The organism is Marinobacter sp. ST-43 (assembly GCF_030541085.1).
Taxonomy (GTDB): Bacteria; Pseudomonadota; Gammaproteobacteria; order Pseudomonadales; family Oleiphilaceae; genus Marinobacter; species Marinobacter nauticus.
Window position 1 is genome coordinate 1 of the sequence record NZ_JASSVO010000010.1, and the last position, 113,415, is coordinate 113,415.

97 protein-coding genes and 1 tRNA gene are annotated in these 113,415 nt (G+C 57.9%); 66 read left to right on the forward strand and 32 right to left on the reverse strand.

Annotated elements, in window-relative coordinates; all coding sequences use genetic code 11:
• Window positions 1–108 precede the first annotated feature (108 nt).
• The 11 genes from QPL98_RS12795 (at window position 109) to QPL98_RS12840 (ending at window position 6,355) form a co-directional block, all read left to right on the forward strand.
• Window positions 109–480, forward strand: coding sequence for a VOC family protein (locus tag QPL98_RS12795; protein WP_303293374.1), 372 nt, complete (start codon window positions 109–111; stop codon window positions 478–480).
• Window positions 481–938: 458 nt separating this feature from the next.
• Window positions 939–1,262: a hypothetical protein gene (locus QPL98_RS12800; RefSeq protein ID WP_206851226.1), complete on the forward strand. Its 324-nt coding sequence runs from the start codon at window positions 939–941 to the stop codon at window positions 1,260–1,262.
• A gap of 231 nt (window positions 1,263–1,493) precedes the next feature.
• Window positions 1,494–1,916, forward strand: a complete 423-nt coding sequence (locus QPL98_RS12805; RefSeq protein WP_278350159.1) for a hypothetical protein — start codon at window positions 1,494–1,496, stop codon at window positions 1,914–1,916.
• A 36-nt stretch (window positions 1,917–1,952) separates the two neighbouring features.
• The gene (locus QPL98_RS12810; protein ID WP_278350158.1) at window positions 1,953–2,303 is read left to right on the forward strand and encodes an ankyrin repeat domain-containing protein; all 351 of its coding nucleotides are present in this window, start codon (window positions 1,953–1,955) and stop codon (window positions 2,301–2,303) included.
• A gap of 71 nt (window positions 2,304–2,374) precedes the next feature.
• Window positions 2,375–2,971: a glutathione S-transferase family protein gene (locus QPL98_RS12815; protein WP_303293375.1), complete on the forward strand. Its 597-nt coding sequence runs from the start codon at window positions 2,375–2,377 to the stop codon at window positions 2,969–2,971.
• Window positions 2,972–3,040: 69 nt separating this feature from the next.
• A complete protein-coding gene (locus QPL98_RS12820) occupies window positions 3,041–3,949 on the forward strand; it encodes an alpha/beta fold hydrolase (RefSeq protein WP_303293376.1) in 909 nt (302 codons plus the stop codon).
• A 41-nt stretch (window positions 3,950–3,990) separates the two neighbouring features.
• Window positions 3,991–4,473 (forward strand): bifunctional 2-polyprenyl-6-hydroxyphenol methylase/3-demethylubiquinol 3-O-methyltransferase UbiG, encoded by a 483-nt coding sequence (locus QPL98_RS12825; RefSeq protein ID WP_303293377.1) that lies wholly within the window; start codon window positions 3,991–3,993, stop codon window positions 4,471–4,473.
• Window positions 4,474–4,492: 19 nt separating this feature from the next.
• On the forward strand, window positions 4,493–4,840 hold the full coding sequence (locus tag QPL98_RS12830; RefSeq protein WP_303293378.1) for a hypothetical protein: 348 nt from the start codon (window positions 4,493–4,495) through the stop codon (window positions 4,838–4,840).
• Window positions 4,841–4,843: 3 nt separating this feature from the next.
• Window positions 4,844–5,263, forward strand: a complete 420-nt coding sequence (locus QPL98_RS19460) for a GFA family protein (RefSeq protein WP_222447693.1) — start codon at window positions 4,844–4,846, stop codon at window positions 5,261–5,263.
• Window positions 5,264–5,457: 194 nt separating this feature from the next.
• Window positions 5,458–5,955: a PH domain-containing protein gene (locus QPL98_RS12835; protein WP_023010739.1), complete on the forward strand. Its 498-nt coding sequence runs from the start codon at window positions 5,458–5,460 to the stop codon at window positions 5,953–5,955.
• Between the two features lie 103 nt (window positions 5,956–6,058).
• Complete coding sequence (locus QPL98_RS12840; protein ID WP_113878842.1) at window positions 6,059–6,355, forward strand: antibiotic biosynthesis monooxygenase; 297 nt, start codon at window positions 6,059–6,061, stop codon at window positions 6,353–6,355.
• A 72-nt stretch (window positions 6,356–6,427) separates the two neighbouring features.
• On the opposite strand, the gene QPL98_RS12845 is transcribed toward QPL98_RS12840, so the two are convergent.
• Together QPL98_RS12845 and QPL98_RS12850 are read right to left on the reverse strand one after the other, a co-directional pair.
• Complete coding sequence (locus tag QPL98_RS12845) at window positions 6,428–6,910, reverse strand: VOC family protein (RefSeq protein WP_303293379.1); 483 nt, start codon at window positions 6,908–6,910, stop codon at window positions 6,428–6,430.
• Window positions 6,911–6,984: 74 nt separating this feature from the next.
• The gene (locus tag QPL98_RS12850) at window positions 6,985–7,941 is read right to left on the reverse strand and encodes a YafY family protein (RefSeq protein WP_303293380.1); all 957 of its coding nucleotides are present in this window, start codon (window positions 7,939–7,941) and stop codon (window positions 6,985–6,987) included.
• 146 nt (window positions 7,942–8,087) lie between these two features.
• On the opposite strand from QPL98_RS12850, the gene QPL98_RS12855 reads away from it, so the two are divergent.
• Window positions 8,088–8,723, forward strand: a complete 636-nt coding sequence (locus QPL98_RS12855) for a glutathione S-transferase family protein (protein WP_303293381.1) — start codon at window positions 8,088–8,090, stop codon at window positions 8,721–8,723.
• 64 nt (window positions 8,724–8,787) lie between these two features.
• Window positions 8,788–9,615 carry a hypothetical protein gene (locus QPL98_RS12860; RefSeq protein ID WP_303293382.1) on the forward strand — a complete coding sequence of 276 codons (828 nt, stop codon included), beginning with the start codon at window positions 8,788–8,790 and terminating at the stop codon, window positions 9,613–9,615.
• A 60-nt stretch (window positions 9,616–9,675) separates the two neighbouring features.
• Here the strand turns inward: QPL98_RS12860 and QPL98_RS12865 are convergent, their stop codons facing one another.
• The 7 genes from QPL98_RS12865 to QPL98_RS12895 all read right to left on the reverse strand — a co-directional run bounded on the left by QPL98_RS12865 (window position 9,676) and on the right by QPL98_RS12895 (window position 18,559).
• Window positions 9,676–11,364: an AMP-binding protein gene (locus QPL98_RS12865; RefSeq protein ID WP_222562629.1), complete on the reverse strand. Its 1,689-nt coding sequence runs from the start codon at window positions 11,362–11,364 to the stop codon at window positions 9,676–9,678.
• 40 nt (window positions 11,365–11,404) lie between these two features.
• Window positions 11,405–12,313 carry a hydroxymethylglutaryl-CoA lyase gene (locus tag QPL98_RS12870; RefSeq protein ID WP_199453403.1) on the reverse strand — a complete coding sequence of 303 codons (909 nt, stop codon included), beginning with the start codon at window positions 12,311–12,313 and terminating at the stop codon, window positions 11,405–11,407.
• Window positions 12,313–14,301, reverse strand: a complete 1,989-nt coding sequence (locus tag QPL98_RS12875) for an acetyl/propionyl/methylcrotonyl-CoA carboxylase subunit alpha (protein ID WP_303293383.1) — start codon at window positions 14,299–14,301, stop codon at window positions 12,313–12,315. The genes QPL98_RS12870 and QPL98_RS12875 overlap by 1 nt, the downstream gene beginning before the upstream one ends.
• Entirely contained in the window at window positions 14,301–15,107 is an 807-nt protein-coding gene (locus tag QPL98_RS12880; RefSeq protein ID WP_303293384.1) for an enoyl-CoA hydratase-related protein, read from the reverse strand. The genes QPL98_RS12875 and QPL98_RS12880 overlap by 1 nt, the downstream gene beginning before the upstream one ends.
• Before the next feature lie 12 nt (window positions 15,108–15,119).
• A complete protein-coding gene (locus QPL98_RS12885; RefSeq protein WP_303293385.1) occupies window positions 15,120–16,727 on the reverse strand; it encodes a carboxyl transferase domain-containing protein in 1,608 nt (535 codons plus the stop codon).
• 170 nt (window positions 16,728–16,897) lie between these two features.
• On the reverse strand, window positions 16,898–18,064 hold the full coding sequence (locus QPL98_RS12890) for an isovaleryl-CoA dehydrogenase (protein WP_014420930.1): 1,167 nt from the start codon (window positions 18,062–18,064) through the stop codon (window positions 16,898–16,900).
• Window positions 18,065–18,115: 51 nt separating this feature from the next.
• Window positions 18,116–18,559, reverse strand: coding sequence for a MerR family DNA-binding transcriptional regulator (locus tag QPL98_RS12895; protein WP_011785591.1), 444 nt, complete (start codon window positions 18,557–18,559; stop codon window positions 18,116–18,118).
• A 117-nt stretch (window positions 18,560–18,676) separates the two neighbouring features.
• Between QPL98_RS12895 and QPL98_RS12900 the strand changes: the two genes are divergently transcribed.
• The 3 genes from QPL98_RS12900 (at window position 18,677) to QPL98_RS12910 (ending at window position 22,023) form a co-directional block, all read left to right on the forward strand.
• Window positions 18,677–19,438, forward strand: coding sequence for a 3-hydroxyacyl-CoA dehydrogenase (locus tag QPL98_RS12900; protein WP_121206981.1), 762 nt, complete (start codon window positions 18,677–18,679; stop codon window positions 19,436–19,438).
• A gap of 77 nt (window positions 19,439–19,515) precedes the next feature.
• A complete protein-coding gene (locus QPL98_RS12905; RefSeq protein WP_199453401.1) occupies window positions 19,516–20,664 on the forward strand; it encodes an acyl-CoA dehydrogenase family protein in 1,149 nt (382 codons plus the stop codon).
• A gap of 177 nt (window positions 20,665–20,841) precedes the next feature.
• Window positions 20,842–22,023: an acetyl-CoA C-acyltransferase gene (locus QPL98_RS12910; RefSeq protein ID WP_199453399.1), complete on the forward strand. Its 1,182-nt coding sequence runs from the start codon at window positions 20,842–20,844 to the stop codon at window positions 22,021–22,023.
• 299 nt (window positions 22,024–22,322) lie between these two features.
• On the opposite strand, the gene ilvD is transcribed toward QPL98_RS12910, so the two are convergent.
• From ilvD to ilvG, 3 genes are read right to left on the reverse strand one after another with little or no spacing between them, the layout of a single operon-like run.
• Window positions 22,323–23,999, reverse strand: coding sequence for a dihydroxy-acid dehydratase (gene ilvD, locus QPL98_RS12915; protein WP_199453397.1), 1,677 nt, complete (start codon window positions 23,997–23,999; stop codon window positions 22,323–22,325).
• 21 nt (window positions 24,000–24,020) lie between these two features.
• On the reverse strand, window positions 24,021–24,299 hold the full coding sequence (locus tag QPL98_RS12920; RefSeq protein ID WP_011785586.1) for an ACT domain-containing protein: 279 nt from the start codon (window positions 24,297–24,299) through the stop codon (window positions 24,021–24,023).
• The gene (ilvG, locus tag QPL98_RS12925; RefSeq protein ID WP_222562625.1) at window positions 24,296–25,993 is read right to left on the reverse strand and encodes an acetolactate synthase 2 catalytic subunit; all 1,698 of its coding nucleotides are present in this window, start codon (window positions 25,991–25,993) and stop codon (window positions 24,296–24,298) included. The genes QPL98_RS12920 and ilvG overlap by 4 nt, the downstream gene beginning before the upstream one ends.
• A gap of 332 nt (window positions 25,994–26,325) precedes the next feature.
• On the opposite strand from ilvG, the gene QPL98_RS12930 reads away from it, so the two are divergent.
• Both QPL98_RS12930 and QPL98_RS12935 read left to right on the forward strand, forming a co-directional pair.
• Window positions 26,326–27,408: an efflux RND transporter periplasmic adaptor subunit gene (locus QPL98_RS12930; RefSeq protein ID WP_222562624.1), complete on the forward strand. Its 1,083-nt coding sequence runs from the start codon at window positions 26,326–26,328 to the stop codon at window positions 27,406–27,408.
• 5 nt (window positions 27,409–27,413) lie between these two features.
• Complete coding sequence (locus tag QPL98_RS12935; RefSeq protein WP_222562623.1) at window positions 27,414–30,503, forward strand: efflux RND transporter permease subunit; 3,090 nt, start codon at window positions 27,414–27,416, stop codon at window positions 30,501–30,503.
• Here QPL98_RS12935 and QPL98_RS12940 read toward each other — a convergent pair.
• Window positions 30,497–32,122, reverse strand: a complete 1,626-nt coding sequence (locus QPL98_RS12940) for a methyl-accepting chemotaxis protein (RefSeq protein WP_222562622.1) — start codon at window positions 32,120–32,122, stop codon at window positions 30,497–30,499. The two genes, QPL98_RS12935 and QPL98_RS12940, sit on opposite strands and share 7 nt — an antisense overlap.
• 98 nt (window positions 32,123–32,220) lie before the next feature.
• Here QPL98_RS12940 and QPL98_RS12945 point away from each other — a divergent pair, with 98 nt between their 5' ends.
• Window positions 32,221–32,958: a pseudouridine synthase gene (locus QPL98_RS12945; RefSeq protein WP_153741355.1), complete on the forward strand. Its 738-nt coding sequence runs from the start codon at window positions 32,221–32,223 to the stop codon at window positions 32,956–32,958.
• Between the two features lie 190 nt (window positions 32,959–33,148).
• A complete protein-coding gene (locus QPL98_RS12950) occupies window positions 33,149–34,981 on the forward strand; it encodes a diguanylate cyclase (RefSeq protein WP_303293386.1) in 1,833 nt (610 codons plus the stop codon).
• Here the strand turns inward: QPL98_RS12950 and QPL98_RS12955 are convergent.
• Window positions 34,972–36,417: an amidase gene (locus tag QPL98_RS12955; RefSeq protein WP_303293387.1), complete on the reverse strand. Its 1,446-nt coding sequence runs from the start codon at window positions 36,415–36,417 to the stop codon at window positions 34,972–34,974. The genes QPL98_RS12950 and QPL98_RS12955 overlap by 10 nt on opposite strands.
• A 189-nt stretch (window positions 36,418–36,606) precedes the next feature.
• On the opposite strand from QPL98_RS12955, the gene QPL98_RS12960 reads away from it, so the two are divergent.
• Window positions 36,607–37,215, forward strand: coding sequence for an isoprenylcysteine carboxylmethyltransferase family protein (locus tag QPL98_RS12960; protein WP_303293388.1), 609 nt, complete (start codon window positions 36,607–36,609; stop codon window positions 37,213–37,215).
• A gap of 9 nt (window positions 37,216–37,224) precedes the next feature.
• Here the strand turns inward: QPL98_RS12960 and djlA are convergent, their stop codons facing one another.
• On the reverse strand, window positions 37,225–38,007 hold the full coding sequence (djlA, locus tag QPL98_RS12965) for a co-chaperone DjlA (protein WP_014420949.1): 783 nt from the start codon (window positions 38,005–38,007) through the stop codon (window positions 37,225–37,227).
• 49 nt (window positions 38,008–38,056) lie between these two features.
• On the reverse strand, window positions 38,057–40,873 hold the full coding sequence (locus QPL98_RS12970) for an HD domain-containing phosphohydrolase (RefSeq protein ID WP_303293389.1): 2,817 nt from the start codon (window positions 40,871–40,873) through the stop codon (window positions 38,057–38,059).
• Between the two features lie 90 nt (window positions 40,874–40,963).
• Here QPL98_RS12970 and alkB point away from each other — a divergent pair, with 90 nt between their 5' ends.
• On the forward strand, window positions 40,964–41,614 hold the full coding sequence (alkB, locus tag QPL98_RS12975; RefSeq protein WP_153741361.1) for a DNA oxidative demethylase AlkB: 651 nt from the start codon (window positions 40,964–40,966) through the stop codon (window positions 41,612–41,614).
• A gap of 4 nt (window positions 41,615–41,618) precedes the next feature.
• On the opposite strand, the gene QPL98_RS12980 is transcribed toward alkB, so the two are convergent.
• Entirely contained in the window at window positions 41,619–42,899 is a 1,281-nt protein-coding gene (locus QPL98_RS12980; RefSeq protein ID WP_022990968.1) for an MgtC/SapB family protein, read from the reverse strand.
• Window positions 42,900–43,068: 169 nt separating this feature from the next.
• Between QPL98_RS12980 and QPL98_RS12985 the strand changes: the two genes are divergently transcribed.
• The 3 genes from QPL98_RS12985 (at window position 43,069) to QPL98_RS12995 (ending at window position 47,057) form a co-directional block, all read left to right on the forward strand.
• Complete coding sequence (locus tag QPL98_RS12985) at window positions 43,069–44,556, forward strand: SulP family inorganic anion transporter (RefSeq protein WP_011785574.1); 1,488 nt, start codon at window positions 43,069–43,071, stop codon at window positions 44,554–44,556.
• Window position 44,557: 1 nt separating this feature from the next.
• The gene (locus tag QPL98_RS12990) at window positions 44,558–45,496 is read left to right on the forward strand and encodes a universal stress protein (RefSeq protein WP_226611022.1); all 939 of its coding nucleotides are present in this window, start codon (window positions 44,558–44,560) and stop codon (window positions 45,494–45,496) included.
• A gap of 109 nt (window positions 45,497–45,605) precedes the next feature.
• Window positions 45,606–47,057 (forward strand): phospholipase D family protein, encoded by a 1,452-nt coding sequence (locus QPL98_RS12995; protein ID WP_303293390.1) that lies wholly within the window; start codon window positions 45,606–45,608, stop codon window positions 47,055–47,057.
• 6 nt (window positions 47,058–47,063) lie between these two features.
• Here the strand turns inward: QPL98_RS12995 and QPL98_RS13000 are convergent, their stop codons facing one another.
• Genes QPL98_RS13000 through QPL98_RS13010 form a run of 3 tightly spaced genes read right to left on the reverse strand, consistent with a single transcriptional unit; the run spans window position 47,064 to window position 49,411 of the window.
• A complete protein-coding gene (locus QPL98_RS13000) occupies window positions 47,064–48,254 on the reverse strand; it encodes an NAD(P)/FAD-dependent oxidoreductase (protein WP_303293391.1) in 1,191 nt (396 codons plus the stop codon).
• Window positions 48,255–48,299: 45 nt separating this feature from the next.
• Window positions 48,300–49,109: a PhzF family phenazine biosynthesis protein gene (locus QPL98_RS13005; protein WP_303293392.1), complete on the reverse strand. Its 810-nt coding sequence runs from the start codon at window positions 49,107–49,109 to the stop codon at window positions 48,300–48,302.
• On the reverse strand, window positions 49,106–49,411 hold the full coding sequence (locus QPL98_RS13010) for a hypothetical protein (protein WP_303293393.1): 306 nt from the start codon (window positions 49,409–49,411) through the stop codon (window positions 49,106–49,108). The genes QPL98_RS13005 and QPL98_RS13010 overlap by 4 nt, the downstream gene beginning before the upstream one ends.
• A 205-nt stretch (window positions 49,412–49,616) precedes the next feature.
• Between QPL98_RS13010 and QPL98_RS13015 the strand changes: the two genes are divergently transcribed.
• Entirely contained in the window at window positions 49,617–51,032 is a 1,416-nt protein-coding gene (locus QPL98_RS13015; RefSeq protein WP_183579274.1) for a PLP-dependent aminotransferase family protein, read from the forward strand.
• Here QPL98_RS13015 and QPL98_RS13020 read toward each other — a convergent pair.
• Entirely contained in the window at window positions 51,020–51,670 is a 651-nt protein-coding gene (locus tag QPL98_RS13020; protein ID WP_014420959.1) for a response regulator transcription factor, read from the reverse strand. The genes QPL98_RS13015 and QPL98_RS13020 overlap by 13 nt on opposite strands.
• Window positions 51,670–53,181, reverse strand: a complete 1,512-nt coding sequence (locus QPL98_RS13025; protein WP_286892929.1) for a PAS domain S-box protein — start codon at window positions 53,179–53,181, stop codon at window positions 51,670–51,672. The genes QPL98_RS13020 and QPL98_RS13025 overlap by 1 nt, the downstream gene beginning before the upstream one ends.
• A gap of 148 nt (window positions 53,182–53,329) precedes the next feature.
• On the opposite strand from QPL98_RS13025, the gene QPL98_RS13030 reads away from it, so the two are divergent.
• From QPL98_RS13030 to QPL98_RS13050, 5 genes are all read left to right on the forward strand, one after another.
• Window positions 53,330–54,958, forward strand: a complete 1,629-nt coding sequence (locus QPL98_RS13030) for an acyl-CoA synthetase (protein ID WP_014420961.1) — start codon at window positions 53,330–53,332, stop codon at window positions 54,956–54,958.
• A 93-nt stretch (window positions 54,959–55,051) separates the two neighbouring features.
• Window positions 55,052–56,428 (forward strand): solute carrier family 23 protein, encoded by a 1,377-nt coding sequence (locus QPL98_RS13035; protein WP_303293394.1) that lies wholly within the window; start codon window positions 55,052–55,054, stop codon window positions 56,426–56,428.
• A gap of 241 nt (window positions 56,429–56,669) precedes the next feature.
• Window positions 56,670–57,488 (forward strand): metal-dependent hydrolase, encoded by an 819-nt coding sequence (locus tag QPL98_RS13040; RefSeq protein ID WP_011785563.1) that lies wholly within the window; start codon window positions 56,670–56,672, stop codon window positions 57,486–57,488.
• A gap of 117 nt (window positions 57,489–57,605) precedes the next feature.
• Window positions 57,606–58,556, forward strand: coding sequence for a DegV family protein (locus tag QPL98_RS13045; RefSeq protein WP_011785562.1), 951 nt, complete (start codon window positions 57,606–57,608; stop codon window positions 58,554–58,556).
• Window positions 58,557–58,685: 129 nt separating this feature from the next.
• Entirely contained in the window at window positions 58,686–59,720 is a 1,035-nt protein-coding gene (locus QPL98_RS13050; protein WP_011785561.1) for a hypothetical protein, read from the forward strand.
• Window positions 59,721–59,793: 73 nt separating this feature from the next.
• Here the strand turns inward: QPL98_RS13050 and fdxA are convergent, their stop codons facing one another.
• The 4 genes from fdxA to QPL98_RS13070 form a co-directional block, all read right to left on the reverse strand.
• Window positions 59,794–60,117: a ferredoxin FdxA gene (gene fdxA / locus QPL98_RS13055; RefSeq protein WP_011785560.1), complete on the reverse strand. Its 324-nt coding sequence runs from the start codon at window positions 60,115–60,117 to the stop codon at window positions 59,794–59,796.
• A gap of 163 nt (window positions 60,118–60,280) precedes the next feature.
• Window positions 60,281–62,905 (reverse strand): DNA mismatch repair protein MutS, encoded by a 2,625-nt coding sequence (gene mutS / locus QPL98_RS13060; RefSeq protein ID WP_303293395.1) that lies wholly within the window; start codon window positions 62,903–62,905, stop codon window positions 60,281–60,283.
• A gap of 111 nt (window positions 62,906–63,016) precedes the next feature.
• Window positions 63,017–63,640 carry a TIGR04282 family arsenosugar biosynthesis glycosyltransferase gene (locus tag QPL98_RS13065; RefSeq protein ID WP_153741373.1) on the reverse strand — a complete coding sequence of 208 codons (624 nt, stop codon included), beginning with the start codon at window positions 63,638–63,640 and terminating at the stop codon, window positions 63,017–63,019.
• A complete protein-coding gene (locus QPL98_RS13070; protein ID WP_286715197.1) occupies window positions 63,637–64,341 on the reverse strand; it encodes a TIGR04283 family arsenosugar biosynthesis glycosyltransferase in 705 nt (234 codons plus the stop codon). The genes QPL98_RS13065 and QPL98_RS13070 overlap by 4 nt, the downstream gene beginning before the upstream one ends.
• A 73-nt stretch (window positions 64,342–64,414) precedes the next feature.
• Between QPL98_RS13070 and QPL98_RS13075 the strand changes: the two genes are divergently transcribed.
• The 4 genes from QPL98_RS13075 (at window position 64,415) to QPL98_RS13090 (ending at window position 67,748) form a co-directional block, all read left to right on the forward strand.
• Window positions 64,415–65,515 carry an FAD-dependent oxidoreductase gene (locus tag QPL98_RS13075; RefSeq protein ID WP_286715199.1) on the forward strand — a complete coding sequence of 367 codons (1,101 nt, stop codon included), beginning with the start codon at window positions 64,415–64,417 and terminating at the stop codon, window positions 65,513–65,515.
• Window positions 65,516–65,552: 37 nt separating this feature from the next.
• Window positions 65,553–66,053 carry a CinA family protein gene (locus QPL98_RS13080; RefSeq protein ID WP_286715201.1) on the forward strand — a complete coding sequence of 167 codons (501 nt, stop codon included), beginning with the start codon at window positions 65,553–65,555 and terminating at the stop codon, window positions 66,051–66,053.
• A 157-nt stretch (window positions 66,054–66,210) separates the two neighbouring features.
• Window positions 66,211–67,254, forward strand: a complete 1,044-nt coding sequence (gene recA, locus QPL98_RS13085) for a recombinase RecA (protein WP_011785554.1) — start codon at window positions 66,211–66,213, stop codon at window positions 67,252–67,254.
• 32 nt (window positions 67,255–67,286) lie between these two features.
• Window positions 67,287–67,748: a flavodoxin family protein gene (locus tag QPL98_RS13090; RefSeq protein WP_014420968.1), complete on the forward strand. Its 462-nt coding sequence runs from the start codon at window positions 67,287–67,289 to the stop codon at window positions 67,746–67,748.
• Here the strand turns inward: QPL98_RS13090 and QPL98_RS13095 are convergent, their stop codons facing one another.
• Window positions 67,749–68,126, reverse strand: a complete 378-nt coding sequence (locus QPL98_RS13095) for a PilZ domain-containing protein (RefSeq protein ID WP_031210250.1) — start codon at window positions 68,124–68,126, stop codon at window positions 67,749–67,751.
• Between the two features lie 238 nt (window positions 68,127–68,364).
• Here QPL98_RS13095 and QPL98_RS13100 point away from each other — a divergent pair, with 238 nt between their 5' ends.
• Genes QPL98_RS13100 through QPL98_RS13110 form a run of 3 tightly spaced genes read left to right on the forward strand, consistent with a single transcriptional unit; the run spans window position 68,365 to window position 73,052 of the window.
• On the forward strand, window positions 68,365–70,773 hold the full coding sequence (locus QPL98_RS13100; RefSeq protein WP_011785551.1) for a Lon protease family protein: 2,409 nt from the start codon (window positions 68,365–68,367) through the stop codon (window positions 70,771–70,773).
• A 38-nt stretch (window positions 70,774–70,811) separates the two neighbouring features.
• Window positions 70,812–71,432 carry a response regulator FixJ gene (gene fixJ, locus QPL98_RS13105; protein WP_014420970.1) on the forward strand — a complete coding sequence of 207 codons (621 nt, stop codon included), beginning with the start codon at window positions 70,812–70,814 and terminating at the stop codon, window positions 71,430–71,432.
• 51 nt (window positions 71,433–71,483) lie between these two features.
• A complete protein-coding gene (locus QPL98_RS13110; protein ID WP_113878883.1) occupies window positions 71,484–73,052 on the forward strand; it encodes a response regulator in 1,569 nt (522 codons plus the stop codon).
• Between the two features lie 3 nt (window positions 73,053–73,055).
• Here QPL98_RS13110 and QPL98_RS13115 read toward each other — a convergent pair whose 3' ends face one another.
• Window positions 73,056–73,931, reverse strand: a complete 876-nt coding sequence (locus QPL98_RS13115; RefSeq protein ID WP_303293396.1) for a MaoC family dehydratase — start codon at window positions 73,929–73,931, stop codon at window positions 73,056–73,058.
• A gap of 236 nt (window positions 73,932–74,167) precedes the next feature.
• Here QPL98_RS13115 and QPL98_RS13120 point away from each other — a divergent pair, with 236 nt between their 5' ends.
• Window positions 74,168–75,199, forward strand: a complete 1,032-nt coding sequence (locus QPL98_RS13120) for an AraC family transcriptional regulator (RefSeq protein WP_014420974.1) — start codon at window positions 74,168–74,170, stop codon at window positions 75,197–75,199.
• Between the two features lie 118 nt (window positions 75,200–75,317).
• A tRNA-Asp gene (locus QPL98_RS13125) sits at window positions 75,318–75,394 on the forward strand.
• Window positions 75,395–75,419: 25 nt separating this feature from the next.
• On the opposite strand, the gene QPL98_RS13130 is transcribed toward QPL98_RS13125, so the two are convergent.
• Entirely contained in the window at window positions 75,420–76,466 is a 1,047-nt protein-coding gene (locus QPL98_RS13130; RefSeq protein WP_303293397.1) for an AraC family transcriptional regulator, read from the reverse strand.
• Window positions 76,467–76,601: 135 nt separating this feature from the next.
• On the opposite strand from QPL98_RS13130, the gene QPL98_RS13135 reads away from it, so the two are divergent.
• The 21 genes from QPL98_RS13135 to QPL98_RS13235 all read left to right on the forward strand — a co-directional run bounded on the left by QPL98_RS13135 (window position 76,602) and on the right by QPL98_RS13235 (window position 103,388).
• Entirely contained in the window at window positions 76,602–78,665 is a 2,064-nt protein-coding gene (locus tag QPL98_RS13135) for an NADPH-dependent 2,4-dienoyl-CoA reductase (RefSeq protein ID WP_303293398.1), read from the forward strand.
• Window positions 78,666–78,798: 133 nt separating this feature from the next.
• Window positions 78,799–80,034, forward strand: coding sequence for a DNA repair protein (locus QPL98_RS13140; protein WP_303293399.1), 1,236 nt, complete (start codon window positions 78,799–78,801; stop codon window positions 80,032–80,034).
• A gap of 76 nt (window positions 80,035–80,110) precedes the next feature.
• Window positions 80,111–80,995 carry an NAD(+) kinase gene (locus QPL98_RS13145; RefSeq protein WP_011785545.1) on the forward strand — a complete coding sequence of 295 codons (885 nt, stop codon included), beginning with the start codon at window positions 80,111–80,113 and terminating at the stop codon, window positions 80,993–80,995.
• Between the two features lie 2 nt (window positions 80,996–80,997).
• On the forward strand, window positions 80,998–82,011 hold the full coding sequence (locus tag QPL98_RS13150; RefSeq protein ID WP_303293400.1) for a metallophosphoesterase: 1,014 nt from the start codon (window positions 80,998–81,000) through the stop codon (window positions 82,009–82,011).
• Window positions 81,998–82,702, forward strand: a complete 705-nt coding sequence (locus QPL98_RS13155; protein WP_303293401.1) for a rhomboid family intramembrane serine protease — start codon at window positions 81,998–82,000, stop codon at window positions 82,700–82,702. Before QPL98_RS13150 ends, QPL98_RS13155 begins: the two co-directional genes overlap by 14 nt.
• Before the next feature lie 175 nt (window positions 82,703–82,877).
• The gene (locus tag QPL98_RS13160; protein ID WP_011785542.1) at window positions 82,878–83,177 is read left to right on the forward strand and encodes a YeaC family protein; all 300 of its coding nucleotides are present in this window, start codon (window positions 82,878–82,880) and stop codon (window positions 83,175–83,177) included.
• Window positions 83,174–84,010, forward strand: coding sequence for a DUF2797 domain-containing protein (locus QPL98_RS13165; protein ID WP_206851308.1), 837 nt, complete (start codon window positions 83,174–83,176; stop codon window positions 84,008–84,010). Before QPL98_RS13160 ends, QPL98_RS13165 begins: the two co-directional genes overlap by 4 nt.
• Before the next feature lie 31 nt (window positions 84,011–84,041).
• Window positions 84,042–86,684, forward strand: a complete 2,643-nt coding sequence (gene pepN / locus QPL98_RS13170; RefSeq protein WP_303293402.1) for an aminopeptidase N — start codon at window positions 84,042–84,044, stop codon at window positions 86,682–86,684.
• Window positions 86,685–86,889: 205 nt separating this feature from the next.
• Window positions 86,890–88,278: a DUF1329 domain-containing protein gene (locus tag QPL98_RS13175; protein WP_011785539.1), complete on the forward strand. Its 1,389-nt coding sequence runs from the start codon at window positions 86,890–86,892 to the stop codon at window positions 88,276–88,278.
• A 145-nt stretch (window positions 88,279–88,423) separates the two neighbouring features.
• On the forward strand, window positions 88,424–89,572 hold the full coding sequence (locus QPL98_RS13180; protein WP_011785538.1) for a YCF48-related protein: 1,149 nt from the start codon (window positions 88,424–88,426) through the stop codon (window positions 89,570–89,572).
• Window positions 89,573–89,618: 46 nt separating this feature from the next.
• Entirely contained in the window at window positions 89,619–92,006 is a 2,388-nt protein-coding gene (locus QPL98_RS13185) for an RND family transporter (RefSeq protein ID WP_011785537.1), read from the forward strand.
• A 187-nt stretch (window positions 92,007–92,193) separates the two neighbouring features.
• Complete coding sequence (locus tag QPL98_RS13190) at window positions 92,194–93,177, forward strand: TAXI family TRAP transporter solute-binding subunit (RefSeq protein WP_011785536.1); 984 nt, start codon at window positions 92,194–92,196, stop codon at window positions 93,175–93,177.
• A gap of 80 nt (window positions 93,178–93,257) precedes the next feature.
• Window positions 93,258–95,858, forward strand: coding sequence for a TRAP transporter permease (locus tag QPL98_RS13195; RefSeq protein ID WP_303293403.1), 2,601 nt, complete (start codon window positions 93,258–93,260; stop codon window positions 95,856–95,858).
• 151 nt (window positions 95,859–96,009) lie between these two features.
• A complete protein-coding gene (gene thrS, locus QPL98_RS13200; protein WP_014420984.1) occupies window positions 96,010–97,935 on the forward strand; it encodes a threonine--tRNA ligase in 1,926 nt (641 codons plus the stop codon).
• Window positions 97,932–98,477 carry a translation initiation factor IF-3 gene (infC, locus tag QPL98_RS13205; protein WP_081432078.1) on the forward strand — a complete coding sequence of 182 codons (546 nt, stop codon included), beginning with the start codon at window positions 97,932–97,934 and terminating at the stop codon, window positions 98,475–98,477. The genes thrS and infC overlap by 4 nt, the downstream gene beginning before the upstream one ends.
• Window positions 98,478–98,569: 92 nt before the next feature.
• The gene (rpmI, locus tag QPL98_RS13210) at window positions 98,570–98,761 is read left to right on the forward strand and encodes a 50S ribosomal protein L35 (protein WP_007151842.1); all 192 of its coding nucleotides are present in this window, start codon (window positions 98,570–98,572) and stop codon (window positions 98,759–98,761) included.
• Between the two features lie 50 nt (window positions 98,762–98,811).
• Window positions 98,812–99,165: a 50S ribosomal protein L20 gene (rplT, locus tag QPL98_RS13215; RefSeq protein WP_011785532.1), complete on the forward strand. Its 354-nt coding sequence runs from the start codon at window positions 98,812–98,814 to the stop codon at window positions 99,163–99,165.
• Window positions 99,166–99,302: 137 nt separating this feature from the next.
• A complete protein-coding gene (pheS, locus tag QPL98_RS13220) occupies window positions 99,303–100,301 on the forward strand; it encodes a phenylalanine--tRNA ligase subunit alpha (protein WP_011785531.1) in 999 nt (332 codons plus the stop codon).
• Window positions 100,302–100,363: 62 nt separating this feature from the next.
• The gene (pheT, locus tag QPL98_RS13225; RefSeq protein ID WP_014420987.1) at window positions 100,364–102,736 is read left to right on the forward strand and encodes a phenylalanine--tRNA ligase subunit beta; all 2,373 of its coding nucleotides are present in this window, start codon (window positions 100,364–100,366) and stop codon (window positions 102,734–102,736) included.
• Window positions 102,737–102,739: 3 nt separating this feature from the next.
• Window positions 102,740–103,042, forward strand: coding sequence for an integration host factor subunit alpha (gene ihfA / locus QPL98_RS13230; RefSeq protein WP_011785529.1), 303 nt, complete (start codon window positions 102,740–102,742; stop codon window positions 103,040–103,042).
• Window positions 103,023–103,388 (forward strand): MerR family transcriptional regulator, encoded by a 366-nt coding sequence (locus QPL98_RS13235; protein WP_011785528.1) that lies wholly within the window; start codon window positions 103,023–103,025, stop codon window positions 103,386–103,388. The genes ihfA and QPL98_RS13235 overlap by 20 nt, the downstream gene beginning before the upstream one ends.
• An 89-nt stretch (window positions 103,389–103,477) precedes the next feature.
• Here the strand turns inward: QPL98_RS13235 and QPL98_RS13240 are convergent, their stop codons facing one another.
• Window positions 103,478–103,666: a DUF2892 domain-containing protein gene (locus QPL98_RS13240; protein WP_011785527.1), complete on the reverse strand. Its 189-nt coding sequence runs from the start codon at window positions 103,664–103,666 to the stop codon at window positions 103,478–103,480.
• A 112-nt stretch (window positions 103,667–103,778) separates the two neighbouring features.
• On the opposite strand from QPL98_RS13240, the gene QPL98_RS13245 reads away from it, so the two are divergent.
• Window positions 103,779–104,420: a Crp/Fnr family transcriptional regulator gene (locus QPL98_RS13245; RefSeq protein WP_153741387.1), complete on the forward strand. Its 642-nt coding sequence runs from the start codon at window positions 103,779–103,781 to the stop codon at window positions 104,418–104,420.
• On the opposite strand, the gene QPL98_RS13250 is transcribed toward QPL98_RS13245, so the two are convergent.
• Both QPL98_RS13250 and QPL98_RS13255 read right to left on the reverse strand, forming a co-directional pair.
• On the reverse strand, window positions 104,409–105,545 hold the full coding sequence (locus QPL98_RS13250) for a glycerate kinase (protein ID WP_303293405.1): 1,137 nt from the start codon (window positions 105,543–105,545) through the stop codon (window positions 104,409–104,411). The genes QPL98_RS13245 and QPL98_RS13250 overlap by 12 nt on opposite strands.
• Before the next feature lies 1 nt (window position 105,546).
• A complete protein-coding gene (locus tag QPL98_RS13255) occupies window positions 105,547–105,999 on the reverse strand; it encodes a winged helix-turn-helix transcriptional regulator (RefSeq protein WP_011785524.1) in 453 nt (150 codons plus the stop codon).
• Between the two features lie 199 nt (window positions 106,000–106,198).
• Between QPL98_RS13255 and putA the strand changes: the two genes are divergently transcribed.
• The 4 genes from putA to QPL98_RS13275 all read left to right on the forward strand — a co-directional run bounded on the left by putA (window position 106,199) and on the right by QPL98_RS13275 (window position 113,308).
• The gene (putA, locus tag QPL98_RS13260) at window positions 106,199–109,828 is read left to right on the forward strand and encodes a bifunctional proline dehydrogenase/L-glutamate gamma-semialdehyde dehydrogenase PutA (RefSeq protein WP_199453291.1); all 3,630 of its coding nucleotides are present in this window, start codon (window positions 106,199–106,201) and stop codon (window positions 109,826–109,828) included.
• 118 nt (window positions 109,829–109,946) lie between these two features.
• Window positions 109,947–111,158, forward strand: coding sequence for an MFS transporter (locus QPL98_RS13265; RefSeq protein WP_278349918.1), 1,212 nt, complete (start codon window positions 109,947–109,949; stop codon window positions 111,156–111,158).
• Between the two features lie 2 nt (window positions 111,159–111,160).
• Window positions 111,161–112,426, forward strand: coding sequence for an MFS transporter (locus QPL98_RS13270; RefSeq protein ID WP_278349919.1), 1,266 nt, complete (start codon window positions 111,161–111,163; stop codon window positions 112,424–112,426).
• 273 nt (window positions 112,427–112,699) lie between these two features.
• Entirely contained in the window at window positions 112,700–113,308 is a 609-nt protein-coding gene (locus tag QPL98_RS13275; RefSeq protein WP_227548960.1) for an integrase arm-type DNA-binding domain-containing protein, read from the forward strand.
• Window positions 113,309–113,415 lie beyond the last annotated feature (107 nt).

Consider the following 113,415-nt stretch of genomic DNA (forward strand, 5'->3'; position numbering starts at 1 on the left):
TCACACATCTTTATGTTGGGAGGAGAAAGCTATCGACTGAAGCAGAAAGTTACAAGCTAGACTATAAAGGGTGGGTCAATTTTATTGGCCAAAGGTGGGTCAAAATAAATGGCCATTGACAACACGGAAAACTTCGAGGAGTGCGTGGCGTTCTATCGAGACCTCTTTGGGTTGCGTCAGCTATTCGAGAAAAAGGAGGGTGACTTCAAGCTCGCGTGTCTCGAGTACGGGAATGGATATTTGATGGTCGAGCAAGGAGGCAAGGCGAAGAATGGCGTTAAGTCACCGAAAGAGGGTAGCTTCAAACTGCGCTTTAATGTTGAGGATTTGGAGGTGGCCCTTGCGGAAATAAGGGCATGGGGTATCCAAGCTGAAATCCAGGAAAGTTCGTGGGGTCGGACTATCAACATCAGCGACCCTGATGGCAACCGAGTAGGTGTCAGAGACGAAGCTGGCTTCGTCCACCAGATAAATGCTTAATAAGCTGTTACAGCCTGCAGGGAGGGGGTGGCATGGCAAAGCAGATAGGCGGATGCTTGTGTTTAGCGGTTGTCGTCGTCATGGCTTCTTTGCTTATACCGTCAAAGGTTAATGGTCGATCTGGCATGGGCGAAGTTCCTCATGGCTTCCCCTTTCCGTTTGTGTGGCAGAGCGTGGAGAAACTAGACCCACCCTCATTTCCTCGCTCCTTTGCTGTCATGCTTCCCCAGGAGTTTCCGACGTGGGTATCATTTGCCAAGCTATCTTTGAATGTGGCATTGGTTGGGGTCGTCGCATTTGCTGTGTTACAGGTATTCAGAAGATGGAGGCCGGGGCGCAGATTCGTATGACCTCGGCAGCTCTAACCAGTGCATTAACTTCGTTCCCGGCCCGACAGCCTTCCATCGGATGCTGTTTACGCAAGCGTTAACCTCATTGACAATCTGGAGAGCCGGACATTGTGGAAGTTTGATCCCGTCATCAGGGATGCTAGCTATTATCGTCGGCGCTGGTCATTCATTAATGGTTTGTTCAGTTTCGTGTTCCTGGTTGCCGGTACGGTGGCATTCTATTTCGACAATGTGACGCTACCTGGGCGCACGGGACTCGCTGAGTTTTCGGGTAAGTGGGCCCACGGGGTAGGGGTGGCTTCCTTTTTTGTTGCCGCCTATTGGATTTATATGTCGCTAAAGGAGTATCGAGTCTCTTTACTCATACTCATAGCGCCGTTTTTAGCTGCGGCGGCGGTGTCGGCAACTTTGCTCGCCATCAAGTATGGTTAACAAGTTGTTGTAGCCCATTCCCTCAGAGAGCGCCTCCGTTTCGGCCACTGATCTCGGGAGAGAGCCTTGGCGATTTTGCTCTGGTTGAGGTACACATTGAACTGTGCCCTCCCTTCAATACTTGATTTTTTGCGGATGCAAGCATTTAACCAATGGCGGTTGCCGGATGTGCCTGCGCTTGCGCTGCGGTGGGCCGCAACGCACCGGCATTAAACGTCATAAGGAGTGCTGGTGGAGTTTCTTTTAGTCTTGCTCATTCCCCTTGGATTTATTGGAGTTTTTCTTGCGGCTCCATTTTGGATATCACGTGCAACGAAAGCCGAGCATGAAGAGGTACTGACTGGAGCCCAGGACTATGAGGGACAACAAAGAGACGAGTTCATAGAAGCTCAGCGAACAGCGAAACGCCTTGGCGAATACGGCAAGAGCCTCTCTGGAGGAGTGGTCTTAATCTTGATAGCGGGATTTGCGCTGCTGACAGGAGAGTTGTCGTTCCGCGGAGGCGATCCAATAGTAAGTCAGGCTGATGGTGATGATCGATTCTTTGCTTTTGTGGGGATTATTCTTGTTTTGGGTGTTTGGCTTAGTGGATATGGATTGATAGGAAAGTGGAAAAATAGAACGTTTGACAAGTCACGGAAGAGAAACGTCTAGGACACGTTGCTTATCTCAATGCCCGCAGGCCCAATCATGGAACTGACACTGGACAAGCTTTTAATCTTTGCGGTTCGCAACGGTAATCTGGAGCTGGTCAAAGGGCGAATCGAAGCCGGTGCTGATGTTAATTATCAAGACCCACAAGCTGGGTCAGCTCTTGGCGCAGCAATACATAACGATGATGTGTCCCTGGCGCAATACCTGCTTGAGGCTGGTGCCGATGCAAATCTTCCGAATGAGCATGGCACAGTTCCTCTGGAGTTGGCCTTACATCATGCAGGCGACAATATGGTGCGCAAGCTTGCTTGGTTCGGCGGCAAAATTACCAGTCGCTGCAGGCCGCACTGGAGAGAGAGGCTGGAGGCCTGCCTCCGTGTCAATTAAAACGTTATTGTAGTTCGTTCCGGATTGGAGCTTACATCGGGTGCTCCGGTGGGGCCCGGTAGGGAGAGCAGATGAAAATTTACGGTGATGCCAAATCCGGCAACTGCTACAAAGTTCAGCTGGTGTGTAACCTCCTGAACATCGACCACGAGTGGATTGAGGTCGATATTCTGGCTGGCGACACCAGGTCCGACGAGTTCTTGCGAAAGAACTCGAATGGCAAAATACCTTTGCTTGAACTCGATGGGGGCGAGACGCTTTCCGAGTCCAACGCCATTATCAACTTCCTGGCAGGCGGATCGGCGTTATACCCCGAGGGTGGGCTGGCTCAAGCGCGTATCCTGCAGTGGCAGTTTTTCGAACAATATAGCCATGAGCCCTATATCGCGGTAGCCCGCTTCATCAATAAGTACCTTGGGCTGCCTGATGACAGAGCTGAGGAATATGCGTCGAAGCAAGCCGGCGGCCACAAAGCGTTGCGAGTGATGGAGCAGCAGCTTCAGAAAACGCCTTATCTCACAGGGGAGCATGCGACCACGGCAGACATCTCGCTTTATGCCTACACCCACGTAGCTCACGAGGGCGGCTTTGAACTGGCAGACTATCCGGCGATTCTGGCATGGCTGAAGCGTGTGGCTTCGTTGCCAGATTTCAAGCCGATGGCCTGAGGCCATTGGCTTTTCTGAGCTTTCCAATCCAGTGAACCGGATGCCCGCGTCGGGCGCTTAACAACAGCCTTGTATGAACTAAAGGGATTGTTTATGCATAAATCGATAGTGTTGGTTTTGTTGTCTTTCCTCCTGCTGACAGGCTGTGCCTCTCACCAGATACCTGGCAGGCACAAGGTCGCCTTGTCTTCTGACTCAGAACGAATCGCTTATGACGTGGTCGGGGGTGGAAAAACGGCTCTGGTTTTTATCCACGGCTGGAGTTGTGACGGACGTTACTGGCAGCAACAAATACCGGCGTTTGCCGGCGATTATCAGGTGATTACGGTTGATCTGGCGGGCCATGGGCACTCATCGGTTGGCCGCTCTGATTATTCGATGGTGGCTTTCGCTCACGATGTGAAGGCCATTGTTGATCAAGAGCGCATTGAACGTGCCATTCTTGTAGGGCATTCGATGGGCGGTGCGGTGATTGCCGAAGCAGCCAGATTGATGCCGGCCAGAGTTGTTGGTGTGATAGGGGTTGATACCTTACAGAACGTTGCGGAGCGGATTCCCCAAAGTGTCGTTGATGAAATGGCTCAGCCCTTTGAAGCTGACTTTACGACGGCGGTAAAGGATTTTGTCGCACCTATGTTTCCTGAAGGTGCCGATGAGCCCTTGGTTGCCTGGGTGAAAGAAGATATGTCTTCTGCGCCAAAGGCCATTGCCTTGAACACTTTCCGAAACTATCTGGAGCGATACGTCACTGGCGAAGCGGCCACTGCGTTTGATGAAGTCAGGGTGCCCGTCATCTCGATAAACGCCAGGTTGTGGCCGACAGCGGTGGAAGAGAATAGAAAACACATTGATGATTACCAGCTTATGTACATTGAGGACGCTGGCCATTTCCCGATGTTGGAAAGGCCTGAGGCGTTCAATGAGCTTTTGAAACAGGCCATTGACTCGATCGAGGAAAAGGGCCGTAAACCCATTTAACTGCCGGGCAGGGCATGCTTGGTGGCACGCGGGAATTCTGAATGAGCAGCAGCTCCAATAAACCATCCGAGTTGGCGCAGAGCTGGATAACGAACGCCGAACTCTGGACAGCGGCGGTACGCGACGGCGATATCGAGAGTCGCCGCCTGGTGACCGACCAGTCCATGGTCAACGCCGTGCTCGCCCAACAACCGAGGCGGGTGCTTGACTTGGGGTGCGGAGAAGGTTGGCTGGTACGGGCGCTCGCCAGGCATGGTGTTGACTGCGTCGGGGTGGATGGCTCACCCGGGTTGATTGAAGCGGCCCGGTCTCTTGGGGGAGGACGATTCCACGTCTGTACCTATTCTGAGCTTGTCGACGATGCCCGGAAGATAGGCCGCGACTTTGATGTGGTGTCTGTGAACTTCTCGATCCTGCATGAAGACGTGGCCGAGTTGCTGGAGGCCCTCAGGCCGTTGCTCGCCCCTCGGGGAAGAATGGTCATGCAGACGGTGCATCCCTGGTCGGTGAGCGGCCCCTCGTAATCAACGGGTTAAGCGGCATATGAAAAAGCTCATTGTCATCGCTTTTTTTTCGTTTTCTGCCTCGGCGGCGGAGCTGGCAACAGAGAGGTTCATCGTCAATATAGAATCTCGCTGCGCTGAAGGCGAGGTTTCGTGCGACCAAATGACCTATCACGGTACAAGCAAGGCAACAGGAAATAGCATCATGCTGGAAGGGAGTTCCTGGCACACACTCTGTGCCGACGGCGATACTCCCTGCCGTTTTCTTGGGTATAAGTTTGAGAATGGAAATACCACGTACTACGTGCATCAGGATGGATTGCTTGAAGTTATACGTAACCGAGATGAGGTATTAGTCCGGGAACGGGGCAGCTGGCGAAAGGAATGATCTATGAAGGGCGAATGTCTCTGTGGAAATGTAAAGTTTGAAATCACAGAGGAAATCCGAAACCTCTATCAGTGCCACTGTTCGCTCTGCCGAAAAGCCACTGGAGCGGCGGCGAATGCCGCAACTTTTGTAAATGAGCATGCCTTTCGGTGGGTTTCCGGTGAGAGTGGTATACGCAGTTACAAGAAGCCCAGTGGGTTCAGAAGCGATTTTTGCTCGGTCTGTGGCAGTCCGGTTCCTAATAGTCTGAGGGACAGCGGGATGGTCTGGATTCCTGCTGGTTTGTTGGAAGAGACTCTTACGTCGAAGATATCTGTTCATCTTCACACAGAGTCTGCTGCATCCTGGGAAGAAGAATCGGCTCGGTGTGTGCGATTGGCCGGCGGGCCTGAAAGCTTGGAAACGCTTGATAGTATGTTGTAGCCCGTTCTAGCCTCCACTGAACTTTTTGATAGCAGCAATATCGATTTTTCCAATGGTCATCATGGTGTCGAAGGCAGGCTTGGCAACAGCGGGGTAGGTAATTGGTAATTCCATCTCCAGGTTCGGGGGGCATTGAGCCGCTGAAGGTGATCTCTGGGTTCTCCCGCCTGTAACTATTTGGATTCAAAGCAAACATGGAAGTCTTGGCTAAGATTGTAATCAGCGTGGTGGGTAGTTTTCTGACCTACTATATCGTCAGCAATGCGGCAAAGAGATCATCAACTGCTGAGACCGGCGGTAAGCTTTTCTTCGGTTGGTTCCTTATATTGACCAGCTTGGCGTCTACGCTGATTGCGGCAGGAATGCTCTGGTTGTTGTTTTTTGTTGACCATGGCGGTCAGGATATCCCCATCATCCTGATGTTGGAGATGTTTGGCGCCTTCGCGATTTATGGATGGGCCGAGGTGATCTGGACCAGAGGTTGCTTTGATGATGAGTCCCTGACGTTTCAAAGCCTTTGGCAGGGTAAACGGCGGTTTACGTGGAGCGAGTTAAGAAGCATAAGCTTTAACAAGCATCTGCATTGGTACGTTCTTCGTTTTCGCCATGGGAGGACGATTAGAATCTCAATCTATCTAAACGGCCATGGATTGCTGCTCGATAAGATCGAGAGCATGGGATATGACGTCTAGTAAAATCCACGTGGACGGGTTTAAAAAGGTTGTGCAGTGGCCGCTCAGGACTCCTGAATGACCATAAGCTCCTCGGGATTTCCAGGGAACTGCAGGAGGCAGTATGATTCGGGTTGTTTATCGTTGGAAAGTTAAGGAAGAGAACTTCGCGGACTTCAAGAAGGTTTGGGTTCGCACCACCAACCATATCCATGAAACCGTGCCCGGAGCCCTGGGTAGCTTTATGCTCCGCAGTCCTGAGGACAAAACCGAGGTGCTCACCGTCGCGAAATGGGATTCCGTGGAAAGCTGGAAAGCATTCTGGAGCGGGGAAAACCCTGCGCAGATGGTCGGCATGCGGGCACTGGGGGAGCGCGTTTCAGTGATGCACTATGAGGAAGTCGAAGACTTTACCCGTTAGCTCTGGCTGCAAAGCGTCAATCGACCAGCCAGTGGCGTTTCTTGCTCCCATCACTTGATCCAGGTGTGGCTCTCAGGGGCCAACCGCTGCCTCGATTGCAGCAATATCGATTTTTCCCATGGTCATCATGGCGTCGAAGGCACGCTTGGCAACATTGGGGTCCGGGTTATTGATCGCCCCGGTAAGGGCCACAGGGGTTATCTGCCACGAAAGTCCCCACTTGTCTTTGCACCATCCGCACGCACTTTCCTCGCCCCCGTTATCGACTATGGCATGCCAATAGCGATCTGTTTCTTCCTGATCCCAAGTCGCAATCTGGAAAGAGAAGGCCTCGTTATGCTGGAAGGCGGGGCCGCCGTTGAGCCCAAGGCAGGGAACGCCAAGCACCGTAAATTCAACCGTTAAGATGTCGCCCCTGGATCCGGCGGGATAATCCCCGGGTGCGCGCAATATCCTGCCGACTGAGGAATCGGGGAAGATGCTGGTATAAAACTGAGCGGCCTCCTCAGCCTGGCCGTTGAACCAGAGGCAAATGGTATTTCTCGGATGTGTCATGGCAATAACCCTCCTGGACGTTTGGTTTGTGTCTATGAGTCTAGTCGGTTGGGAATGGTCGAAATCGACGACGGCTATCGGCAACTATCCAGAAGGCGAGTGGCGTGCGCCTTTACCGCGTGTTTGAGCTCAGCAGGGGAATGAATGGTGAAAGCAAAGGTCAGCTGGGCGAGCCAGCTGGCGAACCACTCGAAGCTGTCGACGTGGGTTTCCATCAAAAGCCCATCGGCAGTTTGCTGAATGCCATCACGGCAGTATTCGCCGGGATCAAATAATGAGGCTAGCGTTGCAGGATCGGTATGAAAGGTCAGGGATACCGCGTGGGTATTGTTCCAGGCCATGAAGCTCTGGTGCAGGAATTCCGCGGCATCAAAATCTGCAGGCCGTGTGAAGCGGTCTGCGAGCAGCTGAACCTCGCTGATTCGGTCCAGTCGGAATGAGCGCATGGCCGATCGGAGATGGCAAAACCCCGTGACATACCAGCGCCCCTGTCTGAAAACCAGGCCGTAGGGGTCGATTTTCCGCTCCATTTCCGGGTGTTGTGGAGCGTGGTATATGAAATGGACTGAACGAGCGGTTTCTGTGGCAGTGGCCAGTGTGTCCAGTGCATGTTCATCCAGATTGGGCTCTTTGCGCGGCAGGATTACTCTGGCTGTCTCGCTGATGGCCCGAGCCCGACTTTTCAGCTTGTCGGGCATTACCCGCTCCAGTTTGGCCTGAACACTCGCAATGGCGGGCGCTGCATCGGTCAATCCAAGTTGCTTCGCGGAAAGCAGGCCCAGCGAGATCGCCAGCGTTTCCTCGTTGGTGAACATCATCGGCGGTAGTTTGAAGCCCGCCACCAGTCTATACCCACCGTAGCGCCCCTGTTCTGTCATCACAGGGATACCCAGATCCTCCAGTATCCGGATGTAGCGCCGAACCGTGCGCCGGTTTACGCCCAGCCGTTGCGCTAACTCCCCTCCGCCCAACTGGCCATGAGCCTGAAGTAGTTCCAGAACAGTCAATACACGGGTGGTTGGGCCAGACATGGGCGCCTCCGGGGAGCTGAATCAGCCGTCAGATGATGGCACGAATTATTTCATTTATTTAGGACGGATTCTTGCCTAGTTGCCGCATAAGCTGGCGCTGCAGTACACACAATCATGAAAACAACTGGCAGGAAAAGGAGATCAATATGTCAGATCTGACGTTCTATACCCATCCCATGTCCCGTGGGCGCGTGGTTCGATGGATGCTGGAGGAAGTGGGTGCCGATTATACGGTGAAAACACTGGAGTTTGGCGGGGATATGAAAGGGCCGGAATACCTGGCCATTAACCCGATGGGCAAGGTGCCCGCTATCAAGCATGGCGACGTGGTGGTGACTGAAGTCGCCGCGATCTGTGCCTGGCTGGCCGATCGGTTCCCGGAAAAGAATCTGGCTCCCGGGCTCCACGCACCGGAGCGTGGCGGGTATTACCGCTGGCTGTTTTTTATGGCGGGGCCTTTTGAAATGGCGAGCAGCGCCATCGCTTATGATTGGCGGATAGATAGCAGCAACGAGCAGGCTGTAGGGTGTGGGCCAGTCAATGACAGTATTAAGGTACTGGAACAAGCGCTGGCAAAAACTCCCTATATCTGCGGTGATCAGTTCACGGCTGCAGATGTGCTGGTGAGTAGTTACCTTTGGTGGGAAATGATGCAGGAAAACATCCCCAGGCTCGATGTGTTCCGGGAGTACACCGACAGACTGGAAAGCCGGCCAGCGGCTAAACGTGCCAATGTGTTGGACGACGAACTGGCAGAGCAACTCAAAGTTGCCGCTGGCTGAGGTTGGCGACTACGCTGACATTTGAATACATGGTTCACCATGCTTTTCAGTCAGCGGAGGTGGCATGAGGTTTCCCTCAAGCACAGCATTCGCATTACTGGGCGCAGGGTTGATTGCGATCAGCTTCGGCCTTGCGCGCTTTGCATTCGGCCTGTTCGTTCCGCCCATTCGTGCGGATCTGTCTTTGTCGCCCCATGTGATCGGTATCATCGGTGCACTCCCTCTGATCAGTTTTGCCCTGGCTTCGTTGGTGGCGCCCTGGTGTGCCGACCGTCTCGGCGCCCGAAATACGGCGATGGCCTCCGGCGTTTTTGGGGTAGTCGGACTTGCTTTGATCAGTCAGTCGGCCGGAGCCCTGTCACTGGGGCTGGGCGTCGGGGTTGCTGGCCTGGGTGGTGCCGTGGTTGCCGATCTGGCAGACCGCAATAACCCGCCGATCACCCAGGCATTGATGTTGATGATGCTTGCGGCGAGCCTGGCTCTGTTGGCTGCCAGTCCAGACAACCTGCCGCTGGCAGCGTTTTCAGCCCTGGTGTTCGGCCTGGCCTATATGAGTCTGACCGGGCTGTACCTGATGACAGGGATTCGTTTGTTACCGGGGCGGCTGTCCATGGGGCCGGTGCTGCCATTCATGGCGGTGTCTCTGGGACAGGCAGCGGGCTCGCCTGTGGTCGGTATGCTGGTGGGGCAGGTGGGGTATGCCGATGCCTTTGGGTTCTTCTGCGCCATTGGCATTGTCGTGGCCATGTTTTCACCTCTATACCCGCGCTGTCTGGAGCAGGAACCGGAGGAGGAGACGGAAGACGAAACCGGGCTCCAGGCTGCCTACGATTATCAACTGCAGAATGAAGAGGGTGAGCCCTACCGGTACAAGCGTATGAGCAAGCATTAGGTTTCACTGATAGCAGAAACCCGGCCGTGGCCGGGTTTCCTGGGGTTGGGCGGTATTCGATTATTGCTTCAGTCCCATTTCCTCAATCGAGATTTCCCGCATCTTGAACTTCTGGATCTTCCCGGTCACGGTCATCGGGAATGCATCCACAAACTTGTAGTTTTTGGGAATCTTGAAGTGGGCGATCTTGCCCTTGCAGAAGGCCTGCAGGTCCTCTGCGGTTACCGGGTCTGCATCGGGCCGCAGTTTCACCCAGGCAATCAGCTCTTCACCGTACTTCTCGTCCGGAATACCGGTTACCTGCACCTCTTCAATGGCCGGGTGAGTGTAGAGGAACTCTTCGATCTCTTTCGGGTAGATGTTTTCACCACCGCGGATCACCATGTCCTTGATGCGGCCCACGATCTGGATGTAACCATCCTCGTCCATGGTCGCCAGGTCGCCGGTGTGCATCCAGCCGGCATCGTCGATGGCTTCGCGGGTCTTTTCCTCGTTGTTCCAGTACTTCAGCATTACGCTGTAGCCGCGGGTACACAGTTCGCCAATCTCACCGCGGGGCATGACGTTACCGGTGCCCGGGTCGACAATCTTGGTTTCCAGGTGCGGCTGGGTGCGGCCCACGGTGGTGACCTGCTTCTCGAACGGGTCGAGGGAACTGGTCTGGGTGGAAACCGGGCTGGTTTCCGTCATGCCGTAGGCAATCTGCACTTCCTTCATGTGCATTTTGCCGTTGACCTTCTTCATGACTTCGGCGGGGCAGATGGAACCTGCCATGATGCCGGTGCGCAGGGTGGAAAGGTCGTAGCTGTCGAACTCCGGGTCGGCCAGTTCGGCGATGAACATGGTGGGCACACCGTACAAGGCCGTGGCTTTTTCCTGGTGGACGGCCTGGAGTACGGTTTTCGGGTCAAAGCCTTCGCTCGGGTAGATCATGGCGGTGCCATGGGTGATGCAGCCCAGGTTGCCCATCACCATGCCGAAGCAATGGTAGAGCGGCACTGGAATCACCAGCCGGTCGTTCTCGGTCAGGCGCTGGCTTTCACCAACAAAATAGCCGTTGTTCAGAATGTTGTGGTGGGTGAGCGTGGCGCCTTTCGGGTTGCCGGTGGTGCCGGAGGTGAACTGGATATTGATGGGGTCGTCGAACTGAAGCTCATCCTGACGCTTGGCAAGGTCTGCCTCTGATACGTCGCCGGCAAAGCCGAGGAAATCCTGCCAGGTCCACATACCCTCGTGGTTATCCGGGTGTACGTTAATGACCGCCCGAAGATCGGGGACGTTGTCAGCTTTGAGTTTACCGGGAGCGCTGCGTTTCAGTTCCGGGGCCAGCTCGTAGATCATTTCCCGGTAGTTGGAGGTTTTGAAGCTGTCGGCGGTAACCAGCACACTGATGCCGGCCAGATTCGTGGCGTACTTCAGCTCGTGCACACCGTAGGCCGGGTTGATGTTTACCAGAATGGCGCCTACTTTCGCAGTCGCAAACTGGGTAACGGTCCATTCGTAACGGTTGGGTGACCAGATGCCCACGCGGTCGCCACGCTTGACGCCGATGGCTATGAACGCCCGGGCCGCCTCGTTCACCTTGTCGACGAACTCTTTGTAAGTCCAGCGAATGTCCTGGTGCAGGCACACCAGAGCCTCGTTGTCGGGAAACTGTTGGGCGGTGCGGTCCAGCATATCGCCGATGGTCATGCCCAGCAGTGGCTTTTCTGCGATACCGCTGGTGTAACTTGGGAGAGTCTTGCTCATGTCTCTGCCTCCATTGTTTTTGTAGTTGAGGGCTGGAAAGTTACTGGCACAGGCCCCCGAGTGCCTGGCCCACTTTAGAGCCGTTATGACGTTTCAGTTGCGCGCAGATCCAGTCGCCGGTTTTCACCAGCTTGTTCAGATCCACGCCGGTATCGATGCCCAGGCCGTTAAGCAGGTATAGCACGTCTTCGGTGGCTACGTTGCCAGATGCCCCTTTGGCATAAGGGCAGCCGCCCAGACCGGCCACAGAGGCGTCAATCACGCTTACGCCCTCTTCCAGTACTGCGTACAGGTTGGCCAGGGCCTGGCCATAGGTGTCGTGGAAATGTGCCGCCAGTTTGTCCATGGGCACATGGGCGGCCACAGCTTCGAGCATCCGCTTGGCTTTCAGGGGCGTACCCACGCCGATGGTGTCGCCCAGGGATATTTCGTGACAGCCCATGTCGTACAGGGCCTTGGCCACGGTGGCCACTTGTGCCGGTTGGATATCGCCCTCGTACGGGCAGCCCATCACGGTAGACACGTAACCGCGTACGGGAATGCCGTGTTTGCGGGCTTCTTCAACCACCGGTGCAAAGCGCTCCAGGCTTTCAGCAATCGTGCAGTTGATGTTCTTTTGGGTGAAGGACTCCGATGCCGCACCGAATACCGCTACTTCGTCGGCCCCGGCCGCCAGGGCGCCCTCGAATCCTTTCAGGTTCGGGGTGAGGGCCGAGTAGCGAACGCCGGGTTTACGGGTGATGCCGGCCATCACTGCGGCCGCGTCGCCCATTTGCGGCACCCATTTGGGTGATACGAAGCTGGCGGCCTCGATGTGACTGAGACCGCAATCGGCCAGCCGGTCGATCAGGCCGGTTTTGACCTCGGTGGCGATCACATCGCCGGGCTCATTCTGAAGCCCGTCCCTGGGGCTCATTTCCACCAACCGAGCCTGCTTCGGAAAGGCCATTATTCTGCCTCCCCGGTGTCGATGGCGATCAGTTCCGCACCCTCGGCCACCTGGTCACCCTCGGCGAAGAAAATCTCGGAAACCACACCATCGGCGGGTGCCTTGATGGCGTGTTCCATTTTCATGGCTTCCATGATCACCAGCGTCTGGCCGGCCGTTACCTTGTCGCCTACCTGGGCCTGAATCGCCACTACGGAGCCGTTCATGGGCGCCGCCAGGCTGCCTTCGCTGGCCATTTCCTCAAACCCGTAGGTTTCCCGGTATACGGTGCACTTGAAGGTATCGCCCTCGTAGAAGAGCACCAGTTCTTCGTTGTGCAGGTTGCCGTGCACGCTTAGCCGGTGGCCGTTGATCACCGCCTGCAGGTAATCGTCATTCAGTTTGGCGTTCAGGTGGTACACGCTGCCGCCCACAAACACCTGGTAGCGGTCATCCCGTTCCAGGATCTTGAGCTCGTGTTTATCGTCGGCCACCTGGAGGGTGAGAGGCTGGGCGTATTCGGAGTTCATGCGCCAGCTGTTCTTGCGGCCGAACGGCGACCAGGGGTCTGCGGTAACCGGTTCCGCTGATTTGCGTTGCTCCAGGATGAATCCAGCGGCAAGCACCAGTGCCTTGTCCAGATCCAGTCTGGATTTCGGGAACAGCAGGTCGTTGTGAGTGGCAATGAAGTTGGTGGTCAGCTCGGCTTCGCGGAATGGCTGCGCATCCACCGCCGCGTGCAGGAACCGGATATTGGTTTTCAGCCCGGCGATACGGTAGTGCTCCAGGGCCTGAACCATGCGGTTGACCGCCTGTTCGCGGGTCTCGTCCCACACGATGAGTTTGGCAATCATCGGGTCGTAGTGGATGCTGATTTCATCGCCTTCGGTCACGCCGGTATCTACCCGCACGTGGGCAGACTCATCCGGAGTGCTCAGATAACGCAGGGTTCCGGTGGCTGGCAGGAAGTCCTGATCCGGATCTTCGGCGTAGATACGCGCCTCGATGGCGTGGCCACGGGTCTTTACCTGGTCCTGGGTCAGCGGCAGGGGCTCACCCCAGGCCACTTTCAGTTGCCATTCCACCAGATCCTGGCCGGTGACCATTTCGGTGACCGGGTGTTCTACCTGCAGGCGGGTATTCATTTCCATGAAGAAGAAGGAACCGTCCACGTCGTACAGAAACTCGACGGTGCCGGCGCCCACGTAGTTGATGGCCTGGGCCGCCCGCACCGCGGCTTCGCCCATGGCTTTGCGGGTGTCTTCACTGAGGCCGGGGGCGGGCGCTTCTTCCAGCACTTTCTGGTGCCGGCGCTGCACGGAGCAGTCCCGCTCGGCCAGATAGATGCCGTTGCCGGACTGATCGCAGAACACCTGGATTTCAACATGGCGAGGCTGGGTCAGGTAGCGCTCGATCAGCATGTCCGGGTTGCCGAACGCATTTTTTGCCTCGCGCTGGGCCGCGGCCAGGGCATCGTCGAATTCGGCCATGTTCTCGACCACCCGCATGCCTTTGCCGCCGCCGCCGGCAACCGCTTTCAGCAGCAGTGGGAAACCGCATTTTTCGGCTTCAGCCCGCAGCAGGTCCGGCGACTGGTCCTTGCCGTGGTAGCCCGGCACCAGCGGTACACCGGCGTCTTCCATGATCGCTTTTGCCGCGGACTTGGAGCCCATGGCGGCGATGGCGGAAGAGGGCGGGCCGATGAAGACGATACCGTTGGCTTCGCAAGCTTCTGCGAAGTCGGTGTTTTCAGACAGGAAACCGTACCCCGGGTGGATGGCCTGGGCGCCACTTTCTTTGGCAATCTCGATAATCTTGTCGGCCCTCAGGTAGCTTTCGGAGCTGGGGGCAGGGCCGATGTAGAAGGCCTCGTCGGCCATGGCTACGTGCCGGGCGTTGGCGTCGGCTGCGGAATAGACTGCCACGCAGCGGATGCCCATTCGATGGGCCGTCTGGATGATCCGGCAGGCGATTTCGCCCCGGTTGGCTATCAGGATCTTGTTAAACATTATTTTGTCTCCGGAGTCCAACTGGCCTTTCGTTTGTTCAGGAAAGCGCTGAGCCCTTCCTGGCCTTCTTCGCCCACACGAATATCGGCGATGCGCTGCGCGGTGTCGTCAATCACTTCGGAGGTGATGGTCTTGTGGCTGACCGCAAAGACCAGTTCTTTGGCTGCTTTCATGGCTTCGGGACCGTTCAGCGCAAGTTGCAGTAGCAGCTCGTCGCAACGCTGGTGCATGGCCTGTTCGTCTTCGCACACCAGGTGAACCAGGCCGTAGTGCTGCGCCTCCTGAGCACTGAAGACTTCCGCCGACAGGAAGTAGCGCCGGGCCTGACGTTCGCCGATGGCTCGCACCACATAGGGGCTGATCACGGCCGGAATCAGGCCGAGTTTGACTTCGCTCAGGCAGAAGCTGGCTTTTTCAGTGGCCAGCACGATGTCGCAGCAGGCCGCTAGGCCGACCGCGCCGCCGAAGGCCGCGCCCTGCACCAGGCCGATCACGGGCTTGGACAGGTGGTTCAGGGTGTTCATCAGACGGGCCAGTTCCCGGGAGTCGTCCAGGTTTTCCTGGCGGGTGTTGTCCGCCATGCGGCGCATCCAGCCAAGGTCGGCACCGGCGGAAAAGTGTTTGCCCTCTGAGCGCAGGATAACAATCTGGGTTTGCTCATCCCGGTCCACGTGTTCCAGCGCCTGAATCAGCTGCTGGATGATCACGTCGTCGAAGGCATTGCGTTTGTCCGGGCGGTTCAACACCACTTCCGAGACGCCATCGCCCCGTTGGTGCAGCAGAACCGCTGTGTCTTGCTGTGACATGGCTGCGCTCCTTTACATGCGGAACACGCCGAAGCGCGTTGGCCTGGCGGGCCGGTTGAGGGTGGCAGACAGGCTCAGGGCAACCACTTCCCGGGTCTGGGCCGGGTCGATCACGCCGTCATCCCACAGGCGGGCGCTGGCGTAGTACGGGTGGCCCTGGTGTTCGTAGGTTTCGGTAATGGGCTTCTTGAACTCGGCTTCTTCCTCGGCGCTCCAGCTCTGGCCTTTACGCTCCAGGCCTTCCCGGCGTACCTGCGCCAGCACGCCGGCTGCCTGTTCGCCGCCCATGACGGAGATCCGGGCATTCGGCCACATCCACAGGAAGTCCGGGCTGTAGGCGCGGCCACACATGCCGTAGTTGCCGGCACCGTAGCTACCGCCAATCAGAACGGTAATCTTGGGCACGTTGGCACAGGCCACGGCCATCACCATCTTGGCGCCATGTTTGGCGATGCCCTCGGCTTCGTATTTCTGGCCGACCATGAAGCCGGTGATGTTCTGCAGGAACAGCAGGGGTATGTTGCGTTGGCAACACAGTTCAATAAAGTGCGCGCCTTTCTGAGCGGATTCGCTGAACAGGATGCCGTTGTTGGCGATGATGCCCACGGGGTAGCCGTGGATGTGGGCAAACCCGGTTACCAGGGTGGAGCCGTAATAGCGCTTGAATTCGTCGAATTCTGAGCCGTCGACGATGCGGGCGATGACGTCGCGCGCATCAAACTGCTTGCGCAGGTCGGTGCCGACGATGCCGTAGATTTCTTCCTGATCGTACAGCGGGGCGCGGGGCTTCTGGACCTCAACCGGTACTGGTTTGCGACGGTTCAGGTTGGCCACGCAGCGCCGGGCGATTTCCAGGCCGTGGGCATCATTCTCGGCGTAGTGGTCGGCGACACCGGAGATTTTACAATGCACGTCTGCGCCCCCCAGGTCTTCCGCGCTGACCACTTCACCTGTGGCGGCTTTTACCAGCGGTGGGCCGGCCAGGAAGATGGTGCCCTGGTTACGGACGATGATGGATTCGTCGGCCATGGCGGGCACGTAGGCGCCCCCGGCGGTACACAGGCCCATGACGACGGCAATCTGGGGAATGTCGTCTGCGCTCATCCGGGCCTGGTTGTAGAAAATGCGGCCGAAGTGGTCGCGGTCGGGGAAGACTTCATCCTGTTGGGGCAGGTTGGCGCCACCGGAATCCACCAGGTAGATGCAGGGCAGGCGGTTGGCCATGGCGATTTCCTGGGCCCGCAGGTGTTTTTTCACGGTTAGCGGGAAGTAGGTGCCGCCTTTGACGGTGGCGTCGTTGGCGATAATCATGCACTCGGTGCCGGAGACGCGGCCGATGCCGGCGATGACGCCAGCGGCGGGCACTTCTTCCTTATAGACGTTGTAGGCGGCGAACTGGCCGATTTCGAGGAAGGGGGAGCCTTCGTCGATGAGGGTGTTGATGCGCTCGCGGGGCAGGAGTTTGCCTCGGTCGGTGTGGCGCTTCTGGTAGTCGGGGCCGCCGCCCTGGTGGATTTTTTCGACTTTTTCCCGGAGGTCGGCGACGGCTTGTTGCATGGCCTGGTGGTTGGCCTGGAATTCGTCGGACCTTGGGTTGATTTTGCTTTGGAGTATCGTCATGTTCCGTGGTCCCTCGGGTTGGGGGCACGGGCCTGGAGGGGTGTCGTTCCGAAAACCGCTACGAGCACATCCATGTGCGCTTCTCTCCGGCCATCCATGGCCTCCGACATTTTCGGAACGACACCCCTCCAGTCCCTAGTCGTACAATTGGAGCTGGATTCTGTGCGTCGTTACTTGTTCAGGAACAGCTCACGACCGATCAGCATCCGTCGGATTTCAGACGTTCCAGCGCCGATTTCGTAGAGTTTCGCGTCCCGCAGCAGGCGGCCGGTCGGGTATTCGTTGATGTAGCCGTTGCCGCCCAGCAGCTGGATGGCGTCCAGGGCCAGTTTGGTGGCCATTTCGGCGGAGTAGAGGATGGCGCCGGCGGCGTCTTTGCGGGTGGTTTCGCCGCGGTCGGCGGACTGGGCCACCATGTAGACGTAGGATTTCGCGGTGTTCATCCAGGTGTACATGTCGGCGACTTTGCCCTGTACCAGCTCGAATTCACCGATGGCCTGGCCGAATTGTTTGCGCTCTCGGATGTAGGGGACGACCACGTCCATAGCAGCCTGCATGATGCCCAGCGGGCCGCCGGAGAGGACGAGGCGTTCGTAGTCGAGGCCGCTCATGAGGACTTTGGCACCGTTGCCCACGCCGCCCAGGACGTTTTCTTTGGGAACTTTGCAGTCCTGGAACACCAGTTCACAGGTGTTGGAGCCGCGCATGCCGAGTTTGTCGAGTTTCTGGTGACGGCTGAAGCCCGGGTAGTCGCGCTCTACGATAAAGGCGGTGACGCCTTTCGAACCGCCTTTCGGGTCGGTCTTGGCGTAGATAACGTAAGTGTGTGCGTCCGGACCGTTGGTGATCCACATCTTGTTGCCGTTGAGGACGTAGTGGTCGCCTTCGTCGCGGGCGTGGAGTTTCATGGAGATTACGTCGGAGCCGGCGTTGGGCTCGGACATGGCCAGGGCGCCGATGTGTTCACCGGTGACCAGCTTGGGCAGGTATTTCTGCTTTTGTTCTTCGGTGCCGTTGCGGTGAATCTGGTTCACGCACAGGTTGGAGTGGGCACCGTAAGAGAGGCCAACGGAGGCCGAGGCGCGGCTGATTTCTTCCATGGCGATGACGTGAGCCACATAGCCCATGTCGGAGCCGCCGTACTCTTCGCTGACGGTAATGCCCAGCAGGCCCATGTCGCCCAGTTTGCGCCATAGGTCCATGGGGAATTCGTTGTTTTTGTCGATTTCCTCGGCCCGCGGGGCGATTTCGGTGGCGGCGAAGTTGTTCACCTGTTCCCGGAGCATGTCCAGGGTCTCGCCGAGGCCGAAATTGAGCTCTGAGTACTGTGATTTCATCGATTGCTACCTTTTTGTTTTTAACGTCGGGTATCCGTTGGCTGCCAGGTGCTATTTGCTGACAGCGGTTTCTTTGGTGTTCGTCGTCAGGCCCTGCTCTTCCTTTTTCTTCTGCAGTTCGGTCAGGGCCTCGCGGCACCGCGCTTCGGCGGTATCCATTTCCATTTCTGCCATGGCGATGTCTTCTTTCTGCTGTTCCAGCTGTTCCCGTCTTGCGCTGAGGATTTCCAGCATCTTCAGCAACTGCTTTTCATTGCCGGTCAGCGTTTCGTCCCAGAGGTCGAACAGTTCTTTCGTTTCGGCCAGGGAAAAGCCCATGCGCTTGCCCCGGAGAATAAGCTTCAAGCGAACGCGGTCCTTGGTGCTGAAGATCCGGGTTTGCCCGCGCCGGGTGGGCTTGAGCAGCCCCTGGTCTTCATAGAACCGGATGCTCCGGGTGGTTACATCGAACTCCTGGGAAAGCTCGCTGATACTGAAAGTTCGTTTTTCGCTCATGACGGATTTCCTTTTTTCACCAAGGTTAGTTAAAGTTTACGTAAACGTAAAGTGTTTTTGTGGTCCGAATGGATACCCGCGGATCAGACTTCGATCATTGTTAATAAGGAGTACCCGATGGAATTCCAGAATGTGCCGGCAATTGTAACAGGCGGTGCCTCCGGTCTGGGTGAGGGCGCTGCCCGTGCTCTGGCGGCGGCTGGCTGCAAGGTTGCGATTCTTGATGTGAACAAGGAGCAGGGCGAAAAGGTTGCGGCTGAGCTCGGCGGTATCTTCCTGCATTGCGATGTGACCTCGGCCGACAGTGCTGAGGCTGCTGTTACTGCTGCGCGAGAGGCTCACGGCCCCTGCGGTGTCGCCGTGAACTGCGCGGGTATTGCGCCGGCGGCCAAGATTCTGGGCCGGGAAGGTGTGATGCCGCTGGAAAGCTTTAGCAAGGTGGTCCAGGTTAATCTGATCGGCACCTTCAATATCTTGCGGCTGGCGGCTGCCGATATGGCGCAACGGGAACCGAACGGTGACGGCGAGCGCGGTGTCATCATCAATACCGCTTCGGTTGCTGCCTACGAAGGCCAGATTGGCCAGGCGGCTTACAGCGCATCCAAAGGCGGTGTGGTGTCCCTGACCCTGCAGGCGGCCCGCGAGCTGGCCCGTGAAGGGATTCGGGTGAATACCATTGCTCCTGGCCTGTTTATGACACCAATGCTGGCGGGTATGCCCCAGGAAGTGCAGGACAGCCTTGCAGCCACGTTGCCGTTCCCGAAACGCCTCGGTAAGCCGGAAGAGTTCGGGATGATGGTGGACCAGATGGTGCGCAACCCGATTCTGAATGGCGAAGTCATCCGGCTTGATTGTGCCCTGCGGATGGCGCCAAAGTGACATTGGAATAACCTGCCAAAAGCAGGTTTCTGTAATGGTGTTCGCCAAAAGCGAACCGGTAACCACAGGTGAGTGATATGACTAACCCTGTCGATCAGGAAGAACTGGCTCTTTTCCGGGAGTCTGTGATCAAGGCTCTGGAAACCGAAGTGGCCCCGCATTACGAGGCCTGGGAGAAAAGCGGCATTGTGCCACGGGAGCTTTGGAACACTCTGGGCGATGCAGGCATGCTGTGTGTCGATGTGCCGGAAGACTGCGGCGGCTGCGGTGCACCCTTCCAGTACTCGGTCGTGGTGGGTGAGGAGCTTGCCCGGCTGGGATTCGGTGCGCTTTCCACCAACGTGATGGTGCATTCCGACATTGTCGCGCCCTACCTCAGCCATATCGGCAATGAAGAGCAGAAACAGCAGTGGCTGCCGAAGATGGTATCAGGTGAGGCGGTAGGCGCCATCGCCATGACCGAGCCGGGCGCCGGCAGCGACTTGCAGGCCATGCGCACCAGCGCTGTGAAAGACGGCGACGACTACATCCTCAATGGCTCCAAGACCTTCATCACCAACGGCCAACACGCCGATATGGTGATCGTCGCCGCCAAAACCGATCCCAAAGCCGGAGCCAAAGGGATCAGCCTGTTTCTGGTCGATACGTCGTTGCCAGGATTCAGCAAAGGCCGGAACCTGGACAAGATTGGCCAGCACTCTGGCGATACCTCCGAGCTGTTTTTCTCCGACATGCGCATACCTGCCTCGGCGTTGCTGGGCGAGGAAGGACAGGGTTTCGTTTACCTGATGCGCGAATTGCCCCGTGAGCGACTGGTGATCGGAGCGCTGGGTGTGGCAGCGGCCCGGGGCTCGCTGGACATGACCATCCAGTATGCCCAGGAGCGTGAGCTGTTTGGCCAAAAGCTCAGTCAGTTGCAGAACACACGCTTCGAAATTGCCCGCATGGAAACGGATTACCGCATCAACAAAGCGTTTGTGGATCAGTGCATTCGGGAATACGAACAGGGCAAATTGGATGCCCCCACGGCGTCCATGGCCAAGTACAGCGCTACCGAGATGCAGTGTCGTGTTGCTGATGGCTGTTTGCAGCTGTTTGGCGGCTATGGCTACACCACGGAGTACCCGATTTCCAGGAACTTTATTGATGCCCGGGTGCAGCGGATTTATGGCGGCACCTCGGAAGTAATGAAGGAAATCATTGCCCGGTCGGTTTTAGGTCGCTAATCCCCTATCACTTTTTCGGACAGATATAGACGTTGACCGGGCGGGTGCGGGGAGGCCTTTCAGGAACCGTCAAAAGCCATGGATGGCTTTTGTCGAGCGTACAGGGATGTATTTACAGCGTGTTTCTGAAAGGCCTCCCCGCACCCGACCGCTCACCAAAAAATGAGGACAGTCACCATGAGCTCAAACGATATAGTAATAGCAGGCTCCGCCCGAACCCCCATGGGCGGAATGATGGGCTCCCTGAGCTCGGTACGTTCACCGGACCTGGGCGCCGTCGCCATTAAGGCAGCCATTGAACGCTCCGGCCTTCAGCCGGCAGACATCCAGGAAGTGATCATGGGCTGCGTACTGCCCGGGGGGCTGGGCCAGGCACCAGCCCGCCAGGCCTCGAGGGCCTCTGGCATCCCGGACAGCTCAGGTTGTACCACCATCAACAAAATGTGCGGCTCCGGCATGCAGGCCGTCATCATGGCCCACGACCAGATCAAAGCTGGCACCAACAACATCATGATCGCCGGCGGCATGGAAAACATGAGCCAGGCACCGTATCTGTTGCCGAAAGCCCGCGCCGGCATGCGCATGGGCCATGGCCAGGTACTCGACAGCATGTTCCTGGACGGTCTGGAAGATGCCTACGAAGGTGGGCTGATGGGAGTATTCGCGCAGCGCACGGCTGACAAATTCGACATCACCCGCCAGGCCATGGATGAATTCGCCATCGGCTCCCTGCAGAAATCCCTGGCGGCCATCGAAAACGGCTGGTTCCGGGACGAAATCGTACCGGTAACCGTTCCGGGCCGCGGCGGCGACACCGAAGTGGATACCGATGAACAACCGGGCAACGCCAAACCGGAGAAAATTCCACACCTCAAACCCGCGTTCGCTAAGGACGGTTCTGTCACCGCCGCCAACTCCAGCTCCATCAGTGATGGTGCTTCCGCGCTGGTACTGGCCTCCGCCGCCGAAGCCGATGCCCGGGGCCTGACCCCGCAGGCCCGCATCGTGGCGCATGCGACTCACGCCCGCTTACCGGCTGAATTCACACTCGCGCCCATCGGCTCCATCGAAAAGGTGCTGAAGAAAGCAGGCTGGAGTATGGATGATGTGGATCTGTTCGAGATCAACGAAGCCTTTGCCGTGGTCACCCTCGCGGCGATCAATGAGCTGAAGCTTCCTGCGGAGAAGGTCAACGTGCACGGCGGTGCCTGCGCGCTGGGGCATCCGATCGGCTCCTCCGGCTCCCGGATCATCGTCACCCTGATCAATGCGCTGAAACAGCGTGGGCTTAAGCGTGGTGTAGCCTCGCTCTGCATCGGTGGTGGTGAAGCCACGGCTGTGGCTATTGAGTTGATCTGATCGGCTGATATTCCCTGTAGCCTGTCAGCTCTGGGGCGGGCTTGCGGGATGGCCGGTGGATTTTTCTTGTAAAAAGAACTCGCTTCGCTCAGACACCTTTTTCCGGCGAAAAATCCACCGACCACCCCGCGCCGACGGGCATTAGGGGTATACCAGTGATGCACGTCGGTAGGGGGTATGGGGTATTTTTTCTGACAGGAAAAAGGTGTCTGAGCGAAGCGAGTTCTTTTTCCCGAAGAAAAAATACCCCATACCCCCGTACCTGCCCCTAGACGAGAAGGCTGGGAACCCAAGCCCCACTAAGGCAGATCTGTTACGGCCCCAGTAGATGCAGAGCTCACCACACGGGCATACTTGGCCAGCACGCCCCGGGTAAATCTGGGTTCTGGCGGCGTCCAGGCTTTGCGCCGTTTTTCCATTTCCGCGTCAGAGATTTCCAGCACAATCGAGTTGCTCACGGCATCAATGGTGATGGTGTCGCCGTCTTCCACCAGCGCAATTGGCCCGCCCACGGCGGCCTCTGGTGTGATATGGCCAACCACAAAACCATGACTGCCACCGGAGAAGCGGCCGTCGGTAATCAAGGCTACATCGCTGCCAAGACCTTTGCCCATAATCGCCGAGGTGGGGCTGAGCATTTCCCGCATGCCGGGCCCGCCCTTGGGGCCTTCGTATCGGATCACCAGCACGTCGCCGGCCACCACGGTGCCGTCCAGGATGCGTGCCTGGGCCTCCTCTTCCGAGTGAAAGACACGGGCGCGGCCGGAGAAATGGGTGCCTTCCTTGCCAGTGATTTTCGCCACCGAGCCTTCCGGAGCCAGGTTGCCGTAGAGAATGCGCAAATGGCTGTCGGCTTTGATCGGGTTGTCGAAGGCGTGGATGATCTGCTGGTCTTCGGGGTAGGGCACCACGGTCTCGAGGTTTTCTGCCAGGGTCTTGCCGGTCACCGTGAGGCAGTCCCCGTGCAGCAGCCCCCGGTCGAGCAGCATCTTCATTAGCGGTTGAATGCCGCCAATGGCCACCAGCTCGGACATCATGTAGAGGCCGGAGGGGCGAAGGTCTGCCAGGACCGGTACCTGTTTGCCGATGCGTACGAAATCGTCCAGTGACAGCTCCACTCCCACGGTACTGGCCATACCCAGAAGGTGAAGCACGGCGTTGGTGGAACCGCCCAGCGCGATCACCACGGTGATGGCGTTCTCGAACGCTTCCCGGGTCATGATGTCGGAGGGCTTGATATCGGCTTCCAGCAGTTTCAGCACCGCGGCGCCTGCGGCTTCGCAATCCGCCAGTTTGCTGTCGGAAACGGCGTTCTGGGCCGAGCTGCCTGGCAGGCTCATGCCCATGGCCTCAATGGCAGAGGCCATGGTGTTGGCGGTGTACATCCCGCCACAGGAGCCTGGGCCGGGAATCGCGGTTTCCTCGATCTGTTTGACTTCGATCAGCTTCATGTTACCGCGGGCATGGGCGCCCACCGCCTCAAACACAGAGATGATGTCGGTATGGTTTTCGCCGGGCATGATGGTGCCGCCGTAAACGAAGACCGAGGGCCGGTTCAGCCGGGCCAGGCCCATCATGCAGCCGGGCATATTCTTGTCGCAGCCACCGATCGCGACCAGTCCGTCGAAGCCCTCACAACCGGCCACGGTCTCAATGGAATCGGCAATCACCTCGCGCGACACCAGAGAATATTTCATGCCCTCGGTGCCGTTGGCGATGCCATCAGAGATGGTGATGGTGTTGAATATCAGGCTCTTGCCCCCGGCTCCGTCGGCACCCTTGGCGGCCTCCCGGGCCAGGCCGTCAATGTGCATGTTGCAGGGCGTGAGGTTGCTCCAGGTGGAGGCAATGCCAATCTGAGGTTTGCGGAAATCCTCGTCGGTAAAACCAACCGCCCGGAGCATGGCCCGGCTGGCGGATTTATTGATTCCGTCTACCACCGGTGCCGAGTGTCGGCGTCGTTTATCGGTTGTCATGCGTTATCCCTCTCCGTCGTTTCAAGCCGATCGCGACCGTGCCATGGTATCGGAGACCAGTTCAACTCCGGCAACGGTATGCAGTTTCTCCAGCTGAGATTGAAGCATAGCAACTGGCCGGGAACCCTCCAGCGTGAGGGCAATGTCGAGGGTATCGCCAGTTGATTCCATGGCCATCCTGGAAATCCGGAAGCCGCGTACCCGCACCACCCGGCACAGCCGCTCCAGAGCTGCCGCTTCCTGGTTCATGCGGCAATTCAGGGTATATCGTTGACTGGCGCTTTCATGATTCGGCTTCATGCTACCTGCTCCTTGCGGCTGTTCGCTTTACGGGGTTCGTCAATCATTTCCTTGTTGCTGGCGCCGGCTTTGACGATGGGCCAGACGTTCTCTTCACGACTGATGGCAACGTGCAGCAGCATCGGGCCGTTGTAAGCCAGAATGGTTTCGATGCCGCGGCGGATCTGGTCGGTCCGCTCAATGTGCAGGGCCGGGATATCGAACGCCCGGGCCATGGCGACAAAGTCCGGATTGTCGTCCAGATCGATCTGGCTCTCGCGGTTGTTGTAGAACAGTTCCTGTTGCTGACGAACCATGCCCAGGCACTGGTTGTCCAGAATGATCAGCTTCAACGGCAGGTTGTAGCGCCGTATGGTGGCCAGTTCCTGTGCGTTCATCATGAACGAACCATCACCGGTCACGTTGATGACGGTGCGTGTTCGGTCCGAGAACTGGGCGCCGATGGCCGCCGGAAGCCCGAAGCCCATCGTGCCCAGGCCTCCGCTGGTCAGGTGGTGGCGTGGGTGGGCGAACTGGTAGTACTGGGCAACCCACATCTGATGCTGGCCAACATCGCAGGCGATGACGGTGTTGTCGCCGGTGATGCCGGAAAGCTGACGGATGAATGCGGGGCCGGTAATGGGGGCCAACGGTTCCTCGTTATCGGCGGCGCGAAAGCCTCCGGTGGTATGCCAGGTGCGGCATTGTTTCTGCCAGGCGTCGACAGCCAGTGGCTCAGCCGCAATGGCATGGGTTAATGCCGCCAGGATGGCGTTCAGGTCACCACGCAGAGACAGGTCTGCCGGCCGCAGTTTGTTGATTTCGGCGGCATCGGCATCAATGTGGATCATCCGGGCATTGGGCGCGAAACCGTCGAGCTTGCCGGTGGCACGGTCATCCAGCCGGGCGCCGATGACGACCAGGAGGTCGCACTCGTCAACCGCCTTGTTGGCCGCCCGGGAACCGTGCATGCCGAGCATGCCCAGATCATTCGGGTTGTTTCGGCCGGCGTTGCCTATGCCTTTGAGGGTAACCACGCCCGGCAGCCCCGAGACTTCGGCAAAGGTACGAAAACGGTCTTCGGCTCCGGCCAGAGACACACCGCCACCACTGTAGAGCAGGGGCCGCCTGGCTGATTTCAGCATGGCCAGGGCCGGGCCGATCTCCGGGCAATCCGCTGGCGGTGCCTCGTTGCAGGCCGGGGCTGGAGCCTTAATCTCGGACAACAGAATGTCTTTGGGAATATCAATCCATACCGGCCCGGGGCGGCCAGCCTGGGCCAGGTCGATGGCTTCCTCCAGAATGCCCGGCAGGTCTTCGGGGTCATCCACCAGGTAGCTGTGTTTGACGATGCCCAGGGTCATGCCAAGGATGTCGGTTTCCTGAAAGGCGTCGGTGCCAATCAATCCGGAGGGGACCTGCCCGGTGATCACCAGCAGGGGAATGGAATCCATGTAGGCGTTGGCAACGCCAGTGATCAGGTTGGTGGCGCCGGGGCCGGAGGTGGCAATACAAACCCCCAGTTGGCCACTGGCCCGGGCGTATCCGTCTGCCGCCAGGGCGCAGGCCTGCTCGTGGCGGCACAGCACATGCTCCATTCCCACGTCATCCACCAGCGCGTCATACAGGGGCATGATGCAGCCACCCGGATACCCGAAAACCGTGCTGATGTTATGGCGGTGGAACGCTGCAAGAATGTGCTGTGAGCCGTTCATGGTCGTTTTTCCCTTTCTCTTTGCCGCAAAAAAGAAACCCCCGGGACCTTGCGGTGCCGGGGGTTTCTGGTGTCGTTGTCAGGTTGTCGCTATCTCACCCGCTTGTCCACGCAAAAGCCCCCGGACGGTACCACGACCACCAGGACTAGCTTCACAAGGACCATAACTGCGTTGAGATTCATGAAATCGACAATCTGCTCTGAATTGAGTTGAACAATGTGTGTAGAATCTAACCTACGTTTTCAGGCGGATGCAAGGGCTTATTTCCGGAAATTCAACCGGTGCCGGTTTTTCCGCTTTCTCAAACCGAATCTGTTCACGGCGAGTGGTGCATGACAAGAGCAAAATGGAGCTCCTTGGGATTATCCCTTCTGGTCATCGTGTTATTGGTTATCTGGATGGCAACGGGTGAGGTAAAAGTTGCCAGTGATGAGGCGCCGGAGGAGCCGGCCTCCGAACAGGTAGCCATAACTCGGGTAGAGGTAACACCGGTCAGCGCCCGGACTTATCAGCCAGCCCTGAAACTTCAGGGCCAGCTGGAGCCCTGGCAGTCGGTTCAGGTCAGTGCCCGGGTGGCCGGCACCGTTGAGCAACTGAACGTTCAGCTGGGGCAACAGGTGAAAGCGGGTACGGTGTTGGCGACCTTGTCGACGGACGGTCGGGACACGGTGGTTCAGCGCTGGCAGGCCAGTATTCGCAAGTTGGAAGCGGATCTGGCCGCCGCCCGGAGGCTGCGTTCCAGCAATCTGGCCGCCGAAACTGAAATACTGCGTCTGCAGAGTGAACTCGCCGCGGCTCGAGCAGAACTCGCTGCGGCTGAACTGGCGCTGAATCACCTCAAGCCCATCGCGCCGTTTGATGCCACTGTGAATCGTCGCGAAGTGGACGAAGGCAGTCTGGTGCAGGTGGGAACGCCCCTGTTTGAGCTGGTACAGATAGACCGCCTGAAAGCCACCGGACAGATCCCTCAACAATCGGCGGCGCTGGTTCAACCGGGGCAGGCAGTCGATATACAACTGCTGGACGGCTCCCGGCTGGCCGGCGTTGTCAGTTTTGTGGCCAGCGCTGCCAATTCGGACACCCGAAGTTTTGCGGTGGAAGTGGTGGTGGAGAATCCTGAATTGAAGCGGGCTGCGGGCGGCTCTGCCAGCCTGAGTATTCAACTGCCGGAACAACAGGCCACCTTCATATCGCCGGCTTATCTGGGGCTGGATGACGATGGCCGGCCCGGCGTGAAGTATGTCGATGCCGATAATCGAGTGGTGTTTGAGACCGTGCGGATGCTAAGCGTCTCGACCGACGGTGCCTGGGTTGCCGGCTTGCCGCCTGAGATTCGCCTGATTACCCGAGGGGCCGGATTTGTCTCGCCGGGTGAACAGGTGCGCCCTGTTGATACCTCCGACCAGCGGGGCTGACCGTCATGCGAGCATTGATTGCCGCGGCCATGGACCGAAGCCGCACCACGCTGTTGTTGTTCCTGTTCCTGCTGTTGGGCGGTATGGCGGCCTACCAGGCGATTCCCAAGGAATCCAATCCGGACGTCACCATCCCGATGATCTATGTCTCGATGACGCTTGAAGGCATCAGCCCGGAAGACGCTGAGCGCCTGCTGGTCCGTCCCATGGAGCAGGAGCTGCGCTCGCTGGAAGGCATCAAGGAAATGCGGGGTACGGCCTCAGAAGGCCATGCCTCGGTGATGCTTGAATTCGACGCCGGTTTCGATCCGGACAAGGCCCTGCAGGATGTCCGGGAGAAGGTGGATACCGCTCGCAGCAAGCTACCCCAGGAAGCCGACGAACCCCGGGTCAATGAAATCAATGTGTCGCTGTTCCCGGTGTTGTCGGTAGGCCTTTCCGGTCCTCTGTCGGAACGCGAGCTGATTACCATTGCGCGCCGACTTCAGGATGCCATCGAAGCCATTCCCGAAGTGCTGGAGGTGGAAATTGGTGGCGACAGGGAGGATCTGCTGGAGATCGTGGTGGATCCCCAGGTGCTGGAAAGCTACGGCATCGATTTTGATCAGTTGGCCTCCCTGGTTACCCGGAACAACCAGTTGGTGGCTGCCGGCTCACTCGACACGGGTAATGGTCGGATGGCGCTGAAAGTGCCGGGAGTAATCGAAACCATCGAAGATGTGATGTCGATGCCCGTGAAGGTGGACGGCGACACTGTGGTTACCTTCGGTGATGTGGCCATGCTGCAGCGTACCTTCAAAGACCCCACCGGGTTCGCCCGCATCAACGGGGAGCCAGCCCTGGTACTGGAAGTTTCCAAGCGCTCGGGCGCCAACATTATTGAAACCATTGAGCAGATTCGCACCCTGATTGATGAGGCCCGGCCCCGGTTGCCGGAGACCCTAGATATCCGCTTCATCATGGACCAGTCCGAGGAAGTGCGCGATATCCTCTCGGATCTGCTCAACAACGTGCTGACTGCCATTGTGCTGGTAATCATCGTGGTGATCGCGGCCATGGGCCCACGCTCAGCTGTGCTGGTGGGGCTCACCATTCCCGGGGCGTTTCTGACCGGCATCCTGGTGATCTGGAGCATGGGCCTGACGCTCAATATCGTGGTGCTGTTCAGCCTGATCCTCGTGGCGGGCATGCTGGTGGATGGCGCCATTGTGGTTTCGGAGCTGGCAGACCGGAATCTGTCGGACGGGCAGCCGGTCAAAGCCGCCTGGGTGGAAGCAGCCTCGCGCATGGCCTGGCCGGTTATTGCCTCCACGGCGACGACGCTTGCGGTCTTCGTGCCGCTGCTGTTCTGGCCCGGAGTGGTGGGCGAATTCATGAAATACCTGCCGATGACCGTGTTGATCTGCCTGATTGCTTCGCTGGCCATGGCGCTGGTTTTTCTCCCGGTTTTGGGTGGCGTGAGCGGTGGTCGCCGGCACCACAAGGATGCCAGTGAAGGGCGTTTCATGCGGGGCTACCGACAGGTGCTGGCCGCTCTTCTGCAGCGCCCGGGCCTGACCTTGCTCGGCACCCTGATGGTGATTGTTGTGATCTACGCCGCCTATGGGCGCTTTAACCATGGTGTCGAGTTTTTCCCGAGTGTCGAGCCCGATTCGGCCCAGGTTCAGGTGCGGGCTCGTGGCGATCTTTCGGTGTGGGAACGGGATGCCATTGTGCGTGAAGTGGAGTCTCGGCTGCAGAATATGCCGGAGGTAAAGGCCCTGTATGCGCGCTCCATGGTGACCACCAGCTCCCAGATGGCTCCGGATGTGATCGGCGTTCTGCAGTTCCAGTTCACGGACTGGTACACCCGCCGCACTGCCACGGATATTCTGGAAGACTTTCGGGAACGTACGGCAGATATCGCCGGTATTGAACTGGAGTTCCGCAAGCAGGAGGGCGGCCCGGCTGAAGGCAAGCCCATCGAGCTGCAGGTCAGCAGTATGGACAGCACACAGCTGGATGGCTATGTCGACAGCATTGAGAACCGCATGCGCGAACTCGGTGGTTTTGTCGATATTGAAGACGACCGGAGCTTGCCCGGGATCGAGTGGCGCCTGAATGTGGATCGTGAGGCGGCCGCTCGATTCGGTACCGATGTGTTGAGCATCGGCAGTGCGGTTCGGCTGGTAACCAATGGCCTGGTGCTGGCCACCTACCGGCCGGAAGATGTTCGCGATGAGGTGGACATTGCGGTGCGGGTGCCCAACAACTGGCGGGAGCTGGATCACCTGGAGCGCCAGACACTGAACACCCCTCGCGGTCAGGTGCCGCTGTCGGAATTCGTGGACCTGGAGCCAGGCGACAAGACCGGCTCAATCGTGCGGGTTGATGGCCAGCGCACGATCACCATCAAATCGGATATTGCGCCGGGCAGGCGAATGGACGAGCTGCTGCGGACCCTGCAGGCTGAGATGCCTGAGCCACCGGAAGGGGTGAGCGTGCGCTTTGCCGGCGAAAACGAGGATCAGCAGCAGGCCGCCAACTTCCTGACCTCCGCTTTTCTGGTTGCGGTTGGCCTGATGTTGCTGATTCTGGTGACCCAGTTCAATTCTCTTTACCAGACCCTTCTGATCCTGTCGGCGATTGTATTGTCCACCGCCGGAGTGCTGCTGGGCTTGCTGTTTTCCGGTCAGTCTTTCGGCGTGGTGATGGTGGGCATGGGCATTATTGCGCTGGCGGGTATTGTGGTGAACAACAACATCATCCTGATCGATACCTTCAACCAGATGAAGCGGGAGGGCAAAGCCGCCTACGAGGCCGCCCTGGAGACCGGATGTCTGCGTTTCCGGCCGGTGTTGCTGACGGCCATCACCACGATTCTTGGTCTGATGCCCATGGTGTTGGGGGTGAATGTGAACCTGCTGGAGCCATCATTGGGCCTGGGGGCTCCATCCACTCAATGGTGGACCCAGCTGTCCAGTGCCATCGCCGGTGGCCTTGCCTTTGCGACTCTGCTGACACTGCTGCTGACGCCCGCACTGCTGGTTCTGGGAGAACGCACCGGCCAGCGGGTCAGGGCGCTGGCCGGGCGCATTGCGCGGCGCGATCAGTAGCGGATTCGTTGGGCCAGGTCTTTGGCTTTGCTGGCCATGGCTTCAAGTTCCGGAACCGTGCGCAGGTTATCCTCGGCAGCGCTGTGCATGGCTTCGGAAATTTCAGCGACTTCGGTAACGTTGCGATTGATGTCTTCGCTCACACTGGTCTGCTCCTCGGCGGCCGTGGCCACCTGGGTGGTGGCATCATTCACGCTGACCATCCGCCGGGTAATGTCCTCCAGGGTTTTGCGAACGGCATCCACCGATTCACTGCTTTCCCGGGCCACCACTTCTGACGCCTGCATATATTCTGTGGCATCCCGGGAGCCGCCCTGAATGCTGGCAATAATCTCATCAATCTCGACCGTGGCCTCCTGGGTTTTCGCAGCCAGGTTGCGCACTTCATCGGCCACCACCGCAAAGCCTCGGCCGGCTTCGCCGGCCCGCGCAGCTTCGATGGCTGCGTTCAGCGCCAGCAGGTTGGTCTGATCGGCAATCTCGCGAATGACTCGCATCACATCACCCACGCGCTGACCGCTCCTGGCCAGTTCCGCCACTGTGGTGGCCGAGCTCCGGATCTGATCTGTCAGGCGATTCATGCTGTTGACGGCATCGTTGATCTGTTCGTCGGCATGGCGGGTCTGGTTCGTGGTCTCATCGACCTGGCTGGCTACTGAGGCCGCGTGCTGAGCAACATCCTGAGCGGTGGCGGACATCTCGTTCATGGCGGTTGCGATCTGGTCGATACGCTGATGAGCCCGATCAGACTGGGACGACACGGCATCGGCGTTGGTCCGGATCATGGCGCCGGTGTCTGCCAGTTGTTCGGCGTTGTGTTTCATCATTTCGCCGGTTTCCTGCAGGAACCGGTGCAAGGCGCGGGCGGTGTCTGCCAGCTTGCCCAACTCATCCGGGCGCTTCAGAGTGACCGGACCGGTCAGATCGCCTTTGCCGATGCGATCCAGCTTGCCGATCAGTTCCTGGGTTGGTCGAACCACAGAGCGAACCAGCACGCTCAAGCACGCCAGTGTGCCGAGAATAATGGCTGCCAGTAGAAATCCTCCCATCAGCCAGGTGGTGCTGGTGGCTTCGTCACGAAGCTCGGCGGAATGAGCCACGGCGGTGTCCCGGATTCTGGCGGATGCCTCTTCAATCAGTTTGGATGGTTCCCGGTCTATGCCGGAAACGGCCTGATCGCCTGCGGTGTGGTCGTAACCCGAGGAGACAAAATCGCGGAACCCTCTGCGATAGGCTTCGCCCATACGCTGGTGAGCGGTTCGGAACTGCGTCATCAGGGATTGTGCCTGGTTGTCATTCAGTTCAGGAATCAATGCGCCCAGTTGTTGCTGGATATCCGCTTCCACCGCCTGGAAACGCTGCCAGTATTTTTCACGCTGGCCGGTATCGGCGCCCCGGATCAGCACGTTTTTCCATTCCTGAACCTGGGTTTTGAAGTCGCTGAGAATGTCCTGGGCCTGAAGTGCCTGGACCATTTCCTCGCTCACCAGATGATCATACTCATTCTGGGTGGCCAGAGAACGGTTAAAGTAGATGCCTGCAACAACGGCAATCACGAGGTTGGACACCACAATAATGGTAAGGATCCGGTTAAGGATACTTTTGAAGTACCAGTTCATGGGTGGGGTTCCTGTTTTAATCCGGAGGGTGAGAGTAGAATAACGAACCGCAGGAGGCCGCTGAGCGCTCCTGGTTTGTTTATCGGCCGCTATCTTACATGCTGAACCCGCTTACTGAAATTTATCGGGACGACTGGCTGCTGGCCGTGCACAAGCCAGCCGGATTGCTGGTGCACCGCAGTCCTATCGACAAGCACGAAACCGAATTTGCCCTGCAGTATGCCCGGGCTATGAACGGCGGTGAGCATGTCTACCCCGTGCACCGGCTGGATCGTCCCACCTCGGGTGTCTTGTTGTTTGCCCGGGATCCGGAGACGGCGCGTACGCTTGGTCTGGCGATGATGGCCGGGGGGGTGAGCAAAACCTATCTGGCGATGGTCAGGGGCTGGGCACCGGAGCAGGGGGTGGTCGACCACCCGCTCCGGGATGAGCCGGAAGACCGACGTCTCAAAGGTCAGGAGCAGCCGGTTCGTGAGGCGCTCACCCGGTATCGCCGGCTGGCGACGACCGAATTGCCGGTGGCGATTGAGCGTTACCCCACGAGTCGATACAGTCTGGTGGAGCTGAAGCCGGAAACCGGCCGGAAACATCAGCTGCGCCGACATATGAAACACATCAATCACCCGATCATTGGTGATGCCAACCATGGTCGGGGCAGGCACAACCGGTATTTCGCCGAGCGCTTCGGTCAGGGGCGCCTGATGCTGGCGGCGACGGAGTTGCGGCTGAAACATCCGGTAACCGATGAGCCTCTGTGTCTGAAGGCCCACCCTGAGCGCAGTTTCTTGCAGGTTTTGGCAATTTTTGACGGGGACGACCTTCCACTGCCGCAATAGCGGAGCGTTTCCGAACAGGCCAACTTGTGTAGCTTTTTATGTCAATTTGCGACAAATAGTACCCTCGGCAGACGCTTCGTTCACCTTGGTGCATACTCCTTTGTAGGCTTATAACCAATAACTAAGGCGCTTGACGCCAGAGACCCATATGCCAAGGCTCTTTGTCTTACTCAGTCTGCTGTGTTGCTTGTTGGCACCGTCTCTTTCGAGTGCCGAATCGGTGGAGTGGGGCCAGTTCTCCAAGCGACTGGAGCTCTCCCGTTTCGTCGACTACTGGAAGGAAGAGGGCGCCCGGTCGATCGAAGACGTTCGTGGTTTGCCGGCCCAGGCCTGGACCGGGAACGGGAGCGACAGCGTCAGTCTCGGCTATGGCGACGACATCTACTGGTTCCGCGTTGAGCTGACCAATACCCTGAAATCGGAAGCCAGTAATTTTCTGGAGATCGGTTATCCCGTCCTGGACCATATTGAGATCTACCGTGAGGTCAGGGGGAAGCTGCTCGAACCGCTGATCCTTGGGGATAAGCGTCCTTTTTACGACCGGCCGATCCACCACCGCAATTTCATAGTCCCGCTGGTGCTGCCCCCGGAATCGTCCACAACGATTTATCTTCGGGTGGACACCACCAGCTCTATGCAGGTGCCCATGACGCTCTGGGAGCAAGATGCCTTCTACGCGGCTGAACAGGCTCGTAGCCTGTTTGAGGGGATCTATTACGGCATCGTCCTGGTGATGATGCTTTACAACCTTTTCGTATTCATGGCTGTGGGAGAGCGCAGTTTTCTCTACTACGTGGGCTATATTGCGTCGATGCCGCTTTTCCTGGCGTCACTGCACGGTGTGGCGTTCCAGTACCTCTGGCCTGAAGCGACCTGGTGGAACGACCAATCCATTATTGTGTTCCTGAATCTGGTGGTGCTGTTTGGGGGAGCCTTCAGTATTCGCTTCATCAGTGTGACAAGAAAAAACCACCCGTGGCTGAACCGGTGGACGATGGCGATGATCATGACGGCCGGTCTGCTTGCCCTGGCGGGCCTTCTGATTCCCTACAGACTGATGATTCTTCCGACCATTCTGGTTGCCTTTGTAGGATGCTCCACCATGCTTATGCTGAGTGTGGTGCGTTGGCTGAAGCGTGACCCAGCTGCCCGGTATTACACGGTGGCCTGGGTTTTTATGCTGTTCGGGGGCATCGTATTGGCGCTGAGCAAATTTACCATGCTGCCCAGGAACCTGCTGACTGAGAATGCCACTCAGGTTGGCTCGGCCCTTGGCGTGATTCTGTTATCGCTTGCGCTGGCCGACAGGCTGAACCGGGAGAAGAAGAAGTCATTTGCGGCCCAGCAGAAGCTATTGCGTGAAGAACGCAAAGCTCGACTGGCCCAGGAAAAATCGTTGCGTGTTCAGCAAGAGGCTAATGCCCTGTTGGAAGAGAGGGTGCAGGAGCGGACCCGCGACCTGGAATCCCTGAACGAACAACTACTGGAACTGAGTGCGACGGATCCCCTTACCGGACTCAAAAACCGGGGGCACTTTGACAAAAAATTTCAGGCTGACGTGGTCCATGCCTATCGGTTTGAGGAGACGCTGTCGCTGCTGGTGGTAGATATTGATCACTTCAAGAGCTTTAACGATACCTACGGACATCTCGTTGGCGATGATTGTCTGAAAATGGTCGCCGACTGCATCAAACGTCACGTCACCCGGCCGCAGGATCTGGCCGCGCGATACGGCGGCGAGGAGTTTGTTGTCCTGTTGCCAGACACTCCGGAAGCGGGCGCCGTTCGGGTCGCCGAGAGAATCCGCGAGGAGATTCAGAAAACAGCTTTCCGGGTCTCCGATCAGGTACTTCATCTGACCGTCAGTATCGGTGTTTGCAGCTGCGCGCCCGCCCGGGCGGACGCTACCAAAGCGTTGTTTGCCTGCGCCGATGACGCGCTTTACCAGGCCAAGGCGGAGGGCCGCAACCGGGTAATTGCAAATACCCAGGCCGGGCAGGACCAGGCAGTCTGTCAGGCCTGATTTGACCGGGCTGCCTGGCTTAGAGTGGGCCAGGGGTGGTTGGCTTCCAGCGCGTAGGCAATTTCAAGTAGCGTTCGCTCATCGCCATGCCGACCCATAAACTGCACCGAAATGGGCAGGTGCTGGCTGCTTTCCCCCATAGGCAAGGCGATAGCCGGAGCACCTGTGGCGTTGGCCAGCGGCGTAAAACTCACATAGCGGGTCAGCCGTTCGAACAGGGTATCGAAAGGTACGCCGGGGTTCAGATGGCCCAGTGGCGGTGTGGTATGTCCCAGGACGGGGGTCAGCACCGCGTCATAATCATTCATGTGCCTCTGATAGTCGTGCCAGGAGCGTTTCAGCCGCCAGATGACAGCGGGCAGGCGCCAGAACTGGCGGCGGAACATTTTGTCGAGGCCATTGGTCAGGCCGTCCACTCGGGATTTGTCGAAATCCGGGTGATAGAGCTTCTTACCGCGGGCTTTTACACCGAACGCGAGCATCCCCCAGTAAAGCGCAAAGTCATCCGGAAATGAGCTGGCGACCGGCACATCCATGGGCTCGATAATGTGCCCCAGCTTTTCCAGGTAGCGGGCCGTCTGCTCCACGGTTAGCCGGGTTTCCGGGTCGGTGGGGTGGCCGTTGATGGAGTCCAGCACCAGGCCAATGCGCAATTGTCGGCCAGAGGGGCCCTGCACATGCCCGATGGCGGGTAGTTTCCGGTTCTTGAACCAGGACTCGGCGTACGCCAGGAAGCCGGCGGTATCGCGCACTGAACGCGTGACGACACCATCACTGATGATGTTGACGGGCAAATCCCGGGCGGCATCGTTATCCACCACTCGGCCTCGTGTAGGTTTCAGGCCTACCAACCCGCAACAGGCAGCCGGTATGCGGATAGAGCCGCCACCGTCATTGGCGTGGGCGATGGGCACCACGCCGGCTGCGACCAGGGCGGCAGCACCGCCGGATGAAGCGCCACAGGAATAGTCCAGGTTCCATGGGTTGCGTGTCGGGTCTCCCTGGGCGGGCTCAGTTGAGGCGTTAAAACCGAATTCCGGCAGTGTGGACTTGCCCAGGCAAATATAGCCCTGGGACAACATCTGTTCGGCAAAAGGGCTGGTTCTTTTCGCCACCCGGGGCGTGACCGCCTGTGACCCGTGCCCGGTGGGCAAACCCTCAACGTCTGTGTTGTCCTTGATATAAGTAGGTACACCGGCAAAGGGGCCAGTCTGGGCGCCCGGTCGCTGGCTCTGTGTCAGCGCTGGCTGATAACGTTCAGCTACCACACCATTGATCACCGGCGCCGCCAGCTGTGCCCGCTCTATCGCCGCCGCCGTCACTTCCTGCGCCGAAACCTCGCCTGAACGAATCCGTTCAGCAAGTGCAGTAGCGTCGTTGTCGGCCATCGCGTCGTTGCGGAAACAATGGAAGCGGGTACTGGCTGGCTGATTCATGGCGGCTCCTGAATGCATAAACAGAGGCTTACTAACATAACCCAGGCTTAAACGTGACGATATGTCATTTCAGGTATGACGTCACAAAACAGGTGCAAAAGGTGGGTTTGTAAGGATTGCGTCCCGTCTCTTTCAATGCAGCGTCAAGCACAGTAAGCTGGCTGCCAACCTACTGAACCAGAATGAATAATGGATTTGATTGAGCCTGCTGTCCGGGTTTTCCTCGGCGTCTTTTTCCTGATGATTGGCCTGCAGTTTGCCGCCCGTACACTCGGCCTGTATTCGCGACTGGGCTTCTCACACATCAATTATGGCAAGACCGGGACGGCCACCTGGTGGCATCGTCATACCTTCAACCTGTTCCGGGCTGCGATCCTGCTGATTTGCCTGGCCAGGATCTGGGTTGATCTGGATGCCTGGCTGGGCGTTATCCCCATGCTGTACCACTGGCCGGTATTACTGACTGGCGCCGTTTTGCTTCTGGTTTCCTACACCTCGGTAAATTACCTGCAGGCCTACATGCATGAGGACTGGCGTTCCGGCATTGATGACCACCATGGCAGTGGCCATTTGCTGACCGAGGGGCCTTTTGGTCGTAGCCGAAACCCGCTGTTTCTGGCGGTGATGACGGGGCAGTTGGGGTTCTTTCTGGCGTTGCCCAGTGTGTTTTCGCTGGTGTGTCTGGTGACTGGCGTGCTGGTGATCATGCGCCAGGCCAGGGAGGAGGAGAAAGCCCTGGCCAGGCGTTTTGGTGAACAGTACGAGGCCTATTGCAAACGAGTGCCCCGCTGGTTCTGACCGCCCGGTTCAGGACGCTTTGTTCCGCGCTTCCTTGATCACGTCGTAAGCGTGGCTGATTTCACGGGTTCGTTCCTCCGCCATTTCCCGCATGCTTTCCGGCAAGCCGCGTCCGGCGAGTTTGTCCGGGTGGTTTTCACTCATCAGCTTGCGGTAAGCGCGCTTGATCTCGGCGTCTGAGGCCTCTGGCGAGACGCCAAGAACCTTGTAGGCATCATCGATCTGCTGGCTGCTGGAGTAATTGCGGGTACCGCCCGCCTGGCCGGCATGGGCGCCACGCAGCATGGCCTCAAGCTGGTCGACCTGACTTTCCGGCAGCCCCAGCCCACGGGCGATACGAACCAGCATTTCGTGCTCGGCCGGATGCACCTGCCCGTCTGCGGCAACCGCAGACACCTGTACCTGCAGAAACATTTGCAACAGGACCGGCTGGCGGCCGGAAGCCTGCATGAAGCGCTGGAGTTCGGCGTCCAGGTCGAAATCCGATGCTTTACCCCGGTTGAACGCTTCCTTGGCCATGGCTTTCTGGGATTCGTTCAGGCGAAAGCGAATGAACATGGCCTCTGCCATCTGGATTTCATCCCGTGAGACCACGCCATCGGCCTTGCACAGGGCGCCCATCACCGCGAACACGGATTCAATGAAACCGGCCTGCAGCCCCTGAAGCTTGCCCAGCAGTCGGCTTTTCATGCGCTGGAACAGGAACGCACCAATGGCTGCGCCAACCAGAAAGCCGGGGAATCGACCAAAGGCATAACCGATCAGACCGCCAAAAATGATTGCGAACAGCATTCTCTATCCTTCGTTGAGTAAACAGTCCTGAGAATATACGTGTTTTTGGTCAGGGCTTCATGAACAGGCTTTCATCCACGGTATCAATCTGCTCGGCCTTCAGGTGCTGGGCACCGTAGCGCCGATAGGTTCCGGAGCGCACGAAGAGCAGGAATACGTCCCGGTCTATATGGCCCTGTCTGGTCATGTTATCCATGATGTTCAGCGCTTCAGACAGTGTCTTGCCCTGCTTGTAAGGGCGATCCACGGCGGTCAGCGCCTCGAAGATGTCAGCTACGGCCATGATTTTCTCGGGAATGCTCATATCCTCACCGCTCAGGCCGAAGGGGTAGCCCTTGCCGTCCACACGCTCGTGGTGGGTGCCGGCCAGCCGGGGCACACGGGCCAGACGGTCTGGCAGGGGCAGGGCATCCAGCATGCAGATGGTCTGCACGATGTGTTCGTTGATACGGAAGCGCTCTTCTTCCGTCAGGGTGCCGTACTGGATGGTCAGATTGTGGAGTTCTCCCCGGTTATCGGCATACTCAGGCAGCTTCATGTCAAAGCCCCAGAGATTGCGCGGGTCGTCCCGCTGGACCGGAGGCACCCGGTCGCCCCAGGTGCGAATATGCCAGGGTTTGTCTGCCAGCAGTGGCTCGGTGGCGGGCAGTGCCGCTTCCGGAGAATCCGCCAGGGCTTGCTGCTCATCCCCGGAGAGGCCCAGCCGGTCACTGAAATGGCGTTGCCAGGTCTGGGCTCCGATCTGGCGAATGCGCGCTACATCCTCGTCCGACATGGACTCACTGCCCACATTGGCGTTTGCCAGGAAGCCAAAGTCAGCCTGCAGTTTTGCCTGGGCCTCATCTCTGTAACGGGCAGCCTGGGTCGGGTCTTCTCCATTCAGGCAGGCTTGAAGGTAACGGACCTCGGCATCCCGGTGCAGGATTTCAAAGCGGGCCCGGATTTCGTGGATGCGGTTGTAGATGGTTTCCAGCTTTACGGCTTTGTCGACCACATATTCCGGGCTGGTGATCTTGCCGCAGTCGTGCAACCAGGCCGCCAGGTGAAATTCGTAACGTTCGTCTTCGTTCATGCGGAAATGGGCAAAAGGCCCTTCCGATGCCTGCTCTGCCACCTCCGTGATCATCTGGGCGAGCTTGGGTACCCGCTCGCAATGACCGCCGGTGTAGGGCGACTTGGCATCAATGGCGCTGGCCACCAGGCGGATAAACCCATCGAGCAGGGCCTGCTGGCTTTCGATCAGTTCACGGGTTTCGATGGCAACTGCGGCGGAGCCGGCAATTTCATCCACGAAAACAATCAGGTCATCACTGAGATGGGTGTGGTCGCCCACTTCCATTTCGATGATCAATGCACCAATGAGTTTCTTGCGTCGATTACGCAGGATGGCAAACACCGGGTGGCCGGATATGTGGTTTCTGAGCTGGCGAATGATTTCGTTATCGTCTGCCCCCGGGTTGATGGCTGGCAGGCTGGCGGGCAGTTCCAGTCCGCGGTTAACCGCCAGATCGAGCTTTTGTTCATGGCTGCTGTACAGGTAGATAGCGCCCCGCTCCTGGCTGACGATGGCGATGATCTGGTCAAGAATGTCCCGTAACAGCTGGTTCAGGTCCTGGCCCCGGTTGAGCACCGTGGCGATGTTCTGGAAGCTTCGGATGGTGCGGGCCATGTCATCCAGGGCAATGCTGAGTTCCGAGGCTTCCCGGATATGGGACTCCGAGCGGATTGGCGTGTCAAAGCGGAAGCGGGAGAGGCTGCTGACCCTGTCGGTCAGGCGTTCAAGGGGTTTGCCCACCTGGCGCCCCATAAACCAGCCAAGTATCAACAGCAGAAGCGCTATGGCGCCGGCGATCGCGGTCTGGCGGGCAAGGGCGGCCCAGACATCGGCCAGCAGTTCATCCGAGGGAATGGCGACAACCACGGAGAGTGCTTCATCGGGCAGGGTTCCAAGTCGCTCGGCCATGCCATACCAGTCACGGCCCTGCTGCTGAAAGCGGCGGATTTCCCGGTTGGTGCCAGGCTCAAGCACCTGGCGGATCACGGCATCGGGCTCGGTGTTACCGTCGGCGTCTGCAAGCAGTTCCCCGGAGGCGCTGACAATGGCCAGCCGGCTGCCTGGGGTCTGTTTCAGCTCCGCCAGTTGCGAGCCCAGGTCGGTCACGGTGACATCAACACCCAGCACGGTACCCGGGATACTGGCGGCCCTCTGAGACAGGGTCAGCCCGGTTTCCTGGGTGGTGAAAAACACATAGGGCGCTGATAGCTGCAGTGAATCTCCGGCCCTGGCTGCCTGATACCAGGGGCGCTGGCGGGGATCATAGTCGTAATCCGGCAGCGAGCGGCGTTCGAGCAGTTCCAGGTCGCTGTTATAGAATTGCCAGATGCCCTTGCGCAGGTTGCCCTGGTATTCCAGGCTTTGCAGCAGATAGCGACTGGTTGCGGGGGCGTCCGGAAACTGGAGTGAGCCCGAACTGCGAATCTTACGGAACAGGAAAAAATCGCCATTGTCATAGCCTGCGTATACCGCACTGACAATATCGCTGCTGGTGAGCACATCGGCAATCACCGGCAGGCGTTGCCGTCGTTGCTCAAGGGTGGAACTCCGGGTGAGTGGGTCGTGCCGCAACAAGGCCAGCGCCGTAGCCGGCGGTTGGGTAATGGCATTGATACGATCGTCCACGCTGAGAGCCAGCTGTCGGGCAGTGGCGGCGGCAGCGGTGACCTTGGCCTGTTCCATGCCCCGATAACTCTGGGCCACCAGTGTTATGGCCAGTATCAGCATTCCCAGGGTGATGGCAGACGCAATCAGGAATGCCAGTGATACCCGGGCGGTCTGTTTGTTGTGTGGCAGTTTTGTCTGTCTCACAGCGTCGGGATCCAGCGACGGATGAAGGGTTCTCTAAGTGTAGACGCTCTGCGGGCGTTATTCTGATTTCAGAAGATAAACGGGTGGCTTATGACGCCAGATCTGTTTTCCGGGTTGAATGATCAACCGACAGTGGAAGCCTTTGACGAGGGCGTGGTTGTGCTACGGCGTCATGCCGTGAAGCACCAGCAGGCCTTGATGCGAGATATAGATCAGGTGACGCGACTCGCGCCGTTCCGCCATATGAAAACGCCGGGTGGCCATCAGATGTCGGCCGCCATGACCTGTTGCGGCCCCCTGGGGTGGGTGACTGACGAGACAGGGTATCGCTACCAGCCCCAGGATCCGTTATCCGGGCTTCGGTGGCCGGCCATGCCCGAAAGCTTTGTCTCATTGGCCCGCAAGTCGGCCCGGGAAGCGGGATTTCCCGGCTTTGACCCGGATGCCTGCCTGATTAATCGCTATCAGCCTGGGGCCAAAATGGGACTGCATCAGGATAAGGACGAAAAAGACTTTGCCTGGCCCATTGTGTCGGTGTCTCTGGGCCTGCCCATTGTGTTTCAGTTTGGTGGACTCAAGCGCAGCGACCGCCCCGCGCGTATTCTGCTGGAACATGGTGATGTGGTGGTCTGGGGCGGCCCGGCCCGTTTGCGTTACCACGGCGTCCTGACTCTGAAAGCCGGTGAACACCCGGTGACCGGCTCGGCCCGCTACAATCTGACCTTCCGTAAGGCTGGCTGATACCTTATTGCAGCCAGGCCACCAACAGGCCTGCGGCCAGAGATAACACCATCGGGCCAGCCACCAGCAGACCGGTTTGTCGGTTGCCGATACTCCAGGCGATGCCCGATTTCACCAGATTATTCACCGCTGCCGCGATGACAATCCCCAGCACGGCTGCATCCATGCCCAGGCCATCGTTGGACATCCGGGTAAGAGACAGGGTGATGGCATCGACATCCGCCACGCCAGAGGTGGCGGCCAGGGCGTAAATGCCGACATCGCCAAAGGCATTCTTGAGGAATTCCCCCAGTAACAGAATGGCGGTCAGCAAGAAACCGAACACCAGTGCGGAAGAGAGATCCAGCGGGTTCTGGTTCATGGTGGGCTGGCTCACCTGCAGTTGCCGGGCGTTGCGGCGCCAAATGATCAGCGCGGGCACGTAGAGGAGGGCGGTCATCATGGCGACCGGCCAGATCAGGCTGGGTAGCAGTGCCTTGTTGATGACCAGGCAATAAACCAGAATCCGAGGGAACATGGTGCCGCAGGCAATCAGGATGCCGGCAGCAAACTGCGGGCTGAAGTCGGGATTCTTCGCCGATTGCCGGGCGAAGTGCAGGCTCAGGGCGGTAGATGAACTCAATCCGGCAAACAGACTGGTGAACAGAATGCCTTTGCGGGCTCCGGCAACCCGGATGGCAAAGTAACCGACAAATGAGATGGAGGCGATCATCACCACCATCCACCAGATTTCCCGGGGGTTCAGCACGCCACCCGGGCCCATGGCCTCGTTTGGTAGCAGAGGCAGCATCACCACCGAGATCAAGAGCAGTTTGAGGGCCGCGTCCAGTTCGCTGGCCTGAAGCTTGTGTACCCAGCCGTGGATTTCTTCCTTGTTGTCCAGAATGATGGCGGTGACCACCGCAGCAGCGGTGGCGATCACCGGATCCACCGCCACGGCAACGGCGCCAAAACAGAAGGTCAACAACATGCCGACCATGCCGGTAATGCTGAAATTGCGGATGTGTTCCAGGCGCTCGCTGTAGGCCACCAGCCCCATGGCCACTACACTGAGTAGCAATACCGGAAAGGCCCAGGGGGTAATCTGCTCCGACAATACGGCGGCAATACCGCCCAACAGCCCGACCAGTGAGAAGGTGCGGATACCGGCAATGCGTTCCCCGGATTTCTGCTCCCGGGCATCCCAGCCCCGCTCCAGGCCAATGATGGCCCCGAGCAGCAAGGCCACGGCCAGATTGATGGTGGTCTGGTTGGCGTTTAGGAACTGGCTTGCTACATCGTCCATGTATTTGTCACCACAAAGATTATTTAAACGCATTCTAGGCAATTAGCGGCCCCGGCGGCACCCCCGGTCTGTCTGGATGGCCAGTCTGGCCATACTTTCAGGACGGTTTCTGGTACCCTTCGCGGCCCCGATCTGATATCCCCAAGAATTGAAAGCGACACCCCTGACCATGACAAACGCACTCAAGCAGAACTGGTTTTCGAACATCCGCGGCGACTTGCTCGCCGGAACCGTGGTTGCGCTGGCACTGATTCCGGAGGCGATTGCCTTCTCTATCATTGCCGGGGTTGACCCGAAAGTGGGCTTGTATGCCTCCTTCTGTATTGCCGTGATTATTGCCTTTGTCGGTGGCCGCCCGGGAATGATCTCGGCGGCCACCGGCGCCATGGCGCTGCTGATGGTGACGCTGGTCAAAGAGCATGGGCTGCAATACCTGCTGGCGGCAACCCTGCTGACCGGTGTGATCCAGATTGCCGCCGGCTACCTGAAACTGGGCGGCTTGATGCGGTTTGTATCCCGTTCAGTGGTGACCGGTTTCGTGAACGCTCTGGCCATCCTGATTTTTATGGCCCAGTTGCCGGAACTCACCAATGTGACCTGGCATGTCTACGCCATGACCGCCGCTGGTCTGGCTATTATCTATCTCTTCCCGCTGATACCCACTGTGGGCAAGTTGATTCCGTCTCCGCTGGTTTGCATCGTCGGTTTGACCATTGTCTCCATGGTTATGGGGCTGGATATTCGTACCGTAGGTGATATGGGTGAATTGCCGGATACCTTGCCGATTTTTCTGTGGCCAGACGTACCGCTCACGCTGGAAACCCTGATGATCATCCTGCCCTATTCACTCGGTCTTGCCGTGGTAGGGCTGCTGGAATCCTTGATGACGGCGACGATTGTCGATGATCTTACGGACACGACCAGCGACCGTAACCGCGAGTGCAAGGGCCAGGGCATTGCCAATATCGGTTCCGGCTTACTGGGCGGCATGGCCGGCTGCGCGATGATCGGTCAGTCCATCATCAACGTGAAATCCGGTGGTCGCACACGTTTATCCACGCTCACGGCCGGTGTCTTTCTGCTGATTCTGGTTCTGGTGCTCGACAAGTGGCTGGTGCAGATTCCGATGGCCGCCCTGGTGGCCGTGATGATTATGGTCTCCATCGGTACCTTTAGCTGGGATTCCATCCGTAATCTCAGGGAGCATCCATTGTCCACCAATATCGTGATGCTGGTTACGGTCATTGTGGTAGTCGCCACCCACAACCTGGCTTTCGGCGTGCTGGCCGGTGTCCTGCTGGCGGCCCTGTTCTTCGCCAACAAGGTTGGCCATTACATGCTGGTGACCTCCGAGCTGGACGAGGCAACAGACACCCGTCGCTATACCGTGGTGGGCCAGGTGTTTTTCAGTTCCTCGGAAAAATTCCTGGAATCCTTTGACTTCAAGGAAGCGGTGGACAATGTTGTGATAGACCTCAGCCGCGCGCACTTCTGGGACATTACCGCCGTTGGCGCGTTGGACAAGGCAGTGATCAAATTCCGCCGTGAGGGTGCGGATGTGGAAGTGATTGGCCTGAATGAGGCCAGTGCCACCATCGTTGACCGCTTCGGGGTGCACGACAAGCCCGACGCCGTTGACCAGCTGATGGGGCACTGATATGACTCAGACCAAAGAAAACTCTGACATTCGCAGCAATAATAACAGCCAGAATCAGGCGCAAGGCGAGGCAGCTATGACGGCAGACAAGTTGAGAATTGTAGCGTGTATTGACGGTTCCCGGGCCGCCCCTGCAGTGTGCGATTTTGCCGCCTGGGCCAGCCGCCACATGGACACACCGCTGATGCTGCTGCATGTTCTGGATGAAGAACGGTATCCGGCCGAGCCGGATCTGGCTGGCAGCATCGGCCTTGGCAGCCGCGAGCATTTGCTGGATGAGCTGGCGGAGCTGGACCGTAAGCGCTCCAAGCTTGCCCTGGAGCATGGCCACCACATGCTGGACGAAGCAGAGGCCAGGGTAAAAACTGCGGGTATTGGCGAGACGGTCAAGCGCCAGCGCCATGACAACCTGGCCGAGGCTCTGACCGCGCTGGAAAAAGAAACCCGGCTATTTGTGATGGGGTTGCACGGTGAAAGCAGTTCCGATCGCGATGTGCACATCGGTAGCCAGCTTGAGACCGTGATCCGTAGTGTGCATCGTCCGATTCTACTGGTGCCAGATGAATACCGCGAGCCGAAAAGTGCCATGGTGGCCTTTGATGGTTCCGCGACCGCCTTCAAGGGCATTGAGATGATTGCGGCCAGCCCGGTGTTACAGGGCATGCCTTTGCACCTGGTGATGGTTGGAGCCGACACGGCCGATCGTTGGGAGCAACTGAAAAAAGCGGAAAAAATGCTGGAAGGCCTCGGTGTTGAGATCACGCTGGCTATCCGCGCTGGCGATGTGGAGCCCACGCTGCACGCCTATCAGGAAGAGCACGGCATCGACATTCTGGTGATGGGCGCTTACGGCCACTCGCGAATCCGCCAGTTTCTGGTGGGCAGTACAACAACCACCATGCTGAAAACCGCGCACAAGCCGCTGGTTATTCTCAGATAAGGAGCAACCATTGCTCAAAGGCAGCCGAGAAGGGAACCCGATGATCAGAAGGTTATTGACCCTGATATCCCTGGTTGTCCTTGCTGGCTGTGCAGGAGGGATCAAGCCGATGGAACACGGGCTGGCAATACCGGTCGCCTCGGAGCCAGACGCTTTTCTGCAGGCACAGAGCGAAGAGCGGGTCGGCGCCGGGTTGCCGGCGGTAAAACTGCTGAACACAGGCCAGGATGCCTTTCTGGCCCGGGCCGCACTGATCGAGACTGCCAGCCAGCGCATCGACGCCCAGTATTACATCTGGAACGACGATGACAGCGGCCGCTACCTGGCCAGCCGCCTGGTTGCGGCCGCGGATCGCGGAGTGGTGATTCGCCTGCTGCTGGACGATATAAACGTCGCTGGCAAGGAATCCCTGTTCGCCCTCCTGGATGCCCATCCCAATATCCGCGTGCGTATTTTCAACCCATCCCGGTCCCGGGATGGCTTTGGCCGCTGGCTCTCGTTTATCACTGACTTTGATCGCATCAACCGGCGCATGCACAACAAAACCTTTGTGGTGGACGGGCTTGTGGGCATTGCCGGGGGCAGGAACATCGGGGATGAGTACTTCGATCAGCATCCGACACTGAACTTCCGGGATCGCGATGTTCTGGTGCTGGGGCCGTTGGCGGGGGACATGACCGCCAATTTCGAGGCCTACTGGGACAGTCCCTGGACCTTGCCACTGGTAGAGCTTTATCCCAAGCCTGAACAGGCACAACCGAAGCTCAACGTCCTGATTGAATCTGCCGCCTCGCGGCATTACCAGATCGCGCCACCAGGAAACCGGCAAACGGCAAGAACCTATCTGGAGACCTTGTTTGCCAACACCGTGTCCGCACCCGCCGAACTGGTGTTTGATCCGCCTCCCGAAGACCCGGATGCCCCCGCAGAGGCTCCCCAGCGAACCGCGCAAACCCTGTATGACCTGGTGGACGGTGCCCGGTCCGAGATTCTTATTGAATCGGCGTATCTGATCCTGACTGACCATCAGCTCAGTGCCATGAGCGACATTGGCAGAGGTCGTTTACAGGTTGCCGCCCTGACCAATTCGCTGGCCACCAATGATCTGGTTACCAACCACTCCGGATACGCACGGTGGCGCCGGGCGATGTTGGAGCAGGGTATTGAGCTACACGAATTACGACCGGATGCCCCTGCATGCCAACGTTGGGTGGCCGCCAGTGCAGCCTGTGAAGGCGGTGAGGTAAGCCTTCATTCCAAAGCGGTGGTGTTTGATCGGGAAACCCTGTTTGTCGGGTCCTTTAACGTGAATCTTCGTTCCATCTATCTCAATGGCGAGACGGTGCTGGTGATCAAAAGCCCAGAGCTCGCGGATGCCGTGGCGGACGATATCCGTTACGCCATGGAGCCCCGGAACAGCTGGCGGGTTGAGCTGAATGGCCAGGATGAGCTGGTCTGGCGGTCAGAAGGGCAGGAGGTGCAGCACGAGCCGGAGGTGGGTTTCTGGCGCCGGGCCATGTCGCGGATGCTGTCGTGGTTGCCTATCGAGAAATACCTGTAGCGGGGCTCAGGCCTCGTTGCCGGCAGCCACACCAGACGCCCAGGCCCACTGGAAATTGTGACCACCCAGGTGCCCGGTCACGTCCACCACTTCGCCAATAAAGAACAGGTTCGGCCGATCCAGAACCGCCATGGTTTTGGAGGAGAGTTGGCGTGTATCAACTCCGCCCAGGGTCACTTCTGCGGTTCGATAACCTTCGGTGCCGGCAGGTTTCACCGTCCAGTTGCCCAGAGTGTCGGCAATCTGCTCGATGTCCTGATTGCTGCAGCCTTGAAGTGGGCCATGCCAGCCCTGAAGTTCATTAAATGCCTGGGCAAAACGTTTGGGCAGATGCTGGTTGAGATACTGCGCCGGAGTGGATTGCGGCTTTTGCTTGCGAAGTGCCAGCAGGTCCTCCCGAATTGGCTGGCCCGGTAACAGGTTGATGTGCACCTCATCCCCCGGCCGCCAGTAGCTGGACACCTGCAACATGGCCGGGCCACTCAGCCCCCGGTGCGTCACCAGCATGGGCTCACGGAAGTGCTCGTTATGGCAGTGGGCATCGACCGGACAACTGACCCCCGAGAGTGGCGCCAGTTGCTGTTTCAGCTCCGGTTGCAGGGTAAAGGGCACAAGCCCGGCCCGGGTCGGCAGGACGTTCAACCCGAATGTTCTGGCGAGCTCATAACCGAATCCGGTCGCGCCCATGGTGGGAATGGACAGGCCGCCGCAGGCAACCACCAGAGATTCGCAGCTCAGCACGCCGCTGCCGGTCACAACCTGATAGCCACCGTTCACCTCCCGTACCTTCTGAATCTGGGTCTTCAGCCGGATCTCCGCGCCCGCCCATTCACATTCGGTCAGCAGAACATTGAGGACGTCTTTGGCGCTGTCCCGGCAGAACAACTGACCGGGCGCTTTCTCCTCGTACTCGACGCCGTGTCGATCCACCAGTTCGAGGAAATCCTGGGGCGTGTACCGCTTCAACGCCGAGATACAGTAATGGGGATTATCCGAGAGGAAGTTGGTGGGTGTGCTGTTCAGGTTGGTGAAATTGCAGCGCCCGCCGCCGGACATCAGGATCTTCTTGCCCGGTTTGTTGGCATGGTCCAGTACCAGCACACGCCGGCCCCGGTAGCCGGCGGTTGCCGCACACATCAGCCCTGCTGCGCCAGCGCCGATGATGATTACGTCATACGCTGAGGATGAACCTGCCATGATACTACCCGCCGTTGGTGAAGAACGCCGGGCAGTATACCAGCCTCACGGCAGGTGAACGGAGCCTTCCATGTAGAAGGCTGCCTGGCCAGAAATGGCCACCCGCTCGCCCCGGAGCTCGCAGCGCAGTTCGCCGCCGCGGGCAGAAACCTGGCGAGCCCTGAGTTCGGTTTTACCAAGCTTCTCAGCCCAGTAGGGCACCAACACACTGTGGATGGAGCCGGTCACGGGGTCCTCGTCGATACCGGCGCCGGGAGCGAAATAGCGGCTGACAAAATCGCAGTCCGTTCCCGGGGCGGTCACAATCAAGCCCTGGTTGCCCAGCTCGGCCAGCTTGCGGTTATCCGGGTTTGCGTTCCGTACCTCGTCTTCGGAACCCAGCACCACCATGTAATTGGTGTCGTTAGGCACGTAGAAAGACTCGGCCGGCGCCCCGGGCAAAGCCTCCAGAATCAGCGCCGGCGTTGGCCTGTGCTCGAAGGGCAGGTTCGGGAAATCCAGCTCCAGCCAGCCTTCTGCCCGGCGGGTAACGGCCAATGGGCCACTTTTGGAGTGAAAACGTACGGTGTCGGCCGGCCAGTTCAGGCGGTTGAACACCACCCATGCCGAAGCCAGTGTGGCATGGCCACACAGGGGGACTTCCACCGTGGGGGTGAACCAGCGGATATGAAAATCCGCCGGGTCGGACTCTGACAGCGGCACCAGAAACGCGGTCTCCGACAGGTTGTTCTCCAGCGCTATTGCCTGCATCCGGTCGTCTGGCAGCCATTGGTCGAGCGGCATAACGGCCGCCGGATTACCGCCGAACAGGGCGTTGGTAAAGGCATCAACCTGATAAATCGGTGTGGTGTTCATCGGCTCTCCCTGTTGGGGGTGGTCAGATAATGTCTGGCCCGCGAACGGGCAAAGCGCTGCAATTCCTGCTCACTGTAGCAGTGGACTTCCGGCAGCGGGCGGTTGCCGGTGAGAATCCAGTGGTTGTGGCCGGCCGGGACTACCTGGATGCCCTCCCGGGCCAGGCCTTGTATGGTTTTCAGGTGAAGGCCGTTGCCTGTGGTAGCGTCTGCTCCGACAAGGTTGAACAGGTCTTTCTGACTGGCTCTGGATCTGTCCGGTTGTTGATTAAAGCGCTCGTGGGTTTTCTGTACCTGTGCCATGGTGAAGCTCCTTCTTCAGTGGATGGCTCTATTGTTCGCCTATCCGTGTTGCCATAACAGATTCAGTTAACCAGGCATTGAATCGGTACAGATGATCTATAATCTGAACTGTGCTGGCCGAAAAGTAGCCAATCTGTACTGCCTGAATTGGCGCCGGATCTGCTGCAATAGACCTCGATTGGCCACTGCAAACAGGGAGAAGACCATGGGTGTGCTTTATAACCAGGTAGCAGATCAGCTGCAGGGGCTGATCCGTGATGGCGTTTACCGGGAGGGTGAGCGTTTGCCCGGGGTTCGGGTGCTCAGCCGTCAGTTTGGTGTCAGCATTTCCACAGTGCTTCAGGCCCACCAGACGCTGGAAGCCCGTGGCTATCTGCAGGCCAGGGAGCGTAGTGGCTATTTCGTAAGGTTGCCTGCCAGGGACGTGCCGGAACCCAGAATGTCGGAACAACGCAGCCAGCCGCTGCCGGTGTCTGCCCGGGAAATGACACTGGATCTGTGCGCGGACGAGCAGAAGCGCATGGTGCCGTTGGCAACCGCCATACCACACCCGGATTACCTGCCGCTGCGGCAGATCCAGCAGAGCACCCTGTGGGCTGCCCGGCGGGGCCTGGAAACCCTGGACTACGCCTTCCCCGGCAAGGAATCCTTTCGCCGGCAGATTGCCCAGCGCATGGCCAGCCTCGGCGTGCCGATCTCGCCAGACGATGTACTAGCCACCAACGGTGCCCAGGAGGCCATCATCCTGGCCCTGCGAGCGGTCACCCAACCCGGCGACATTGTGGCCGTGGAATCGCCTTCCTTTCCGGGAATCCTGCAGGCGCTGGAAGTGGTGGGGCTCCGGGTGATTGAGATTCCAACCCATCCCTCCGATGGTATCAGCCTGGAGGGACTTCAACTGGCCCTGGAGCAGTGGCCTCTGAAAGCCTGCGTGGTGGTGCCGAATCACAGTAATCCTATGGGTGCCAGGATGACGGACGAGCGCAAGCAACAACTGGTGGCCATGCTGGCGGCCGCCAATGTGCCGTTGATTGAAGACGATATCTATGGCGATCTGTACCACACGGGTGAGCGCCCGCGGCCGGCCAAGGCTTTTGATCGCGCCGATAACGTGATCTACTGCAGCTCCTTCTCCAAAACCATTTCACCGGGCCTGAGACTGGGCTGGATGATCCCCGGTCGACACATGGCCAGTGCTCGCCAGCACAAATATTTTGTGAACCTGGCAACCTCATCCATTCCACAGCTGGCGGTGGCGCATTTTCTGGAGCAGGGTGGTTACGATCGTTATTTGCGCGCTGCCCGCCAACACTACCGTGAGGCGACCGAACGGCTGCGTTCGTCCGTGGCCCGGTCGTTCCCGGAGGGCACGGCGGTCAGCCGGCCACAGGGTGGGTTTGTGCTCTGGGTGCAGCTGCCGGACGGTGTGTCCGGTACTGAATTGTATCGGCGCGCCCGGGCTGAAAACATCAACGTGGCACCGGGGCTGATGTTCTCAACCACCAACAAGTTCGAGAACTGCCTGCGACTGAACGGTGGCAATCCCTGGACAGACCGGCTGGAGACCGCGGTGATACGACTTGGCTCCCTGGCCCACGAAGTCCAGCGTCATTCTGGCTGAGCGGGCTGCCTGAGTTCGAGCGGGTTCAACAGACCCGCGGCAATGGCCAGGCCGGTCACGTCTGGCAGGCGCTCGGCACCAAGGCGCTTCATCACCCGGGCCCGGTACAGGTCGATGGTCTTGACGCTGACATCCAGCTGCTCGGCAATTTCCTTGCTGGTGTAACCCTGGGCCAGGGGCAGGAATACATCCTTTTCCCGGCGGGTCATGCTGGCAATCAATGCTTCGGTACTGGCAGCAGGCGTTGCGTTTGGTACAGGATCGTCGGCGTCCTGAAGGGCTTGTTGCACACTGTCCAGCAACAATTGTTCGTTGAATGGTTTTTCGATGAAGTCAAAAGCCCCGGACTTGAAGGCCCGTACCACAATGGGCACGTCGGCGTGGCCGGAAACAAAGATGATCGGCACGTCCAGGCCTCGTTTCTGCAACTCTTCCTGTACGTTCAATCCCCCCAGCCCCGGCATACGGATATCCAGAACCACGCAGCCAGGGCGCTGGTCTTCCACCGCATCCAGAAACTGGCGGCCATCGCTGTAGGCTTTCACCTTCAGCCCCACTGATTCCAGTAGCCACTGGGTGGATTCAAGCATGCCGGCGTCGTCGTCGACCACGTAGACCGTGTTGTGCGTGTCTGGCATCAGGGTTTTTCTCCTGGCGAATGTGCGAAATCTGCGGTGCGATTTGGGGCGAGCCGGTGCTGGTTGGGCGGAAACCGGCAGATCAATGACAGCCCGCCGGTTTCGGCGGGTATGGCGTCGAGAAAGCCGCCAAAACCTTCGATAATGGAGCGGCTCATGGACAGCCCGAGCCCCAGGCCTTTGGGTTTGCTGGTGAAAAACGGCTGAAACATCTGGCGTATGCCTTCGTCATCCAGGCCCGTGCCCTCGTCGGTGACCTGGATCAGGGTTTCGCGCTGATCGTTGATGCAGGTGGTCACCACGATATGGGACAGCCGGCCGGTTTCGCCACGGGCTTCGACATTGGCTTCTATGCCGTTACGGACCAGGTTGATCAACACCTGCTCCAGCAGAACCGGGTCTGCGGTAATCACGGGAGAATCGGCGGCCAGATACTCCTGTAACCGGACCCCGTTTTTTTCAGCTTCCCACTGGCACAGTTTCACTACGTCGCTGATAACGGCATTGAGCGAGACCGGTGCCATGCGCTTCTGGCCCTTGCGCAGGAAAGCTCGTAGCCGTTTGATGACTTCTGAGGCCCGGTTGGCATGATGTACGATCTTCTGCAGACCGTCGTCCACTTTCAGCAGACGGTCCGGATGTTTGTCCGCTTCCTTGAGAAAACGCTGGCTGGCGCTGGCGAAATTGACGATGGAGGCCAGCGGCTGGTTCATTTCATGAGCAATGCTCGAGGCGAGCTCGCCCAGGGTGGCCAGGCGGGCGGTATGGGCCAGCTCGTCTGCCAGTCGGCGGTTCTGCTCTTCCGATTCTACCCGGGCCGTAATATCACGGGAGACACTGATCACTTCGACTACGGCACCGGTGTATGTCTCGCGGATGGCCCGGCTGGCAATTTCGAACCAGCGGCGGCTGCCGTCCCGGTGATGGAGTTCCAGAGTGAGGGTGGCGTAGCCGTCTTCCCGCAGGCGGTGGCGGGTTTGTGCCAGCTCTTCGGCCAGATTCTCCCCCTGGAAAACGTCTTCCAGGGCTTTGCCGCGCAGCTCTTCGGGCCAGTATCCCAGCAGCCGCCAGGAGGCGGGCGTGGCGTCGATAAAACGGCCATCCGGGGCATGGCGGGAGATCAGGTCGGTGGTGTTCTCAGTGATCAGGCGGTAAAGCCGGTTGGAGCGGACCGCCTGCTCCTGATCCCGAATGTCGTTGGTGGCATCACGCCCGCGCACCAGAACCTGCGTGCCCTCTGGCAGGGGAATAAAGCTCCACAGAACGATTCGATCACTGAACCGTGACTCCACATCCTCAATGGCCCGGCCCTGGCCGATGGCCGCCTGCACCAGCGCCTGAGTGTTTACCGGTAACAAAGCATCTGGTGTAGGTGCTTTACTGATAGTGAGCAACTCACGGGTGGCACGGTTGTAGTCGGATACCGTGGCGTCGGCTGCCAGAATCAGCGTGGGTTGCGGATCGCTGTCCAGTAGGAGATTGATTTGTCGAGAATTGTTGGGATCTGTCATGTTTTATAGAAGTATTCCCATAATACCATGGTAGAGTTTCTAGTAATTTTGCTGTGGTCTACCATTTTCGGCAATGCTGATAATAGCTGCTTTAGCGATTCTTCTGAATACGCCATAAGAACAACATCCGAGTTAGAGGACCACGCCAATGACGTCGATCTTTGACCAGGGCCTAGAGCCCCGGGACGCGAACTACGCTGTTCAATCCCCCATAGATTTTATCGAGCGCACGGCCAGTGTGTATCCGGATTACCCGGCCATCATTCACGGTGCTATCCGCCGCACCTGGGCTGAAACCTACGACCGCTGTCTGCGCCTGGCATCTGCCCTGAAAGGCCGTGGAATCGGCCGGGGCGACACCGTTGCCGTGATGCTGCCGAACATTCCGGCCATGGTGGAGTGCCATTTCGGCATCCCTATGATCGGTGCCGTGCTCAATACCCTGAACGTTCGCCTGGATGCCGAAGCCATCGCCTTCATGCTGGAGCATGGCGAAGCCAAGGTGGTGATTGCTGACCGGGAGTTCGGTCAGGTGATCAAGGACGCGGTGCGCCATCTGGAGCACAAGCCGCTGGTGATTGACGTGGATGACCCGGAATATGGTGAGGGCGTTCAGGTCAGCGATCTGGATTACGAGGCCTTCCTGCAGGAAGGGGACCCGCAGTTTCAGTGGAGTTTCCCGGATAATGAGTGGGATGCCATTTCCCTGAACTACACCTCCGGCACCACCGGTAATCCCAAAGGCGTGGTGTACCATCACCGCGGTGCCTACATCAACGCGCTGGGCAACCAGACGGTGTGGTCCATGGACATGCACCCGGTGTACCTGTGGACGCTGCCGATGTTTCACTGCAATGGCTGGTGTTTCCCCTGGACCATTACCGCCATGGCCGGTACCCACGTGTGTCTGCGCCGGGTAGACCCGGAGAAGATTCTGCAGCTGATTCGTGACCATCAGGTTACCCACATGTGTGGTGCCCCGATCGTCCTCAATGCCTTGCTGAATGCCTCACCGGAAGCCAAGGCGGGCATCGACCACGAAGTGAAGTCCATGACTGCCGGCGCTGCGCCCCCTGCCCAGGTGATTGGCTCCATCGAAGAAATGGGCATCAAGGTTACTCACGTGTATGGCCTGACCGAAGTCTATGGACCGGTCACTGTGTGTGCCTGGAAATCCGAGTGGGACGAGCTGCCTCTGCATGATCGCGCCAAGATCAAAGCCCGCCAGGGTGTGCGTTACCACACGCTGGGCGGCACCATGGTGGCTGATCCCAACACCATGCAGCCAGTCCCCAAGGACGGCAAAACCATCGGTGAGATCTTCCTGCGTGGTAACACCGTGATGAAGGGTTACCTGAAAAACCCGACCGCCACGGAAGAGGCGTTCCGTGGTGGCTGGTTCCACACTGGCGACCTGGCGGTGTGGCACGAAGACGGCTACATGGAAATCAAGGATCGCCTGAAGGACATCATCATCTCCGGTGGCGAGAACATCTCAACCATCGAGGTGGAAGATACCCTCTATCGTCATCCGGCCGTACTGGAAGCGGCGGTGGTTGCCCGGCCTGATGAGAAGTGGGGCGAAACCCCCTGTGCCTTCATCACCCTGAAGCCGGAAGCCGGGGATGTGTCTGAAGACGACATCATCAACTTCTGCCGCGAGCACCTGGCCCGCTTCAAGGTGCCCAAGACCGTGGTCTTCACGGAGCTGCCGAAAACCTCAACCGGCAAGATCCAGAAGTTCGTACTGAGGGACCAGGCCAAAGACCTGAACTGAATCCTTTAACGGCTGCGCCTGCCGGCGCAGCCATACCTCTCCACAAAAACAACACTGGCTGGCGCCTGAAACACGGTGTCTGGAGGTTTCTTTATGCAAATGTTCCACAGAAAAAACGGTGAAGAGCAGCCGTACTGGCCTGCTGGTCCCTTCAAAGTTCGTCTTCCGTTTGTGCATTACCGCTGGGAATTTGCGGAGATGGTGCAGGCGTTGATCATGTTTGTGGTCAGCCTGGCCATGATCCCGCTGCTGGAAAAATATCTCGGTGTTCCCTACGACGTGGCCCTTGCTTACGTGGTGATCTGCGGTATCGGCTTTATGCTGCCAGCCTTGCTGGGTGTGCCTCTGGTGCCCGGCTGGATTACCCCGGGTATTCCGGTGGTGCTGCTGTTCCTTTCCGATTATGAACCCGGTCCTGAGGCCATCCAGGCGCTGTTTGCATTGCAGTTCCTGGTGTTCTTGATCTTCCTGATTCTGGGCGTGACCCGTCTGGGCAGCAAACTGGTTAACTGGATTCCGCGCTCGATGAAGGGCGGTATCATTATTGGTGCCGGTATTGCGGCATTGATGGGTGAAATCGAGGCCGGCGGCCGCCTGGCCAACACGCCGATCTCCCTGATCGTGGGTGGTCTGGTGTGTCTGTATCTGATGTTCTCGGTCTCGTTCAAAGGCTTTGTCGACAAGAACGTGCTGGCCCGCAAGATTGCCAACTACGGCATGGTGCCGGGCATGGTGGTGGCCATTCTGGTGGGCTTTGCCACCGGCGAATACGATGTGCCAAACGTGGAGTGGGGGATCACCAAGCCAGCGTTCGACCAGCTGTGGAATTACCTGCCGTTTAGCGTTGGTTTCCCGGATCTGAATGTATTCCTGTATGCGATTCCGACCGCAGTCATTGCCTACGTCATTGCCTTCGGTGACATCGTGGTGGGTCAGTCCCTGATGAACCGTGTCGACCACCTGCGCAAAGACGAAGACATCGACAACAGCGTGGACCGCGTGCACCTGGTGACCGCTATCCGTAATGGCGGCCACGCATTCTTCGCGCCTTACCCTGGCCTGGCTGGCCCGATCTGGACGGCGGTGACCGCCACCATGGCCGAGCGCTACAAGTATGGCCGTAATGCCATGGATTCCATCTACAGCGGTGGTGGCACCTTCTGGATTACAGGCTTCATCGCACTGTTTGTGCTGCCGCTCGTGAGCTTCTTCCAGCCGGTGCTGCCGATTGCGCTGTCGCTGACACTGCTGCTGACTGGCTACATCTGTCTGATGGTGGGCCTGGAGCAACTGGAAAACAACACTGAACGTGGTATTGCTGGCACGATGGGCGTAGTACTCGCGGTTTACGGCGCGGGCTGGGGCCTGGCCACTGGTGCGGTGTTGTACTTCCTGATCGAGCGCACTCATATTCTCGGCTTTACCCCCGACCCGGAAGCACCGGGCTCGGAGCCGGTCAACGAGCACTGAACCTGATGCCGCCGTGTTCGGCGGCGGCATCTACCCACTGTGTGTCCTTGGGAGGCCTGAGCGCCTCCCTTTTTTGTTTCTGTCAAGGTTTCTGACAAGTTGTCATATTGTGACAAAGCGTCTTTTTTTCTTGAGGTATGCCTTCCGGTTTGCAGTTACGTGGGGGTAAACTGAGGCCGTTGATTAAAAATTATCCGCAGTCAAACTCCCGATAACAACAAACAGACCACAGGAGGCTGCCATGACGATCAGCTCCACCCCCGATGGTGTCACGGTCAAACCCCGGCACCTGCGGTTCGATGTTCGTACCGAACTGAGAACGCTCTGGCATGGCAACGATGCCTTTCGAACGGCCTTTTTCAATGCCTTGTCCCTGCAGTTTCCGGATGGCGAGCAACAGTTTATCAACGCAGTCCGGCTCTACCGGGATCAGATTACCGATCCCAAGTTGAAGGAGGAGATCAAGGGCTTTATCGGCCAGGAGGCTCTGCATAGCCGCGAGCACAAGGAATACAACGAGGCTCTGAAAGCCCGGGGCTACGATATTGATGCCCTGGACGAACGGTTCCGCAAACATATGGAGTGGGTCGGGCGCCTGCCGCCGAGTCGGCAGCTGGCCGGGACTTGTGGTGCTGAGCACTACACGGCCGTTCTGGCCAACGCCATTCTCAGTCACCCGGAGTGGATGGAAGGGGCGACTCCAACCATGAAGAGGCTGTGGCGCTGGCATGCCATTGAGGAAACCGAACACAAGTCGGTGGCCTTCGACGTATACCGTGCCTGTATTGGCAACGACAAGCTTCGCCGGATCGTGTTCCTGTTCGTAACCTGGAATTTCTTCCGCTACACCTTCCTTAATACCTGCAGCCTCCTGAAAACCGACGGCAAGCTCTGGAGCCTGAGAACCTGGTTGGGCGGGCTGAATTTCCTGTGGGGCAAACCGGGGGTTCTGCGCAAGTGCCTGCCGGATTTTCTGGCCTATTTCCGGCGGGATTTCCACCCGTGGCAGCAGGACAATCGCGGTTTGCTGGAAGCCAATCTGAGGGAACTGGAAGCCTGATCCGGTTCCCGGTTTGCTGAAATTTTCATCAGCCTGTGTAACACTGGGGCGCTGCAAAATAATCATAAAAAAGGGCGCTCCCGCCAGAGGACGCGCCCGAATCCGGAGACATTCAGCATGCGAGTTGGTCTGATCGTTGATAGCGCCTGTGATCTACCCTATGAATTCGCCCGCAAACACGACCTGTTTGTGCTGCCCGTCACGGCCATAATTGATGGCCAGACCTACATCGATAACCACGATCCTGTCCGTACCCAGGAGTTCTATCAGAGCGGCCTGCTCGATAAGGGGCACCAGGCGGAAACGGAGGCGTTCAGCGCCGAGCAGATTCATGATCTTTTCATGGAAAAAATTGTCACCGAATTTGATGTCGCCATCTGCGAAACTGTTACCCGCAGCCGGAGCCTGATTTACCAGAACGCATCTGAAGCCATGAACTCTGTGATGGCGCATTATGAAGAGGCGCGCAAGGCTGCAGGCCGGGATGGCAAATTTTCCATGCGGGTGATCGACAGCAAACAGATATTTGCCGGCCAGGGGCTGCTGGCGGCTCACACGCTGAAGCTGATTGGCCAGAAAGTATCGAAGAATGCGCTTCGCCATGAAGTGGAAACCTTCACCGACAAAATCTACACCTGTGTCATTCCCCGGGATCTGCATTACATCCGTGAACGCGCCCGGCGCCGAGGGGACAAAAGCGTGTCTGCGGTGGCGGCTTTCCTGGGTAAGGCGCTGAACATCATCCCGGTGATTTTCGGGCAGGGTGTGGAAGGCAAACCGGTTGCCAAGACCCGTAACTTCGACATGGCTGTGGAGAAGGTGATGAATTACGCGGTCGCCCGGGTGGAAGCGGGTTTGCTGACGCCGTATGTCAGCCTTTCCTGTGGCCTGAGCTGGACCGAAATCGAGGATCTGCCGGGCCTGAATCGCCTTCGGGACGCCTGCGAGCAGAACGGCGTTGAGCTGTTGTTGTCCCAGATGGGCATTACCAGTGCCATTTATGTGGGGCCGGGCAGTATCTGCCTGGCGTTGGCAGCCGAGCCTCACGAGTTCAGTGATTTTCAGTAAATCGAACGGGCCGGTCGCCAGACTGGCCCTGTATCACGCCTGAAGGTGTAGTTCGGGCAAACCCGCCTTACCCCGGAACGTGTTAGCCTCTTTGCCAGACAAGAAAACCTGGCAAAGGAAAACAGGCTTATGACCGAGACCACCTCAACCCTGGCGGACCAATTACTTGAAGCCCACGTTCGGCACGAGCTGAATGCCCTGAAAGGCGCCAAACTGAAAAAGTTCCTGCATCAGGAAGTGGACGAACTGCTGGAGTATGCCAATAGCGTGACCCTGGAACGCGTGGTCAGTGCCGAGCAGATTATGGGCCTGATCCGGCGGGTGGTGGTGAGCATGGAGCTGGATGCCGGCATTCCGGAGCTGGCAGCGGACCTGGCAACCGAAGTGTTGAAGGCCCCGGTTCAGAGCCAGACCAGGCTGGGCGATATTCTGTCCCGGGAGCAGGCCAGTGCGTTTGTTGAGGAAGCCCTGGAGTTGCGCCACCAGCGGGAACGGGTGATCAGTGAGATTATGGCGCACCCGGTTTATCAGGAGCTGGTGTCGAATGTGGTCTATCACGGCCTGGTGAACTACCTCTACGAGGATAATCTGATTACCCGCTCAGTACCCGGGGTGGGCTCGATGATGAAATTCGGCAAGAAAATGGCTAACAAGGCCGTGCCGGGGCTGGATGAGACCTTTGAACGCCGCATCAAGGCCTGGCTTTCGGACAGCCTGCCGAGCCTGATTGCCCGAAGTGAGCAGTTCCTGCACAAGGCTTTGAGTGATGACGAACTGCGTGACACAGTCATGGCGGCCTGGGTGTCTCTCGAAGACCGAACCATCGAGGATCTGCAGGACGGACTGGGTGATGTTCAGCTGCAGGAATTTGTGGTGCTGGGCTATGACTTCTGGCTGCATTTCCGCCAGACCCCGTATTTTGAGGGCTGTGTTCAGGCAGTAGTGGAGGGATTGTATGCCCGCTATGGTAACCAACCGGTGATGAACCTGCTCGCGGATATCGGCGTCACGCGGGAAGTGATTGTCACAGAACTTGAAGCGGTGGGCTTGCCGCTGGTGGATCTGCTCCGGCAGGAGGGCTATCTGGAGGCGTTGTTGCGGCGCAGGCTGGAACCGTTCTATCGTTCGGCGGCGACGAAAAAGCTGCTGGCGGCCGCTGGCTGAAACGCATCAGGGCCAAACACAAAAAAGGCCGGAGGTGATGCCTCCGGCCTTTTTGTTTGCGCGCGGCCTGGTCTCAGCGCTCCAGGTACTTGAGTTTGTCGGGCTTACCGTCCCACTCTTCGGCATCTGGCAGCGGGTCTTTCTTTTCAGTGATGTTGGGCCACTTGCCGGCCAGCTCTGCGTTGATTTCAACAAAGGCTTCCTGGCCTGCCGGTAGCTCGTCTTCCGAGAAGATTGCCTCGGCCGGGCACTCTGGCTCGCACAGGGCGCAGTCAATGCACTCGTCCGGGTCGATCACCAGAAAGTTGGGGCCTTCGTAGAAGCAGTCCACGGGGCAGACTTCCACGCAGTCGGTGTATTTACACTTGATGCAGTTATCAGTAACGATAAACGCCATAGTCAGATCCCTGGTTCGTAGAAGATTCAGTCTCATCAGGAGCCTGTCAGTTACCCGGCCCCGTTTATAATTTGGAGCGATATTGTAGGGAGCCCCCCACACTGCCGCAAGCGTTGGCCTGCTATATCGTTATTACCCAGATCAAGTTTGGCGCAGAATGCTGTTATTTTGCCAGTAACCCCTTGAGTTCATAAAGTTGGTTCAGCGCGTCTCTTGGGGTAATGCCGTCCAGATCGAGCTTCTCCAGGGCCTGTTCCACCACGCTCGGCTCGGCCACGGCAAACATGTCGCCCTGGTACACTGCATCCACAGTGGCGGTCTTAGCCGCAGATGGCGTAGCCGGTTCCGGCTCATTAACGCTCACGGGCGCCGGCGACGGGTTGCTGCCTGCTCCCAGGCCTTCCAGATGGGCCAGCTGGGTTTTGGCGTTGCGGATCACATCCTGGGGTACACCGGCCAGTTTTGCCACCTGCAGCCCGTAACTCTGGCTTGCCGGGCCATCGTGCACATTGTGCAGAAACACGATGGAGTCGTCGTGCTCGGTGGCGGTCAGGTGCACGTTAACCGCATGTTCGAGGTCATCGGCCAACTGGGTCAGCTCGAAGTAGTGGGTGGCGAACAGGGTGTAACACCGGATGTTCTTTGCCAGGTGCTCAGCCGTGGCCCAGGCCAGCGACAGGCCGTCGAAGGTGCTGGTGCCGCGGCCCACTTCATCCATCAACACCAGGCTGTGTTCGGTGGCATTGTGCAGGATATTGGCGGTTTCGGTCATTTCCACCATGAAGGTGGAGCGGCCACCGGCTATGTCATCCGAGGAGCCCATGCGGGTGAAGATCCTGTCCACCGGGCCAAGCACGGCGCGGTTGGCGGGCACGAAACTGCCGGTGTAGGCCAGCAGGGCAATCAGGGCGGCCTGGCGCATGTAGGTGGACTTACCGCCCATGTTCGGGCCGGTGATCACCAGCATGCGGCGTTTGGTATCCATCAACAGGTTGTTGGGCACAAACGGCTCGTCGAGCAGCTGCTCCACCACCGGGTGCCGACCTTCCTCCACATCAAATCCTGGCTGGTCGGTAAATTCCGGCGCGGTGAAGCGCAGGGAAGTGGCTCGTTCGGCGAAGTTGCTCAGCACGTCAAGTTCGGCCAGGGCCTGGGCGGCGTCCTGTAGCGGGGCCAGCTGTTCGGCCACGGTTTCGAGGACATCGTCGTACAGGCCTTTTTCCCGGGCCAGGGCACGGCTTTTGGCGCTCAGTGCCTTGTCCTCAAACTCTTTCAGTTCCGGGGTGATGAAACGTTCGGCGTTTTTCAGGGTCTGGCGGCGGATATAGTCCACCGGCGCCTGGTCAGACTGCGCCCGGCTGATTTCGATGTAATAACCATGCACCCGGTTGTACCCCACTTTCAGGGTGGAAATGCCGGTGCGTTCACGCTCCCGGGTTTCCACATCCAGCAGGTACTGGCCGGCGTTTTCACTGATGTTGCGGAGTTCATCCAATTCTTCGTCGAAGCCTTCGGCAATCACACCGCCATCACGAATCACCACGGGCGGGTTGTCGATGATGGCGCGTTCCAGCAGGTCGGCCAGTTCCGGGTATTCACCGATGACGGTGGCCAGCTTCACGACATGGTGTGAGTTGACCGGTTTCAGTGCCTCCTGCAGTTCTGGCAGGGCATGAAAAGCGTCGCGCAGGCGCGCAAGGTCCCTGGGGCGGGCAGAACGCAGGGCAACCCGGGCCAGAATCCGTTCGATATCACCCACCCGTTTCAGCAGATCGTGCACCGGCTCATAGTGGAAACCGTCCAGCAGCGCAGATACTGCCTGCTGGCGCTGGCGCACGCGCTCAACATCCCGAAGTGGACGGTTCAGCCAGCGTCGGAGCTCCCGGGCTCCCATGGCGGTGGCGGTGCGGTCCATCACCCAGGCCAGGGTGTGTTGTTGGCCACCCATCAGGTTGGTGTCGATTTCCAGGTTCCGGCGGCTGGCGGCATCCAGTATCACGGCGTCTTCCCGGCGTTCGCGGGTCAGTTTTCGGATATGTGGCAGTGCTGTGCGCTGGGTCTCCTTGGCGTATTGCAGCAGGCAGCCGGCAGCGCAAACGGCCAGGGTCAGGTCTTCGCAGCCAAAGCCGGTGAGATCGCGTACCTGCAACTGCTGGGTGATCACCCGGAGGGCGGTGTCCGATTCAAACAGCCAGGGGCCCTGGCGGCGTACGCCGGTGAAACCCTCAAGGATGTCGGTATAGGGAAAATCCTCGCTGATCAGGATTTCAGCGGGTCGCAGGCGCTGAAGCTCACCCTGCAGGGCTTCAAGGCTCTCCAGTTCCGACACCGCGAACCGGCCGCTGGAAATATCCAGTGAGGCAAAACCGAACTGCTCTTTGTGATGGTAGATGGCTGCCAGCAGGTTATCGCGGCGGTCTTCCAGAAACGCCTCGTCACTCAGTGTGCCGGGAGTGACAATGCGCACGACCTTGCGTTCCACCGGGCCCTTGCTGGTGGCAGGATCTCCAATCTGCTCGCAGATAGCGATGGACTGGCCCGCGCGAACCATGCGGGCAATGTAGCCTTCGGCCGAATGGAAGGGTACCCCTGCCATGGGAATCGGATTACCTCCGGACTGGCCACGTGCGGTCAGGGTAATGTCCAGCAACTCTGCGGCTTTTTTAGCGTCGTCGTAAAACAGCTCGTAGAAGTCCCCCATGCGGTAGAACACCATCTCGTTCGGGTGTTCTCCCTTGATTTTCAGGTACTGCTGCATCATCGGGGTGTGCTTGGACAGGTCCGTCATAGTTCCTCAATTCTTCCGGGTAAACATCGGCAAGGGTGGTGGCACGCCGTTCGGGATACCAAAACCCGCGATGGTACCACGGTCCGGAGGTGTCGGCAGCCGGTCAGTCACTCAGGGCATCATCAGTCCGGGATAGTCTGTCGCCAGCCTTTGCAGGTCAGCCGGTTCGTCGACGTCGTTCAGGGTTTCGCTCTCCGCCAGCCGCCACCCCAGGGCCGCCAGACGCTGTCGGGTGATGGCGGCCACCTGTTCGGTACTCCAGGGTATATCCGTGAAGAGGGTCGGGCTGAAACGCCGGAGCCCCAGCAGGGCATAGCCGCCGTCGGCGACCGGACAAAGGCAGGCATCGTGGTTCAGGAGGTCGCCGGCCATTTGCCTGAGTCGGTTGGCGTCAAGATCCGGGCAGTCTGTTCCGATCAGGATCACCGGTAAGCCGGCTGTCAGGGCATGTCTGGCGGCTTCCGCCATGCGATGGCCCAGGTCACCTTCAGCCTGGGAAGACAGGATGGCTCGGTCCCCAAGGTCCAACTGTTGCCAGTATTCTGCCGCAGGATCCGGGCTGACACAGAGCTCCACCGGGCCGATATTGGCGTCGAGGGCCTGCGCTAGAGTGTGCCGCAGCATGCGGTCTGCCAGCCGGGCGGCACCGGCCTCGCCCAACGCCGGGATCAGGCGGGTTTTTGCCTTTCCAGGTCGGGGTTCTTTGGCGATAACAATAATACGTGTCTGGTTCATCGGTAACGGGCTGCCAGTTGGTCTGCGGGAACGCCGCGCCAATAGGCCCAGCGCAACTGCCACATTAAAAAGATCGTCCGCCAGCCGCCGCGCTGGTCCCAGCGCCGGCCGGAGGTGACCACTCTGTCCCTCAGACACACCGGGGGCGTGATGTGTTTCAGGCGTTTGCAGATTTCCACATCTTCCATCAGTGGTTGTTCCGGAAAGCCTCCGACCTGCTCGAACAGGGTTCGAGTCATAAACAGGGCCTGATCGCCGGTGGCGATGCCGGTCAGTCTCGAGCGCAGGTTCATCATGGCGCCAACGATCGGCAACAGGCCGGAGCGGCCGTCGATACAAACATCAAAACGGCCCCAGCTGGTTTCTGAGCGTGCCAGGTGAGTCATCACTTGCGTGTCCGCATGCTCCGGCAGCCGGGTGTCCGCGTGCAGGAACATCAGGAAAGGCGATTGGCTGGTGCGGGCTCCAGCATTCATCTGGGTTGCGCGTCCGCGGGCAGAGCGGATCAGGGGAACCCCCCTTGCTTCAATGAGACTGTCCGATTTGTCGTCGCTGCCGCCATCCACCACAATGATTTCGGCGCCCCGCTGACGCCAGGTTTCCAGGTGGCTCAGCAGCGGTTCGATACCCTCGATCTCGTTGAGAACGGGGACGATGATTGCGAGCCGGGGATCTTCTTCGCGTATTGGGTGTCGCAACATGGGTTTTGGTGGCCTCCTGAGAGGAGCATATCAGAGCTCGGGGTGGTGAGCATGGCAGGCGGGAGATGAGGTTATGAAACGACTGGTTTTGCTGGGTGCCGGCCACGCTCACATGGTGGCGTTGCGTCAGTTCGCGCGCGAGCCGTTGCCGGAAACGGAGCTGGTGGTGGTGTCACCGTCCCGGTGGCAGTACTACTCCGGGATGATCCCGGGCTGGCTGGCCGGGCACTATCGCCTCGATCAGTGTCGTGTCCTGGTCGAGCCCACGGTGATCGCCGCCGGTGGCAGGCTGGTGCTCGATCGGGCTGTTGAATTGCGGGCAGCCGAGCAGGAGGTCGTGTTGGCAAGTGGTGAACGGGTGCCCTACGATCTGCTCTCTGTCGATGTTGGATCGGCCAGTGACAGTGCCGTGCTGAACGAGCCGGACAGCATGATCCTCGGTGTTAAGCCCGTCGAACGATTTGCTGAAGACTGGCCGGCAACCGAAAGATCCCTGCGCGCCAGAGCGCGCCCGCGCATTGTTGTTCTTGGTGGAGGCGCTGGAGGTGCGGAGATCGCTATGGCCCTGGCCCGGCGATCAGCGGACTGCGACCAGGCGGGCGTTGTTCTGGTGGCCGGCAGCAATGGTGTAGTGCCGGGCTTTCGTCCCCGCTTTCGCCGCCTGGTGCGGCGGGCGCTGATGCGCTGCGGTGTCGAGATTGTTGAGGAGTATGGCGAACCGGTGGTTGATGGGGTCCGGTTGGCTGGTGGGCGACGAATGCGGGCCGATGCGGTTCTGGTATCTACCGGTGGCAGGGCTCTGCCCTTTCTGGAAGCCAGCGGCCTGGCCGTAGACGAAGCCGGTTTTGTCAGGGTAGACGCCAGCCATCGCAGCACGTCTCACCACAATGTGTTTGTGGCCGGAGATGCCTGTAGCCGGGTTGACCAACGGCTGGACCGTTCCGGGGTACACGCGGTTCGTGCCGGGCCGATACTGGCCCGCAATCTTGCGGCTGCGATATCGGGTAAACCGTTGGTGCGTTTCTATCCGCGCAGGTTTTCGTTGTACCTGTTGGCGGCGGGAGACTGCACGGCGATTGGTAGTTATGGCCCCTTGACGTTTTCGGGCGCCTGGGTCTGGAAGTGGAAAGACCGCATTGATCGCGGATTTGTTGACAGTTTTCCCGGAGCCTGAGAATGGCGACGGGCATTACAGGAAACGGGAGAACCGTATGAATGTGACCGACGGACAATTGGCCAAGGCTGGTGACGCGCTGGCGGCGGCGCTTGAGCGCAGGCGGATGACCATCGCTACCGCTGAAAGCTGCACCGGTGGCTGGGTGGCCAAGGTGCTGACTGACCGGGCGGGTTCGTCCGCCTATGTTATGGCGGGTCTGGTGACCTACAGTAACGCCGCGAAGCAGGCCATCCTTGGCGTACAGGCTGATACTCTGGAGCAGTGCGGGGCGGTCAGTGAACCGGTGGTGCGACAGATGGTGACAGGTGCCATACGTGCCACAGGCGTGGATATTGCCGTCGCTATCAGCGGTGTTGCCGGGCCGGGTGGGGGTAGTGCAGACAAGCCGGTTGGTACGGTCTGGTTTGCCTGGGGCAGCCGGGCTGACAACACCGAAGCCCGGGTAGCGCATTTCGATGGCGATCGGGATCAGGTGCGCCGGCAGTCGGTTTTGTATGTATTAGAAGGAGTTACCGGATTTGTCGAAACCCTGTGAGGATTTTCACCTTTCCGGGGGTTGGTCTCCTTCTGGCCATATGTTTTAATACTGTTCAAATATACAGGAAAACACTGGATGGCTATTCAGGTTTTCTCCGGATTCTGCCGCTTTGGCCAACAAGGTTGAGCGGCCCTGGTAACGAGGGTTTGCAAGAATGGAAGATAACCGCAAGAAAGCACTCGGCGCAGCGTTGAGCCAGATCGAACGTCAGTTCGGTAAAGGTGCTGTAATGAAGATGGGCGACCAGCCCCGTGAGGCGATTCCTGCCGTATCCACCGGCTCCCTTGGGCTGGATGTTGCTCTGGGCATTGGTGGTCTTCCTTACGGCCGGATCGTTGAGATTTACGGCCCGGAGAGCTCCGGTAAAACCACGCTGACTCTGCAGGTTATCGCGGAAGCGCAAAAACAGGGTAAAACCTGTGCCTTTGTGGATGCCGAGCACGCACTGGACCCGGTTTATGCGGAAAAGCTGGGTGTTAACGTTGATGAGCTGCTGGTTTCCCAGCCGGATACCGGTGAGCAGGCGCTGGAAATTGCCGACATGCTCGTGCGCTCGAACGCGGTGGACGTGATCATAGTCGATTCGGTAGCGGCCCTGACCCCGAAAGCGGAAATCGAAGGCGAGATGGGCGACAGCCACGTGGGTCTTCAGGCTCGCCTGATGTCACAGGCACTGCGCAAGCTTACCGGTAATGTGAAGCACGCCAATTGCCTGATGGTGTTCATCAACCAGATCCGTATGAAGATTGGTGTTATGTTCGGTAGCCCCGAGACCACCACCGGTGGTAACGCCCTGAAATTCTATTCCTCTGTGCGTCTGGATATTCGCCGTATCGGTTCGGTGAAAGACGGCGACGAGGTGGTGGGCAACGAAACCCGCGTAAAAGTCGTCAAGAACAAGGTGTCGCCTCCGTTCCGGCAGGCGGAGTTCCAGATCATGTACGGCAAGGGCATCTACCACATGGCGGAAGTGCTCGACATGGGCGTGAAAGAAGGCTTTGTGGACAAATCCGGCGCCTGGTACGCCTATAACGGCGACAAGATCGGCCAGGGCAAAGCAAACGCTTGTAAGTTCCTGGAAGAGAACCTGGATATCGCCAATGAAATCGAGGCTAAAGTGCGTGACAAGCTGATGCCCAAGCCGGTCAAGAAAGAGACGGCGGAGGCTCCTGCTGAAGCCAATGGCGAACTGCTATAAATTCTAAAAAGAGAAAGATAGGGAGGCGTGACATGAAGCGACTGCTGATTGTGGCTCATGCCCCGTCTCCGAATACCCTGAGATTACGGAGCGCCATCGAAAATGGCGCTCGTAATCCGGACATCGAAGCGGTAGAGGTGGTGGTAAAGGCGCCTCTCGAAGCTGGCCCCGAAGACATCCTCGCATGCGACGCCATCATCCTGGGCACCACGGAAAACCTCGGCTACATGTCTGGCGCCCTGAAAGACTTTTTCGACCGCAGCTACTATCCCTGCCTGGAGAAAACCCAGGGCCTGCCTTTTGCCTTTTATATCCGTGCCGGCCATGATGGTACCGGGACCCGCCGAGCTATTGAGACCATAACCACAGGGCTGCGCTGGAAGCTGGTGCAGGATGCACTGGTATGCCGGGGTGAATTCCGGCCCGAGTTTGAAGAGCAGTGTTACGAGTTGGGTATGGCAGTGGCGGCCAGTCTTGACGCCGGCCTGATTTGATCAACTGGCGTAGCGGTTGTAGAAGCCTTCAATACGGGACAGTGCGTTGTCCATCGTTCGTGAGTAGGCATTTTTGTCCAGGCAATAGGCAAACTGCAGACTGACCCGATATCCCGCCTGGTAGGGCTGGCAGGCGATAACCCGGGCGCCGACCCGGGATTCACTGATGTACTTGCCCTCGATATCAAGAAACAGTCGCACACCTACATCCACCGGTCGTGGGCAGAGAACCGCCATACCATAGCGGTTCATGTCCAGGCAGGTAACTGCCACAGGCTGTTTGCCACGGCCGAAGAAACCGCGCTCACGCAGTTGAACCCTCAGGCAGGACGCCGGAAAACGATCCTTGATGCGGCGATCTGCGGAATTATTCGTCATGTTTTCAGTCATCACGTGTCTTGTACTTGTTGTGGCCGGATTCCGTCCGGGAGATGAAGTGTAGTAATCGACGGCTTGCATGAAAAATGACCACGGCCGGATTTGTGACCAAGTTGGCACTTGCGGTCGGCTCTGGCCCCTTTCGATAAAACCGGACGAGGTACGCGACAGACCCGGCCCCAGGCACTACAATGGCGGGCCTGAAATCCGACAAAACTGACCGTTACGGGAAGCCAATTTGAAGTCTCTGCCCCTGCATCAGCTGTATAAAGCCTGCGTCCTCAAAGACCTGCCATTCAAGACCACAAGGCAACTTGAGCCCCTGGCCGAAATCGTGGGCCAGAACCGTGCCCAGGAGGCCGTGCGCTTTGCCCTGGCCATGCCCCATGGCGGCTACAACGTCTATGCCGTGGGTCGGAATGGGCTGGGCAAGCGAACGATGATGCTGCGTTACCTTGAGCATCATGTGGACACGCTGCAGCAAAGCCATGACTGGTGTTATGTCGCCAACTTCGAGGAACCGCGTAATCCCAAGCTGTTGCAGCTGCCGGGAGGTATGGGGACCCAGCTGAAGCAGGACATGGAAAAGCTGATGACCCGGCTGGTGAAAACGATCCCCCAGACTTTTGACAGCGACAGCTTTCTGGAACGCTCGGAGCAGTTGAAGAATGATTACGGCAAGAGGCAGGAAGATGAGCTGGCCAAAGTGGCTGCCCAGGCCAAACGGAAAAAGGTAAGCCTGACGGTAACCACCCCCGGTGGCTATCGCCTGGTCGCCATGAACGGCGACGAGCCTCACACGGCGGAAAGTTTCCAGGCTCTGACCGAGGAGCAGCGGGACAAGTTTGAGGACTCGATCAACAAGCTTGAGAAGAAGTTGCGCCAGGCGTTGCGGAAAATGGCGGACTGGGAACAGGAATATGCCGACAAACAGCAGGCTCTGAACCAGGAGACCCTAGAGGGTATCTCCGGCCATCAGATTGACGAGCTGGTGGAGAAATACCGTGAACAGCCCGATGTGGTTACATACCTGGAGGCGGTTCGCAAAGACCTGGTGGATAACCTGGATATCTTCCTGGAAGACGACGAGGAGCAGGCTGCCATTGCCTGGGCCGCACTGGACAAGAGAATGCCCCGGCGCTACCTCATCAATGTGCTGGTGCATCAGAAAACCAATGAAGTACCGGTGGTGGTGGAAGATAATCCCACCTATCACAATCTGTTCGGCTATGTGGAAAACGTGACCTACAAGGGCACGGTCTTTACCGACTTCTCTCTGATTCGGGCCGGAAGCCTGCACCGGGCCAACGGTGGCTATCTGCTGATGGACGCCATCAAGGTGCTGGAGCAGCCGTTCGTATGGGATGGTCTGAAGCGCGCATTGCGATCAAAATCTATCCAGATCAACTCCCTGGAGCGGGAGCTGACCCTGTCCGGCACCATTTCCATCGAGCCGGAGGCGGTTCCTCTGAACGTCAAGATTGTGTTGTTCGGCGATCGGGAAACCTGGATGCTGCTGCAGGAATACGATTCCGAGTTTGCCGAGCTGTTCCGGGTAACGGCGGATTTCGAAAACGAGATGTACCGCACCGAAGAGAGCCAGTTGCTGTACGCCAAGTTCATCTCCAGCCTTGTGGTTGAGAAGAAGCTGTTGCATTGCACCAACAAGGCGGTGGCTCGCATTATCGAGCATAGTGCCCGCATGGCTGACCATCAGGACAGGCTGTCGTTGCATGCCGCCGACATCGCCAACCTGTTGCGAGAGTCGGATTTCTGGGCCCGCCAGGCTGGTGCCAAGCTGATTTCTGAGGTACATGTGGAACGTGCGCTGGAGAGCGCCCGTTACCGCAGCAGTCGCATCCGTGATCAGTTCTATGATTCCATCCGGGACGGTTCCACTCTGGTGACCACCACGGGCACCTGCGTAGGTCAGGTAAACGCGCTTTCGGTATTGTCCACCGGTGGCTTCGAGTTTGGTTTGTCCAATCGTGTGACCGCAAGCTGCTACTATGGAGATGGCGGAGTCATGGACATTGAGCGCGATGTGAAGCTGGGAGGCAATATCCACTCCAAGGGCGTGATGATTCTGAGTTCCTGGCTGGCCTCTCATTTTGCCGTGAACGATCCCATGCACCTGTCTGCCAGCCTGACCTTTGAGCAGAACTATGGCGAGGTGGATGGCGACAGTGCCTCGTTGGCGGAACTCTGTGCGCTGATTTCGGCCTTGTCCGGCATTCCGGTGCGGCAGGATCTGGCCATTACCGGCTCTGTTAATCAGTTTGGCGAGGTTCAGCCGATTGGTGGTGTGAACGAAAAGGTGGAAGGCTTCTATGCCACCTGTGAGCTTAAAGGTGGTCTGACCGGCAGCCAGGGTGTCATCATTCCAACCACCAATGTCCAGAACCTGATGTTGGACAGCGAAGTGGTGCAGGCGGCCCGGGCAGGGCGGTTTGCCGTGTACCCGGTTGCCCGGGTGGAAGAGGCGATTACACTGTTACTGGGCAAGCCGGCGGGCAAAGCCGATGAGAAAGGCAGGTACCCCAAGCAGAGTGTTTTTGGCATTATTCAGCAACGGCTCGAAAAAATGCGCGAGCATGAGCGGCAGGAGCACGCCCGGGACGATCATAAAGATCCGTCCATTCACTGACCGGCACCATAATAAAACGGACAGGAGAGTACAGATCCATGACTGAGATCCAGCAAACTGTGTACGTGGTAGAGGACGATGAAGCCGTTCGTGATTCACTGGAGTTGTTGTTGAAATCCGATAGCAAGCCGGTGAAAACCTACGAAAGCGCCAATGCCTTTCTGAAGGACTATTCCGACAAGATGGCCGGCTGCATCGTGCTGGATATCCGTATGCCCGGGATGGATGGCATGGAGCTTCAGAAGAAGCTTAACGACAAGCATTCGATCCTGCCCATTATCTTTGTGACCGGCCATGGCGATGTGCCGATGGCGGTGGACGCCATGAAAGAGGGCGCCGTGGATTTCATCCAGAAGCCCTACCGTGAAGAGGCTCTGCTGGAGAAGATCGAGGCGGCCCTGGAGCAGGATCAGGAACAGCGTAAATCCCTGGACGAAAAACAGGAAATCATCCGCCGGGTGAAGAGCCTGACGCCCCGCGAGCGGGAAATCATGGACCGCATGATTGCCGGCCAGGCCAACAAGGTCATCGCCATTGAGTTGGAAATCAGCCAGCGTACCGTGGAGATTCACCGTTCCCGCGTAATGCACAAAATGGGCACCCATTCCCTGGCCCATCTGGTACGTATGGTCCTGTCCGTAAAGGACCTTATCGACTAGGACGGCCGGCACCGTCATCATGTCCGAACGTTTTTAACCGGCCGTATTTCTATGACTGAAACTGTCAGTGAGAACTCCGAGGTGACGGTTCTGTTGGTGGACGACAACCCGCAGAACCTGAAGGTCCTCTACGAGACCCTGAAAGACAAAGGCTACCGTTTGCTGATCGCCAACGAAGGCGAGAAAGCACTGGACCTTGCCCACCGACACCACCCTGAAGTCATCCTTCTGGATATCATGATGCCGGAAATGGACGGCTATGAGGTCTGCGAGCGCCTGAAAGCCGACCCGCAAACGGCCGACTGCGCGGTGGTGTTTCTGTCGGCACTGGATGATCTGCAGGCCAAGGTAAAAGGTTTTTCTCTTGGCGGCGCGGATTACATTTCCAAGCCGTTTCAGTCCCAGGAAGTGATTGCGCGGGTGAAAACCCATGCCCAGGTGATTCGCCTTGAGCGTGAATTGCAGGCCCGGAACCGCGAACTCCAGGGTGATCAGGCCCGGATTCTCAATTCCATCAGCGAGGGCATCTACGGCCTCGACGAGAATGGCATCATTGAATTCGCCAATCCCGCTGCGGGCATGATCATGGGCTGCCCGGTTGAAGACCTGATCGGCAAGAGCTTTTTTGATCTGCATTTTTCCACCGCGTCAGATTCGGAAGACAACCTGCCGGTAATGGCTACCTGCCGGCAAGGCGTGGCCGAGAACCAGCGCGATATCCGTATGCTACGGGCCGACGGTTCCGGTTTCCCCGCGGAGTATCGCTCAACGCCAAAGCTGGATGACGAAGAACTCCACGGCGCGGTGGTGGTGTTCCGGGATATCACTACCGAGCTGGAAAACGAGCAGGCACTGGAGGATGCCCGGGCCATGGTTCAGGAGCAGCGGGATCAGCTGGCCCACACCTCCCGTTTGAGCACCATGGGCGAGATGGCGGCGGGATTTGCCCATGAAGTCAATCAGCCACTGACGGCAATCACCAATTACGCCCGAGTGGCCAAGCGTATGATGGGCAAGGAGCAACCCGACCTGGGTTTGCTGCAGGAAACCCTGGACAAGGTCGAGGCTCAGTCCCATCGCGCCAGCGAAATCATCCGCCGGATCCGGCGATTCATGAAAAAACCCGCCACCGGTAAGGAAATACTCTCGGTTCCCGGTTTGCTGGAGGATACCCGCCAGTTTGCCGAAGTCGACATGCGCAACAACGAAGGTGGCATCGAGGTACAGGTAGAGGATTCGCTGCCGGATGTGCTGGCCGACCCCATACAGGTGCAGCAGGTCGCCCTGAACCTGATACGCAATGCCCTGGAAGCCACCCGCAGTGCCGGCGCGGCAACGCCGGTTGAAGTGAGTGCCCGCCGTTGTGGCGACCACTGTGTCCGGGTTCAGGTGCGGGACCATGGCATCGGAGTCGCCGAAGAGGCCGAAGAGAAACTGTTTCATCCGTTTCATACCACCAAGGACGAGGGTATGGGTATCGGATTGGCCACCTGCCGCTCCCTGATTCAGGCCCAGGGCGGCGAAATCGGATACGAACGACCGGACGACGGCGGCGCTTGTTTCTGGTTCACCCTGCCTGTTTCCGGAGCCGAAGGAGGGCTCTGCGCTCCGGAGGAATAAGCGCTACAGCCAGTCGATGCGCCCGGTCAGATGCGGGGCATCGCCTTTCGCATTCAGTAACTGGAAATCCCAGCCATCCTCTCCTGTCTGCCAGTTCAGCATCGCGTTTCCCGGCAGCAGCAGGGGTTTCTTGAACTGGCAACTGGCCCGCACAGGGCCATCCTTCCAGCCCTTCTGATTCTCCAGCAGCGCCAATGCCCGTGCTTTGCTCCACATGCCATGGGCAATGGCCCGTGGAAAGCCGAAGGCTCTGGCGCTCAGGGCGTGCATGTGGATCGGGTTTCGATCCCCCGAGACTTTGGCGTATTGCCGGCCCAGGTTTTCCGGGGCCTTGATCGCTTCGGAGAATGGGTAGGTTTCCAGCTCCGGTTTCGGTTTGGTGCTGGTTTTACCGGGGCCGTTGGTTATCCGGAACAGGTTGGTACTGACTTCCTCCCAGATCAGGCGTCCTGAGGCTCTCGCTTCCGTCACCAGGTCAAATTCCAGCCCCCGGTCGGTGCGTTGCTGGTTGTCCAGGATAACCCTGAGGTTCAGGTTTTCGCCTGCGGCCAGAGGGCGATGCTGGGTGATGCTGTTTTTCAGATGCACCAATCCCAGCAACGGCAGCGGGAATGCGGGTTCGGTCAGCAGTTTCAGATGCAGGGGGAACGCCAGGATATGCGGCCAGGTCACTGGCAGTCGGGTTCCCGGGTGAAAACCGCAGACCTTCAGGTAATCACGGAGGGCGGGGGTGTCCGTTGTAACGCCCAGGAGGCTGGCCTCAAGTCTTGGAATCTGCACCGCTTGGGGGTGGTTCTTTCCGGATTTCGGCAGCAGTGCCTTACCGTACAGAGGCAAGAGGGCAGGGGGCGTGTGGTGATAAACCAGTGGCGCGGACATCGTAGCGTTCTCCTTGGTCGGCCCCGGGGCCGGCATCCATGTGCATGTCTTGATGGCAATGTGATTTTATATTGGGCGTTGCCAATTTCTGGTACAACTGTGCGTATGTGGCCTGATATGCTCTAATGTACGACGAAAGTCTGGCAAACCCGGCCAGATCTGGCATTGACCTGGCGTGCTCCGGGCCCTGTCCGGCGGGTCAAAGTAGTAACCAATAAATAAAAAAGCGGGATACTATGCAGGAACTACGTGATGCAGGCGTGATGCTGCGCCTGATATACGAGGCGATGAAGCGAAGAGGTATTGATACCGACGCCATCTTCAGCCGCCTTGGCGTTAACGAGCAGTACGTATACACGGATCAGCTAAGGACTCCCCACAGCGCCCAGCTCTATTTCTGGCAGGCGGTGGAGGATGTATCCGGTGACCCCGATGTTGGTTTGCACCTCGGGCCATTGCTCCCCGCCTACAAGGGGCAGGTACTGGAATACCTGTTCCTGAGCAGTCCGACTTTCGGCGAGGGCTTGCGCCGCGCCCAGAATTATCAGCGCTTGCTCAGCGATGCCGCCAACACGGATTTTTTCGTGGCTGGCGATGAAGCCTGCATGGTTCTGGATACCGCCTCAGACGATGTTCGCCGTCTGAAACACTTCAATGAGTGTTTTGTTCAAGGCCTGATTACCTTCTTCAAATCCATTACCGACGGCAATTTCTACCCATCCCGGATTGAGTTCGAGCATGATCGGGAGCAGGGTCAGGACCATGTTCGTGAGGTGTTGGGGTGTGAGGTGGTGTTCGGTGCCGAAGAGAACCGGCTTTATTTCCCCGCCGAATTGCTGTCCCATGCATCGCCTCATGCGGAACCCGAACTGTTGGCCCTGCATGAACGCTTCGCCAGTGAGCAGGTGGCCCGGCTCGAGAAGAAGGACATTGTTGGCCAGGTGGAGCGCATCATCGCGGAATTGCTCGATAGCGGCGAAGTCACGCTTGATGCCGTGGCTGAGCGTTTGGGGATCAAGCCCCGGACCCTGCGAACCCGGCTGACCGAGGCCGAGACCAGTTTTAATCAGGTATTGGCGGATTTCCGCTACCGTCTGGCACGGCAGCTACTGGCCACCACCGATGAATCCATTGATGAAATTGTCTACCTGACCGGCTTTTCAGAACCCAGTACGTTTTATCGGGCGTTCAAGCGCTGGTCCGGTATGACACCGATCGAATACCGCAAGACGGCCCAGGGCAAGGATGCGATGGTTGATGCCATGTAAGTGGCCTTTCAGAAAAGCCTGAAAAAAGTTTGGCAAAATCGTTGACATAAACGAGGGCCTCTTTATAATGCGCCCTCGTTGTCACAGAGCAGTCGCAAGACAGCTCAGGCAGCTACGCGGAGCGGTAGTTCAGTTGGTTAGAATACCGGCCTGTCACGCCGGGGGTCGCGGGTTCGAGTCCCGTCCGCTCCGCCATTTTTACCTCCCCCCTGAAGTATTGTCAGTTTTCCTTGTTCCTCAGAATCTTTCGATGCTCTCCCGGGCTGATGCCATGCCATCGCTGGTATGCCTTGTGGAATGCCGGTGGATTGGCAAAGCCAAGTAGCCAGGCAATTTCTGCCAGCGAGCTGTCTGTTTCCTTCAAGTAATCCCATGCCAGTTGTTGGCGGGTATCGTCCAGTAATTGCCGGAATCCACTGCCTTCTTCGGCCAGTTGTCGTTGCAGTGTCCAGGCTGTCAGGCCCATTTTGGCCGCCAGAGCTTCCAGTGACACCTTGCCTCCCACCAGCAGCGGCGCCATGTGATGACGGGCGCGATCGGCAATCCGCCAACCTCGCTGGATTCGCTGTAGTTCCTGTTCGCACAGGCTCACCAGTTTCTCGTTCATGCCTTTCTGCGCCTGTGCCGGTACCAGCTCCCAGACTGTGTCCTTGATCCGGATATCGTTTGCCGGAGCCCCGAATTCTACCGGGCATCGGAACCAGCTCTCGAACAGGTCGTCCTGGCCAATGGATGGGTACTCAATGCGGACACGCTCCAGTACATCGTAGCGGCCGGTCATGTGTCGAATCAGTTGGGTCCAGGCGGCCAGCACGGAATCCACCACAAAATAGTTGTAGTGGTTGTAGGGGCGAATGGAATAGAAGCTTACGGTTTTCAGTGTGCGCTGAAAGCTGGGGGCGCCACGGGAATTATGGCTGGTGAGGAGTGAATATCGCACCAGCAATTCAAGCGCCCCGGCGACCGTCCCGGCGGTTTCGGCGGCAAGCCCCGCCATGCCGGCGTCGACTGGGCGCGATAGTGCACCCATGCGCAGTCCCAGCGCCGGATTCCCCGTGGCTTTGATAGCGGCGTGCCCCAGTCGCATGAATCTGGGGATGCTGATGCGGGCATCAACGGCCGCCTGTTCCGGAGCGCTCAGGTGGAACCGTGCTTTCAGCTGTTCCGGATCTCCGCCTTCGGCAGCAACGGTCCTCAGCAGTACGGAGACATAGAGCAGGCTGATATCGCCCAGGGCATTCCGGGCCGGCGTTCGGGATTTGATCATAGGCTTATTATCGATGTTGTTCAGGGATAATCAAATGTTGTTTTTGGATATTGTTGGCAGTGGTCAGGCTCGGTAGTGTTATGCCCATAACAAATGGGCGTATGTCCCGATACCTGATCAGATGAGGAGAATTCCATGACCACAGCTTCCGGTGAGAGCAAATACCCGAATCTTCTGAAGTCTCTGGATCTGGGCTTTACCACGTTGCGCAACCGTACCCTGATGGGCTCCATGCACACCGGCCTTGAGGAAGTGAAAAACGGTTTTGAACGTCTGGCGGCTTTCTACGCGGAACGCGCCCGTGGCGGCGTTGGTCTTATCGTGACCGGGGGGATTGGCCCGAACACGGAAGGTGCGGTATTCCAGCACGCGGCCAAGATGAATACCGAGGAAGAGTCTGACAAGCACAAGGTCATCACCAAGGCGGTTCACGATGAAGGTGGCAAGATCTGTATGCAGATTTTGCATGCCGGCCGCTATGCCTACTCTCCGGAGCTGGTGGCGCCCTCTGCTATTCAGGCGCCCATCAACCCTTTCAAGCCCAAGGAGCTGGACGAAGCCGGTATCCAGAAGCAGATCGACGATTACGTGAATTGCGCTGCCCTGGCGCAACGCGCCGGCTATGACGGCGTCGAGATCATGGGTTCTGAAGGTTACTTCATCAACCAGTTTATCGTCGCTCACACCAACCACCGCACCGACCAGTGGGGCGGCAGCTACGAGAACCGTATCCGTCTGCCGCTGGAGATTGTGCGCCGGGTCCGTGAGCGGGTGGGTGAGAACTTTATTATCGTCTACCGGTTGTCCATGCTGGACCTGATTGAAGACGGCAGCACCTGGGAAGAAGTGGTTCACCTGGCCAAGGAAATCGAGAAAGCCGGAGCCACCATTATCAACACCGGTATCGGTTGGCACGAAGCCCGTGTTCCGACCATTGCCACCTCGGTGCCCCGGGCTGCATTTACCAAGGTAACAGCGCGCCTGAAGGGCGAGGTCAGCATTCCTCTGGTGACCACCAACCGGATTAACATGCCGGATGTCGCCGAAAAAGTCCTGGCGGACGGCGATGCCGACATGGTCTCCATGGCCCGGCCGTTCCTGGCCGATGCTGAGCTGGTGCTGAAGGCGGAGCAGGATCGTGCCGACGAGATCAACACCTGCATCGGCTGTAACCAGGCTTGTCTGGATCATACCTTCAGCGGCAAGCTGACCTCCTGCCTGGTTAACCCGCGGGCCTGCCATGAAACCGAGCTGGCTTACGTTAAAACGGCCCAGCCCAAGTCCATCGCGGTAGTCGGTGCCGGCCCTGCGGGCCTGGCGTTTTCCACCGTGGCCGCGGAGCGTGGTCACAAGGTGACCCTGTTTGATGCCGGCAGTGAAGTCGGTGGCCAGTTCAACGTGGCCAAGCGTATTCCGGGCAAGGAAGAATTCTACGAAACCCTGCGTTATTTCCGGAAAATGCTCGACAAGACCGGGGTCGATGTACGTCTGAATACCCGGGTTTCCGCCGAGGAACTCAAAGCGGGTGGTTTCGATGAAGTGGTTCTGGCTACTGGTGTGGAACCCCGCACTCCGGATATCGAGGGCATTGATCGCCCGAACGTTATCGGTTACCTCGACGCCCTGTTGGAGCGCAAGCCGGTGGGCCAGCGAGTGGCGGTGATCGGTGCCGGTGGTATCGGTTTTGATGTGTCCGAGTTTATTGTCCACAAGGGCGATTCTCCCTCGCTGAATACCGAACACTTCATGAAGGAGTGGGGCGTGGACCTGTCGGTAGAGCATCGCGGCGGTATCCAGGGCGTTACGGCGGAAGTGCCGGCACCGGCTCGCGAGGTCTATCTGCTGCAGCGTAAGGCCTCCAAAGTGGGCAAGAATCTGGGCAAGACCACAGGCTGGATTCACAGAACCTCGCTGAAGAATCGCCATGTTCAGATGGTGCCGGGGGTGACCTATCGCAAGATCGACGATGAAGGTCTGCACATCACGGTTACGCCGAAAGGCGCAGAGCAGGGTGAGGACAAGATCCTGCCGGTGGATACCATCATTATATGTGCTGGTCAGGAGCCGCTTCGCGAGCTGCAGGCCGGTGTTGAGGCAGCGGGCATTCCGGTACACCTGATTGGTGGCGCCGATGTGGCGGCAGAGCTGGATGCCAAGCGGGCCATTAACCAGGGTAGCCGGCTCGCTGCGGAGATTTGAACACAAATCGTTGCAGTTTTTCTCTGTGCTTCGGCACTTGTCTGGCTAGACTATGTCGGAAAGTGTTTGAATTGGAACCAAAGGGCGCTGGCGAGCGTCCGGAACTGAGATTCCCGGGGCACGGAGAAGGTTGATGGTAAATGCCAGCCAGGCCGCTGAAGGTTATTCGGCGGTATTTTTTATGGACGGTAGCCAGGTTGCCCGGCAGATGAGGCTGTCGGAATTTGGCGCTTTCCTGGATGGCTATGTCGGTCTGTCAGACCTGGCCGAGACCGATGTCCGGGCGGTTCTGGTTAATCTGAGCCCGGATCTGAATGTGCGCTCTCTGGTGTTTTTCCGCATCTGGTTTGATGAGGAAGGGCGCGCAGACAGCCATTGGAATGTCCCCATTGAATCCCTGGCTGAGCAGGGAGCCAAAGGCCCCAACATGGGTGCCGGGCCCATCCAGCTGGTGTGTCGCAGTCAGTGCCCGGATCCAGAGTTTGCCAATGAACTCTGGGATCCGGATATGACCCCCGGAAACAACCACTTTCAGACCATCCGAAAGGCGGTTGACGCCAATGCCCTTCGTTTCCAGAAAATTGAGCCCGAAGAAGAGAATATCCCGGTACTCACCGCCACGGCCGCGCAATCGGACAGTGACGACGGAAGCCGGGACCGTGCGCGCCTGGCCCAGGTGCTGCGTGAGCAACGGCTCAGAATCAAGACGCTCCAGAGCGTCCATCGGGATTCACTGGCTGAACTGCAACGGGAGCATCGTCTTGAGATGCAGGGACTGCGCAGTGAACTGGCGGATCTGGAGCAGCGGCACGAGCGCCTGAAGCTGACCAACGAGCAGCTGAAAAAACGACTGTCCCAGCGTAATGAGCAATACCTCACCATGCAGGAGAAAATGGCTGAGGGCAGTGCCGAACAGGGCAGGGAAGATGCCAACGCCAATGCCGAGACGGTGTTGCTGCGGGAACAGTTGGAGCGCAAACAGCGGGAGCTGGAATTGCGGGACGACAAGATTGTGGCGCTGGAGCAGGAAAACCATGAACTTCGCCATCGCCAGCCGCCGGAAGATTCCCTGCTGGAGCAGCTGCGCACCCAGGCGGTATTCCTGGTGGCCTACCACCCCGGTGTCGGCCACCTTACATTGCCCTACGAAGACATAGATACTTACTTCGGTAACCCACTGGCCTATGCCGCAGAGCGCTGTGGCATGAATGAGCCTGCCTATCGGGAATGGCTCGCCCACTACGAGCACCCCGTATGCAAACACGTGGATGACGATGGCAAAGCCTGTGGTGAGCCAATCATGCGCGTGACCCAGCCGGCCGAATTCGAGCCCGGACAGGATGATCGCTGCGAGCAGCACAAGGACTGACCGGTATCTTTTTTCAGAATCTGCCCGAGTTTCGTTAAACTGTTGCCTGTTTCATTCAGAGACCACGGGACACTTCATGGACCAGTTCAGGAATATCGGCATCGTCGGGCGCATGGGCAGCGTCAAGGTGGTGGAGTCTTTACGGCAGCTCAAACAGTACCTTACCGCCAACAATTATCATGTGATCATCGAGGAAGACACCTCCACCATGATTCCCGGCCATGGTCTGCAGGTGGCCAGCAAGAAGCTCTTGGGCGAGATCTGTGATCTGGTGATCGTGGTCGGCGGCGATGGCAGCCTGCTGGGCGCGGCGAGGGAGCTGGCCAAGTCCAAGATTCCAATTCTCGGTGTGAACCGCGGTCGACTGGGGTTCCTCACCGACATTTCGCCCTCGGATCTTGAAGAGCGCCTGGCCCGGGTTCTTGAGGGCGATTACATCGAAGAGTCCCGGTTTCTGCTGGATGGTCACGTTGAGCGCAATGGCCAGCCATTGGGTTATGGCTCGGCATTGAACGATGTGGTTCTGCACCCGGGCAAATCCACGCGAATGATTGGCTTTGACCTGTTTATCGACGGTCACTTCGTCTACAGCCAGCGTTCAGATGGTTTGATTGTCGCTACGCCCACCGGCTCCACGGCCTATTCGCTGTCGGCTGGTGGCCCGATCATGCACCCGAAGCTGGATGCGGTGGTGCTGGTGCCCATGTTCCCCCACACCTTGAGCAGTCGCCCGATCGTGGTCGATGGCAAGAGCGAGATCAAACTGGTGATCGGCGAAACCAATGAGACCTATCCGCAGGTCAGCTTCGATGGCCAGATGAACATCGCCTGTGCCCCGGGCGATATCATCCGAATCACCAAAAAACCGTTCAAGATCCGTCTGATCCATCCCACCGATCACAATTTCTACGCGACCTGCCGGGATAAGCTGGGCTGGGCAAGCGAAATAGCAGCGAGTTGATCATGGCGGCAATCAAGACAACCGCACATCGCGGCTACGACATTATTGGTGACATCCACGGCTGCGCCCATACGCTGGAACGATTGCTGGAACAGATGGGGTACCGGAAGCTGAACGGCATTTACCAGCACCCCAGCCGGCAGGCTATTTTTATCGGCGATATCATTGATCGCGGGCCGAGAATCCGGGAATCGTTGCACCTGGTGCGGGACATGGTGGAACACGGCTTTGCCCGAATTGTCATGGGCAACCACGAGTACAACGCACTGGGTTACTGCACCCGGGCACGGCCAGGCAGCGGCAAGAAATTTCTGAGGGAACACAATGCCCGCCACGATCGGCTGATCAAGGAAACTCTTGAGCAGTTTGATGCGTATCCACATGAATGGAACGAATTTCTGGAGTGGTTTTATAGCATTCCGCTGTTCATTGATGAGGATGGCTTCCGCGTGGTGCATGCCTGCTGGGATCAGACCCTGATTGATCAGTTCCGCCAGAGCCAGGGCGGTGCCTGTATCGACGAGGATTTCCTGCACGCCTCGGCGGCCATCGAATCCTTTGCCGGGCAGGTGATGGATACCCTGTTGCGCGGAACTGACCTGCGCCTGCCGGAAGGGATGTCCATTACGGGCCGGGATGGCTACGTCCGGCAGTTCTTCCGTACCAAGTTCTGGGCAGACGACCCGCAAACCTATGCAGATGTGGTGTTCCAGCCGGACCCGCTGCCGCCGGAGGTGGCCAGCAGGACTTTGCGCGAGGAGGAGCGCAAGCAGCTGATTACCTATCCACAGGACGCACCGCCGGTGTTTGTCGGGCATTACTGGATGGAGGGTGCCCCTGCTCCGCTCAAGCACAATGTGGCGTGTATTGATTTCAGCGCCGTGAAGTATGGCAAATTGGTGGCCTATCGGTTTGATGGGGAAAAAGTGCTCTCTTCGGACAAATTTGTCTGGGTTGATGTTGACCGGCCGGAGCAGCCCGATTACCCGACCAGCGAAGATAGTGTCGCCCGCTAACACCAGAGAGGTAGTTTTGGATAGTCCGTCGTCTTCCCCGATCACTCCTGGCGGCCGCTGGCAGCCGGCGCCCCGTCATGCCCCTTTTGTCATTGGCGTCATCGTGGTTGCCGTGGTGATGGTATGGCTGACCGGCATGGGGCAGAGCAATTTTGCCGCCGCTATGATGATTGTCGACCCCCGGCCGTTCAGCTGGGATACCTTCAGCACACTGGCAGGGCGCCTGGAAGCGCTCTCTATCACCCTTTCGGGAGGCCAGGTCTGGAGGCTGCTGACGCCGGATTTCCTGCATTTCAGCTGGACCCATATCATCTTCAACTCGGTGATGCTCTGGTTCCTGGGCAGTCAGATCGAATGGATGGACGGCCGGCCACGGCTGGTAGGACTGTTTCTGGTCACCAGTCTGGCGTCCAATCTTCTACAGTATCTGGTGTCCGGCCCGCTGTTCGGCGGGCTCTCGGGAGTGGTGTACGGTATTCTCGGTTATTGCTGGTTGAGCCAGCGAAGACTGCCGCGTTTTCAGTTTCCGCCGGCACTCGTGACCTTTGCTCTGGTGTGGATGATCATTGGCTTTACGCCAGTGCCGGAGATGATTGGCGTGGGTCGCATGGCCAATGAGGCACACCTGGGCGGTTTTCTGGCCGGGTTGGCGATGGCGGCGATCATGCCTCCTCGTCGATACCGACGCTGAAACAAAAAAAAGCCCCACCAAAAGGTGAGGCTGTTAAAAGAGCTTTTAGCTCCTGATGAGAGAGACCAAATGATACGACCGTTGTCATTTGGTGAATTAATGATAATCGTTATCATTTTTAATTGTCAAACGGTCTTGGCATTTTTTTATATGAAGAAACGTTCAGGAGGCGGGAATGACATACGAAGAACTGATTGAGCGGCTGGACCCGACGGTTTACCGCAACCTGAAACGGGCCATTGAGCTTGGCAAATGGCCAGATGGTCGCGCGCTGACCCGTGAGCAGCGCGCTATCAGCCTGGAAGCGGTGATTTATTACGAAGAGAAGCACAACGTGCCGGAAGAACAGCGAGTGGGATACCTGGACCGTGGCGAGAAAGCCGGTACCGCTTGCGATCCGTCTGTGCAGTTCCGCAAAGATCGCCAGGGCAACAACGATGTGGACCCCGATCAGTTTGTTGAGGTCAAGGTTTGAGCGAATCCATTGATGTAACCGGCCGGCTTCGTAAGATGCCGGCCGAGGCCGGCGACCCGGTGGCCTATAACCTGGCCATCGGCGACAACCGCATTACCCTGAATGACCTTATTGGTCATAAGGTCCGGCTGAATTTTGATGGCGTGATTCGCTGTATTCATTGCGATCGCACCACCAAAAAGAGTTTCAATCAGGGCTACTGCTATCCGTGTTTCCGAAAGCTGGCCGCCTGCGACAGCTGCATCATGAGCCCGGAAAAATGCCACTATCACCTGGGTACCTGCCGGGAGCCGGAGTGGGGCGAGGCCAACTGCATGGTTGAACATGTTGTGTATCTGGCCAATTCCAGCGGCTTGAAAGTGGGTATAACACGGGCCACCCAGGTACCGACCCGCTGGATTGATCAGGGGGCGGTAACGGCGATACCGATGCTGCGGGTCGCCAGCCGTTACCTGTCTGGTCTGGTGGAAGTGGCGTGCAAGAACCACGTGGCCGACCGCACCAACTGGCGAGCCATGCTAAAGGGTGATGTGCCGGAGCTGGATCTGGTGCAGGAGCGTGAGCGCCTGTTGGACTTGATCGCAGACGACCTGGCGCAATTGCGGGCGCAGCATGGTGAAGACAGCATACGAATTGTGGACGAAGCCACACTTGGGCTGGGTTATCCGGTTCAGGTATGGCCGGCCAAGGTGAAAACCCATAATCTGGACAAAACGCCGGAAGTGGAAGGCTTGCTGGAAGGTATCAAAGGCCAGTATCTGATGCTCGACACCGGTGTAATCAATATCCGCAAGTTTACCGGCTATGAAGTCCGGTTCCGGGTTCTTGACTGAATCCGCCACGTCTTTTCTCTGGAGAGTATGAATGCGAACCAACCAGCCACAAACCATTTACCTGAGTGAATACAAGGTTCCTGCGTATCTGGTTGATCAGGTGGATCTGCGTTTCGAATTATTTGAAGACGGCGCCCGTGTGCACAGTACCCTGACTGTGCGCCGCAACCCGGACTCCGGGGAGAGCGCTGCCCCTCTGTTTCTGCACGGTGATAGTCTGCAACTGGAATCGGTTGCCCTGAATGGCTCGCCTCTACGCACCGGTGAGTTCGAAGACCGTGGCGATGCGCTGGTCGTGCCCTCGGTACCGGAAAAATTCGAGCTGCAGGTAGTGACCTGGATCGAACCTCAGAACAACACCCGGCTGGAAGGTTTGTACAAGTCCTCCGGTATGTTCTGCACTCAGTGCGAGGCGGAAGGGTTTCGCTGCATTACCTTCTATCCGGACCGGCCGGATGTCATGGCACGCTTCCGTACCCGTATCGAGGCAGACAAAAGCGCCTATCCCGTGCTGCTTTCCAATGGTAACCCGGTGGATAACGGCGAGCTGGAAAACGGTCGCCATTTTGTCACCTGGGAAGACCCGTTCCCCAAGCCGGCTTACCTCTTTGCCCTGGTAGCCGGAGACCTGGTGGAGAAAAAAGATACCTTCACCACCTGTTCCGGCCGCAACATTGATCTGCGGATGTATGTCGAGCCCCGCAACGCGAAGAAGTGTGATTTCGCGATGGATGCCCTCAAGCGTTCCATGCGCTGGGACGAAGAGGTCTACGGGCGGGAGTACGACCTGGATATCTTCATGATCGTGGCGGTGGACGACTTCAACATGGGCGCCATGGAAAACAAAGGGCTGAATATTTTCAACTCTTCGTGTGTGCTGGCCAGTCAGGAGACTGCCACGGACGCCGCCTTCCAGCGTATCGAGGCCATCGTCGCCCACGAATACTTCCATAACTGGTCCGGCAACCGGGTAACCTGCCGCGACTGGTTTCAGCTGAGCCTGAAAGAGGGTTTTACGGTGTTCCGGGATTCCCAGTTCTCTGCCGATATGGGATCGCCGACGGTGAAACGAATAGAGGATGCCACCCTGTTGCGCACAGCACAGTTTGCCGAGGATGCCGGCCCCATGGCCCACCCGGTGCGCCCGGCGTCTTACATGGAAATCTCCAACTTCTATACCCTGACCATCTACGAAAAGGGTGCCGAAGTGGTTCGGATGATCCACAACCTCCTTGGTGACGAGATGTTCCGTAAGGGCAGCGATCTGTACTTCCAGCGCCATGACGGGCAGGCGGTCACCACCGATGATTTTGTTCGCGCTATGGAAGACGCGTCCGGGCGGGACCTGGGCCAGTTCCGGCTATGGTATGAGCAGGCCGGCACGCCGGTGGTTTCGGTGTCTGATGAGTACGACGAGTCGCGCGGTGTCTATCGGCTTACCGTGCGCCAGAGTATTCCTGACACGCCGGGCCAGACCGACAAGAAGCCGCAGCATATTCCGTTTGCGCTCGGGCTTCTGGGCGCCGACGGGCAGCCTCTGCCCCTGAAGCTGAGTGGTGAGAGTGGCGAAGCGCCTCTGGAGCGGGTGCTGGAGCTGAGCCAGGCGGAACACTGCTTTGAGTTTGAGGGCCTGTCGGAGCGCCCGGTACCTTCTCTGCTGAGAGATTTTTCTGCCCCCGTGCGGGTGCACTACCCCTGGACGCGGGAGCAACTACTGTTCCTGATGAGCCATGATCCGGACGGTTTTAACCGCTGGGACGCAGGTCAGCGCCTGGCCGTGGACGTTATTCAGTCTCTGGTGGGGGCTCCGGAGTCTGCCGGGGTGGAGCCGCGCCTGGTGGATGCCTATCGGTCGTTGCTGCAGGACAGCGAGCTGGATCAGGCTCTGATGGCAAAGATGCTGCAGTTGCCTTCAGAGGCCTATCTCATTGAGCTGGCGGAGCAGGCTGATGTTGCTGCCATTCACCAGGCCCGTGAAAAGGTGCTTGGTTATTTGGCTGAAGGCCTGCGGGATGAACTCATGGCCTGTTATCAGCGTAACGCCGGGCAGGGCGATTACCAGCTGACGCCCGAGGCCATTGCCCGCCGCAGTCTCCGTAACACCGCGCTGGGCTGGTTGCTACATATTGGTGATCAGGAAGCGCTGGCGCTGGCCAAAGAGCAGTTCCGGGGCGCTGATAACATGACTGACCGGCTCGGCGCACTGCGAGCGTTGGTGAATTCTGATTTCGCGGAAGATCGAACACAGGCCCTGGAAGCCTTTTACAAGCGATTCAGCGACGACCCGCAAGTGGTAGAGTTGTGGTTCTCGGTGCAGGCTTCCAGCGATCGTGCAGGTCAGCTGCCGCAGATCCGGCAGTTGCTCGACCACCCGGCGTTTGACTGGAAGAACCCGAACAAGGTGCGCTCTGTGGTGGGTGCCTTTGCGGCCCAGAACCTGGCGGCATTCCACAATCCTGACGGCAGCGGGTATGAATTCCTTGCCGAGCAGGTATGCCGACTGGATGACAGCAATCCTCAGATTGCGGCGCGACTGGTGGCACCGCTGACCCGTTGGCGGAAGTTCGCGCCCGGGTATAGCAAACAGATGAAATCGGCACTGGAGCGGATTCGCGATAAAGCCGAGTTGTCCCGAGACGTGTATGAAGTAGTACACAAGAGCCTGGCAGACTAACGCCGGAGCCTGGCCCCGTGACTGATGCCGTGGGGCCCTTTGTCTGGCTGTGATTGTAAAGCCGTCGTCACAGCCGGATACAAAATCGCACTTTCGGTCGATAGACAATGTTGCCGGATCGGCTAATCTGTCAGAAAGTCTGTGATTGCATCAGACGATAACAAAAAGGCCCACAGAGGCTTCCAGACGGATTTAAGGTTGCACAATGAGATACAACAAAAACGTTTTGTTTGGCGGGTTGCTGGCTCTGTCCTTTGCTGCTTCGCCACTTCAGGCGGCAGTGTCTTCATCCGAGGCAGCGCGCCTTGGCCAGGATCTCACCCCGTTCGGTTCACCCAAGGCCGGTAACGATGCCGGCACCATTCCGGCGTGGGATGGCGGCCTGACGGAGCCGCCGGCTGGCTACGAGGGCAGCGGGCAGCACCATATCAATCCATTCCCCGACGACGAAGTGCTGTTTACCATTACAGCCTCCAACATGGATCAGTACAGCGAGTATCTGACCGATGGCGTCCGGGCGATGCTGGAAACCTACCCGACTACCTTCCGCATACCCGTGTATCAGTCCCGGCGCACCCACGCGGTGCCCGAATGGGTGGCTGAAAACACCCGTAAGAACGCGGTGAATGCCGAGATTGTGGGTGAGGCAGAGGGTATTGAGGGTGCCTTTGGTGGCTATCCTTTCCCGATTCTTCACGGCAATAACGAAGAAAAGGCCTGGCAGGTAATCTGGAACCACCTGACCCGTTGGCGCGGTGTGTCTGTCACCCGGCGCTCCAGTGAGGTGGCGGTTCAGACCAACGGCGACTACAGCCTGGTGACCTCTCAGCAGGAAGCGTTCTTCAACTTCTACAACCCTGAGGGTGGTGAAGAAGATCTGGACAACGTGATCTTCTACTATCTCTCGTTCACTCAGTCGCCACCCCGTCTTGCCGGTGGCGCCATTCTGATTCACGAAACCCTGAACCAGATCATCAATCCGCGCAATGGCTGGGGCTATAACGCTGGTCAGCGTCGTGTCCGCCGTGCTCCGAACCTGGGCTACGACTCACCGATTGCGGCCTCTGATAACCTGCGTACCGCTGATGACACCGATATCTTCAACGGTGCCATGGATCGCTATAACTGGGATTACGAAGGTGTTCGGGAAATCTACATTCCCTACAACAATTACCGGATCGGTGAGAAGGGTACGCCTTACTCTGAAATTCTGGGTATGTCCCACCTCAATCCTGATCTGACCCGCTGGGAGCTGCACCGCGTGCACGTGGTCGAAGCGACCCTCAAGGAAGGTGAGCGTCACATCTATGGTAAGCGTCGCTTCTATGTGGATGAAGACAGCTGGAACACCGTATTGCTCGACCAGTATGACGGTCGCGGCAATCTCTGGCGTGTGACCATGGGTATTCCCAAGAACTACTACGAGTTGCCGGGAGTTTGGACGGTGCTTGATGTGTATCACGATCTCCAGGCCCGTCGATATCACGTGTTGGGTCTGGATACCGAAGAGCCGAATACCCGTGTATTTACCAATGATGTACCAAACACACGGTACTTCTCGCCAGCTTCTTTGCGCAGGCGAAGCGTACGCTGAGGCTTCGGCGCCGGTTTGATCCGGCGCCCGAGGCCACAAGCAGGATGTCGACCGGCGGCCCAGGGGGCTGCCGGTTTGTTTGCGAAGGCTGCTGCCAGTCGTGCAGCAGGCGCATCAGGATTTAACCAACGTAAAGGCAATCTGAATGGCTAAAAGGTTCATGTGCGAGACACTGGGAACTGCCTGCCTTGGCCTCTCTATGGCACTGGCAGCTCCAGCGGCATTTGCACTCGCGGATATTATCGAGACACCGGCGAGGCCAACAGAACTGGCTCCCCAGTCACTACTGACCGACGCAACCCGCGCAGGCGATCGAATCGTGTCAGTGGGTGAGCGTGGGCACGTAATCTATTCCGACGATCAGGGCCAGTCGTGGACGCAGGCCGAGGTGCCGGTGGCGGTCACGTTGACCGCCGTTGATTTTGGCACCGAGCAGCATGGCTGGGTGGTTGGCCACAGCGGTGTTGTGCTGCATTCCAGCGATTCCGGGGAGACCTGGGAGCTGCAGCTCGATGGTATTCAGGCCGCCGAGCTGGTGATTGCCAGCAAGGAAGACCAGATTGCTGAGCTGGAAGAGCGCATTGAACAGGCTCCGGAAGAAGAGAAGGCTGACCTGGAGTGGGCGCTTGACGATCTGTTCTTCGCCCTCGAAAACACCCAGGCAGATATGGAAATCGGGCCGGTTAACCCGTTCCTTGATGTCTGGTTCGAAGACGAGAACCACGGTTTTGTGGTGGGTGCCTATGGCATGATTCTGCGAACCCAGGATGGTGGGCAGACCTGGGAAGACTGGGCGCCGAAACTCGATAACCCAACCAACTTCCACTACAACAGCATCGCCGAGGTAGCGGGTGGTGCGCTGGTGGTGGTCGGTGAAGCTGGTCAGATTCACGTTTCTGTTGACGGCGGCGAATCCTGGGAGAAGCGGGAAAGCCCATACGATGGCTCCCTGTTTGGCGTCACCGGAACCGGACGGGTGAACGAGGTGCTGGCGTTCGGCTTGCGGGGCAACACTCTGCTGTCGACCGATCTTGGCCGTAGCTGGACCATGGTGCCCAATGAGGGCGGCGCCACCCTGAATAACGCGGCGGTGGCCGAGGATGGACGCATTACCCTGGTGGGAAATGGCGGCGCAGTGCTGATGAGCACCAACAATGGTGAAAGCTTCCGCCCCTACTTCCGCAATGACCGGGAAGGTGTCATGGGTGTGGTTCCATTGCCGGGAACCAATCTATTGCTGGTCGGCGAAGGCGGTGTTGAGATTACCGACGCTCGCGGCCGGAACCTGAATTAACGCCCTGGTGTGGCATCAACGGATTAATGGATAGAGGGGTTTTTTAATGTCTGACCCGATGCATGACAGGGGTGAACATTACCTGACAACGCCCAAGGCGGAACCGTTCCTTGAGCGTTTACTTTTCAACAACCGGGCGCTGATCCTGGTCGCCTTTTTTGTGCTGACGCTGTTTCTTGGCTACAACGCCATCAAAATTCAGCCGGATGCCAGTTTTGAGCGGATGATTCCGCTGGAACATCCGTACATCGTCAATATGCTGGATCACCGGGACGACCTGGACAACCTGGGTAACTTTGTCCGGATTGCGGTTGCCGTGGAAGAAGGCGACATCTTTACTGCCGAATACATGGAAACCCTCAAGCAGATCACCGATGAGGTGTTCTATCTGAATGGGGTGGACCGTTCCGGCCTGAAAACCTTGTGGACATCGAACGTTCGCTGGGTAGAGGTTACCGAGCAGGGCTTCCAGGGCGGTACGGTTATTCCGGATGGCTACGATGGCTCCCGGGAGAGCCTGGAGCAGTTGCGCCAGAACGTATTGCGTTCGAACGAAGTGGGCCGTCTGATATCAGACAACTTCAAGTCCACGATTGTGTATGCTCCCCTGTATGAGAAAAATCCGGAAACTGGTGAGGCTCTGGATTACGCAGCATTCTCCCGTGAGCTGGAAGAGAAGATCCGGGAGAAGTACGAAGCACAGAATCCGAACGTCAATATTCACATTGTTGGTTTCGCCAAGAAAGTCGGTGACCTGATTGAAGGTATCGGCTCCATTGCCTGGTTTGCCGGCATTACCATTCTGCTGACCACGCTGCTGCTGTTCTGGTATTCCCGCTGCATCGCCGGAACCCTGGTGCCGATCTTTACCTCAATCATTGCCGTGTTCTGGCAGTTGGGGGCCCTGCGGCTGCTGGGCTATGGCCTGGATCCATACTCGGTACTGGTGCCGTTTCTGGTGTTCGCGATCGGTATCAGTCATGGGGTTCAGATCGTTAATGCCATGGCGGTTGAGTCGGCCAAGGGTTTCGATGCCGTCACCTCAGCTCGTCTGGCGTTCCGGGCTCTTTATATTCCGGGCATGCTGGCGTTGATTTCTGACGCTGTCGGCTTCCTCACGCTGGTGTTTATCGAAATCGACGTTATTCGTGATCTGGCTGTGGCGGCCGGTCTGGGTGTGGCGTTCGTCATCATTACCAACCTGGTGCTGCACGTTCTGATCATGTCTTACATCGGCATCTCCAAAGGCGGTGTTCAGCATGTTCAGAATCATGGTGAAAAGCAGGACCGCAAGTGGCGGGTCATGTCCTACTTCTCCCATCCGGGGGTTGCGCCGATTTCCCTGCTGATCGCGGTGATCGGCCTGGGGCTGGGCATGTACTACAAGCAGGACCTGAAAGTGGGTGACCTGGACCAGGGTGCGCCCGAATTGCGCCCGGATTCCCGCTATAACAAGGATAACGCCTACATCATCAACAATTATTCCACCAGTGCAGACGTGCTTGTGGTGATGGTGAAGACCCCGGAAGAACAATGTACCCAGTACAACGTACTCCGGGCCATGGACAGTCTGCAGTGGGAGCTGCAGAACACTCCGGGTGTGCAGAGCTCCGCCTCCCTGGCTGATGTCTCCAAGCTGGTTACCAAGGCTCTGAACGAGGGTAACTGGAAGTGGTACGAGATTTCCCGCAACCAGACCATCATCAATGCCTCCATTCGTGACGCGCCGGCAGGTTTGATTAATACCAACTGCAGCCTCACGCCGGTTCTGGTGTTCCTGGAAGATCACAAGGCGGAAACTCTGGAAACGGTAGTCGAGCGGGTCGAACAGTTCGCCGATGCCAACAGCAACGAGGAGCATACCTTCCTGCTGGCAGCTGGTAACGCCGGTATCGAAGCGGCGACTAACGAGGTGATCTCGAACGCCAAGGACATGATGTTGCTGCTGGTGTATGGCGTAGTGAGTTTGCTCTGCTTCCTGACCTTCCGCTCCATCAGGGCTGTGGCCTGTATTGTGATTCCGCTGGGCCTGACCTCCATCCTGTGTGAGGCGATCATGGCGGTGTCCGGTATCGGCATCAAGGTGGCCACGCTGCCGGTGATTGCGTTGGGTGTGGGTATCGGTGTGGACTACGGTATCTATATCTACAGCAAACTTGAAAAGTTCCTGCTGGAGGGCAAGACGCTGCAGGAGGCGTACTATGAAACCCTGCGCTCCACCGGTAAGGCGGTTATCTTTACCGGTGTGACTCTGGGTCTTGGTGTTGTGACCTGGATATTCTCTCCGATAAAGTTCCAGGCGGACATGGGCTTCCTGCTGTTCTTCATGTTCCTGTGGAACATGGTAGGGGCAATCTGGCTGCTGCCGGCCCTGGCGAGATTCCTGCTTCGCCCGGACAAGATGCTGGCGAAAGCACGGGCTGCGAAGTCCTGAAAATCGCCCTGAACCAGCAAAAAAGCCCGCCTGTGCGGGCTTTTTTGTTGATAGGTCAGCTGGTTAGCGTGCTAATCCTTCCTTTATTTATGGCCAGAAGTGTTCTATGTTCTAGAACGAACCGGATGTTTGCCCGTATACCCGTGCGGGTAATCGACTATAACTATCAAGAAAAGGAAGAGCACACATGACACTGAAACTCAAAGCGTCCGCTTTTGCCGTTGCAGCCGCCGTGAGCCTGGGTGCCGCGTCCTCTGCGGTTTCCGCGCAGGAACAGCGCTTCGTGACCATCGGTACCGGTGGTGTTACCGGCGTTTATTATCCGGCGGGTGGCGCTATCTGTCGCCTGGTGAATATGGATCGCAAGGAGCATGGTATCCGTTGCTCGGTTGAGAGTACCGGTGGCTCCGTTTACAACCTGAACGCCATTCGCCAGGGCGAGCTGGATCTGGCTGTTGCCCAGTCCGACTGGCAATACCACGCCTACAATGGCACCAGCCAGTTTGAAGATGCGGGCAAAAACGAGAAGCTGCGTGCGGTCTTCTCGCTGCACCCTGAGCCGTTCACCGTGGTTGCCAGCAAAGGTTCCGGCATCAAGACCTTTGAAGACCTGGAAGGCAAGCGCGTGTCTGTGGGTAATCCGGGTTCTGGCCAACGCGCCACAGCAGAAGTGCTGATGGATGAAATGGGCTGGACCATGGATAAGTTCTCGCTGGCGGCTGAGATCAAGGCTGCCGAGCAGTCCCAGGCGCTGTGCGATGGCAACATTGACGCTTTCTTCTACACCGTTGGCCACCCCTCCGGTGCCATCAAGGAAGCCACCACGTCCTGTGACAGTGTAATTGTTGCCGTTGACAACAAGGCGACGGAAGCGTTGATCAAGGAAAACCCCTACTACCGTAAGGCAGTGATTCCGGGTGGTATGTACCGTGGTTCCGACGAAGATGTAACTACCTTCGGTGTGGCTGCTACGTTCGTTTCCTCAACTGACGTTCCGGAAGATGTCGTTTACGAAGTGGTCAAGGCCGTGTTCGAGAACTTCGACAGCTTCAAGCGTCTGCACCCTGCCTTCGGCAACCTGAAGAAAGAAGAAATGGTCTCTGATGCCCTGAGTGCGCCGCTGCACCCGGGCGCGGCCAAGTACTATCGCGAGGCTGGCCTGATCGACTGATCGGCCAGACATGTCAACAGAGCGGGCTGAGGCCCGCTCTGTTGATTCAGTAAGGTTATTTCCCATCACAGGAACATTCTATGGCAAAGAATGACCCCGGTACCGGGGCGGGAGTTGATGCCAGCAAGGTAGAACAGGTATTGCAGACCGAAACCGGAGGCCGGGCGCTGACCGGGCCTGCAGCGGTTATCCTGTTCATCGTTCCGGTGTGCTGGTCGTTGTTCCAGCTCTGGATTGCATCACCCCTGCCGTTCATTCTGAATTTCGGAATATTCAGTTCCACCGAAGCGCGCTCAATCCATCTGGCGTTTGCGGTGTTTCTTGCATTCTCGGCATTCCCGATGATCAAGGGGGTGCATGCCAACAAGGTGCCCATATATGACTGGGTGTTGGCTTTGGCTGCTGCATTTGCGGCTTCCTATCTTTATGTTTTTTATGATGCTCTTTCGCAGAGGCCGGGGGCGCCAACCACCATGGATCTCTGGGTGGCGTTGGGCGGCCTGGTATTGCTGCTGGAAGCTACCCGGAGGGCCCTTGGGCTCCCGCTGACTGTTGTTGCGGCGGTATTTATTGCCTACTCACTGGCCGGCCCTTACATGCCGGATGTGATTTCTCATAAAGGCGTGAGCCTGAACAAGCTGGCTTCCCACCAATGGCTCGGAACCGAGGGGGTATTCGGGGTTGCTCTTGGGGTGTCTACCAGCTTTGTTTTCCTGTTTGTGTTGTTCGGTGCCTTGCTTGAGCGGGCGGGAGCCGGTAACTACTTTATCAAGGTGGCTTACGCCATGCTGGGGCATATGCGCGGAGGCCCGGCCAAGGCGGCGGTGGTTTCCAGTGGCCTGAGTGGAGTGATTTCCGGATCCTCCATCGCCAATGTGGTGACCACCGGTACCTTCACGATCCCCCTGATGAAACGGGTCGGTTTCCCGGCAACCAAAGCCGGCGCGGTTGAAGTGGCTGCGTCCACCAACGGTCAGCTTACCCCGCCCATCATGGGTGCCGCGGCCTTCCTGATGGTCGAGTACGTGGGGATTTCCTATCTCGAGGTGATCAAGCACGCCATTCTGCCGGCACTGATTTCCTATGTTGCCCTGATTTACATCGTCCATCTGGAAGCCTGCAAGCTGAAGATGGAAGGGGTAGAGCGGCTGAATCGTCCAACCCTGGCCCAGCGCATGCTGAACTGGGTGGTCATTCTGATTGGCCTGATCGTACTGACCTTCGCGGTTTATTACGGGGTTGGCTGGACCAAAGGGGTGTTGGGTGAGGCCGCGCCCTGGGTGCTTGGGCCGATTCTGGTGATGATTTATGTCGGCCTGGTAGGTTATGCCACCCGCTTCCCGGAGCTGGAGGAAGACGATCCCAATAAAGAAATGAACGAGTTGCCAGAGGTAGGCCCCACCGTTAAAACCGGACTCTATTATCTGCTGCCGGTGGTGGTGCTGGTCTGGTGTCTGACGGTTGAACGCTTTTCGCCCCAGCTGTCTGCCTTCTGGGCGACCTTGTTCATGATCTTTATCGTTATTACCCAGCGGCCGCTGAAGGCCTTTTTCCGCAAGCATGGCGGATTGGTTTCTGAGTTCACCGGCGGCATCAGTGATTTGTTCCATTCGCTGGCGACCGGCGCCAGGAACATGGTGGGTATCGGCGTTGCGACAGCAACGGCCGGCATCGTAGTTGGTACGGTGACGCTGACCGGTATCGGCCTGGTGATGACTCAGTTCGTGGAATTCCTGTCTGGCGGAAATCTGCTGCTGATGCTCATCTTCACTGCTGTGATCAGTCTGATTCTGGGGATGGGATTGCCGACAACCGCCAACTACATTGTGGTTTCCACCTTGATGGCTCCGGTTATCGTAACCCTGGGGGCCCAGAATGGCCTGATTGTTCCGCTGATTGCGGTGCACCTGTTCGTGTTCTATTTCGGGATACTGGCGGATGATACGCCGCCCGTGGGGCTGGCCGCCTACGCGGCGGCCGCAATCTCAGGAGCAGACCCAATCCGAACGGGTGTCCAGGGTTTTACCTACGATATTCGAACCGCCATTCTGCCGTTCATGTTCATCTTCAACACGCAGCTGTTGTTGATTGGCCTGACTGGCTGGTTTGATCTGCTGGTTACGGTGTTCAGTGCCGTCACGGCCATGCTGGTGTTCTCGGCGGCAACTCAGGGCTTCTGGTTCACCCGGAGCCGGAAGTGGGAAACCCTGTTGTTGTTGCTGATTACCTTTACCATGTTCCGGCCCGGTTTCTGGTGGGACATGATCTATCCGCCGAACGAAGAACGGCCGGGGACAGCCGTTATGGAATACGTGGCGGATGTGCCTGCTGACGGTGAGGTGGTGCTGAAGGTGTCAGGCATGGCGCTGGATGGCAGTGATGTCACCACCTACGTCGAGCTTGAGATCCCTGAAGGTGAAACCGCGCAGGAGCGCCTGGCGGGTGCAGGACTGGAAGTGTCAGAGCAGGGCGGTGATCTGGTGGTGGATTTCGTCAACTTTGGCAGTGCCGCGGAAGATGCCGGTATCCAGTTTGGCTGGACCATTGATGCAGTCCAGATTGAGCTGGAGCGGCCACCAAAAGAGTTGATGTTTATCCCGGCACTGTTACTGTTGGGCCTGGTCGCTTTCGGACAGCTCAGGCGCAAGGCACGGGAGGATGCTCAACCCCAGCCGGCCTGATTGGCTTCGGCTCCGTAAAAACCCGGCGTTGCTGCCGGGTTTTTTTCTGTTAGACTCCCCCTCAAATCCGGCTCGCGGTTTGTGTCGCGCAGCCCGGCAACCAAGTGATCTTTGGTATAGATCACCGCTGAGAAACCACGAGGAGATCATCATGCCCGTCATTACCCTGCCAGATGGCAGTCATCGCAGTTTTGCTGAACCCGTAACCGTACACGACGTTGCCGCAGACATTGGCGCGGGCCTGGCCAAAGCGGCCCTGGCCGGAAAGGTTAACGGAAAGCTTGTGGATACCAGCCACCTGATTGAAAACGATACAGAGCTGGCGATTGTGACGGAGCGTGATGAAGACGGCGTGGATATTATTCGCCACTCCACTGCTCACCTGATGGCCATGGCGGTTCAGGAGCTGTTCCCTGGCGCCCAGGTCACCATCGGTCCGGTAATCGAGAACGGCTTCTACTACGACTTCAAATATGAGCGCCCGTTTACCAATGAAGACATGGCGCGCATTGAAAAGCGTATGGAAGAACTCGCGAAACAGGATCTGCCGGTTTCCCGCTCCATTATGTCCCGGGACGAAGCGATCAAGCTGTTTAACGAGATGGGCGAGGAGTACAAGGTTCGCATCATCGAAGACATTCCGGGAGAGGAAGACCTGTCATTCTATCGTCAGGGCGACTTCATCGATCTGTGTCGTGGTCCTCACGTGCCCAGCACCGGTAAGCTCAAGGCCTTCAAGCTGACCAAGGTGGCCGGTGCCTATTGGCGTGGCGATACCAGTAATGAGCAGCTGCAGCGTATCTACGGTACTGCCTGGGGTAACAAGAAAGACCTCAAGGCCTACCTGCACCGCCTGGAAGAAGCTGAAAAAAGGGATCATCGCAAGATTGGCAAGAAGCTGGGCCTGTTCCACATGCAGGAAGAAGCCCCGGGTATGGTGTTCTGGCATCCGGATGGCTGGTCCCTCTATCAGGAGGTGGAACAGTACATGCGTGCCCAGCAGCATAAGCATGGCTACAAGGAGATCAAGACACCTCAGGTGGTGTCGCGGACCCTGTGGGAAAAGTCCGGCCACTGGGACAAGTTCAAGGACGACATGTTTACCACTGAGTCCGAGAAGCACGATTACGCCATCAAGCCCATGAACTGTCCGTGTCACGTGCAGGTGTTTAATCAGGGCCTGAAGAGCTACAAGGATCTGCCGCTGCGCCTGGCCGAGTTTGGCTCCTGCCACCGGAATGAAGCTTCTGGCGCGTTGCATGGACTGATGCGGGTGCGTGGTTTTACCCAGGATGATGCCCATATCTTCTGTGAGGAAGATGCTATCCAGGAAGAAGTGTCTGCATTTATTGCCATGTTGCACGAGATATATGCAGACTTCGGCTTCAGTGAAATCCTTTACAAGCTGTCCACCCGCCCTGAAAAGCGGGTCGGGTCGGACGAAGTCTGGGACAAATCCGAGGCAGCGCTCGAGCAGGCGCTGAACCGTGAAGGGGTTGACTGGGAGCTGTTGCCGGGCGAAGGTGCCTTCTACGGCCCGAAGATCGAGTTTTCTCTGAAAGATTGCCTCGGTCGGGTGTGGCAGTGTGGTACCATCCAGGTCGACTTCTCGATGCCGGGTCGTCTGGGGGCGCAGTATGTGGCCGACAATTCCGAGCGCAAAACGCCGGTTATGCTGCATCGGGCTGTACTGGGTTCCTTTGAGCGCTTCATCGGTATCCTGATCGAGGAGTACGAGGGTGCTTTCCCAACCTGGCTGGCACCGACACAGGTTGCTGTCCTGAATATTACCGATAAACAGCGTGATTACTGTCAGAATCTGGCCAAAAAACTGGATTCTTTAGGCTATCGGGTTAATGCTGACTTGAGAAACGAGAAGATCGGCTTTAAAATCCGCGAGCATACTCTAAATAAGGTTCCCTATCTGGTTGTTGTTGGCGATAAAGAAATCGAGAACAACGCCGTTGCCGTCCGGACACGTAAGGGCGAAGACCTGGGAACCATGTCGGTCGACGATTTTGAAAAGCTGCTTGCAGCCGACGTCGAGCGCAAAGGTAGAACCAAAACGGAGATCTGATTATTAAACAGCGAGCGAATCGGGGTGGGCGCGCACCCAAGGCGCCTATCAATGAGAATATTGACGCAACTGAAGTCCGACTGATTGATGCCGAAGGCAATCAGGTCGGGATTGTTCCGATCGAAGACGCCCTGCGTATGGCGGAAGAGGCGACCCTGGATCTGGTACAGGTTACGGATTCCGATCCGATCGTCTGTAAGATAATGGACTACGGCAAGAAGATCTTTGAAGAGAAAAAGGCCAAGGCGGCTGCCAAGAAAAAGCAGAAGCAGACGCAGGTCAAAGAGCTGAAGTTCCGACCAGGAACGGAAGAAGGGGATTATCAGGTCAAACTACGCAACCTGGTACGTTTCCTTGAGAACGGGGACCGCGGCAAGATCACAATCCGGTTCCGTGGACGTGAGATGGCACACCAGGAAATTGGTATGAAGCTCATGCAGCGGATTGAGGAAGATGTGGCAGAAATAGCCCAGGTTGAGATGCGGCCGAAAATGGAAGGCCGGCAGATGACCATGGTTATCGCACCCCGCAAGAAGAAGTGAACCTGATCCCGTGACGGGTCCCCCGCATTAGCGGGGGATTTGTCGTTCAGGGGCACAATTGTTTATCCAAAATAGAATGCGGAGTTTTAAAAATGCCGAAGATGAAAACCAAGAGCGGAGCTACCAAGCGGTTCAAGAAGACCGCCACTGGCTTCAAGCACAAGCAGTCCTTCACCAGCCACATCCTGACCAAGAAGAGCCCGAAGCGTAAGCGTCAGCTGCGCGGTACCAAGCTCATCGCCAAGTCGGACGTAGCGTCTATCAAGCGCATGACCGCGTGCTGATTCAGCCGCGCGAATCATTCCTTAGAAAGTAAAGGTAGAAGGATTAAAGTATGGCTCGTGTAAAGCGTGGCGTGGTAGCACGTCGTCGTCACAAGAAGATTCTCAATCAGGCCAAAGGTTACTACGGTGCCCGTAGCCGTGTTTACCGCGTTGCCAAGCAAGCGGTTATCAAGGCCGGTCAGTATGCCTACCGTGACCGTCGCAACCGTAAGCGTGCATTCCGCGCTCTGTGGATTGCCCGTATCAACGCTGGCGCCCGTGCAAACGGTCTGTCTTACAGCCGTCTGATCGCTGGTCTGAAGAAGGCGAATGTTGAAATCGATCGTAAGGTTCTGGCCGATCTGGCCATGAACGAACAGCAGGCGTTTGCCGCTGTTGTTGAGAAGGCCAAAGCGTCCCTGTGATCGCTTAAGCTCTTTCATCGATTGCTGATCGATCCGGGCGCCCCATGTTTCATGACGGCGCCTTCTGATAGGGGAAGGGCACGCTCTTCCCCTATTTTTGTTTTAACCTACCCCATTTCTGGTTTGGAGCAGGGTCAATGGAAAACCTGGAGCAACTGGTTCAGGACGGGTTGAATGCCGTAGAAAAGGCCGACAACCTGCAGGCGCTTGATCAAATTCGTGTGGAATACCTCGGCAAAAAGGGTGTGATTACCCAGCAGGCAAAAACTCTGGGCAAGCTCTCTGCGGAGGAGCGCCCTGCGGCCGGCCAGAAGATCAATGAAGCCAAGGGGCAGGTGGAGCAAGCCATCAACGCACGGCGGGCAGATCTTGAGAAAGCGGCCATTGAAGCCAGGCTTGCGGCGGAATCCATTGACGTAACACTGCCGGGAAGGGGGCAGGACCTGGGTGGTTTGCATCCGGTAACCCGCACCCTGCAGCGCATTGAGGAAATCTTTGCCCGTGCCGGTTATAGCGTAGAGCAGGGGCCTGAAATCGAAGACGATTACCACAACTTCGAAGCTCTGAATATTCCCGGGCACCACCCGGCTCGTGCCATGCACGACACTTTCTATTTCAATCCGGGTACCTTGCTCCGTACCCACACCTCACCGGTACAGATCCGGACCATGGAAGCAGGCAAGCCGCCGTTCCGCATGATCTGCCCCGGACGGGTCTATCGTTGTGATTCCGATATGACTCACACCCCTATGTTCCACCAGGTAGAAGGTCTGCTGGTGGAGAAGAATGTCAGCTTCGCGGACCTGAAAAGCACCGTGGAGGAATTTCTCAGGGTGTTCTTCGAGCGGGATCTGAAAGTGCGCTTCCGTCCTTCCTACTTCCCGTTCACCGAACCATCGGCGGAAGTGGATATTGAATGGGGACGTGAGCCGGATGGCAGCATCAAGTGGCTGGAAGTGATGGGCTGCGGCATGGTGCATCCGAAAGTGTTCGAATATTGCGGTATTGATTCCGAGGAATATCGCGGGTTTGCTTTTGGTCTGGGTGTCGAGCGCCTGGCCATGCTTCGTTATGGAGTAAAAGACCTGCGTATGTTCTTCGAAAACGACCTGCGTTTCCTTCGTCAGTTCCGTTGATACGACACCAGGAATTGGCGTAACAGGCTCAGAATCAACCGAATCAGGACAGGACCAGGATAATGAAATTCAGTGAACAGTGGCTGCGCGAGTGGGTAAACCCGAACATTGGCTCTCAGGAGTTGATGGACCAGATCACCATGGCGGGGCTGGAAGTCGACGGCTTTGAGGCCGTGGCCGGCGAATTTTCCGGCGTGGTTGTGGGTGAGGTCGTTTCCGTTGCGCCCCATCCGGATGCCGACAAGCTGCGGGTGTGTCAGGTGAGCAATGGCGAGCAGACCGTGCAGGTGGTCTGTGGTGCCCCCAATGTTCGCGACGGGCTGAAGGTGCCTTTTGCCGAGGTGGGCGCTGTGCTGCCCGGCAATTTCAAGATCAAGAAAGCCAAGCTCCGGGGGCAGCCCTCCGAGGGTATGCTGTGTTCGGAATCCGAGCTGGGCTTGTCCGATAACCATGACGGCCTGATGGAGCTCCCGGAGGATGCCCCGGTTGGGCAGCCGGTGGTTGACTATCTGAAGCTGAATGACATCACCATTGATGTGGATCTAACCCCGAATCGCAGCGACTGTCTGTCCATCAAGGGCCTGGCCCGGGAAGTGGGCGTGTTGAACAGCCTGGTCACCAATGCGCCTTCCATTCCGCACGTGGAAGCGGTGCACTCGGAAGTGCCTGATATCCGGGTGGAAGCCCCTGAGGGTTGCCCCCGTTATCTGGGGCGTGTTCTGCGAAACGTCAATCTGCAGGCAGAAACGCCGCTCTGGATGCAGGAGAAGCTGCGTCGTTCCGGTATCCGTTCCATTGATGCGGCGGTGGATGTCACCAACTACGTCATGCTGGAACTGGGCCAGCCCATGCATGCCTTTGACCGGGATGAGATCAAGGGTGGGATTGTTGTGCGTATGGCTGGCTCGGGCGAAAAACTGGTATTGCTGGACGGTCAGGAGGTCGAGCTTACTCCGGAAACGCTGGTGATTGCCGACCACGAGAAGCCAGTGGCCATTGCCGGTGTGATGGGGGGCGAGCATTCCGGGGTGAGTGAGAAAACCCGGGATCTGGTGCTTGAATCCGCCTATTTTGACCCGATCACGCTGGCCGGCAAGGCTCGTCAATATGGCCTGCATACAGATGCCTCCCACCGTTTTGAGCGGGGCGTGGATTATGAGCTGGCACGGGATGCCATGGAGCGGGCAACCGGTCTGCTGATGGCTATTGTCGGGGGCGAGCCCGGCGAAATTGTCGAAGTGGCCAGCAAGGAACACCTGCCAAAGGCGCGGGTGATTGATCTGCGTGAGCAGCGCCTGGCGGATGTGTTGGGGCTTAGAATTGACCGCACTACCGTTGAAGAGATTCTCAGCCGGCTTGGCCTGCACATCGACAAGCTGTTGAAAGACGGCTGGCGTATCAGTGTGCCCAGCTTCCGGCCGGATATTTCCATCGAAGAAGACCTGATCGAAGAGGTCGGTCGCATTTTTGGTTATAACAATCTGCCGGTCACCGAGCCAACCGGCTCGCTTGGGCTGCGGGCCCGGGAAGAAGCGGTTCGGCCGCTGTCTGCTGTGCGTAACTTTTTCGTCGCCCAGGGCTACCAGGAAGCGGTGACCTACAGCTTTGTTGATCCCAAGGTTCAACAGCTGGTGGATCCGGAACGTGAGGGGATTGCGTTGGCCAATCCCATCTCGTCGGATCTTTCGGTGATGCGCACGACGCTTTGGAGCGGCCTGCTTAAAACCGTGGGCTACAACCAGAACCGGCAGCAGCCCCGTATTCGCTTGTTCGAGACCGGTTTGCGATTCGTTCAGGATGCCGATGGCATCAGTCAGCAGCCGATGTTGGCAGGGGTGGTGGTTGGTAACCAGAATCCCGAAAACTGGGTAAACGGTCGCAGAACCACGGATTTCTTTGATGTAAAAGGGGAATTGGAAAGCCTGTTCCGACTGCTTGGCATCGAGGTTGATTTTATTGCCAGCCAGCACCCTGCGCTGCATCCGGGCCAGACGGCGGAACTGTTGAGGGATGGCGAGCATGTGGGCTGGCTGGGTGCACTGCATCCACAAGTTCAGAAAAATCTTGAACTTAATGGCACGATCCTGATGTTTGAGCTATTCTTGAATTCGATCGTTGCCGGTTATGTGCCTAATTTCAAAGATATTTCAAAATTCCCGGAAGTTCGCCGGGATTTGGCTATCATTATCGGGAGCGATGTGGCGTTCGCCCAGGTAGAACATGTGGCCCGTAAACATGCTGGCGAGCACCTCACGGCGTTGCGTGTGTTTGATGTCTACGAAGGTGAAAGCCTGGGTGAGGGTAACCGAAGCCTGGCTCTGAGCCTGTTCTGGCAGCATCCTGAACGCACGCTTAACGAGGACGAAGTGCATTCGCTCTTCAATGGGGTTATCGATGCCCTGAAAGAAGAGTTGGGGGCAACACTGAGGAGTTGACAGATGGCGGCTTTGACGAAAGCGGACATGGCAGAGCGCTTGTACGAGGAGTTGGGGCTTAACAAGCGGGAAGCCAAGGAAATGGTGGAAGCTTTCTTCGACGAAATCAGAGGCGCACTCAGCCACAACGAGCAGGTGAAGTTGTCGGGTTTCGGCAACTTCGATCTCAGGGACAAGAAGCAGCGACCGGGACGGAACCCGAAAACGGGTGAGGAAATTCCCATCAGTGCACGGCGCGTAGTTACGTTTCGACCAGGTCAGAAACTGAAGCAGAAAGTAGAAGCGTATGCTGGAACCCAGTCATAACAATGAGCTCCCGGTTATTCCGGGCAAGCGTTATTTCACCATTGGTGAAGTAGCCGAGCTGTGTGCGGTCAAGGCGCATGTGTTGCGCTATTGGGAGCAGGAATTCCCGCAGCTGTCGCCGGTCAAGCGCCGGGGCAATCGCCGTTACTATCAACGCGCGGATGTGATCACCATCCGCCAGATCCGCAGCCTGCTGTACGATCAGGGCTACACCATTGGTGGTGCCAAGCAGAAGCTCAGCAGCAGCGAAGTGAAGGATGATACTTCACAGTACAAGCAGTTGATCCGTCAGATGATCACCGAGCTTGAGGAAGTGCTGGATGTGCTGAACACGCCGGTGCGCTGAAACAGCAGTAAGCCTGTCTGCATTGAAGAACGACAAAGGCCAGAGTGGCGAGAGCTGCTCTGGCCTTTGTGTTTCTGGTGCCTGGAGGCCTATTTTGTTTTGCAGGTTTTGATGCCGAGCAGGGAATAGGCAGGGCAGTTTCCCACCAGTGCTGTTGCCAGCGGTACAATGCCAATCCAGCCCCAGGGTGTCTGGGGGCCAACAAAGACCAGGGCCAGCAGGACAACACCCACGATGGCACGAATAATACGATCAGCGGAACCCATGTTTACCGTCATCTTGGTCTCTCCTGTGTGATGTCGGATGATGGTTTGACTATAGGCCTGTTATTGGCCGGGTTCAGTGATAAAGTCACACAGGCAGACGACTTTCGATACAAGGCAATGCGGAATGGCCAGGCACAGTATTCTCGACACACTACATGACTCCTTGCGCAAAGATGCCCTGGAGGGTCTCCAGGCCATGCGTTTCCCTCCCGGGCAGGTGCTGTTCAGTGCCGGAGAACATTGCCGGGGGCTTCCCCTGGTGCTGGATGGCAGTATCAAGGTGCAGATGACCGGAGCATCTGGCCACAGCATCGTGCTCTACCGTATGGGCGCTGACGATATCTGCACGTTGTCCATTGGCTGTCTGATGACGGGCCGTGGCTACCGGGCTGAAGCCATCGTTGAAGAGGAGGCAGAAGCCGCCATTATCCCGCGCGGATTATTCGATCGGCTGATGGATCAGTCGGCAGAGTTCCGGCTGGGGATTATGGAGTCCTATGGCCGTCGACTTGACGATCTGATGTTGTTGGTTGAAGAAGTAGCGTTTCACCGTATGGATGAGCGCCTGGCGGAGTGGCTTCAGGCCCGTGCGGCTGATGGTCAGAGTGTACTGAATATTACCCATCAGGAGCTGGCCGTGGAGCTGGGAACGGCCAGGGAAGTGGTCAGCCGACTGCTTAAAGAACTCGAACGCCGGGGCCAGGTTCGGTTAGCCCGCGGCCGGGTTGAGCTCACCGGATTACGGAAAACCGCTTCACCGGCGTGAGAAACTGTGCGTCAGGCGCGCCAGCTGCTCCGAAGACTTCTCGAGGTTAGCTTCTGCCAGACCATAGGCTTCCGTCAGGGTGATGGGAGCGGGGGTGATCGAGAAAGCCGCTGTTAACCCAACGCTATGGAGCGGAGCCAGTTCAGCCCCTAATTTTCCACACAGGCCAATCACTGGTACACCGCAGGCATGCGCCAGTCTGGACACGCCGGCCGGCGTTTTTCCAAAGGCGCTTTGAGCATCGATGGCGCCTTCCGCGGTGATCACCAGATCCGCGTTGCGGATATGCTGCTCCAGTTTGACGGCCTCCATCACCAGCTCTATTCCCGGTTGGAGTCGGGCGCCCAGAATACCCTTGACCGTGCCACCAATACCCCCGGCGGCGCCACTACCGGGAAAGCTGGCAATGTCCAGGCCCTGCGCCTTAACCAGACGGGAAAAATGCGCAAGATTGGCGTCCAGCTGACGAACGTCGTCTTCATTGGCGCCTTTCTGCGGCCCGAAAACCGCTGCCGCTCCCTCCGGGCCCAGCAGTGGATTGGTGACATCGCAGGCCACAATCAACTGGATGCCGTTGAGTCGACGAATGGCAGGTTCCAGGTCAACGGTGGCCAGCCTTGCCAGGCCGGCGCCGCCGGGCCCGATTTCCTCGCTCTGGTTATCCAGCAGGCGCGCCCCCAGAGCCTGCAGTATGCCCGCGCCGCCATCCGTTGTGGCGCTTCCTCCCAGGCCCATGATCAATGTTTTCGGCCGGTGTTTCAGGGCTGCCAGAATCATCTCTCCGGTACCACGGCTGGTTGCCCGGAGCGCATCACGGGCCTCGGCGGGTACACAATGCAAGCCACTGGCTTCAGCTACCTCAATGACGGCGGTTTCGTTGTTATTGGCCAGGCCAAAGCGGGCTTCGATACGCTCACCCAGCGGGCCCGTGACGGCCACCGTATGCAGTTGCCCGCCCAGAGCCTCTGTCAGTGCCACTGTGGTTCCTTCGCCCCCATCAGCGAGAGGGATTTCTACAATCTCATCCTCCGGGGCAGCGTTGCGCCAACCACGGGCGATGGCAGAGGCAACTTGCTGTGCTGAGAGACATTCCTTGAAAGAGTCGGGGGCAACAACGATCCGCATCTTACTGTCCTCGGTCTTTAACGTTTTCCATCACGACAAAAGTGCTGGTCTGGAGTACGTGGGGCAGGCTGGAGATCTGTTCTCCCAGAACCTGGCGGTATTCAGCCATGTTGCGGGTACGTATTTTCAGAAGATAGTCGAAATTCGCCGCCATCATATGACACTGCTCCACCGCGGAGATTTGCCGGACGGCCTCATTGAACGCCGCCAGTGCCTTGCTGCTGGTGTCATTCAGAGTGACCTGGGCGAACGCAACATGAGAGAGCCCCAGCTTGGTCTGATTCACCATGGCGCTGTAGCCGGTAATGTATCCCTGATCTTCCAGCCGTTTCATTCGTACCTGACAGGGAGTCTTTGATAAACCGACCCGGGAAGCAAGGTCTGTCACGGTAATACGGCCGTTCTTCTGCAGTTCCCGGATGATGGAAAGATCGATTCTGTCGAGATCTGCCATGACTGCTATCCTTTGAGATAGTGGATGAATTTTTTTAAAAGGCCGAAACGTCCAATATTAGCGAAAGTGCAGGCTTATAGGTAACTTTTCAGGTACTAAAAAAGGAAAATAATAATCTATTTCGATACTGAACAGGCTAATTGCATGTACCTGCTTCGCTAAAATGCGGTCAGTATTCAAACAATCAGGAGGGTACACCATGAGTCTTCAGCAATCTGTGGCACCGGAGCTTAACGATATTCGTCAGGCGATCCGTGCAAACTACCTGGCAGATGAACATGAAGTGATTCACCGGCTGATTGCTGAGGCCCAGTTGTCGGATGAAACCCGAAAGGCGATTTCGGCCCGGGCGGCAGAGCTGGTGCGTGATGTTCGCAACAGCGCTCGCCCGACCATCATGGAAAAGTTTCTGGCCGAATATGGGCTGACCACCAAAGAAGGTGTGGCTCTTATGTGCCTGGCGGAGGCTTTGCTGCGGGTGCCCGACAACCTCACCATCCAGGACCTGATCGAAGACAAGATTACCTCGGGCAACTGGGGCGCTCACGTGGGCAAAGCCAAATCCGGAATGATCAACTCGGCCACCCTGGCCCTGCTGATGACCAGCAACCTGCTGAAGGATTCCGAGCGCCAGAGTGTGGGTGATACCTTGCGTAAGCTGGTAAAGCGCCTGGGCGAACCGGTTGTGCGAACCGTGGCGGGCCAGGCCATGAAGGAAATGGGGCGCCAGTTTGTACTGGGTCGTACCATTGAAGAGGCACAGGACCGCGGCAAGTCCCAGGAAGAGCGGGGCTATACCTATTCCTATGACATGCTGGGCGAAGCGGCGCGCACCGATGCCGATGCTCAGCGTTATTACCAGGCGTACTCTGATGCCATTGACAGCATCAGCAAGCGCTGCAAAGGCGATGTAAGAACGAATCCGGGTATCTCGGTGAAGCTGTCGGCGCTGCTGGCACGCTATGAGTACGGGCATAAAGAGCGGGTGATGAATGAGCTCATGCCCCGGGCACTCAAGCTCGCCAAAAAGGCGGCAGCGGCCAACATGGGCTTCAATATTGATGCCGAAGAGCAGGATCGTCTGGATCTTTCCCTGGATGTGATTGAGGCCATCCTGTCCGACCCGGAACTGAAAGACTGGCAAGGTTTTGGTGTTGTGGTCCAGGCGTTCGGCAAGCGTGCCTCGCAGACCCTGGACTGGCTCTATGCGCTTTCTGAAAAACTGGATCGCCGCATCATGGTGCGGCTGGTTAAAGGTGCTTACTGGGATGCCGAGATCAAGCGTGCCCAGGTGATGGGCCTGTCAGACTTTCCGGTCTTCACCCGCAAGGCCTGCAGCGACGTCGCTTACCTGGCCGGTGCTCGAAAGCTTCTGGGCATGACCGACCGTATATACCCGCAGTTCGCCACCCACAACGCCCATTCGGTGTCAGCGGTGCTGGAACTGGCCAAGGATCTGAGTCGGGATAAATTCGAGTTCCAGCGCCTGCATGGTATGGGGGAATCCCTGCACGATCAGGTTCTGGAGGACAGTGGTGTGCCTTGCCGGATCTACGCGCCGGTGGGTGCTCACAAAGACCTGCTGGCTTACCTGGTTCGCCGGTTGCTGGAGAACGGTGCCAACAGTTCTTTTGTTAACCAGATTGTGGATACCAGCATCACCCCGGAAGAAATCGCCAAAGACCCGATTGATGTCGTGGTGGAGCTTGGCCATAACCTGTCCAGCAAGGCGATCGTGCATCCGTCGAAAATCTTCGGAGATCAGCGTAGAAACTCCAAGGGCTGGGATATTACCGATCCGGTGACGGTGGCCGAGATTGATGAAGGTCGAAACCGTTACAAGAGCCATCAGTGGAAGGGCGGCCCGGTGCTGGCGGTGGATTCCGTGAGTGATGAGGTGGTCGAAGTACGGAATCCGGCAAACCCGGACGATCTGGTTGGCCACATCACCTATACCTCAGAGGCGGATATTTCGTCGGCTCTGGACGCCGCCCAGGATGGCTTCAAACAGTGGTCTGCTGTACCGGCGGAAGAGCGTGCGGCCATGATCCGTAAGGTCGGTGACCTTTACGAAGAGAACGTGCACGAGCTGTTTGCGCTGACGACCCGCGAAGCCGGTAAATCCCTGCTGGATGCCGTGGCCGAGATTCGCGAGGCTGTGGATTTTGCCATGTTCTATGCCAACGAAGGCATCCGTTACAAGCATGACGGCGAAGCCCGTGGTGTGATGTGCTGCATCTCGCCCTGGAACTTCCCGCTGGCGATCTTTACCGGACAGATACTGGCGAACCTGGCGGCCGGTAACGCGGTAGTCGCCAAGCCGGCAGAGCAAACCTCGCTGCTGGCCTTCCGTGCCGTAGAGCTGATGCATCAGGCCGGCATACCCAGGGCCGCGATCCAGTTATTGCCCGGTACCGGCGCCACCGTGGGTTCCGGCCTGACGTCCGATGCGCGGGTAACCGGTGTGTGTTTCACGGGTTCAACCGCCACGGCGCAGCGGATCAACAAGGCCATGACTGAACACATGGAGCCGGATGCACCGCTGGTGGCAGAAACCGGTGGCCTGAACGCCATGATCGTGGATTCCACCGCGTTGCCGGAGCAGGTGGTGCGTGACGTGCTGGCATCCTCCTTCCAGAGTGCCGGTCAGCGCTGTTCTGCGCTTCGCATGCTGTATGTACAGAAGGACATTGCCGATAATCTGCTGGAAATGCTCTACGGTGCGATGGAGGAACTGGGCATTGGTGATCCGTGGCAGTTGTCGACCGATGTGGGCCCGGTGATCGACGAAAACGCCCGCAAGAAGATTACCGACCATTGCCAGAAATTCGAGCAGCAAGGCAAACTGCTCAAGAAACTCAACGTACCGGAGAAGGGCCTGTTCGTGTCGCCGGCAGTGCTTCAGGTGAGCGGAATTGAAGAACTGGAAGAGGAAATCTTCGGCCCGGTTCTGCACGTGGCTACGTTTGAAGCCAAGGACATCGACAAGGTGATTGATGCCGTCAATGCCAAGGGCTACGGTCTGACTTTCGGTATTCATAGCCGCGTTGACCGCCGGATCGAGCACATTGCCAGTCGTATCAAGGTGGGCAACACCTACGTTAACCGTAACCAGATCGGCGCCATCGTCGGCTCCCAGCCATTCGGTGGCGAGGGACTGTCGGGTACCGGGCCGAAAGCCGGTGGCCCGCAATACGTGCGCCGTTTCCTGCGGGGTGAGGTGGTTGAAAAGCCTGCTCAGTCCAGTGACAAGGTGTTCAGTACCGACAAGGCCCAGAAGCTGATCGACAAGCTGGCCAAAGCAGCGGTACCGGAAGCGGAAGGTCGTCAGGCGTTGCTGGAGCCCTTCTTCGGTAAGGTGCCGGCGCCTCTGGACGAAGGGTACGAGGAGATGCCGGGGCCGACGGGCGAGCAGAACCATCTGTCCTGCCATGGTCGCGGGCTGGTACTGTGCCTTGGTCCAGACGCCGAGTCTGCCGTTGAGCAGGCCGGCACCGCCCTGTCGCAGGGTAACAAGGTGGTAGTGATTGCACCGGGTGCCGAGAAGGCACTGGCCGATGCCATCAAGGCCGGACTTCCGGTTATTGCCAGCGATGGCATGCTTGATCCGGACGCTCTGAGCCACCTGACCGGATTTGAAGCGGTGGTGAGCGTAGCCGAGAAGCCGCTGCTCAAGCAGTATCGCATGGCGCTGAGCAAGCGTGAGGGCGCGCTGTTGCCGGTGATCACAGAACACAAGCTGGATCAACGCTACGTGATTGAGCGGCATCTGTGTATCGACACCACAGCGGCCGGTGGTAACGCCAGCCTGATTGCGTCGGCTGAATAAAGCCGGTTTGGGCCGGGGGGAGTGCTTCCCCCGGCTTTTCCTTTCCTCGCGTTTCTGTTGCGAGCCATTCGCGTTACCATAGCCCGTTTTAGCTACATCATTCGAATCGGGCATCTACTTGCAAAGCAACCATTCCAGCCACCGCGACTCTTCCGGGGGAGCCTCTGAGGCCTCGCAAAATTTCTTCGCGGTCTGTCTGTCACTGACGCTGTGTTTTGTCGTCTACTCAATGCTGATTGTGGCAGTGCCTGTGTATGGACTTCAACTTGGCGCCTCTCCGCTCGTTCTGGGTGCAGTGTTAAGCGCCCAGTATCTGCTACCGCTGGTGCTGGCCATTCCCCTGGGAGGCATCGTGAGCCGGTTTGGTGGCAGGGCCACGCTGCTGGCCGGGGCGGGCATTATGGTGGCAGGCTTGTTGTCGATGCATGCGTGGTATGGCTATGCGGGCCTCGTGACTGGTCAGTTGCTGGTGGGGCTGGCTCACCTCCAGATGGTTCTGGCCGCCCAAACCATCATTTCCAACCTGGGCACCGGGCCGAGGCTGGAGCAGTATTTTGGCTGGTATGCCACCTGGCTGTCGGGCGGGCAGGTTATTGGCCCGTTGCTGGCCGGTGTCCTGCTGAAGTCTTCCGGTACCGAGTACGTGTTCCTGGTAATGGCTCTGTTTGCGCTGGTCTCGGGCGTTGTAACACTCCGCCTGACCGGGCAGGCGAGGGAGCGTATTCACGTTACCCGAAAGCAGGCGGGTTTCCGGGCGCAATGGCAGCTTGTCGGCAGTAACCGTGGGGTGCAGTTGTCGATTCTGGTCACGGTATTGGGGATGTTCGCACTCGGGGTCTACGGAAGCTATTTGCCAGTGTACCTGGAGAGCCTGGCCATCAGCCCGTTGATAATCGGAGTTCTGGTCAGTCTTCGTGCCGGCGTTTCTATGCTGGTTCGGCCGTTTATGGCGCGCATTATTGGTCTCGCGGGGGGGCGCGTCCCGACAGTCTTGCTCTCGCTCGGAACCCTCGCCACTGGCCTGGCTTTGCTGGGCGTGTCTGAGCAGGTCATGCTGATGGCAGCCCTGGCCATGCTGGTGGGTATCGGTTCGGGCCTCACCCAGCCTTTGTCCATGGTGATTCTGGCGGAATCCGTGGAACGGGAGCGGCGTGCAGGGGCATTGGGTATGCGTTTGATGGCAAACCGGGCGGTGCACTTTCTGGCGCCCCTGTTCTTTGGTCTGCTACTTGAACTGAGCGGCTTTACACTGGCTTTCGCTGCTTCAGGTATACTGATTGGCTTCGCGCTTATTGTGGCGCACCGACTGTTCAGCTCCGGGAATCTGTAACCATGTCTGGCACGGCCTCCGGCACCTATGATCGACTGATCAACCCTGTACTTGTCGCAGGCTGTATTATTATTCTGGTTGGTTTTTCCGTGCGGGCTTCTTTTGGTCTGTTTCAACTGCCGATTGCCCTGGAATTTGCCTGGCCAAGGGAGTCGTTTTCTCTGGCCATCGCCATTCAGAACCTGTTCTGGGGCATCGGGCAGCCGATCTTTGGAGCTTTTGCCGAACGCTACGGTGATCGCAAAGCTATCCTGGTGGGCGGTATCTGTTACGTGGTCGGGCTGGTTGCCTCGGCATTCGCCATTACCCCGGGCCAGCACCAGCTTCTGGAAATCCTGGTTGGGTTCGGGATTGCCGGAACCGGATTCGGGGTCATCCTCGCTGTCGTAGGGCGCTCTGCCCCGGAAAAGCATCGCTCCATGGCGCTGGGCATTGCAACCGCAGCCGGTTCTGCAGGGCAGATCATTGGCCCGCCCGTCGCGCAGGCGCTGCTGAGCCAGATGCCCTGGCAAAGCGTGTTCATGGTGTTGGCCGGTTTCATTACGGTGTCGATGCTTGCCCTTCTGTTTATGCGGGCACCCAAGGCGGCGCCCTCGGTATCGACCGATGAGCCGATGGGGGTGGTGCTGAAGCGAGCGGTGAAAGACCCCTCCTTCCTGTTCATTTTTATCGGCTTTTTCTCTTGCGGGTACCAACTGGCGTTCATCACCGCGCATTTTCCGGCGTTTATTACGGAAATGTGTGGGCCAATTACGCCGGACAGCCTGATCTACGTGCTGGGGGTAACGTCAGCGTCCGGGCTCGGCGCCATTTCAATTGCCCTGATCGGTCTGTTCAATATCGGTGGCACACTGATGGCCGGCTGGTTGGGTAACCGATACTCGCGCAAGTACCTTCTGGCGACGATTTACCTGTTACGAACAATCGTCTCTGCCGCCTTTATCATGGCGCCCATCACTCCTGAAAGCGTTGTGCTCTTCTCGGTGGCGATGGGTTCGTTGTGGTTGGCAACGGTACCGCTGACGTCTGGCCTGGTTGCGCACATCTACGGCTTGAAGTACATGGGCACGCTCTATGGCCTGGTATTCTTTTCGCACCAGCTTGGCGGATTTCTTGGTGTCTGGCTGGGTGGAGCCCTGTACGACCTCTACCATAACTACACGCTGGTGTGGTGGATCGGTGTAGGCGTCGGGGCGTTGTCGGCACTGATTCACCTGCCGATTCGGGAATACCCCTGGGAGAAGCGTGGGCAGGCGGTCGCTGCCTGATAGAACGACAAAGCCCGGACCTTTCGGCCCGGGCTTTGTGTAGGGAATTCTGGTCGGGACGGTAGGATTTGAACCTACGACCCCTTGCACCCCATAAAGGTACATGGCCATCCAACAGAGTCTAACCCAATCCACCGTAAAAACCTTTCTTACTGATTTGATTGATTTTTCCTTTTTGTGTTTTCTAACGGAATCCAATACCATCCAGTTTAAGCGATCGAGAAACGGTGACCAAACGGTGACGAGAATCCGGCCTCAACTAAGTGGATGGAAATGGGGACGATTACAGACAAGCAGATGAACTCCAAGCCAGGCAAGTCTGTCTGGTTGACTGAGGATGCTCCGAGAGGCTGTGGGCGTTTTATGGCTCGCATTCTGAAAAGCGGAGACAGGCTGTTTTACTTCCGATATACCAATTCGCAAGGTGAACGGGTTTTCCTCCCTGTAGGCAACTACGACCAGTCAGGTAAAGATGGCTTAACCTTGCGAGAAGCGCGAACGAAGGCCGGTGAGCTATCTCGCTTATATCAAGCTGGCATTCGGGATTTGAGGGAGTATTTGGAAGCGGAGGAAGATGCACGTAAGGCCGCACATGAGGCGGAGATGGCCAGGCTGCTGGCTGAGCGAGAGGCCGCAGAAGCGGAAAAGGCACGCCAGGCCGCCCGTAAGACAGTGAAAGAGCTTTTCGAACATTGGGCGGATATTGACCTTAAAAACCGGAAAGATGGCGGTGCAGAGGTTCGTAGGCTCTTTGAAAAGGACGTGCTTCCTAAAATTGGTCAGCTTGCGGTTGAAGATGTCAAAAAGGGTAATGTCACAGAGGTCGTCGATGCGCAGCTTAGTCGCGGTGTGACCCGCATGGCGAAGCTAAGGAGGGTCTGATTAACGCCTGATTTATCGCTGAATCGCTTTTCAACTCGAAAAAAAGCCATTCAAGCGCGATTTTGGCGTTATCACCCTCTGTTTTGTTCGATTTTTGCCTATTTCCC

Coding starts and splice junctions, on each gene's coding strand:
- QPL98_RS12795 (WP_303293374.1), top strand. CDS start 109: ATGGCCATTGACAACACGGAAAACTTCGAGGAGTGCGTGGCGTTCTAT.
- QPL98_RS12810 (WP_278350158.1), top strand. CDS start 1,953: ATGGAACTGACACTGGACAAGCTTTTAATCTTTGCGGTTCGCAACGGT.
- QPL98_RS12815 (WP_303293375.1), top strand. CDS start 2,375: ATGAAAATTTACGGTGATGCCAAATCCGGCAACTGCTACAAAGTTCAG.
- QPL98_RS12825 (WP_303293377.1), top strand. CDS start 3,991: ATGAGCAGCAGCTCCAATAAACCATCCGAGTTGGCGCAGAGCTGGATA.
- QPL98_RS12830 (WP_303293378.1), top strand. CDS start 4,493: ATGAAAAAGCTCATTGTCATCGCTTTTTTTTCGTTTTCTGCCTCGGCG.
- QPL98_RS19460 (WP_222447693.1), top strand. CDS start 4,844: ATGAAGGGCGAATGTCTCTGTGGAAATGTAAAGTTTGAAATCACAGAG.
- QPL98_RS12835 (WP_023010739.1), top strand. CDS start 5,458: ATGGAAGTCTTGGCTAAGATTGTAATCAGCGTGGTGGGTAGTTTTCTG.
- QPL98_RS12840 (WP_113878842.1), top strand. CDS start 6,059: ATGATTCGGGTTGTTTATCGTTGGAAAGTTAAGGAAGAGAACTTCGCG.
- QPL98_RS12845 (WP_303293379.1), bottom strand. CDS start 6,910: ATGACACATCCGAGAAATACCATTTGCCTCTGGTTCAACGGCCAGGCT.
- QPL98_RS12850 (WP_303293380.1), bottom strand. CDS start 7,941: ATGTCTGGCCCAACCACCCGTGTATTGACTGTTCTGGAACTACTTCAG.
- QPL98_RS12855 (WP_303293381.1), top strand. CDS start 8,088: ATGTCAGATCTGACGTTCTATACCCATCCCATGTCCCGTGGGCGCGTG.
- QPL98_RS12860 (WP_303293382.1), top strand. CDS start 8,788: ATGAGGTTTCCCTCAAGCACAGCATTCGCATTACTGGGCGCAGGGTTG.
- QPL98_RS12865 (WP_222562629.1), bottom strand. CDS start 11,364: ATGAGCAAGACTCTCCCAAGTTACACCAGCGGTATCGCAGAAAAGCCA.
- QPL98_RS12870 (WP_199453403.1), bottom strand. CDS start 12,313: ATGGCCTTTCCGAAGCAGGCTCGGTTGGTGGAAATGAGCCCCAGGGAC.
- QPL98_RS12875 (WP_303293383.1), bottom strand. CDS start 14,301: ATGTTTAACAAGATCCTGATAGCCAACCGGGGCGAAATCGCCTGCCGG.
- QPL98_RS12880 (WP_303293384.1), bottom strand. CDS start 15,107: ATGTCACAGCAAGACACAGCGGTTCTGCTGCACCAACGGGGCGATGGC.
- QPL98_RS12885 (WP_303293385.1), bottom strand. CDS start 16,727: ATGACGATACTCCAAAGCAAAATCAACCCAAGGTCCGACGAATTCCAG.
- QPL98_RS12890 (WP_014420930.1), bottom strand. CDS start 18,064: ATGAAATCACAGTACTCAGAGCTCAATTTCGGCCTCGGCGAGACCCTG.
- QPL98_RS12895 (WP_011785591.1), bottom strand. CDS start 18,559: ATGAGCGAAAAACGAACTTTCAGTATCAGCGAGCTTTCCCAGGAGTTC.
- QPL98_RS12900 (WP_121206981.1), top strand. CDS start 18,677: ATGGAATTCCAGAATGTGCCGGCAATTGTAACAGGCGGTGCCTCCGGT.
- QPL98_RS12905 (WP_199453401.1), top strand. CDS start 19,516: ATGACTAACCCTGTCGATCAGGAAGAACTGGCTCTTTTCCGGGAGTCT.
- QPL98_RS12910 (WP_199453399.1), top strand. CDS start 20,842: ATGAGCTCAAACGATATAGTAATAGCAGGCTCCGCCCGAACCCCCATG.
- ilvD (WP_199453397.1), bottom strand. CDS start 23,999: ATGACAACCGATAAACGACGCCGACACTCGGCACCGGTGGTAGACGGA.
- QPL98_RS12920 (WP_011785586.1), bottom strand. CDS start 24,299: ATGAAGCCGAATCATGAAAGCGCCAGTCAACGATATACCCTGAATTGC.
- ilvG (WP_222562625.1), bottom strand. CDS start 25,993: ATGAACGGCTCACAGCACATTCTTGCAGCGTTCCACCGCCATAACATC.
- QPL98_RS12930 (WP_222562624.1), top strand. CDS start 26,326: ATGACAAGAGCAAAATGGAGCTCCTTGGGATTATCCCTTCTGGTCATC.
- QPL98_RS12935 (WP_222562623.1), top strand. CDS start 27,414: ATGCGAGCATTGATTGCCGCGGCCATGGACCGAAGCCGCACCACGCTG.
- QPL98_RS12940 (WP_222562622.1), bottom strand. CDS start 32,122: ATGAACTGGTACTTCAAAAGTATCCTTAACCGGATCCTTACCATTATT.
- QPL98_RS12945 (WP_153741355.1), top strand. CDS start 32,221: ATGCTGAACCCGCTTACTGAAATTTATCGGGACGACTGGCTGCTGGCC.
- QPL98_RS12955 (WP_303293387.1), bottom strand. CDS start 36,417: ATGAATCAGCCAGCCAGTACCCGCTTCCATTGTTTCCGCAACGACGCG.
- QPL98_RS12960 (WP_303293388.1), top strand. CDS start 36,607: ATGGATTTGATTGAGCCTGCTGTCCGGGTTTTCCTCGGCGTCTTTTTC.
- djlA (WP_014420949.1), bottom strand. CDS start 38,007: ATGCTGTTCGCAATCATTTTTGGCGGTCTGATCGGTTATGCCTTTGGT.
- alkB (WP_153741361.1), top strand. CDS start 40,964: ATGACGCCAGATCTGTTTTCCGGGTTGAATGATCAACCGACAGTGGAA.
- QPL98_RS12980 (WP_022990968.1), bottom strand. CDS start 42,899: ATGGACGATGTAGCAAGCCAGTTCCTAAACGCCAACCAGACCACCATC.
- QPL98_RS12985 (WP_011785574.1), top strand. CDS start 43,069: ATGACAAACGCACTCAAGCAGAACTGGTTTTCGAACATCCGCGGCGAC.
- QPL98_RS12990 (WP_226611022.1), top strand. CDS start 44,558: ATGACTCAGACCAAAGAAAACTCTGACATTCGCAGCAATAATAACAGC.
- QPL98_RS12995 (WP_303293390.1), top strand. CDS start 45,606: ATGGAACACGGGCTGGCAATACCGGTCGCCTCGGAGCCAGACGCTTTT.
- QPL98_RS13000 (WP_303293391.1), bottom strand. CDS start 48,254: ATGGCAGGTTCATCCTCAGCGTATGACGTAATCATCATCGGCGCTGGC.
- QPL98_RS13005 (WP_303293392.1), bottom strand. CDS start 49,109: ATGAACACCACACCGATTTATCAGGTTGATGCCTTTACCAACGCCCTG.
- QPL98_RS13010 (WP_303293393.1), bottom strand. CDS start 49,411: ATGGCACAGGTACAGAAAACCCACGAGCGCTTTAATCAACAACCGGAC.
- QPL98_RS13015 (WP_183579274.1), top strand. CDS start 49,617: ATGGGTGTGCTTTATAACCAGGTAGCAGATCAGCTGCAGGGGCTGATC.
- QPL98_RS13020 (WP_014420959.1), bottom strand. CDS start 51,670: ATGCCAGACACGCACAACACGGTCTACGTGGTCGACGACGACGCCGGC.
- QPL98_RS13025 (WP_286892929.1), bottom strand. CDS start 53,181: ATGACAGATCCCAACAATTCTCGACAAATCAATCTCCTACTGGACAGC.
- QPL98_RS13030 (WP_014420961.1), top strand. CDS start 53,330: ATGACGTCGATCTTTGACCAGGGCCTAGAGCCCCGGGACGCGAACTAC.
- QPL98_RS13035 (WP_303293394.1), top strand. CDS start 55,052: ATGCAAATGTTCCACAGAAAAAACGGTGAAGAGCAGCCGTACTGGCCT.
- QPL98_RS13040 (WP_011785563.1), top strand. CDS start 56,670: ATGACGATCAGCTCCACCCCCGATGGTGTCACGGTCAAACCCCGGCAC.
- QPL98_RS13045 (WP_011785562.1), top strand. CDS start 57,606: ATGCGAGTTGGTCTGATCGTTGATAGCGCCTGTGATCTACCCTATGAA.
- QPL98_RS13050 (WP_011785561.1), top strand. CDS start 58,686: ATGACCGAGACCACCTCAACCCTGGCGGACCAATTACTTGAAGCCCAC.
- fdxA (WP_011785560.1), bottom strand. CDS start 60,117: ATGGCGTTTATCGTTACTGATAACTGCATCAAGTGTAAATACACCGAC.
- mutS (WP_303293395.1), bottom strand. CDS start 62,905: ATGACGGACCTGTCCAAGCACACCCCGATGATGCAGCAGTACCTGAAA.
- QPL98_RS13065 (WP_153741373.1), bottom strand. CDS start 63,640: ATGAACCAGACACGTATTATTGTTATCGCCAAAGAACCCCGACCTGGA.
- QPL98_RS13070 (WP_286715197.1), bottom strand. CDS start 64,341: ATGTTGCGACACCCAATACGCGAAGAAGATCCCCGGCTCGCAATCATC.
- QPL98_RS13075 (WP_286715199.1), top strand. CDS start 64,415: ATGAAACGACTGGTTTTGCTGGGTGCCGGCCACGCTCACATGGTGGCG.
- QPL98_RS13080 (WP_286715201.1), top strand. CDS start 65,553: ATGAATGTGACCGACGGACAATTGGCCAAGGCTGGTGACGCGCTGGCG.
- recA (WP_011785554.1), top strand. CDS start 66,211: ATGGAAGATAACCGCAAGAAAGCACTCGGCGCAGCGTTGAGCCAGATC.
- QPL98_RS13090 (WP_014420968.1), top strand. CDS start 67,287: ATGAAGCGACTGCTGATTGTGGCTCATGCCCCGTCTCCGAATACCCTG.
- QPL98_RS13095 (WP_031210250.1), bottom strand. CDS start 68,126: ATGACGAATAATTCCGCAGATCGCCGCATCAAGGATCGTTTTCCGGCG.
- fixJ (WP_014420970.1), top strand. CDS start 70,812: ATGACTGAGATCCAGCAAACTGTGTACGTGGTAGAGGACGATGAAGCC.
- QPL98_RS13110 (WP_113878883.1), top strand. CDS start 71,484: ATGACTGAAACTGTCAGTGAGAACTCCGAGGTGACGGTTCTGTTGGTG.
- QPL98_RS13115 (WP_303293396.1), bottom strand. CDS start 73,931: ATGTCCGCGCCACTGGTTTATCACCACACGCCCCCTGCCCTCTTGCCT.
- QPL98_RS13120 (WP_014420974.1), top strand. CDS start 74,168: ATGCAGGAACTACGTGATGCAGGCGTGATGCTGCGCCTGATATACGAG.
- QPL98_RS13130 (WP_303293397.1), bottom strand. CDS start 76,466: ATGATCAAATCCCGAACGCCGGCCCGGAATGCCCTGGGCGATATCAGC.
- QPL98_RS13135 (WP_303293398.1), top strand. CDS start 76,602: ATGACCACAGCTTCCGGTGAGAGCAAATACCCGAATCTTCTGAAGTCT.
- QPL98_RS13140 (WP_303293399.1), top strand. CDS start 78,799: ATGGTAAATGCCAGCCAGGCCGCTGAAGGTTATTCGGCGGTATTTTTT.
- QPL98_RS13145 (WP_011785545.1), top strand. CDS start 80,111: ATGGACCAGTTCAGGAATATCGGCATCGTCGGGCGCATGGGCAGCGTC.
- QPL98_RS13150 (WP_303293400.1), top strand. CDS start 80,998: ATGGCGGCAATCAAGACAACCGCACATCGCGGCTACGACATTATTGGT.
- QPL98_RS13160 (WP_011785542.1), top strand. CDS start 82,878: ATGACATACGAAGAACTGATTGAGCGGCTGGACCCGACGGTTTACCGC.
- pepN (WP_303293402.1), top strand. CDS start 84,042: ATGCGAACCAACCAGCCACAAACCATTTACCTGAGTGAATACAAGGTT.
- QPL98_RS13175 (WP_011785539.1), top strand. CDS start 86,890: ATGAGATACAACAAAAACGTTTTGTTTGGCGGGTTGCTGGCTCTGTCC.
- QPL98_RS13180 (WP_011785538.1), top strand. CDS start 88,424: ATGGCTAAAAGGTTCATGTGCGAGACACTGGGAACTGCCTGCCTTGGC.
- QPL98_RS13185 (WP_011785537.1), top strand. CDS start 89,619: ATGTCTGACCCGATGCATGACAGGGGTGAACATTACCTGACAACGCCC.
- QPL98_RS13190 (WP_011785536.1), top strand. CDS start 92,194: ATGACACTGAAACTCAAAGCGTCCGCTTTTGCCGTTGCAGCCGCCGTG.
- QPL98_RS13195 (WP_303293403.1), top strand. CDS start 93,258: ATGGCAAAGAATGACCCCGGTACCGGGGCGGGAGTTGATGCCAGCAAG.
- thrS (WP_014420984.1), top strand. CDS start 96,010: ATGCCCGTCATTACCCTGCCAGATGGCAGTCATCGCAGTTTTGCTGAA.
- rpmI (WP_007151842.1), top strand. CDS start 98,570: ATGCCGAAGATGAAAACCAAGAGCGGAGCTACCAAGCGGTTCAAGAAG.
- rplT (WP_011785532.1), top strand. CDS start 98,812: ATGGCTCGTGTAAAGCGTGGCGTGGTAGCACGTCGTCGTCACAAGAAG.
- pheS (WP_011785531.1), top strand. CDS start 99,303: ATGGAAAACCTGGAGCAACTGGTTCAGGACGGGTTGAATGCCGTAGAA.
- pheT (WP_014420987.1), top strand. CDS start 100,364: ATGAAATTCAGTGAACAGTGGCTGCGCGAGTGGGTAAACCCGAACATT.
- ihfA (WP_011785529.1), top strand. CDS start 102,740: ATGGCGGCTTTGACGAAAGCGGACATGGCAGAGCGCTTGTACGAGGAG.
- QPL98_RS13235 (WP_011785528.1), top strand. CDS start 103,023: ATGCTGGAACCCAGTCATAACAATGAGCTCCCGGTTATTCCGGGCAAG.
- QPL98_RS13240 (WP_011785527.1), bottom strand. CDS start 103,666: ATGACGGTAAACATGGGTTCCGCTGATCGTATTATTCGTGCCATCGTG.
- QPL98_RS13245 (WP_153741387.1), top strand. CDS start 103,779: ATGGCCAGGCACAGTATTCTCGACACACTACATGACTCCTTGCGCAAA.
- QPL98_RS13250 (WP_303293405.1), bottom strand. CDS start 105,545: ATGCGGATCGTTGTTGCCCCCGACTCTTTCAAGGAATGTCTCTCAGCA.
- QPL98_RS13255 (WP_011785524.1), bottom strand. CDS start 105,999: ATGGCAGATCTCGACAGAATCGATCTTTCCATCATCCGGGAACTGCAG.
- putA (WP_199453291.1), top strand. CDS start 106,199: ATGAGTCTTCAGCAATCTGTGGCACCGGAGCTTAACGATATTCGTCAG.
- QPL98_RS13270 (WP_278349919.1), top strand. CDS start 111,161: ATGTCTGGCACGGCCTCCGGCACCTATGATCGACTGATCAACCCTGTA.
- QPL98_RS13275 (WP_227548960.1), top strand. CDS start 112,700: ATGGGGACGATTACAGACAAGCAGATGAACTCCAAGCCAGGCAAGTCT.